General features: G+C 57.6%; 106 protein-coding genes, 1 tRNA gene, 5 pseudogenes and 1 riboswitch (1 of these 113 running past the window's edge). Of the genes and pseudogenes, 60 read left to right on the plus strand and 52 right to left on the minus strand.

From position 1 onward, the window contains the following. Positions 1-192 precede the first annotated feature (192 nt). From HMPREF3142_RS29855 to HMPREF3142_RS11690, 3 genes and pseudogenes are all read left to right on the plus strand, one after another. Positions 193-427 (plus strand): annotated as a pseudogene (locus tag HMPREF3142_RS29855) (Arm DNA-binding domain-containing protein); the annotation flags it as partial. A gap of 233 nt (positions 428-660) precedes the next feature. Further along, complete coding sequence (locus tag HMPREF3142_RS11685) at positions 661-1,560, plus strand: HamA C-terminal domain-containing protein (RefSeq protein WP_223170042.1); 900 nt, start codon at positions 661-663, stop codon at positions 1,558-1,560. 5 nt (positions 1,561-1,565) lie between these two features. Beyond that, on the plus strand, positions 1,566-4,154 hold the full coding sequence (locus HMPREF3142_RS11690; RefSeq protein WP_049155801.1) for a DEAD/DEAH box helicase: 2,589 nt from the start codon (positions 1,566-1,568) through the stop codon (positions 4,152-4,154). 35 nt (positions 4,155-4,189) lie between these two features. Here the strand turns inward: HMPREF3142_RS11690 and HMPREF3142_RS11695 are convergent, their stop codons facing one another. Next, positions 4,190-5,332: a Fic family protein gene (locus tag HMPREF3142_RS11695; RefSeq protein ID WP_048268211.1), complete on the minus strand. Its 1,143-nt coding sequence runs from the start codon at positions 5,330-5,332 to the stop codon at positions 4,190-4,192. Positions 5,333-6,085: 753 nt separating this feature from the next. Here HMPREF3142_RS11695 and HMPREF3142_RS11700 point away from each other — a divergent pair. Together HMPREF3142_RS11700 and HMPREF3142_RS11705 are read left to right on the plus strand one after the other, a co-directional pair. Continuing rightward, positions 6,086-7,462 carry a pyridoxal-phosphate dependent enzyme gene (locus tag HMPREF3142_RS11700; protein ID WP_162493234.1) on the plus strand — a complete coding sequence of 459 codons (1,377 nt, stop codon included), beginning with the start codon at positions 6,086-6,088 and terminating at the stop codon, positions 7,460-7,462. Positions 7,463-7,473: 11 nt separating this feature from the next. Next, entirely contained in the window at positions 7,474-8,622 is a 1,149-nt protein-coding gene (locus HMPREF3142_RS11705) for a trans-sulfuration enzyme family protein (protein ID WP_064171219.1), read from the plus strand. Here the strand turns inward: HMPREF3142_RS11705 and HMPREF3142_RS11710 are convergent, their stop codons facing one another. Continuing rightward, complete coding sequence (locus HMPREF3142_RS11710) at positions 8,623-9,534, minus strand: LysR family transcriptional regulator (protein WP_048268213.1); 912 nt, start codon at positions 9,532-9,534, stop codon at positions 8,623-8,625. A 97-nt stretch (positions 9,535-9,631) separates the two neighbouring features. Between HMPREF3142_RS11710 and HMPREF3142_RS11715 the strand changes: the two genes are divergently transcribed. From HMPREF3142_RS11715 to HMPREF3142_RS11725, 3 genes are all read left to right on the plus strand, one after another. After that, positions 9,632-10,234 (plus strand): short chain dehydrogenase, encoded by a 603-nt coding sequence (locus HMPREF3142_RS11715; protein WP_012540553.1) that lies wholly within the window; start codon positions 9,632-9,634, stop codon positions 10,232-10,234. A gap of 86 nt (positions 10,235-10,320) precedes the next feature. After that, positions 10,321-10,665, plus strand: a complete 345-nt coding sequence (locus tag HMPREF3142_RS11720; RefSeq protein ID WP_012540552.1) for a hypothetical protein — start codon at positions 10,321-10,323, stop codon at positions 10,663-10,665. Between the two features lie 199 nt (positions 10,666-10,864). Beyond that, a complete protein-coding gene (locus HMPREF3142_RS11725; RefSeq protein ID WP_008806492.1) occupies positions 10,865-11,053 on the plus strand; it encodes a hypothetical protein in 189 nt (62 codons plus the stop codon). Positions 11,054-11,249: 196 nt separating this feature from the next. On the opposite strand, the gene HMPREF3142_RS11730 is transcribed toward HMPREF3142_RS11725, so the two are convergent. The 3 genes from HMPREF3142_RS11730 to HMPREF3142_RS29405 form a co-directional block, all read right to left on the minus strand. Then, positions 11,250-12,431: an aminotransferase-like domain-containing protein gene (locus HMPREF3142_RS11730; RefSeq protein ID WP_008806493.1), complete on the minus strand. Its 1,182-nt coding sequence runs from the start codon at positions 12,429-12,431 to the stop codon at positions 11,250-11,252. Between the two features lie 145 nt (positions 12,432-12,576). Beyond that, entirely contained in the window at positions 12,577-14,442 is a 1,866-nt protein-coding gene (gss, locus tag HMPREF3142_RS11735) for a bifunctional glutathionylspermidine amidase/synthase (RefSeq protein WP_025710485.1), read from the minus strand. Positions 14,443-14,518: 76 nt separating this feature from the next. Continuing rightward, positions 14,519-14,641, minus strand: coding sequence for a hypothetical protein (locus HMPREF3142_RS29405; protein ID WP_176747614.1), 123 nt, complete (start codon positions 14,639-14,641; stop codon positions 14,519-14,521). A 20-nt stretch (positions 14,642-14,661) separates the two neighbouring features. Here HMPREF3142_RS29405 and HMPREF3142_RS11740 point away from each other — a divergent pair, with 20 nt between their 5' ends. Then, positions 14,662-15,222, plus strand: a complete 561-nt coding sequence (locus tag HMPREF3142_RS11740; protein ID WP_004150918.1) for a DsbA family protein — start codon at positions 14,662-14,664, stop codon at positions 15,220-15,222. A gap of 47 nt (positions 15,223-15,269) precedes the next feature. Next, positions 15,270-16,136 (plus strand): glutathione-dependent disulfide-bond oxidoreductase, encoded by an 867-nt coding sequence (gene yghU, locus HMPREF3142_RS11745; RefSeq protein WP_008806496.1) that lies wholly within the window; start codon positions 15,270-15,272, stop codon positions 16,134-16,136. Positions 16,137-16,208: 72 nt separating this feature from the next. On the opposite strand, the gene HMPREF3142_RS11750 is transcribed toward yghU, so the two are convergent. From HMPREF3142_RS11750 to exbB, 5 genes are all read right to left on the minus strand, one after another. Further along, positions 16,209-16,496, minus strand: a complete 288-nt coding sequence (locus tag HMPREF3142_RS11750) for a DUF2623 family protein (RefSeq protein WP_064171220.1) — start codon at positions 16,494-16,496, stop codon at positions 16,209-16,211. A gap of 78 nt (positions 16,497-16,574) precedes the next feature. Beyond that, positions 16,575-17,462 (minus strand): YghX family hydrolase, encoded by an 888-nt coding sequence (yghX, locus tag HMPREF3142_RS11755; protein ID WP_023323279.1) that lies wholly within the window; start codon positions 17,460-17,462, stop codon positions 16,575-16,577. 122 nt (positions 17,463-17,584) lie between these two features. Further along, positions 17,585-18,079 (minus strand): TIGR00645 family protein, encoded by a 495-nt coding sequence (locus HMPREF3142_RS11760; protein WP_008806498.1) that lies wholly within the window; start codon positions 18,077-18,079, stop codon positions 17,585-17,587. Positions 18,080-18,219: 140 nt separating this feature from the next. After that, positions 18,220-18,645: a TonB system transport protein ExbD gene (gene exbD / locus HMPREF3142_RS11765; RefSeq protein ID WP_012967219.1), complete on the minus strand. Its 426-nt coding sequence runs from the start codon at positions 18,643-18,645 to the stop codon at positions 18,220-18,222. Positions 18,646-18,651: 6 nt separating this feature from the next. Further along, on the minus strand, positions 18,652-19,383 hold the full coding sequence (gene exbB / locus HMPREF3142_RS11770) for a tol-pal system-associated acyl-CoA thioesterase (RefSeq protein ID WP_004174395.1): 732 nt from the start codon (positions 19,381-19,383) through the stop codon (positions 18,652-18,654). Between the two features lie 250 nt (positions 19,384-19,633). Here exbB and metC point away from each other — a divergent pair, with 250 nt between their 5' ends. Together metC and yghB are read left to right on the plus strand one after the other, a co-directional pair. Next, complete coding sequence (gene metC / locus HMPREF3142_RS11775; protein WP_008806499.1) at positions 19,634-20,821, plus strand: cystathionine beta-lyase; 1,188 nt, start codon at positions 19,634-19,636, stop codon at positions 20,819-20,821. Between the two features lie 112 nt (positions 20,822-20,933). Beyond that, positions 20,934-21,593: a DedA family general envelope maintenance protein YghB gene (gene yghB, locus HMPREF3142_RS11780; RefSeq protein WP_004205217.1), complete on the plus strand. Its 660-nt coding sequence runs from the start codon at positions 20,934-20,936 to the stop codon at positions 21,591-21,593. Positions 21,594-21,642: 49 nt separating this feature from the next. On the opposite strand, the gene HMPREF3142_RS11785 is transcribed toward yghB, so the two are convergent. Next, positions 21,643-22,542, minus strand: coding sequence for an AraC family transcriptional regulator (locus tag HMPREF3142_RS11785; protein ID WP_012967218.1), 900 nt, complete (start codon positions 22,540-22,542; stop codon positions 21,643-21,645). Positions 22,543-22,738: 196 nt separating this feature from the next. Here HMPREF3142_RS11785 and yqhD point away from each other — a divergent pair. Both yqhD and dkgA read left to right on the plus strand, forming a co-directional pair. Further along, positions 22,739-23,901, plus strand: a pseudogene (yqhD, locus tag HMPREF3142_RS11790) (alcohol dehydrogenase). 145 nt (positions 23,902-24,046) lie between these two features. Further along, positions 24,047-24,874 carry a 2,5-didehydrogluconate reductase DkgA gene (gene dkgA, locus HMPREF3142_RS11795; protein ID WP_008806502.1) on the plus strand — a complete coding sequence of 276 codons (828 nt, stop codon included), beginning with the start codon at positions 24,047-24,049 and terminating at the stop codon, positions 24,872-24,874. Positions 24,875-24,960: 86 nt separating this feature from the next. Here the strand turns inward: dkgA and HMPREF3142_RS11800 are convergent, their stop codons facing one another. The 6 genes from HMPREF3142_RS11800 to HMPREF3142_RS11825 form a co-directional block, all read right to left on the minus strand. Then, positions 24,961-27,234, minus strand: a complete 2,274-nt coding sequence (locus HMPREF3142_RS11800; RefSeq protein WP_176747613.1) for a YgiQ family radical SAM protein — start codon at positions 27,232-27,234, stop codon at positions 24,961-24,963. A 33-nt stretch (positions 27,235-27,267) separates the two neighbouring features. Continuing rightward, the gene (gene ftsP, locus HMPREF3142_RS11805) at positions 27,268-28,680 is read right to left on the minus strand and encodes a cell division protein FtsP (RefSeq protein ID WP_008806504.1); all 1,413 of its coding nucleotides are present in this window, start codon (positions 28,678-28,680) and stop codon (positions 27,268-27,270) included. An 83-nt stretch (positions 28,681-28,763) separates the two neighbouring features. Further along, the gene (plsC, locus tag HMPREF3142_RS11810) at positions 28,764-29,501 is read right to left on the minus strand and encodes a 1-acylglycerol-3-phosphate O-acyltransferase (protein ID WP_008806505.1); all 738 of its coding nucleotides are present in this window, start codon (positions 29,499-29,501) and stop codon (positions 28,764-28,766) included. A gap of 191 nt (positions 29,502-29,692) precedes the next feature. Continuing rightward, the gene (parC, locus tag HMPREF3142_RS11815) at positions 29,693-31,951 is read right to left on the minus strand and encodes a DNA topoisomerase IV subunit A (RefSeq protein ID WP_008806506.1); all 2,259 of its coding nucleotides are present in this window, start codon (positions 31,949-31,951) and stop codon (positions 29,693-29,695) included. Between the two features lie 121 nt (positions 31,952-32,072). Then, positions 32,073-32,942: an AraC family transcriptional regulator gene (locus HMPREF3142_RS11820; protein WP_023323284.1), complete on the minus strand. Its 870-nt coding sequence runs from the start codon at positions 32,940-32,942 to the stop codon at positions 32,073-32,075. 77 nt (positions 32,943-33,019) lie between these two features. Next, positions 33,020-33,427: a YgiW/YdeI family stress tolerance OB fold protein gene (locus tag HMPREF3142_RS11825; protein ID WP_008806508.1), complete on the minus strand. Its 408-nt coding sequence runs from the start codon at positions 33,425-33,427 to the stop codon at positions 33,020-33,022. A gap of 149 nt (positions 33,428-33,576) precedes the next feature. On the opposite strand from HMPREF3142_RS11825, the gene qseB reads away from it, so the two are divergent. The 4 genes from qseB to HMPREF3142_RS11845 all read left to right on the plus strand — a co-directional run bounded on the left by qseB (position 33,577) and on the right by HMPREF3142_RS11845 (position 36,666). After that, positions 33,577-34,236, plus strand: coding sequence for a quorum sensing response regulator transcription factor QseB (qseB, locus tag HMPREF3142_RS11830; protein WP_008806509.1), 660 nt, complete (start codon positions 33,577-33,579; stop codon positions 34,234-34,236). Next, on the plus strand, positions 34,233-35,582 hold the full coding sequence (qseC, locus tag HMPREF3142_RS11835) for a quorum sensing histidine kinase QseC (protein ID WP_070612091.1): 1,350 nt from the start codon (positions 34,233-34,235) through the stop codon (positions 35,580-35,582). The genes qseB and qseC overlap by 4 nt, the downstream gene beginning before the upstream one ends. A 106-nt stretch (positions 35,583-35,688) precedes the next feature. Continuing rightward, positions 35,689-36,270: an NAD(P)H-dependent oxidoreductase gene (locus tag HMPREF3142_RS11840; protein WP_008806511.1), complete on the plus strand. Its 582-nt coding sequence runs from the start codon at positions 35,689-35,691 to the stop codon at positions 36,268-36,270. 81 nt (positions 36,271-36,351) lie between these two features. Further along, positions 36,352-36,666 carry a putative quinol monooxygenase gene (locus HMPREF3142_RS11845; protein ID WP_008806512.1) on the plus strand — a complete coding sequence of 105 codons (315 nt, stop codon included), beginning with the start codon at positions 36,352-36,354 and terminating at the stop codon, positions 36,664-36,666. A gap of 72 nt (positions 36,667-36,738) precedes the next feature. Here the strand turns inward: HMPREF3142_RS11845 and parE are convergent, their stop codons facing one another. Genes parE through nudF form a run of 5 tightly spaced genes read right to left on the minus strand, consistent with a single transcriptional unit; the run spans position 36,739 to position 41,143 of the window. Beyond that, entirely contained in the window at positions 36,739-38,634 is a 1,896-nt protein-coding gene (gene parE / locus HMPREF3142_RS11850) for a DNA topoisomerase IV subunit B (RefSeq protein ID WP_008806513.1), read from the minus strand. Between the two features lie 30 nt (positions 38,635-38,664). After that, complete coding sequence (yqiA, locus tag HMPREF3142_RS11855; protein ID WP_008806514.1) at positions 38,665-39,240, minus strand: esterase YqiA; 576 nt, start codon at positions 39,238-39,240, stop codon at positions 38,665-38,667. After that, on the minus strand, positions 39,240-40,067 hold the full coding sequence (cpdA, locus tag HMPREF3142_RS11860) for a 3',5'-cyclic-AMP phosphodiesterase (protein ID WP_008806515.1): 828 nt from the start codon (positions 40,065-40,067) through the stop codon (positions 39,240-39,242). Before cpdA ends, yqiA begins: the two co-directional genes overlap by 1 nt. 24 nt (positions 40,068-40,091) lie before the next feature. After that, positions 40,092-40,514: a DUF1249 family protein gene (locus HMPREF3142_RS11865; protein WP_002916847.1), complete on the minus strand. Its 423-nt coding sequence runs from the start codon at positions 40,512-40,514 to the stop codon at positions 40,092-40,094. After that, complete coding sequence (gene nudF / locus HMPREF3142_RS11870) at positions 40,511-41,143, minus strand: ADP-ribose diphosphatase (RefSeq protein ID WP_008806516.1); 633 nt, start codon at positions 41,141-41,143, stop codon at positions 40,511-40,513. Before nudF ends, HMPREF3142_RS11865 begins: the two co-directional genes overlap by 4 nt. Positions 41,144-41,339: 196 nt before the next feature. Here nudF and tolC point away from each other — a divergent pair, with 196 nt between their 5' ends. The 3 genes from tolC to HMPREF3142_RS11885 all read left to right on the plus strand — a co-directional run bounded on the left by tolC (position 41,340) and on the right by HMPREF3142_RS11885 (position 44,817). Beyond that, the gene (tolC, locus tag HMPREF3142_RS11875) at positions 41,340-42,812 is read left to right on the plus strand and encodes an outer membrane channel protein TolC (RefSeq protein WP_008806517.1); all 1,473 of its coding nucleotides are present in this window, start codon (positions 41,340-41,342) and stop codon (positions 42,810-42,812) included. 167 nt (positions 42,813-42,979) lie between these two features. Next, on the plus strand, positions 42,980-43,651 hold the full coding sequence (locus HMPREF3142_RS11880) for a DUF1190 family protein (protein ID WP_008806518.1): 672 nt from the start codon (positions 42,980-42,982) through the stop codon (positions 43,649-43,651). Positions 43,652-43,656: 5 nt separating this feature from the next. Beyond that, complete coding sequence (locus HMPREF3142_RS11885; RefSeq protein ID WP_008806519.1) at positions 43,657-44,817, plus strand: glutathionylspermidine synthase family protein; 1,161 nt, start codon at positions 43,657-43,659, stop codon at positions 44,815-44,817. 40 nt (positions 44,818-44,857) lie between these two features. Here the strand turns inward: HMPREF3142_RS11885 and ygiD are convergent, their stop codons facing one another. Beyond that, positions 44,858-45,649 (minus strand): 4,5-DOPA-extradiol-dioxygenase, encoded by a 792-nt coding sequence (gene ygiD / locus HMPREF3142_RS11890; RefSeq protein WP_008806520.1) that lies wholly within the window; start codon positions 45,647-45,649, stop codon positions 44,858-44,860. Between the two features lie 186 nt (positions 45,650-45,835). Between ygiD and zupT the strand changes: the two genes are divergently transcribed. Continuing rightward, positions 45,836-46,606 carry a zinc transporter ZupT gene (zupT, locus tag HMPREF3142_RS11895; RefSeq protein WP_008806521.1) on the plus strand — a complete coding sequence of 257 codons (771 nt, stop codon included), beginning with the start codon at positions 45,836-45,838 and terminating at the stop codon, positions 46,604-46,606. Positions 46,607-46,667: 61 nt separating this feature from the next. Here the strand turns inward: zupT and ribB are convergent, their stop codons facing one another. Beyond that, complete coding sequence (gene ribB / locus HMPREF3142_RS11900; protein ID WP_004174356.1) at positions 46,668-47,321, minus strand: 3,4-dihydroxy-2-butanone-4-phosphate synthase; 654 nt, start codon at positions 47,319-47,321, stop codon at positions 46,668-46,670. A gap of 105 nt (positions 47,322-47,426) precedes the next feature. Continuing rightward, positions 47,427-47,578: riboswitch (FMN riboswitch) on the minus strand. 120 nt (positions 47,579-47,698) lie between these two features. On the opposite strand from ribB, the gene ubiK reads away from it, so the two are divergent. After that, complete coding sequence (gene ubiK / locus HMPREF3142_RS11905; protein ID WP_008806522.1) at positions 47,699-47,971, plus strand: ubiquinone biosynthesis accessory factor UbiK; 273 nt, start codon at positions 47,699-47,701, stop codon at positions 47,969-47,971. 35 nt (positions 47,972-48,006) lie between these two features. On the opposite strand, the gene glgS is transcribed toward ubiK, so the two are convergent. Next, entirely contained in the window at positions 48,007-48,204 is a 198-nt protein-coding gene (glgS, locus tag HMPREF3142_RS11910) for a cell surface composition regulator GlgS (RefSeq protein WP_004205248.1), read from the minus strand. Here glgS and HMPREF3142_RS29410 point away from each other — a divergent pair. Beyond that, positions 48,196-48,344: pseudogene (locus HMPREF3142_RS29410) on the plus strand (hypothetical protein). The gene glgS and the pseudogene HMPREF3142_RS29410 overlap by 9 nt on opposite strands. A 77-nt stretch (positions 48,345-48,421) precedes the next feature. Here the strand turns inward: HMPREF3142_RS29410 and hldE are convergent. The 3 genes from hldE to HMPREF3142_RS11925 are packed head-to-tail and all read right to left on the minus strand — an operon-like array spanning position 48,422 to position 54,070. Continuing rightward, positions 48,422-49,855, minus strand: coding sequence for a bifunctional D-glycero-beta-D-manno-heptose-7-phosphate kinase/D-glycero-beta-D-manno-heptose 1-phosphate adenylyltransferase HldE (gene hldE, locus HMPREF3142_RS11915; RefSeq protein ID WP_008806524.1), 1,434 nt, complete (start codon positions 49,853-49,855; stop codon positions 48,422-48,424). A gap of 58 nt (positions 49,856-49,913) precedes the next feature. Continuing rightward, entirely contained in the window at positions 49,914-52,751 is a 2,838-nt protein-coding gene (glnE, locus tag HMPREF3142_RS11920; protein ID WP_032731260.1) for a bifunctional [glutamate--ammonia ligase]-adenylyl-L-tyrosine phosphorylase/[glutamate--ammonia-ligase] adenylyltransferase, read from the minus strand. 20 nt (positions 52,752-52,771) lie between these two features. Then, positions 52,772-54,070 (minus strand): CYTH domain-containing protein, encoded by a 1,299-nt coding sequence (locus tag HMPREF3142_RS11925; RefSeq protein ID WP_032733824.1) that lies wholly within the window; start codon positions 54,068-54,070, stop codon positions 52,772-52,774. 214 nt (positions 54,071-54,284) lie between these two features. On the opposite strand from HMPREF3142_RS11925, the gene HMPREF3142_RS11930 reads away from it, so the two are divergent. After that, positions 54,285-54,905 carry a TIGR04211 family SH3 domain-containing protein gene (locus tag HMPREF3142_RS11930; RefSeq protein ID WP_070612092.1) on the plus strand — a complete coding sequence of 207 codons (621 nt, stop codon included), beginning with the start codon at positions 54,285-54,287 and terminating at the stop codon, positions 54,903-54,905. Between the two features lie 61 nt (positions 54,906-54,966). Continuing rightward, entirely contained in the window at positions 54,967-56,208 is a 1,242-nt protein-coding gene (locus tag HMPREF3142_RS11935) for a multifunctional CCA addition/repair protein (protein ID WP_008806528.1), read from the plus strand. Between the two features lie 11 nt (positions 56,209-56,219). On the opposite strand, the gene bacA is transcribed toward HMPREF3142_RS11935, so the two are convergent. Further along, entirely contained in the window at positions 56,220-57,041 is an 822-nt protein-coding gene (gene bacA, locus HMPREF3142_RS11940; protein ID WP_008806529.1) for an undecaprenyl-diphosphate phosphatase, read from the minus strand. Positions 57,042-57,238: 197 nt separating this feature from the next. Then, the gene (gene folB, locus HMPREF3142_RS11945) at positions 57,239-57,622 is read right to left on the minus strand and encodes a bifunctional dihydroneopterin aldolase/7,8-dihydroneopterin epimerase (RefSeq protein ID WP_004150923.1); all 384 of its coding nucleotides are present in this window, start codon (positions 57,620-57,622) and stop codon (positions 57,239-57,241) included. Positions 57,623-57,729: 107 nt separating this feature from the next. Here folB and plsY point away from each other — a divergent pair, with 107 nt between their 5' ends. Further along, a complete protein-coding gene (plsY, locus tag HMPREF3142_RS11950; protein ID WP_008806530.1) occupies positions 57,730-58,347 on the plus strand; it encodes a glycerol-3-phosphate 1-O-acyltransferase PlsY in 618 nt (205 codons plus the stop codon). A 153-nt stretch (positions 58,348-58,500) separates the two neighbouring features. Further along, a complete protein-coding gene (locus HMPREF3142_RS30120) occupies positions 58,501-58,596 on the plus strand; it encodes a hypothetical protein (RefSeq protein ID WP_046881937.1) in 96 nt (31 codons plus the stop codon). A gap of 73 nt (positions 58,597-58,669) precedes the next feature. On the opposite strand, the pseudogene HMPREF3142_RS29860 reads toward HMPREF3142_RS30120, so the two are convergent. After that, positions 58,670-58,753, minus strand: a pseudogene (locus HMPREF3142_RS29860) (short-chain dehydrogenase); the annotation flags it as partial. Between HMPREF3142_RS29860 and HMPREF3142_RS11955 the strand changes: the two are divergent. The 8 genes from HMPREF3142_RS11955 (at position 58,743) to HMPREF3142_RS11990 (ending at position 65,453) form a co-directional block, all read left to right on the plus strand. Continuing rightward, on the plus strand, positions 58,743-59,567 hold the full coding sequence (locus HMPREF3142_RS11955; RefSeq protein WP_060619859.1) for an urease accessory protein UreD: 825 nt from the start codon (positions 58,743-58,745) through the stop codon (positions 59,565-59,567). The pseudogene HMPREF3142_RS29860 and the gene HMPREF3142_RS11955 overlap by 11 nt on opposite strands. Before the next feature lie 9 nt (positions 59,568-59,576). Continuing rightward, complete coding sequence (locus tag HMPREF3142_RS11960; RefSeq protein WP_002916871.1) at positions 59,577-59,879, plus strand: urease subunit gamma; 303 nt, start codon at positions 59,577-59,579, stop codon at positions 59,877-59,879. Positions 59,880-59,888: 9 nt separating this feature from the next. Next, complete coding sequence (locus HMPREF3142_RS11965) at positions 59,889-60,209, plus strand: urease subunit beta (RefSeq protein ID WP_008806532.1); 321 nt, start codon at positions 59,889-59,891, stop codon at positions 60,207-60,209. Then, complete coding sequence (ureC, locus tag HMPREF3142_RS11970; RefSeq protein ID WP_008806533.1) at positions 60,202-61,905, plus strand: urease subunit alpha; 1,704 nt, start codon at positions 60,202-60,204, stop codon at positions 61,903-61,905. Before HMPREF3142_RS11965 ends, ureC begins: the two co-directional genes overlap by 8 nt. Before the next feature lie 9 nt (positions 61,906-61,914). Continuing rightward, entirely contained in the window at positions 61,915-62,391 is a 477-nt protein-coding gene (ureE, locus tag HMPREF3142_RS11975; protein ID WP_008806534.1) for an urease accessory protein UreE, read from the plus strand. A gap of 1 nt (position 62,392) precedes the next feature. Next, entirely contained in the window at positions 62,393-63,067 is a 675-nt protein-coding gene (locus HMPREF3142_RS11980) for an urease accessory protein UreF (RefSeq protein WP_008806535.1), read from the plus strand. A gap of 8 nt (positions 63,068-63,075) precedes the next feature. Beyond that, entirely contained in the window at positions 63,076-63,693 is a 618-nt protein-coding gene (gene ureG / locus HMPREF3142_RS11985) for an urease accessory protein UreG (protein WP_002916877.1), read from the plus strand. Positions 63,694-63,845: 152 nt separating this feature from the next. After that, entirely contained in the window at positions 63,846-65,453 is a 1,608-nt protein-coding gene (locus HMPREF3142_RS11990) for a purine-cytosine permease family protein (protein WP_004181356.1), read from the plus strand. A 44-nt stretch (positions 65,454-65,497) separates the two neighbouring features. Here HMPREF3142_RS11990 and tsaD read toward each other — a convergent pair whose 3' ends face one another. Continuing rightward, positions 65,498-66,511 carry a tRNA (adenosine(37)-N6)-threonylcarbamoyltransferase complex transferase subunit TsaD gene (gene tsaD, locus HMPREF3142_RS11995; protein WP_008806537.1) on the minus strand — a complete coding sequence of 338 codons (1,014 nt, stop codon included), beginning with the start codon at positions 66,509-66,511 and terminating at the stop codon, positions 65,498-65,500. A 237-nt stretch (positions 66,512-66,748) separates the two neighbouring features. Between tsaD and rpsU the strand changes: the two genes are divergently transcribed. The 3 genes from rpsU to rpoD all read left to right on the plus strand — a co-directional run bounded on the left by rpsU (position 66,749) and on the right by rpoD (position 70,881). Then, positions 66,749-66,964: a 30S ribosomal protein S21 gene (gene rpsU, locus HMPREF3142_RS12000; protein ID WP_001144069.1), complete on the plus strand. Its 216-nt coding sequence runs from the start codon at positions 66,749-66,751 to the stop codon at positions 66,962-66,964. A gap of 111 nt (positions 66,965-67,075) precedes the next feature. Beyond that, positions 67,076-68,821, plus strand: a complete 1,746-nt coding sequence (gene dnaG, locus HMPREF3142_RS12005) for a DNA primase (RefSeq protein ID WP_008806538.1) — start codon at positions 67,076-67,078, stop codon at positions 68,819-68,821. Positions 68,822-69,039: 218 nt separating this feature from the next. Beyond that, positions 69,040-70,881 carry an RNA polymerase sigma factor RpoD gene (gene rpoD / locus HMPREF3142_RS12010; protein ID WP_008806539.1) on the plus strand — a complete coding sequence of 614 codons (1,842 nt, stop codon included), beginning with the start codon at positions 69,040-69,042 and terminating at the stop codon, positions 70,879-70,881. A gap of 99 nt (positions 70,882-70,980) precedes the next feature. Here the strand turns inward: rpoD and mug are convergent, their stop codons facing one another. Further along, positions 70,981-71,487: a G/U mismatch-specific DNA glycosylase gene (gene mug / locus HMPREF3142_RS12015; protein WP_002917636.1), complete on the minus strand. Its 507-nt coding sequence runs from the start codon at positions 71,485-71,487 to the stop codon at positions 70,981-70,983. A gap of 124 nt (positions 71,488-71,611) precedes the next feature. Between mug and HMPREF3142_RS12020 the strand changes: the two genes are divergently transcribed. Next, positions 71,612-71,687, plus strand: a tRNA-Ile gene (locus HMPREF3142_RS12020). A gap of 159 nt (positions 71,688-71,846) precedes the next feature. Here HMPREF3142_RS12020 and HMPREF3142_RS12025 read toward each other — a convergent pair. Both HMPREF3142_RS12025 and HMPREF3142_RS27830 read right to left on the minus strand, forming a co-directional pair. Then, positions 71,847-72,419 carry a GNAT family N-acetyltransferase gene (locus HMPREF3142_RS12025; protein ID WP_032733831.1) on the minus strand — a complete coding sequence of 191 codons (573 nt, stop codon included), beginning with the start codon at positions 72,417-72,419 and terminating at the stop codon, positions 71,847-71,849. A gap of 92 nt (positions 72,420-72,511) precedes the next feature. Then, positions 72,512-72,745 carry a hypothetical protein gene (locus tag HMPREF3142_RS27830; RefSeq protein WP_008806542.1) on the minus strand — a complete coding sequence of 78 codons (234 nt, stop codon included), beginning with the start codon at positions 72,743-72,745 and terminating at the stop codon, positions 72,512-72,514. 749 nt (positions 72,746-73,494) lie between these two features. Between HMPREF3142_RS27830 and HMPREF3142_RS12030 the strand changes: the two genes are divergently transcribed. Both HMPREF3142_RS12030 and HMPREF3142_RS12035 read left to right on the plus strand, forming a co-directional pair. Beyond that, entirely contained in the window at positions 73,495-74,340 is an 846-nt protein-coding gene (locus tag HMPREF3142_RS12030) for an MBL fold metallo-hydrolase (protein ID WP_008806543.1), read from the plus strand. Positions 74,341-74,622: 282 nt separating this feature from the next. Beyond that, positions 74,623-74,895: a hypothetical protein gene (locus tag HMPREF3142_RS12035; RefSeq protein ID WP_032691249.1), complete on the plus strand. Its 273-nt coding sequence runs from the start codon at positions 74,623-74,625 to the stop codon at positions 74,893-74,895. 68 nt (positions 74,896-74,963) lie between these two features. Here the strand turns inward: HMPREF3142_RS12035 and HMPREF3142_RS12040 are convergent, their stop codons facing one another. After that, a complete protein-coding gene (locus HMPREF3142_RS12040) occupies positions 74,964-75,329 on the minus strand; it encodes an HdeA/HdeB family chaperone (RefSeq protein WP_162494467.1) in 366 nt (121 codons plus the stop codon). Positions 75,330-75,629: 300 nt separating this feature from the next. Between HMPREF3142_RS12040 and evgA the strand changes: the two genes are divergently transcribed. Both evgA and HMPREF3142_RS12050 read left to right on the plus strand, forming a co-directional pair. Beyond that, positions 75,630-76,244 carry an acid-sensing system DNA-binding response regulator EvgA gene (evgA, locus tag HMPREF3142_RS12045; RefSeq protein ID WP_070612093.1) on the plus strand — a complete coding sequence of 205 codons (615 nt, stop codon included), beginning with the start codon at positions 75,630-75,632 and terminating at the stop codon, positions 76,242-76,244. Between the two features lie 4 nt (positions 76,245-76,248). Then, positions 76,249-79,491 carry an ATP-binding protein gene (locus HMPREF3142_RS12050; RefSeq protein WP_070612094.1) on the plus strand — a complete coding sequence of 1,081 codons (3,243 nt, stop codon included), beginning with the start codon at positions 76,249-76,251 and terminating at the stop codon, positions 79,489-79,491. A gap of 90 nt (positions 79,492-79,581) precedes the next feature. On the opposite strand, the gene HMPREF3142_RS12055 is transcribed toward HMPREF3142_RS12050, so the two are convergent. Continuing rightward, positions 79,582-80,244 (minus strand): YfdX family protein, encoded by a 663-nt coding sequence (locus HMPREF3142_RS12055; RefSeq protein ID WP_162493302.1) that lies wholly within the window; start codon positions 80,242-80,244, stop codon positions 79,582-79,584. A 237-nt stretch (positions 80,245-80,481) separates the two neighbouring features. Here HMPREF3142_RS12055 and HMPREF3142_RS12060 point away from each other — a divergent pair, with 237 nt between their 5' ends. Next, positions 80,482-81,057: an HdeD family acid-resistance protein gene (locus HMPREF3142_RS12060; RefSeq protein WP_012540525.1), complete on the plus strand. Its 576-nt coding sequence runs from the start codon at positions 80,482-80,484 to the stop codon at positions 81,055-81,057. 26 nt (positions 81,058-81,083) lie between these two features. Continuing rightward, positions 81,084-81,389: an acid-activated periplasmic chaperone HdeB gene (gene hdeB, locus HMPREF3142_RS12065; protein ID WP_012540524.1), complete on the plus strand. Its 306-nt coding sequence runs from the start codon at positions 81,084-81,086 to the stop codon at positions 81,387-81,389. A gap of 55 nt (positions 81,390-81,444) precedes the next feature. Here the strand turns inward: hdeB and HMPREF3142_RS12070 are convergent, their stop codons facing one another. From HMPREF3142_RS12070 to HMPREF3142_RS12090, 5 genes are read right to left on the minus strand one after another with little or no spacing between them, the layout of a single operon-like run. Continuing rightward, positions 81,445-82,248 (minus strand): MIP/aquaporin family protein, encoded by an 804-nt coding sequence (locus HMPREF3142_RS12070; protein ID WP_070612095.1) that lies wholly within the window; start codon positions 82,246-82,248, stop codon positions 81,445-81,447. A 53-nt stretch (positions 82,249-82,301) separates the two neighbouring features. After that, the gene (locus tag HMPREF3142_RS12075; protein ID WP_008806552.1) at positions 82,302-84,125 is read right to left on the minus strand and encodes a diol dehydratase reactivase subunit alpha; all 1,824 of its coding nucleotides are present in this window, start codon (positions 84,123-84,125) and stop codon (positions 82,302-82,304) included. A gap of 12 nt (positions 84,126-84,137) precedes the next feature. Beyond that, positions 84,138-84,563 carry a glycerol dehydratase small subunit DhaB3 gene (locus tag HMPREF3142_RS12080; RefSeq protein WP_002917670.1) on the minus strand — a complete coding sequence of 142 codons (426 nt, stop codon included), beginning with the start codon at positions 84,561-84,563 and terminating at the stop codon, positions 84,138-84,140. Between the two features lie 2 nt (positions 84,564-84,565). Further along, positions 84,566-85,150, minus strand: a complete 585-nt coding sequence (locus HMPREF3142_RS12085; protein ID WP_032731281.1) for a propanediol/glycerol family dehydratase medium subunit — start codon at positions 85,148-85,150, stop codon at positions 84,566-84,568. Between the two features lie 12 nt (positions 85,151-85,162). Further along, positions 85,163-86,830 carry a propanediol/glycerol family dehydratase large subunit gene (locus HMPREF3142_RS12090; RefSeq protein WP_002917676.1) on the minus strand — a complete coding sequence of 556 codons (1,668 nt, stop codon included), beginning with the start codon at positions 86,828-86,830 and terminating at the stop codon, positions 85,163-85,165. A 413-nt stretch (positions 86,831-87,243) separates the two neighbouring features. On the opposite strand from HMPREF3142_RS12090, the gene HMPREF3142_RS12095 reads away from it, so the two are divergent. From HMPREF3142_RS12095 to HMPREF3142_RS12110, 4 genes are read left to right on the plus strand one after another with little or no spacing between them, the layout of a single operon-like run. After that, positions 87,244-87,672: a GlcG/HbpS family heme-binding protein gene (locus tag HMPREF3142_RS12095; protein WP_022065621.1), complete on the plus strand. Its 429-nt coding sequence runs from the start codon at positions 87,244-87,246 to the stop codon at positions 87,670-87,672. Between the two features lie 21 nt (positions 87,673-87,693). Then, positions 87,694-88,857 carry a 1,3-propanediol dehydrogenase gene (gene dhaT / locus HMPREF3142_RS12100; RefSeq protein ID WP_004889680.1) on the plus strand — a complete coding sequence of 388 codons (1,164 nt, stop codon included), beginning with the start codon at positions 87,694-87,696 and terminating at the stop codon, positions 88,855-88,857. 20 nt (positions 88,858-88,877) lie between these two features. Further along, positions 88,878-89,231: a glycerol dehydratase reactivase beta/small subunit family protein gene (locus HMPREF3142_RS12105; RefSeq protein ID WP_002917678.1), complete on the plus strand. Its 354-nt coding sequence runs from the start codon at positions 88,878-88,880 to the stop codon at positions 89,229-89,231. Continuing rightward, a complete protein-coding gene (locus tag HMPREF3142_RS12110) occupies positions 89,232-89,762 on the plus strand; it encodes a cob(I)yrinic acid a,c-diamide adenosyltransferase (protein WP_048268231.1) in 531 nt (176 codons plus the stop codon). Here HMPREF3142_RS12110 and dhaR read toward each other — a convergent pair. Both dhaR and HMPREF3142_RS12120 read right to left on the minus strand, forming a co-directional pair. Continuing rightward, positions 89,740-91,665 carry a dihydroxyacetone kinase operon transcriptional regulator DhaR gene (gene dhaR / locus HMPREF3142_RS12115; protein ID WP_070612096.1) on the minus strand — a complete coding sequence of 642 codons (1,926 nt, stop codon included), beginning with the start codon at positions 91,663-91,665 and terminating at the stop codon, positions 89,740-89,742. The genes HMPREF3142_RS12110 and dhaR overlap by 23 nt on opposite strands. Positions 91,666-91,766: 101 nt before the next feature. Continuing rightward, entirely contained in the window at positions 91,767-92,864 is a 1,098-nt protein-coding gene (locus tag HMPREF3142_RS12120) for a glycerol dehydrogenase (RefSeq protein ID WP_070612097.1), read from the minus strand. A gap of 251 nt (positions 92,865-93,115) precedes the next feature. On the opposite strand from HMPREF3142_RS12120, the pseudogene HMPREF3142_RS29025 reads away from it, so the two are divergent. From HMPREF3142_RS29025 to HMPREF3142_RS12140, 5 genes and pseudogenes are all read left to right on the plus strand, one after another. Next, positions 93,116-93,318 (plus strand): annotated as a pseudogene (locus HMPREF3142_RS29025) (hypothetical protein). Positions 93,319-93,473: 155 nt separating this feature from the next. Then, positions 93,474-94,544, plus strand: a complete 1,071-nt coding sequence (gene dhaK / locus HMPREF3142_RS12125) for a dihydroxyacetone kinase subunit DhaK (protein ID WP_023298238.1) — start codon at positions 93,474-93,476, stop codon at positions 94,542-94,544. A 10-nt stretch (positions 94,545-94,554) separates the two neighbouring features. Further along, the gene (gene dhaL / locus HMPREF3142_RS12130; RefSeq protein WP_008806558.1) at positions 94,555-95,187 is read left to right on the plus strand and encodes a dihydroxyacetone kinase subunit DhaL; all 633 of its coding nucleotides are present in this window, start codon (positions 94,555-94,557) and stop codon (positions 95,185-95,187) included. Positions 95,188-95,197: 10 nt separating this feature from the next. Continuing rightward, entirely contained in the window at positions 95,198-96,619 is a 1,422-nt protein-coding gene (gene dhaM / locus HMPREF3142_RS12135) for a dihydroxyacetone kinase phosphoryl donor subunit DhaM (protein ID WP_070612098.1), read from the plus strand. Positions 96,620-96,694: 75 nt separating this feature from the next. After that, positions 96,695-98,344 (plus strand): glycerone kinase, encoded by a 1,650-nt coding sequence (locus HMPREF3142_RS12140; protein ID WP_064166315.1) that lies wholly within the window; start codon positions 96,695-96,697, stop codon positions 98,342-98,344. A 203-nt stretch (positions 98,345-98,547) separates the two neighbouring features. Here HMPREF3142_RS12140 and HMPREF3142_RS12145 read toward each other — a convergent pair whose 3' ends face one another. After that, positions 98,548-99,324 carry a siderophore-interacting protein gene (locus tag HMPREF3142_RS12145; RefSeq protein WP_022066313.1) on the minus strand — a complete coding sequence of 259 codons (777 nt, stop codon included), beginning with the start codon at positions 99,322-99,324 and terminating at the stop codon, positions 98,548-98,550. 237 nt (positions 99,325-99,561) lie between these two features. Between HMPREF3142_RS12145 and HMPREF3142_RS12150 the strand changes: the two genes are divergently transcribed. Both HMPREF3142_RS12150 and ygjG read left to right on the plus strand, forming a co-directional pair. Beyond that, positions 99,562-100,116 carry a PadR family transcriptional regulator gene (locus tag HMPREF3142_RS12150; protein ID WP_012967200.1) on the plus strand — a complete coding sequence of 185 codons (555 nt, stop codon included), beginning with the start codon at positions 99,562-99,564 and terminating at the stop codon, positions 100,114-100,116. 257 nt (positions 100,117-100,373) lie between these two features. Continuing rightward, positions 100,374-101,753: a putrescine aminotransferase gene (gene ygjG / locus HMPREF3142_RS12155; RefSeq protein WP_070612099.1), complete on the plus strand. Its 1,380-nt coding sequence runs from the start codon at positions 100,374-100,376 to the stop codon at positions 101,751-101,753. A 47-nt stretch (positions 101,754-101,800) separates the two neighbouring features. Here ygjG and lsrG read toward each other — a convergent pair whose 3' ends face one another. The 6 genes from lsrG to lsrA are packed head-to-tail and all read right to left on the minus strand — an operon-like array spanning position 101,801 to position 107,514. Beyond that, on the minus strand, positions 101,801-102,097 hold the full coding sequence (gene lsrG / locus HMPREF3142_RS12160; protein ID WP_002917723.1) for a (4S)-4-hydroxy-5-phosphonooxypentane-2,3-dione isomerase: 297 nt from the start codon (positions 102,095-102,097) through the stop codon (positions 101,801-101,803). After that, positions 102,094-102,981: a 3-hydroxy-5-phosphonooxypentane-2,4-dione thiolase gene (lsrF, locus tag HMPREF3142_RS12165; RefSeq protein WP_002917724.1), complete on the minus strand. Its 888-nt coding sequence runs from the start codon at positions 102,979-102,981 to the stop codon at positions 102,094-102,096. Before lsrF ends, lsrG begins: the two co-directional genes overlap by 4 nt. An 11-nt stretch (positions 102,982-102,992) precedes the next feature. Next, the gene (gene lsrB / locus HMPREF3142_RS12170; protein WP_004144833.1) at positions 102,993-103,994 is read right to left on the minus strand and encodes an autoinducer 2 ABC transporter substrate-binding protein LsrB; all 1,002 of its coding nucleotides are present in this window, start codon (positions 103,992-103,994) and stop codon (positions 102,993-102,995) included. Between the two features lie 2 nt (positions 103,995-103,996). Then, entirely contained in the window at positions 103,997-104,995 is a 999-nt protein-coding gene (gene lsrD, locus HMPREF3142_RS12175; RefSeq protein ID WP_070612100.1) for an autoinducer 2 ABC transporter permease LsrD, read from the minus strand. Further along, on the minus strand, positions 104,996-106,030 hold the full coding sequence (gene lsrC, locus HMPREF3142_RS12180; protein ID WP_070612101.1) for an autoinducer 2 ABC transporter permease LsrC: 1,035 nt from the start codon (positions 106,028-106,030) through the stop codon (positions 104,996-104,998). Continuing rightward, entirely contained in the window at positions 106,027-107,514 is a 1,488-nt protein-coding gene (lsrA, locus tag HMPREF3142_RS12185; RefSeq protein WP_064171232.1) for an autoinducer 2 ABC transporter ATP-binding protein LsrA, read from the minus strand. The genes lsrC and lsrA overlap by 4 nt, the downstream gene beginning before the upstream one ends. Before the next feature lie 218 nt (positions 107,515-107,732). On the opposite strand from lsrA, the gene lsrR reads away from it, so the two are divergent. The 3 genes from lsrR to HMPREF3142_RS12200 all read left to right on the plus strand — a co-directional run bounded on the left by lsrR (position 107,733) and on the right by HMPREF3142_RS12200 (position 112,647). Continuing rightward, entirely contained in the window at positions 107,733-108,704 is a 972-nt protein-coding gene (lsrR, locus tag HMPREF3142_RS12190; RefSeq protein ID WP_008806568.1) for a transcriptional regulator LsrR, read from the plus strand. Between the two features lie 37 nt (positions 108,705-108,741). After that, a complete protein-coding gene (gene lsrK, locus HMPREF3142_RS12195; RefSeq protein WP_032733842.1) occupies positions 108,742-110,334 on the plus strand; it encodes an autoinducer-2 kinase in 1,593 nt (530 codons plus the stop codon). Between the two features lie 291 nt (positions 110,335-110,625). Then, a complete protein-coding gene (locus tag HMPREF3142_RS12200; RefSeq protein ID WP_070612102.1) occupies positions 110,626-112,647 on the plus strand; it encodes an NADPH-dependent 2,4-dienoyl-CoA reductase in 2,022 nt (673 codons plus the stop codon). Positions 112,648-112,779: 132 nt separating this feature from the next. On the opposite strand, the gene rlmG is transcribed toward HMPREF3142_RS12200, so the two are convergent. Further along, positions 112,780-112,958 carry the end of a 23S rRNA (guanine(1835)-N(2))-methyltransferase RlmG gene (gene rlmG / locus HMPREF3142_RS12205; protein ID WP_012540505.1) on the minus strand. Its footprint extends 952 nt past the window's final position, so 179 of the gene's 1,131 nt are visible here — the last part of the coding sequence; its start codon lies off the right edge, out of view; its stop codon occupies positions 112,780-112,782.

Here is a 112,958-nt window from a genome sequence, read left to right on the forward strand (position 1 = left end):
CGCCTGCGGCGTTAGTCCGAGTCCGGGCACCACTTTTCTGTTTTTATGCTTCTCTATGCACCCCATCGTTTATTAAATTCAATAGGTTAGATTAAAAATCTTTCCAGATACGTTTCTATTTATCTCTATGTATTCGGAAAATTTGGGGTCAAATTGCGGGTCATTCAGTTCGATGAATGAAGAGACCCTCATGTGACTCTGAATGACAGTAAAATCCGCGCTGCAAAGCCCCTCGCAAAATACTACAAGCTCACCGACACACAAGGTCTGTACCTGACGATATTTATCACCGACTCTAAGCTATGGTATTTCCGCTACCGTTTTGAAGGTGAGGAAATCCTCTGGCCTTTGGCCCTATCCATAGATTACGCTGGCGGAAGCCCACGAAAAGCGCGATGCGGCGCGTAAGCTGCTGATATCCGTAATTATTTGTTTTATAGGTAGTTTAACTTATTTGACATATTAAAAATCGCATTAGTAAAAAACATTCATTTCATTAATAAATTCTTGTCCAAATGGCTTACCGTGGTTCTAGGGTACAGCGAATTTAATTGAAAATTACTCTTGACTGTGTTTTTATACAGTATATATACTGTGAGTATAAAATCGACAAAACGAGGCACACATGATAAATTTCATCCATGATAACAACAAGGTATTATGGATATGCTGCTGCCCATACGAGTCAACAAGCGGTTCTTGAATTTATTTAGAACACTTACATTAGACAAAGCACCACGGCAATCTACCGTAAACTTACATGTTCTAAACATTGAGAGTAACAGTTTTGTTTATAACAAATTGGTTGAGGAATTAAGAGACTTAATAGTCTGTTACGTACATTCGAATAGAAGAATAGCTGAGTTTGAAAAAAATCATCCATCTTTTAGTCCCAAACCATATTTAGAGGCAATACAGAAATTTCGTACCTATACATCAAATGAAGGTGAGTTAGGTGAACTACTATTATACGCATTCCTTGAATCAGGTCTCAACGCACCTAAATTACTATCCAAAATGGAGCTAAAGACTGATGCAAATGATTATATCAAAGGTTCCGATGGTATACATTTATTAGAGATCGACAATAATTATCAACTAGTCTTTGGCGAGTCCAAAATGTACTCGGACTTACTGGAGGGGGCTCGTGAAGCGTTTGACTCTATTGCTGACTTTAAAGCCAACGGATTAGGATTTGAACGAGGTCTAATAGATACTCATGTCATAAATGAAATGGTTACTGAAGAAGGATATGAGACAATAAAATCTATACTATTACCTTCAGGAAATAATGGGCCAAACCTTGATCTAGCTTTTGGCGTTTTCCTAGGATTTGAGTTACCTGTAAGTGATACACAATTGTCTATGAGAAACAACGAATTCCGAGATTGGACATATTCATTAGTAAAAAATAATGCTTCTCGTGTAATTGATACGATAGAAAAAAGAATTATAAAGCATAAACTCTTTGGTCACGACTTTCATATATACATTGTCCCTTTCACAGACATAGATATCACTCGTAAAAAATTAATCCAAGAAATGCTAACAATTGGATAAAAATTATGAACGAAAAAGATGTAGCAAGAAAAATTCCATTAGCACAACGTCTTTCGATGGACGCTTATACAAGTAGCTATTTTAAAGAGATCTATAAATATATATCAATTTTATACGATAATTGTTTGTTTAATAATAACGGCACTCATAATCTGCCATTTGTTGACACAACAAAAATAGAGAAAGCTTTACGTTTTGCTGATATTCTATCTCATTCACTTGTTGAAGCTCATCGAACAAAATCATTTGAAATCATAAGTAAAATAGCTGCATTTCATTCAGATGATCCTTATTTTAAAATGATAGGTTCAGCGGTCATAAATCGTTTAGGTATATTTGCCGCAGATAATTTAATCTCACAAGGAGTACATTTACCGTTAGACCGAGAAATAGAATCATCCATAAAAAAATCATTCCAAAGAACTACTATAGATGGATTATTTTTTACAGACAAACAATATGAACTTTATCAATCCCTAATTACCTCAAACACTTTAAGCTTTGCCGGCCCTACGTCAATGGGGAAATCGTTTGTCATAAATGAATATATAAAACATATTGTTTTTGGTAATGCTAAAAAAAATATAGTGCTCATAGTCCCAACTAGAGCATTAATTAGCCAAAGTACATTAAAATTAAAAAATGAACTAAGAGATGAAATTGATGGCAATCAGTATAAGATAGTAACAACATCTTACATGCTCAGAGGAGGTATTGATCATAGTAAAGGGTATGTTTTCGTATTGACTCCAGAGAGATTAGTTAGTTTAATTAGTACATGTCCTGATATAATTATTGATTATATTTTTGTCGATGAAGCACAAAAACTTACTATTAAAAATGATACACGAAGTCTCGTAACCTATTCCGCGATCGAACAAACATTAAATTTAAATCCAAACGCAAAACTATTTTTCTCATCACCAAATTTATCCAACCCTGAAGTATTTAATGATTTATTTAATCGGGACCATGCTAAAGTTTATCGCAGCATAGAAGGCGCTACAGCTCAGAACTTATACTTTATTGATTTATTAAACAACAAGTTTAGTTATGTTGATAAAAACAAATTAATTGATATAGATAATGTTAATCAGACTTATACATCTGTTAATGATCTTATCTTCCAGATTAACAAAGGGAAAAGTAAGATTATTTACACTGGAGGTATCGATAATACATTATCTCGAACAAGGGATTTCCTACGTTACATAAAGAAATTACAAAGTAACAAGAAACCTCAAAATTTTGATCTAGCATCTCAGGTCCGAGAATTTGTGCATACCGGCTACGAACTTGCTGAAGCTATAGAGTATGGAGTCGCATTTCATTTCGGAAACCTGCCACAAGCAATAAGAGATCTTATTGAATACAACTTTAAAATAGGTAATATTGATTACCTGTTTTGCACATCAACTCTTCTTGAGGGGGTAAATTTACCCGCACGTTCAGTATTTATTTTGACATCAAAAAAGGGTACTAGATATTTTGAACCTGTGGATTTTTGGAATCTCGCAGGCAGAGCTGGAAGACTAGCCATAGAGTTAGCTGGTGATATATTTTGCGTAAAAGATGAAAGTGGGACCTGGAATGATAAAGCGGTAAAAAATTTAATTCTATCCAATAAAAATGAAATTGAACTAACTCCCAGCTTTTATCTTAACGATTCTAAAAGGATTAAAGAGCTAGAACAAATAATAAAAACTGGTTCTACTGAGGGGATTCAAAATAGCGAATTTCTCAGAACACTAAGTGATATGGTAAGGATTGATACCCTACGAACTGACAAAGCCAATAATTTACCACTTATCAATTATTTCAGAAATAATGGAAATAACGATATATTACATTATGCCTTGAAAAGCATAGATAACATTAACATACCTACACATATTTTATTAGCAAATAGCCATATTGCTATTAACTCACAACATAATGCATTTAATTGCATCAGGAATTATTCAATTGACGAACTAAAGTTATCATGGAATCCTACAAATGAAGAAATAAAAGAAAAATTGGCCCTCATATTCAATATTTATCAAATAGATAAATATAGTAAAGGATTAAACCGTCTTAATTTTAATTCAATTCCATATTACGCAGTCATTTTAACTAAGTGGATGCATGGCAATACATTAAGTGAAATTATCTCTGACGCGATTGTTTATTACATATCGAATAGAAAGAATATCTATCTTTCAGATAAGACTCAAGAGCCATTTGATCAAAATAATTCTATTCATATAACAAAATTAGTAAATGATACAATTAAAGATATAGAATTAAAAATAGGTTATCAACTACAAAATTATATTTCACATTATTGCCAACTTCTTTCACTTGTTTTTGAAAATAACCCGGGAGCAAATTGGTCACAATTCATAGAGTTTGGCTCGAATGATCCGATTGTATGGCAACTGCAATTTATGGGATTTTCCAGACATTGTGCAATATTTTTAAAGAAAAACTTCCCTAAACACCTTAAATATGATCAAGAAAACAATCAGTTATACATATTAAACAGAGCTGAAATCAAGTCAAAGGTTAAACAGAACAAATTATATTGGCTTGAAATTCAGGCCCTGCTTTAACATAACACCCCATCTGAATTACAGATGGGGTGTTATCACAAGTCAGGAATAAACCCCTCGTCCCGCAGAACCTTAATCACCCCACGAATCAGATACGAGTTAGAAAACTTCGCCGTATAGGTACGAGCCCCCTGTTCTACCGGCTGAAGCAGTCCCCGCTCAATCAGCTTACCAAGCTGATAAGTCACCTGCGTCGGTTTCAGATCGGGCAAAACAGCGCGGAGATCGCCCGCTTTTATCGTCCCCAGTTCAACAGAACGTTTCAAAACCTTTGATTCCAGCGGATTTATCACTCCTCTCTCCGACGAAAAATCGATGGCCGGATACAGGATCTTTTCACTCAGGAAAGCGTGGTTTGTCAGTTGATCGACTTTCTTCAGCTCAGAGGAGATCCCCGAAAGCACATATAAGCACCATTCTTCCAGCCCCTGCTCTGTTCCCTTATCGGCTAACGAAAGCATGGCGTAATAGCGTTCACGATCGTTACAAAATACCGCAGTCGGATTGAGTACCCGGCCACCTGCCTGAACATTAAAACCATACTTGATAAGTAACGCATAGGTCAGCAGCCTGACCGTTCGGCCATTACCATTGCCAAAGGGGTGTATCCAGCCAAAGCGGTGATGCACCAGTGCAATCTTCATCAGATCGTACTTTGGCTTATCGGCACGGTTAATAAAGGCGGTCAGTTCCGCCATATAATCAGCAACGCGGATGTGGTCCGGTGGCAGATGGTCAGACTGAGCGATGCTGACATTATGTTGTCGATATGCGCCGGGCGTTCTGTCGCCTTCCTGTTGCAGCCCGACGACAGCCAGACTATGCAACTCGCGGATAAAATATTCCGTTATCTCATCGCCGTTGCTCAGGTATTCGTCGATATACTCCATCGCGGCTTCAATATTATTGATTTCTTTGAGCTGGTCCGTCGAACTCTGCGTCCCTTCAACTTTGCTTTCAACATAGTCGGCAAGCGTGGTGTGATTTCCCTCAATCCTTGCAGAGCCAAGACTCTCCAGCATGTGGAAAACCGCCTTCAACTGCGCAAACAGGATAGGGTGAACATCGGTTTCCAGCCGCAGGTGTCGGAGTAACTCCAGTTCCGTCAGCGCATCGACCAAAGGGGAGTCAAAGCTGGGGTTCAGAAGCGAGAGTTCAAAGTGATTAAATTGAGCCATGATGTTTAGTTATCTCAACTGGTGCATGACGATATCTCAAAAGTATACCAAAAATACTAATAGAATCTATAAATTAGAAAAAACATCGTTTCTGATTATCTCAAAAACCGTTGTTCCAACATATCAAATATAAGTTTGAAAGATGTTCAACACTAAAGGGAATGGGGCTTTGATTGCATAATGTAGGAGGGGTTGTTTGGCGCTGCTATGTATGGAGTTCCAGCCACTATATGTGGACCTCAGACCGTTATGTGTGGACTTGACTCCACACATAACGAAACCCCATTCGCTAAATAACGATTTTTTATGGGGGCCTTCGTGGGGCGCTGTTTACAAGAAATACCAACAACACCAATAACAAACAGCACGTTAATCGTGGATATGATTCCGAGTCCGCCACTTATTCAGAGAACCCAGCCTATGGCTGGGTTTTTGCTTTTCTGCGCCCTATATCTGTAGGTTTCTACCACGCCGTATCCTCTGTGCCATTAAGGCCTATTCCCCATAGAATTTTTTCGAAAATACATTTTCAGATATCAGATAACACGCTGATTCAAATCGCCATTTTCTCGCCAAAAGCGGCTAAAAACGCCCTTTTCTGGCAATCGATCCGCCCAGGTGGCTACCCTGCTTTCCCTCCAGATGGCCAAATAGCATCTTATATTCCATTTGACGCTAACAGGCAGAGAAATGTTCTTTAAATTACCGTTTTCACAGCTCTACCATGCAAAAATATCTTAAACGAGTGGGTAAATGGTTATGTCACTGTTTCATTCCGTGAGCGACCTGATCGGTCATACTCCCCTGCTCCAGTTGCACAAACTGGATACCGGCCCCTGCAGTCTGTTTTTAAAACTGGAAAATCAGAATCCCGGCGGGTCAATTAAAGATCGCGTTGCGCTGTCGATGATTAATGAAGCCGAGCGCCAGGGAAAACTGGCGCCCGGAGGAACGATAATCGAAGCCACCGCCGGCAACACCGGCCTCGGCCTGGCGCTGATCGCGGCGCAGAAAAATTACCGGCTGATCCTGGTGGTGCCGGACAAAATGAGCCGCGAGAAAATCTTTCACCTGCGGGCGCTGGGCGCGACGGTGCTGCTCACCCGTTCCGACGTCAATAAAGGCCATCCTGCCTATTATCAGGATTATGCCCGCCGCCTTGCCGATGAAACGCCGGGCGCCTTTTATATCGACCAGTTTAATAACGACGCTAATCCGCTGGCGCACGCTACCTCCACCGCGCCGGAGCTTTATCAGCAGCTGGAGGGCGATATCGACGCCGTCGTCGTCGGCGTCGGCTCCGGCGGTACGCTGGGCGGGCTTCAGGCCTGGTTTGCTGAACACTCGCCGAAAACGGAATTTATTCTCGCCGATCCGGCGGGTTCGATCCTTGCCGATCAGGTCGATACCGGACGCTACGGCGAAACGGGATCCTGGCTGGTCGAAGGGATCGGCGAAGATTTTATCCCGCCGCTGGCCAGGCTGGAGGGGGTACATACCGCGTATCGCGTCAGCGACCGCGAAGCGTTCCAGACTGCGCGCCAGCTGCTGCAGGTCGAGGGCGTGCTGGCCGGCTCTTCCACCGGCACCTTGCTCAGCGCCGCCCTGCGCTACTGCCGGGCACAAAGCCGTCCGAAACGGGTGGTGACCTTCGCCTGTGATAGCGGCAATAAATACCTGTCCAAAATGTTCAACGATGACTGGATGCGCCAGCAAGGACTGATCGCCCGGCCCGAACAGGGCGATCTCAGTGATTTTATCGCCCTGCGCCATGACGAAGGCGCCACCGTCACGGCCGCGCCGGACGACACCCTGGCCGCAGTCTTTACCCGCATGCGGCTGTATGACATCTCCCAGCTGCCGGTGCTGGAGGATGGCCGCGTGGTCGGCATTGTCGATGAGTGGGATTTGATCCGCCACGTACAGGGCGATCGCCAACGCTTCTCCCTGCCGGTCAGCGAAGCGATGAGCCGCCATGTTGAAACTCTCGATAAGCGTGCGCCAGAGAGCGAACTGCAGGCTATTCTCGATCGCGGTCTGGTGGCGGTGATCGCTGACAACGCGCGTTTTCTTGGCCTGGTCACCCGCAGCGATGTTCTAACCGCCTGGCGTAACCGAGTCGCACAATAAGGAATTTTTTTATGTCATCTATCCACACCCTGAGCGTACATAGCGGAACCTTCACCGACAGCCACGGCGCAGTGATGCCGCCGATTTACGCCACCTCCACTTTTGCTCAGCCGGCGCCGGGGCAGCATACCGGCTATGAATATTCCCGCAGTGGGAACCCTACCCGCCACGCGCTGGAGACGGCGATCGCCGACCTGGAAAACGGCACGCGCGGCTACGCGTTCGCCTCCGGGCTGGCCGCCATCTCCACCGTGCTGGAGCTGCTGGATAAGGACAGTCACCTGGTGGCGGTCGATGATGTGTATGGCGGCACTTACCGCCTGCTGGAAAACGTGCTCCGCCGTAGCGCTGGTCTGCAGGTGAGCTGGGTGAAACCCGACGACCTGAAGGGGATTGAAGCGGCGATCCGCCCCGATACGCGCATGATCTGGGTGGAAACGCCCACCAACCCGCTGCTGAAGCTGGCGGATCTCAGCGCCATCGCCGCCATCGCGCGACGCCATAACCTGATCAGCGTCGCCGATAACACCTTCGCCTCGCCGGCGATCCATCGCCCGCTGGAGCATGGATTTGATATTGTGGTGCACTCCGCGACCAAATACCTCAACGGCCATTCCGATGTCGTCGCCGGCCTGGCGGTGGTTGGCGATAACTCCGAGCTCGCGGAAAAGCTTGGCTATCTGCAGAATGCGGTAGGCGGTGTACTCGACCCGTTCAGCAGCTTCCTGACGCTACGTGGTATCCGTACCCTGGCGCTGCGGATGGAGCGCCACAGCGCGAACGCGCTGCAGCTCGCCGAATGGCTGGAACAGCAGCCGGAAGTGGAGCGAGTCTGGTTCCCCTGGCTGGCCTCGCACCCGCATCATCAGCTGGCGCGCCAGCAAATGGCGCTGCCCGGCGGCATGATTTCGGTGGTGGTGAAGGGCGATGAAGGTTACGCCGAGCGCATTATCAGCAAGCTGCGCTGGTTTACGCTTGCGGAGAGCCTGGGCGGCGTGGAGAGTCTGGTGAGCCAGCCGTTCAGCATGACCCATGCCTCGATCCCGCTGGAGAAACGTCTGGAGAATGGCATCACGCCCCAGCTGATCCGCCTGTCGGTGGGGATCGAAGATCCCAACGATCTGATTGCCGACTGGCAGCAGGCGCTGCGGGAGGAGTGATTATTCCGACGCGCGGGTCATTGTCAGCGCGTCGGCCATTCCCTGCTGAAGATGGGCAATAAACTGCGTCAGCTTCGGCAGGGGCCGACGATCCTGGCGCCAGAGCAGATGCACGGGTCTCGGCTGCGGGGTCCAGGCCTCCAGCACCCGCACCAGGCTGCCGCTGGCCAGCGCATCGGCCAGCAGCACCTCCGGCTGCATCAGCAGCCCGGCCCCGGCGATTGCCGCCTGGCGCAGCGCGTAACCATCATTGCAGCGTAAAATCGCATCGCGTTTCCAGCGAACTTCCCCCTCCATGCCCGGCAGCCGCCACTCGTTGCGGGCGGTCCAGACCGTATGGGACAGGCAGAGATGATCGGCGAGATCCTCTGGCGTCCCGGGGGTCCCGTAACGCGCCAGATAAGCCGGCGCGGCGCAGATCACCATCCGATACGGCGCCAGATAGCGGGCCACCAGATCCTCCTGATGGATCTCGCCAATCCTGATCGCCAGATCGACCCCCTCATCCACCAGATCGACCATCCGGTTAGTCAGATCCAGCTCCACCCGGACCGCAGGCCAGGCCTGCAGGAAGGTGGAGGTCAGGGGCGCGATCACGCTGGCGCCAAACGAGGTGGGCGCACTCACTCGCAGGGTGCCGGCGGGCGCCAGCCGCAGCCGCTCGACCGCGCTTTCGGCGATAGAAACCTGCTCCATCACCCGTTTCGCTTCGTCAAAATAGACCCGCCCGGCGTCGGTGAGGCTCTGGCGTCGGGTGTTACGCTCCAGCAGACGCGTCGCCAGCTGGCTTTCCAGCTGGGCGATATATTTTCCGACCATCACCGCCGACAGCCCCAGGCGCGACGCCGCCCCGGTAAAGCTGCCGCACTCCACCACGGCAATAAACGTCTCCATCCCTCGCAGCTTATCCATATTGCTAACCTCTGGTTAGTAATGTTCTAACTTTTAGCCAGTTTATCCGATATTCGTTTTATTAAAGAATAGCGTCTCACCTCATCAGGAGTCAGCTATGAAAATTATCGTTATCGGTGCCAGCGGCACCATCGGTCGTGCGGTCAGCGAAGAGCTGAGCCAGAGACATGACGTTATCCGCGTCGGCCGCACCCGGGGGGATTATCAGGTGGATATCACCTCGCAGGAGAGCGTCGAGGCGCTGTTTGCCCAAACGGGCGAAGTAGATGCGATTGTCTCCACCACCGGCAATCTGCACTTTGGGCCGTTAAGCACCATGACCGACAGTCAGTTCAACCTCGGGCTGCAGGACAAGCTGTTGGGGCAAATTCGCCTGGCGCTGATCGGGCAGCATTTCCTGCGTGACGGCGGGTCGATTACTCTGGTCAGCGGTATTGTCGCCCAGGAGCCCATTGCTCAGGGGGTCAATGCCACGACGGTCAACGCCGGTCTGGAGGGCTTTGTGCGCGCCGCCGCCTGCGAACTGCCACGCGGGATCCGCATCAATCTCATTAGCCCCACCGTGCTCAGCGAGTCGCTGGCGGCCTACGGCGACTTTTTCCCGGGCTTTGCCAGCGTCCCCGCCGCCGCCGTGGCGCAGGCCTATCGTCGCAGCATTGAAGGCGTTCAGACCGGCCGCATCTACCCGGTCGGCTACTAGCCTGTGCCGGCCCGCCGGGGCCGGCGCTTACATCAGGCCGTCATTGCAGGTACACTGACGGCTGATTGTCTCCGACCGAAAAACTGATGTTGAAAAAATTACCTTTTATTATCCCGCTTTTGGCGCTTATCGCGCTGCTGGTCTGGTGGTTCACCCCGCATTACACCGCAGATGAAGAAGCCTACTACCGGGCAGTCTTTTGCATGATCGATCATGACGACAGCCGCCAGTTCCTCCACGATATGCAAAATATCGTCGAAGGGGGAAATTCGGACTATGCATTGCATAAAACCCATTACCTGCCGGCGCTGGGGCAGCGGATGCTGGACACCTGGCGCCAGCTCAGCGCGCAGGAGCAGCAAACACTGGGCGAAGATCGGCAGCGCTGTGGCGAGATATTGCGCGAAAAACAGCAGGGAAAATCATCCTGATGGGGGGCGAAATCGCAGTATATCTTCAGCGTCGAATGAGATTGTGCTGTTGGTAGCCAGATGACCGCCATAAAACACCCCGCTCTTGCGGGGCCGCGATATGACGTTTTTTTCTGCTGCGACATACTATAAAAAGTAGTTGATCTGGTACGAACTAACTCTTATTTTGCTTCTCAGTTTTCAAAATGAGATAAAACTGATGCCAGTCATTATTGCCAGTAGTATTAAAGAAGCCAACGCATTGATTAACGGTGGGAAATACAGGGAAATTATTCTCAACTTCGATATTGATGCCGATGACTTTTTCTCTCTCGCCAGCCATTCTGCTGGGACAAAAATCTCCATCTCCGACCGAAACGATCGCTCTCCGGTAAAATCAGAAAAATAATTAACCCGCGAGGGACATTTATGTGGTTGTTTATTGGCACCTTTGCGGTTGCTTTTCTCGCATCGCTGATGCTGGTCTGGCTGGATGACCGGATCGCCGAGACAGATTGACCCTGGCGCTGGACGCTAACGTCAGTTCCTCCCGCTCTCGCCGCGAAGGGCTGTGCGCCGTCGTTACGCGGCGCACAGCAGAGTCATTACAGGGAGGCCGCCAGCCGCTCAACGGCCGTCAGCAACCCGGCCTCAGACACCGTGGAGTAGGAGAGACGCAGAGTACGGGTATCCGGCTTATCGTGATAGAACGCTTCGCCAGGAACGTAGACTACGCCGTTTTCCAGCGTTTTCTTCATCCATTCCATGGTATCGAACGGATAGCGGAAACGCGCCCACAGGAACATGCCACCCTGCGGGCGGCTGAATTCCAGGTGCTCGCCAAGGCGGCTTTCCAGCGCGTCGGCCAGCGCCACACACTTCTTGCGGTAGTCTTCGCGAATCAACGCAATCTGGTTCTCCAGCCGGTTCATGCCAAGGTACTCCGCGGTGATCACCTGCGAAAGCATATTGGTATGCAGATCCGCCGCCTGCTTGACGATCACCGTCTGCTGCGCCAGCCAGTCCGGCATCACGACCCAGCCGATGCGCATCCCCGGCGCGAGGATCTTCGAAAAGGTCGAGGTGTAGACCACCTGATCTTCACAGCCCAGCTCAACCGCGTGCTGATAGAGCGGGCGTCGAACGGCGTCAGTGAAGCTAATTTCGCCATAGGGATCGTCTTCCAGAATGACGAAGTCATATTTTTTCGCCAGCTCAACCAGGCGACGACGACGCGTCTCGCTCAGCGTTTTGCCGCCGGGGTTGCCGAACGTCGGCACCAGATAAACGGCTTTGACGCGGGTGGTCTCCAGCAGGTCGGCCAGTTGCTCCACCAGCATCCCGTCATCATCGGTGTCGACACTGAGAATATTGGCCTGCGCCAGCTGAAACACCTGTAGCGCCGCCAGATAGGTGGGACGTTCAACGACGATAGTGTCACCTGGATCGAGCAGCGTACGGGCAACGATATCCAGCGATTGCTGCGAGCCGGAGGTGATATAGACCTGAGCGGGAGAACAGGTCACGCCACGGGAGTGACAGATTTCACTCACCGCCTGACGTAGCGGCGGGTAGCCCTCCGTCAGACCGTACTGGAATGCGTCATGAAAACGTTCGCTCATCACCTTCTGCACCGCCAGCTCCAGGCCTTCGGTATCAAACAATTCCGGGGCCGGAATGCCGCCGCCAAGCGAGATCACGCCGGGCAGTTTACTGTGCTTGAGAAGTTCGCGGACGGCGGAGGGCTTGAGTTCACCCGCGCGGGCGGCGAGACGCCGATCGTGCATACTATTTTCCTTTTCTGTCTTGTTGTTGTGTTAATTATCTTGGCTTCGTTGCAGGTGTTCCCCGGCGGCGCTGACCATGCCGGGGCTATCCTTTTCTGTACGTTGTCACCCGGACAGGGGTATGCCGCTACCCGGGTTTCGCACGTCATGCTTTGTCTTTCAAAACGATTAACGGCTCGATATCGCTCTCTTTTTTCACCACCAGCGACGAATCGCCGCGCAGGCAGGTACCGCCGTAGTTACCGCCGACGGTAAACGTGCACACCTGAATGTACTTACCGTCCACTTTCGGCAGGCACCACAGCTGCTGGTAGATATTCTTGCGATCGACAAACTGGCCGCTGGTCTTATCCAGAACTTCATCCTGAGGACCGATCAGGTCGATATTGTTCCCGCAGCGCCCGGAAATGGGTTTGACCGCATAACCGGTTTTCGCCAGCTCGTCGTTAACCTCAAAATCGGTATCCAGCAGATAGCGATGATGCGGGAACAGCGACCACAGCACCGGCAGAATCGCTTTGTTGCCGGGGATCACCGTCCACAGGGGTTCGAATACCAATACTTCAGGACGCAGCAGGACGTCAATCAACCGCACCTCATTCTGCGGATGTCCGGTACGAATCGGCACCGCCGCGTACTCATCGGCGCTGACTTCGCGCACCTGCTCAATGGCGGTTTCCCATGCCCAGGTTTTCCAGACGCAGTTGACCAGCCGCCCGTCGGCGTCGATCAACTGGCCGGCGGCGTCCCAGCGCAGCTCATCAAGACCAAAGAGAATTTTGCTCTCAAAACCGGCCTGGGTCAGCGAACGCTGAATAAACTGCGCGTGGTAGTTCTCTTCCAGATCCTTGTCCTGCATGATGTGGACGAAGGGCCGCGCCCGGCTGTGTTTCCACGCCCCCGCCAGCTCATCGAGCAGACCTTCCGCCGGATTGTGGCCGGTACCGTAGTAGCCCTGCTTCAGCCACTGTTCGAGGATCAGCCCGCCTTCGGTATGGCAGGAGGCGGAGTCGGCATTGTACTCGTACACCTTCAGCCCACGCTCATCCATGCAAAAATCCATGCGCCCGGTGATCATATGATGACGACGGCGCTGCCAGGAAAGACGCAGACGCGGCCAGAGGATTTTCGGGATATCAAACAGCGCCAGCAGGTTATCATCCTTCATTACCTTATCGGTGGCGTGCAGATACATCAGGTGCAGCTCGTTGGTGGCCTTGATCAGCTCCTGTTCGGCGCTTTCGCTGATGGTGAAATACTGATAGGGATCCTGGTTAATGAAATGGCCGTTGGCCGCCACATAGGCTTTCTGCAGCGGGTCTTTCTCGTTCAGCCATTTACCGCGGAACTGGCCGTTGTTTGGCAGCCGCGCGCCTTTGATCGCCATCGCCTCACCCGGCAGCACCGGCTGCGGCAGGCTGTGTTCGGTATCGGCGGTCTGGATCATCCAGCCTAAAATTTCGGTATCGGCAAAGGTATCTTTGATGGTGTACCGGCCGTCTTTGACCTCGAGGGTCAGCTCGCGGGTCCACTGCTGGCCCTGCGGCAGCGGCGAGTGAATGACGTTCTGCTCGGCGATACGCACTTTATTGCCCACAAGCTGGGTGATCACCGCGACGTGGCCGGTGTGCTTAAACTCGCCGCCCTTCTGCCAGATCAGCAGCGAACCGGCGATAGGCGGACGGCGGGAGCCATTGGCGAATGCCTGCAGCGGCAGAATGTTGTCATTGACCACTTCGCGCAGGAAACGCAGGGAGAAGATTTCATAGGCCATCCCCACGTCGGTAAAGACAAACCCGTAGGTCAGGAACAGAAAGCGGCGCGCAAATTCAACGCACTGCCATTTATGCCCCATATACTCATTGCCGATGTAGCTGCGAAACGTCGCGTCATCCGGGTAGTCCTGCGGATTTAAGCTACTGTAATTTGATGAATAAATCGCTACGCCGCCGGGTGCGTAGCCTAACAATGTCCCAAACGGGGCGTCACTGCTTGTGGATCCTTTGCTCATTTAGCCTGACCTCAAATTAATGCAGCCCGGGCAGTTGGCGAAACAAAACTCCCTCTTCTTATCCTGCCGCAGGCACTTACCAGACAGAGGTGTCACGATGATACCACTCATTCGTTTCGCTAATCGTGCCGTTAAGGAAAATAACCCTGCAGCCGGAAGCAAAAGTGATATCGTTATCGGTGATATAACAAAAAAACAACGCAACATCAGGAGTCGACAATGAGCACACCCTCGCATCTGAATGCCCAACCGCTGGTCTGGGGACACGGCCCGCGGACGTTTGAGGTGTTCCTTGAGCCCACCTGCCCCTACTCTGTCCGCGCGTTTAATAAGCTCGACGACCTGCTTGATGAGGTCGGCGCCGATAACGTCACCATCAAGATACGCCTGCAGTCGCAGCCGTGGCATCTGTTCTCCGGGGTTATCGTCCGCTGCATCCTCGCCGCGTCCACCCTGCCGCACGGCAGAGAGCAGGCGCATAAGGTGATGCAGGCCGTGGCCGACCATCGGGAAGAGTTTGAGTTTACCGATCACTGCAGCGGGCCGAACATGAACGCCACGCCGCAGCAAATCATTGAGCGCATTGAACGTTACAGTCACGTGCTGCTGGGGGCCGCCTTTGCCCGCCCGGAGCTGCAGGACGTGATCAAGTGGCACAGTAAATACGCCCGTCAGAACGGCATTCACGTCTCGCCGACCTTTATGGTCAATGGCCTGGTGCAGCCGGATCTGGGCAGCGGCGATGATGTCAGCGTGTGGGCCGCGCGGATTATGGCCTGAGGTCACCTGCTACACTTTTTGTACATCCACGAAAAAGGCAAACCAGCATGTCAGAGCAAAACTACCAGCCACCCAAAGTGTGGGAATGGAAGCAAAACAGCGGCGGCGCGTTCGCCAATATCAACCGTCCCGTTTCCGGCGCGACCCATGAACGCGTCCTGCCGGTCGGGACCCATCCGCTCCAGCTATACTCACTGGGCACGCCCAACGGCCAGAAGGTGACGATCATGCTGGAGGAGCTGCTGGCGCTGGGCGTCAGCGGCGCGGAGTACGACGCCTGGCTAATACGCATTGGCGAAGGCGATCAGTTTTCCAGCGGCTTTGTCGATATCAACCCGAACTCGAAGATCCCGGCCCTCAGCGACCACTCCACCACGCCGCCGACCCGGGTATTTGAGTCCGGCAACATTCTTCTCTATCTGGCGGAAAAATTTGGCTTCTTCCTGCCAAAAGATCCTGCCGGCCGCACCGAAACCCTCAACTGGCTGTTCTGGCTGCAGGGCGCGGCGCCGTTCCTCGGCGGCGGCTTCGGCCACTTCTATAACTATGCGCCGGTGAAGATCGAGTACGCGATCGACCGCTTTACGATGGAAGCCAAACGCCAGCTCGACGTGCTGGACAAACAGCTCGCCCGCGGCCGCTATGTGGCCGGCGAGGAGTACACCATCGCCGATATGGCTGTCTGGCCGTGGTATGGCAACGTAGTGCTGGGCAATGTCTATAACGCGGCGGAGTTCCTCGACGCCGGGAGCTATAAAAACGTGCTGCGCTGGGCGCAGGATGTCGGCAACCGTCCGGCCGTCAAGCGCGGACGCATCGTCAACCGCACCAACGGCCCGCTCAATGAGCAGTTGCATGAGCGCCACGACGCCCGCGACTTTGACACCCAAACGGAAGATAAGCGCCAGGCGTAAGGTCTTCACCCTTTCCCGCTGACGGGAAAGGGTTCCCACCACAGGACGGCTCCGCCTGCGAAGCCGTCCTGTTTAGCTTTCCAGCCGATAGCCCGCCAGAAAATAGCGCATCGCCATACCCGACCCACCTTCTTTGAAGAAATCCATCACCATATCTCTGTCAAGGCCATAGCGACGGGTCAGGATCCCCGCCTCCCACGCGCTGAGCTGGCGGTCGCCGGTTTTTTCAAACATGCGGTGCGAGTAGCCGAGCACAAACCCGCGTTTATAGTCGGTGCAAAAATTCGCCGCATGCGCGGCGGTGTCAGCATAGGATGCCTGTAGCCCCGCCATTAAGCCTTTGCCAAAATGATTTTCCATCGCGCCCTCCCAATCGCTGTATAATAAATTATATAGCGTTTTTTTGAGCGAGCGGTAGCGCTATTTATGTCGTTTGCGCTAGCGTAAATACTTCTCAAACCATGCCAGCGTGCGTTGCCAGGCCAGATCAGCCGCAGCCCGATCGTAGCGCGGCGTGGAATCATTATGAAAGCCGTGATTCACGCCCTGATAGAGATAGGCCTCGTAGACTTTATGGTGTTCCTTCAACGCCTGTTCATAGGCGGGCCAGCCTTCATTAATGCCGCTATCGAGGCCGGCATAGTGCAGCAGCAGCGGCGCTTTAATTTTATCGACCTCCTTCAGCGGCGGCTGGCGGCCGTAAAACGGCACCGCGCAGGCTAGCTCCGGGATCGCCACCGCCGCCGCGTTGCTGACGCCGCCGCCGTAACAAAACCCGGTGATACCGACCTTCCCCGTCGCCTGTGGATGCTTCGCCATAAACGCGACCGCCGCAAAAAAATCATTCATCAGCTTCACGGGATCGACTTTCTGCTGGAGCGCGCGGCCTTCATCATCATTCCCCGGATAGCCGCCGACGGCGCTCAGGCCATCCGGCGCCAGCGCGATATACCCCGCTTTCGCTACCCGCCGGGCGACGTCTTCAATATAGGGATTCAGGCCGCGGTTCTCATGTACCACCACAACGGCGGGCGCTTTATCGGCTATTTTCGTCGGCGTCACCAGGTAAGCCCGCACTTCGCCGTGACCGTCAGGAGAGGGATAATGAATATACTCCGGGCGGATATCCGGGTCAGTGAACGGTACCTGCTCTGCCAGGGCATAGTCGGGCTTCAGCAGATTAAACAGCGCCAGCGCGGTCATCCCACCGACGGTATATTTCCCCGCCAGCTGGAGAAACTCGCGTTTGCTGATTTTGCCGTGGGCATAGTAGTCATAATACTCGAGCAGCTGCTGCGGGAAATCTTTGGCCGTTAATCGCGTCATCACCTTGCCTCCGTTGTTAAGCGCCCTTTAAGCAAAGCAGAAGCCCGGACATACGCCAGCGCAGAGAAGCAGAAACGGGGGAGAAAAAAGCCCAGCGGCTAACACCGCCGGGAGAGAAGAGATCAGTGTTTCACTTTGTTCAGACGATCGAGATAGCCCATCACAAAGGCCGAAAGGACGAAGGTCAGGTGGATAATCACGTACCACATCAGCTTGTTGTCCGGCACGTTTTTCGCATCCATAAACACCCGCAGCAGGTGGATAGAGGAGATCGCCACAATTGACGCCGCGACTTTATTCTTCAGAGAGGTGGCGTCCATTTTACCGAGCCAGCTCAGCTTCTCTTTCCCTTCATTGATATCCAGTTGCGACACGAAATTCTCATAGCCCGAGAACATCACCATCACCAGCAGGCCACCCACCAGGGTCATGTCCACCAGCGACAGCAGCGTCAGGATCAATTCCGACTCGCTGACGCTGAAGATATGCGGCAGAACGTGGACGATCTCCTGAAAAAATTTGATGGTCAGCGCGACCAGCCCCAGCGAAAGGCCAAAATAAACCGGTGCCAGCAGCCAGCGCGAAGTGTACATAGCGTTTTCCAGAAAGCGTTCCATATAATCCTGTTAGTTAACAAAAAGAAGCGACATTATATCTCAGACAGATAACGTGATGGCAACGCCAGGCCAACACATCGCCGGCAGACGGCCATAAAAAAGGCCGGCGCGCGGCCAGCCTTTTCAGGAACAGAATCGGATTATTTGGCTTTGACGGTCTCTTCGCCCACCAGCCCGATCTTGAGATAGCCCGCCTGATGCAGGGTATCCATCACTTTCATCATCGTCTCGTAATCGACGGTTTTATCCGCGCGGAAGAAGACAGTGGTATCTTTTTTGCCGGCGGTCAGGCTATCCAGGGCGTTAATCATATTCGCTTCGGTAATCGGGTCGTTGCCGAGGAACATGCTCTTATCCGCCTTCACCGACAGATAAATGGGTTTTTCCGGTCGCGGTTGCGGCTGGCTGGAGGAGGCCGGCAGATTCACCTTCACGTCAACCGTCGCCAGCGGCGCAGCCACCATAAAGATAATCAGCAGAACCAGCATGACGTCGATAAACGGCGTCACGTTGATCTCATGCATTTCGCCGTTATCGTCCAGATTTTCATTAAGACGCATCGCCATAGCCGATCAACCTACCCGTAATTTCTGCGCGCTACGCACCGGCTTCACACCGCTGGCGCTGAGGTCCAGGTCGCGACTTTGCAGCAGCAGCACCTGAGCGGCGACGTCGCCGAGCGAGGCCTTGTAGCTGCCAATCATGCGGGCAAAGATGTTATAGATGACCACCGCCGGGATGGCGGCGAACAGGCCGATGGCCGTCGCCAGCAGCGCTTCCGCGATGCCCGGCGCTACCACCGCAAGGTTGGTAGTCTGCGTCTGGGCGATACCGATAAAGCTGTTCATGATGCCCCAGACGGTCCCGAACAGACCCACGAACGGCGAAATGGCGCCGATGGTGGCCAGATAACCATTGCCGCGCCCCATATGGCGACCGACCGCCGCGACGCGGCGCTCAAGGCGGAAACCGGTGCGTTCCTTGATGCCTTCATTGTCTTCCGCACCGGCAGAGAGTTCGAGTTCGTTCTGCGCTTCATTGATAAGCTGGGTGGTCAGGCTCTTCGCCTCAAAGGCGCTGGCGATATCGCTGGCCTGATCGAGAGAGCGGGCTTCCGCCAGCTGCTGCTGTTCACGTTTGAGGCGACGCTTGCTGGCGAGGATTTCCGCCCCTTTGCCGAAAAAGATGGCCCAGGTGACGACCGACGCCAGAATCAGGCCAATCATCACCACCTTAACGACAATATCGGCATGATGATACATACCCCAAACGGAGAGATCCGCCTGCATCAAATTATTACCCACGCTCTATCTCCACGACGATAATCACAAAATCTGCCCACAATAATATCAAAACGACATCGAATTGATAGTGGTTCTCATTAGTATTTACACTGTGCAGCAAATCACGTTTATTTTCCTTGCGCTCACGCAGTAAAAAAGCGGCTTACTGCGGGCCTGGTAAAATTTTCGCCTGTATCGGCGCCGCACTGGTACAGAAAAGAAGATTCATGCTAGTTTAGACGTCCAGACGTATAAAAACAGGTTCATCAACATGGCTGATAAACATCTTGATACCGCGCTGGTCAACGCCGGACGGAGCAAAAAATATACCCAGGGCTCAGTGAACAGCGTGATCCAGCGCGCGTCATCGCTGGTTTTCGATACCGTGGAAGCCAAAAAACACGCCACCCGCAACCGGGCTAACGGCGAGCTGTTCTACGGGCGTCGCGGCACCCTGACCCACTTCTCACTGCAGGAAGCGATGTGCGAGCTGGAAGGCGGCGCCGGCTGCGCCCTCTTCCCCTGTGGCGCGGCCGCGGTGGCCAACACCATCCTGGCGTTCGTCGAACAGGGCGACCATGTGCTGATGACCAATACCGCCTATGAGCCAAGCCAGGATTTTTGTACCAAAATTCTCGCTAAACTCGGCGTCGCCACCAGCTGGTTCGATCCCCTCATCGGCGCCGATATTGCCCAACTTATTCGGCCGGAGACCCGCGTGGTGTTCCTGGAATCGCCTGGCTCCATCACCATGGAAGTGCATGATGTGCCAGCGATTGTCGCCGCCGTGCGTCAGGTCGCGCCGGAAGCGATTATCATGATCGATAACACCTGGGCGGCGGGGATCCTGTTCAAAGCGCTGGATTTTGGCATCGATATTTCTATTCAGGCAGGTACCAAATACCTGATCGGCCATTCCGACGCCATGGTCGGCACTGCGGTGGCGAACGCGCGCTGCTGGCCGCAGCTGCGTGAGAATGCCTATCTGATGGGACAAATGCTGGACGCCGATACCGCCTATATGACCAGCCGCGGCCTGCGCACCCTGGGCGTGCGCCTGCGTCAGCATCATGAAAGCAGCCTGCGCATCGCCGAGTGGCTGGCGCAGCATCCGCAGGTGGCGCGGGTCAACCACCCCGCCCTGCCCGGCAGTAAAGGCCATGAGTTCTGGAAGCGCGATTTTACCGGCAGCAGCGGGCTGTTCTCGTTTGTACTCAACAAGCGCCTCAATGATGCCGAACTGGCCGAGTACCTCGACAATTTCAGCCTGTTCAGCATGGCCTACTCGTGGGGCGGCTTTGAATCGCTGATTCTGGCCAATCAGCCGGAGCAAATCGCTCACATCCGACCGGATGCGGAAGTCGACTTCAGCGGCACGTTGATCCGTTTGCACATTGGTCTCGAAAATGTTGACGATCTGCAGGCGGATTTAGCAGCGGGCTTCGCGCGTATCGTGTAAAGTGACAGTCAGTGGCAACAATAGCGGACGCTTTTGTTGCGCCCGGGATCAAGGTGCTCGGGTCTCTTCAGGAGTACACTAGTCAACAATACGGTACCACTTAGGAAAGTCCATGGTTGTCATTCAAGAGATTGTCGCCGCGTTGTGGCAACATGATTTTGCCGCATTGGCGAACCCTCACGTTGTGGGCGTTGTATATCTGGTTATGTTCGCCACCCTGTTTCTGGAAAACGGGCTGCTGCCCGCGTCCTTTTTACCGGGGGACAGCCTGCTGCTGCTCGCCGGCGCGCTGATTGCTAAAGGCGTCATGGACTTTGTGCCCACTATCGCCATTCTGACCGCCGCCGCCAGCCTCGGCTGCTGGTTGAGCTATGTGCAAGGGCGCTGGCTGGGCAATACGCAAACGGTGAAAGGCTGGCTGGCGCATCTGCCGCATAAGTACCATCAGCGCGCCACCTGTATGTTTGATCGCCACGGCCTGCTGGCGCTGCTCGCGGGCCGCTTTCTGGCATTTGTCCGCACCCTGCTGCCAACCATGGCGGGGATTTCCGGCCTGCCGAACCGCCGCTTTCAGTTCTTCAACTGGCTGAGCGCCCTGCTGTGGGTTGGTGTGGTCACGGGTCTCGGCTATGCGCTGAGCATGATCCCGTTTGTGAAGCGCCATGAAGATCAGGTCATGACCTGCCTGATGATCCTGCCGATTGCTCTGCTGCTGGCGGGCCTGCTCGGCACGCTGTTCGTGGTGATCAAAAAGAAATACTGCAGCGCCTGACGGCCACCTGCCGGGGGGCCTGCGCCCGCCCGGCTTGCCCTTCCCGATATTACATGCCCTGCATCGTGCGAATTCGTGCGGCATCTTCCCCGGGCGTCATACCGAAGTAGCGCTTAAACTCGCGGCTGAACTGCGAAGGACTTTCATACCCCACCCGCATCGCCGCCGCGCTGGCCTTCATGCCGTCATGGATCATCAGCATGCGCGCCTTGTGCAAACGGTAGGTTTTCAAATACTGCAGCGGTGAAGTACTGGTCACCGATTTAAAATTATGGTGAAACGCCGAGACGCTCATATTCGCCTCTGCCGCCAGCCGATCGACGCTCAGGTTTTCGGTGTACTGGCTCTCGATGTGTTTCAGCACGCGGCTTATCAAACTGAAATGGGTCTGCCGGCTGACCAACGCCAGCAGTGCGCCGCCGCAGGGGCCCGTCAGCACATAGTAGAGGATTTCACGGATAATCTGCTTGCCAAGAATGCGCGCGTCCAGCGGACGATCCATGACGTCGAGCAGCCGTTCGGCAGCGCATAAAATATCTTCGGAAAGCACTGCCGAATTTATTCCGCTGGAAGCGACGGCGGGCTGAAACAGCGGATCCTCGCCAATATCCATCAGCAGCTCCTGCAGTTGCAGGATATCGACGTTCAGACGCATCCCGGCGAGGGGCACCTCCGGGGTGGCAAAGGTTTCGCATTCGAAGGGCAGCGGCACGGTCAGCAGCAGATATTCATTTGTGTCGTAGCGAAAAGTCCGCTCATTGATATAACCAATTTTATGGCCGGAAAAGAGAAAAACGATCCCCGGCTGATACATCACCGGCGTCCGGGTACCCGGCTGCGTCCCATACAGCAGGCGGACGTCAGGCAGCAGCGAACTTAACAGTTCGTGCTTATCTTTCAGCTGGTTAATCTTCTCTGTCAATATCTGGCATATCTGTGCGTGTTGCATTGCCACCGCCTCTCCCGATGTTTCTTCACCCATACATTGTGCGCAGGCTGGCGAGAATTCTCCAGCCACATGGAGAAATAGGCAAGACATCGGCAGAAATGTGCATTGAGGGTCAACGGCGCCAGGACCACAATAACCGTCATCTGGCAGCGGTATCGTCCCTGTCGGCGGTTTTACTCTTTTGAGGACACTAGCAATGAATAATTTTGACCTGCATACCCCAACCCGCATTCTGTTTGGCAAAGGCGCGATTGAAAAGCTGCGTGAACAGATCCCGGCGGAGGCTCGCGTACTGATCACCTACGGCGGCGGCAGCGTGAAAAAAACGGGCGTCCTGGATCAGGTACTCACCGCCCTGAATGGCCTGGATGTCCTTGAATTTGGCGGCATCGAGCCGAACCCGTCTTACGAACTCTGATGAACGCCGTGAAGCTCGCCCGTGAAGAGAAGGTCACCTTCCTGCTGGCGGTCGGCGGCGGTTCAGTACTGGATGGCACCAAGTTCATCGCCGCGGCGGCCCATTACGACGCCGCTATCGATCCATGGGAAATTCTGGAAACTTATGGCAGTAAGATCGCCAGCGCCATTCCAATGGGTTCGGTTCTGACTCTGCCAGCGACCGGTTCTGAATCAAACAAAGGGGCGGTGATTTCGCGGAAAACCACCGGCGACAAACGCGCGTTTATGTCTTCGCACGTCCAGCCACAGTTCGCGATCCTCGACCCGGTTTACACCTACACTCTGCCACCGCGCCAGGTCGCCAACGGCGTGGTTGACGCCTTCGTCCATACCGTTGAACAGTACGTCACCTACCCGGTTGACGGCAAAATTCAGGACCGTTTCGCCGAAGGCATTCTGCTGACGCTGGTGGAAGATGGCCCGAAAGCGCTGCAGGAGCCAGAGAACTACGACGTGCGCGCTAATATTATGTGGGCGGCGACTCAGGCGCTGAACGGTCTTATCGGCGCTGGCGTACCGCAGGACTGGGCGACCCATATGCTCGGCCACGAACTGACGGCGATGCATGGTCTGGATCACGCCCAGACGCTGGCTATCGTGCTGCCGGCGCTGTGGAATGAGAAACGCGATACCAAGCGCGCGAAGCTGCTGCAGTATGCCGAGCGCGTATGGAATATCACCGAGGGCTCCGAAGAACAGCGTATCGATGCCGCTATTGCCGCAACCCGTAGTTTCTTCGAGCAGATGGGGGTGCCGACCCGCCTCTCCGATTACGGTCTCGACGGTAGCTCCATCCCGGCGCTGCTGGCGAAACTGGAAGAGCACGGCATGACCAAACTGGGCGAACATCAGGATATCACCCTGGACGTCAGCCGCCGTATTTACGAGGCTGCTCGCTAATTTAACCCCGCCTGATTCACCTCTCCTTACGTTAAACAAACGTCGGGGAGAGGTGTTTTTACTACCGTTTTTAGCTATTTCGTCCAGACTTAATGCTACCCCTCGGCGGATTCTGCCTCGCCGAGTTCATTAACAGGAGGAAGGCATGACACATCCAACCGTTATAAAACTACACGACGGCAACCTGATGCCGCAGCTGGGTCTCGGCGTGTGGAAAGCTGGCAACGAGGAAGTCGTCTCCGCCATTCATAAGGCGCTGGAAGTCGGTTATCGCTCTTTTGACACCGCCGCCGCGTACCAAAATGAGGCCGGCGTCGGCAACGCGCTGCACAGCGCAGGCGTCAATCGCGATGAGCTGTTCATCACCACCAAGCTGTGGAACGACGATCAAAAACGGCCGCACGAGGCGCTGAAAGAGAGCCTCAGCAAGCTGAAGCTCGACTATGTGGATCTCTACTTAATCCACTGGCCGGTGCCGGCGATCGGCCATTACGTCGAAGCCTGGCAGGCGCTGATTGAGCTGCAGCAGCAGGGGCTGGCGAAAAGCATCGGCGTGTGTAATTTCCAGGTCCCGCATCTGCAGAAGCTGATTGATGAAACCGGCGTCGCACCGGTGATCAACCAGATTGAGCTCCATCCGCTGCTGCAGCAGCGTCAACTGCATGCCTGGAACGCCACCCACAAGATCCAGACCGAATCCTGGAGCCCGCTGGCCCAGGGCGGTAAAGGGGTGTTCGATCAGAAAGTCATCCACCAGCTAGCCGATAAGTACGGCAAAACGCCGGCGCAAATCGTCATCCGCTGGCATCTTGATAGCGGTCTGGTGGTGATCCCGAAATCAGTGACGCCGTCGCGTATCGCGGAAAACTTTAACGTCTGGGATTTCCGTCTCGACAAAGACGAACTCAGCGAAATCGCGAAGCTGGACCAGGGCAAGCGTTTAGGGCCCGATCCGGATCAGTTTGGCGGCTAACATATAAAAAAGCCGGATAGCGCTGACGCTTATCCGGCTCTCCAACTGGCCCGGTCAGCAAAGCGCTACCGGGCACAACGTCAGGCTTAACGCCCGGCGACTTTACCGCGTTTGACCGGTTTTTTCGCCGTCGTTTCACCGTTAGAACGCTGATGTACAATCGGCGTGTGCTTGGTCAGCGCCGGACGGGTATGGCGGTTCTGGCGACGCGCTTCGCGCATCTCATCCAACGTCGGGGCAGGCACCAGGCAGTCGCGGCGTGAGCCAATCAGGTGCTTTTTACCCATCGCCTCCAGCGCCTGACGGATCAGCGGCCAGTTTGCCGGATCGTGATAGCGCAGCAGCGCTTTATGCAGACGGCGCTGTTTATCGCCCTTCGGCACCACCACCTCTTCGCTCTTATAGCCAATCTTGCCCAGCGGGTTCTTGCCGGTGTAATACATGGTGGTCGAGTTCGCCAACGGCGACGGATAGAAGTTCTGCACCTGGTCGAGACGGAAGCGATGTTTCTTCAGCCACAGCGCCAGGTTCACCATATCTTCATCGCGGGTTCCCGGATGGGCGGAGATAAAGTACGGGATCAGATACTGTTCTTTACCCGCCTGCTTCGAATAGGTATCAAACAATTCTTTAAAGCGGTCGTAGCTGCCCATCCCCGGCTTCATCATCTTCGACAGCGGCCCCTCTTCGGTATGCTCCGGGGCGATCTTCAGATAGCCGCCGACGTGGTGGGTCGCCAGCTCTTTGATATAGCGCGGATCTTCGACGGCGATGTCATAGCGTACGCCAGAGGCAATGAGGATCTTCTTAATGCCCTTCAGCTCACGGGCGCGACGGTAAAGATTGATCGTCGGCTCATGGTTGGTATCCATGTGCGGGCAGATATCCGGGTAGACGCAGGAGAGACGGCGGCAGGTCTGCTCGGCGCGTGGCGATTTGCAGCGCAGCATATACATGTTGGCCGTTGGTCCGCCGAGATCGGAGATCACCCCGGTAAAGCCGGGCACCGTGTCGCGAATGGCTTCGATTTCATTAATGATCGAATCTTCTGAACGGCTCTGGATAATGCGCCCTTCGTGCTCGGTGATTGAGCAGAACGAACAGCCGCCGAAGCAGCCGCGCATGATGTTGATCGAGAAACGGATCATCTCATACGCCGGGATACGCGCGTCGCCGTAAGCAGGATGCGGCACACGCTTGTAAGGCAGCGCGAAGACGCTGTCCATCTCTTCAGTCGAGAGCGGGATTGCCGGCGGGTTGATCCAGATATAGCGTTCGCCATGCTTTTGCATCAGCGCCCGGGCGCAGCCGGGGTTGGTTTCATGGTGCAGAATACGCGAAGCGTGAGCGTACAGGACCTTATCGCCTTTCACCTTCTCGAAGGAAGGCAGCAGCACATAGGTCTTTTCCCACGGTTTGGGCCGCGGCGGCTGCACGGTGATGCTTTTGGCTTCCTGCTTTTTCGGCGCAACCGGCTTGTTATCGGCACACGGCAGATCCTCACCGTACGGATGCGGGATGGGATCAATTTTGCCAGGCGTATCCAGGCGGGTGGAATCGACGCCGCTCCAGCCCGGCAGCGCCTCTTTCACCATGATGGCGGTATTGCGCACATCGCGGATCTGGTCGATGGTTTCGCCCATCGCCAGGCGATGCGCGACTTCCACCAGCGGACGCTCGCCGTTGCCGAACATCAGCATATCGGCCTTGGAGTCCACCAGCACCGAGCGGCGCACGGTATCGGACCAGTAATCATAATGCGCGGTACGGCGCAGGCTGGCCTCGATGCCGCCAAGGATCACCGGCACGTCTTTCCACGCCTCTTTACAGCGCTGGGTGTAGACCAGGGTGGCGCGGTCCGGGCGTTTACCCGCCACGTTGCCGGCGGTGTAAGCATCGTCATGGCGCATCTTACGGTCGGCGGTGTAGCGGTTGATCATCGAGTCCATATTGCCCGCGGTCACGCCGAAGAACAGGTTCGGCTTACCCAGGCGCATAAAGTCGTCTTTGCTGTTCCAGTCCGGCTGGGAAATGATCCCCACCCGGAACCCCTGCGCTTCCAGCATACGGCCGCAGATGGCCATCCCGAAGCTCGGGTGGTCGACGTAGGCGTCGCCGGTCACCAGAATAATGTCGCAGCTATCCCAGCCAAGTTGGTCCATCTCTTCACGCGACATCGGTAAAAATGGCGCAGGGCCAAAACAGGCAGCCCAGTATTGCGGCCAGGAAAAAAGGTCACGATCCGGTTGGATCAGGGATATTGCGCTCATATTGCTTCCGGGGGAAATGATAAAAAAATAACCAAAAGGGCGTGGATTATAAGCCGGAATGATAGTGGAAATGAAGGAGGATTTTCTCAAACCCTGACCGTGTTCCGGCCAGGGTTGAAGAGATTACGGCGCGGGATTCACCAGCATCTGGCCGATCGAGCCGCGGTCGGCAAGCTCCAGCGTCTGGCTCAGATACTGGAACGGGAAGTGCGGCCACGACGGCTGAGCATAGTAGACCAGCAGTTCAACCTGCCCGTCGACCCACACGGTGTCCTTCCAGCCGCGATCTTCCGGGAAGGGCGACGAGCCGTTGACGTTACGGATCTGGAACATCACCCCTTCAATATGGAACGACTGCGGGCGGTCGGCGCGCACCGTCCAGCGCTCCCAGGTCCCCTGTTGCGCCGTGATATCGATACGCTGCGGATCCCACAGCTGGCCGTTGATGCCCGGATCGTCGCCAAGGGTGATATCCCGGCTGCGGATCGGCGTGCCGGAGAGCAGTTCGGTCGGCAGCAGACGCACCGGCAGACTGTCGGTGACCAGCGGCAGCAGCCCGGTCGGCCGCAGGGTCAACACCAGCGTGGAGACCAGGATGCTTGACGGTTCAAAAAAGCCGCGGATACGGTCGACAATACTCGCCGCTTCTCCGCAGGTAATGGACACTTCATCGCCGTTGGTCATATCGACCAGAATTTCACGCCGTTCCCCCGGCCCCAGCGACAGCTGCTTGAGCGAGACCGGCGCCGGCAGGAACCCCTGATCCCCGGAAATCACATGCAGCAGTCGGCCATCGCTCATCTGCAGCTGATAGCGCCGGGAGTTGGAGGCGTTCAGCAGGCGCAGGCGCACCCAGCCGCGCGACACTTCGACATAGGGGCTCTGCACGCCGTTAACCAGCAGCGTATCGCCAACGAAGCCGCCGCTCCCCGGTTCGCTATATTCCGGCGTGCCGAAGTTATCCAGCCGCTTGTCCTGAATGATCACCGGGAAGTCATCAACGCCGTAGTGGTTAGGGATTGGCAGGTTCTTGCTGACCTCATCTTCCACCAGCCACATGCCGGCCAGGCCGTTGTATACCTGCTTCGCCATCCGGTTCGGCGTGTTGGCCTGATACCACAAGGTGGCAGCGCTCTGGCGGATAGGCAGCACCGGCGCCCAGTCGGCGTTCGGCGACATCATACGCGCCGCGCCGCCGATCAGCGGGCCAGGCACCTGCAGGCCGCGGATGGTCATCGCGACATTCTCAGTCAGACGGTTGCTGTAGATAAGCTTGACGTCGTCCCCGCTCCAGACGCGGATCGTCGGCCCCATGTAGCGGCCATTGATCCCCCAGACGGGGGCGCGAGTGCCTGGCGTAAACGACCAGTGCGAACGCTGCAGCGTCAGAAACAGCGGCTGACCGCGACGCGATTCCAGCAGCGGCGGAACCGGCAGCGCAAGCTGCTGGCCGGCGGCATGGGCTTTCAGCGGCGCGGCGCCAGCGCACAGCGCTACGCCGGAAGCCTTAATAAACTGACGCCGACTGAGTGACATATTAACTCCATGACATACTGACAAATGAAAAAGGGAATTCGTTTCCCGCCAGCAATACGCGCGCGTTGGCGGCGTTTCCTGTCTTATGACTTTTTAGCCGCTTCGCGCGCGGCCACTTCGTTGTCCAGCTCAGCAATTTTGGCGGCCATCAGCTCGCGGCAATGCGTCGCCAGCGCGCGCACGTTGTCTTTACCGAACTGGCTGGTATCCACCGGCGGCAGCATCTCAACAATCACCAGACCGTTGTTCCAGCGGTTGAGCTTAATTTTGTTCGATGTGTTGGACACACACACCGGAATAATCGGTACGCCAGCGGCGATCGCCGCGTGAAAGGCGCCGGTTTTAAAAGGCAGCAGGCCGCGGCCGCGACTGCGGGTCCCTTCCGGGAACATCCAGAACGAAATTTTACGCTTTTTAAAGGCATTCACCACTTCAGCAATGGTGCCATGCGCTTTGGTCCGGTTATTACGGTCAATCAGCAGGTTGCCCGTCAGCCAGTAGAGCTGGCCAAAGAACGGGATCCACAGCAGGCTTTTTTTACCTACGGTGACCGTCGGCGGCTGCACGATGTTCGAGGCCGTCACCATATCATAGTTGTTCTGGTGGTTAGCGATGTAGATCGCGTTGCCATAGCTTTCCGCATCAGCAGGTTTGCGCAGTTCCACCTTCAGGCCAAATACCGGAGATAAGCGGCCAAACAGATGGCCGAAAGTGGCAACATGTTTTGGATTACGCGGGCTGAACAAGCAGTACAGACAGCCAAGTATGCACACCACGATGCAATAAATGACCACGAAAATTACTCGAAAAATGAATAGCATAGCTACCTCTAAAACCCAAACCGCTTAGAATTATTCGCTGCTGACAGAAGGCAGGCTCATCAGTTCTGCGCAGGCCGGGACCGTTCTTCCTGGGTCCCTGGTGATGGACATTGTTAATCGCAACGCCTGAATAAACAACGATTTTGCGGCATTTTTTCGCCTCCTCCCGTCAAAGACGGGAGGAGTGGCGTTTACTCTTCACTATCGCCTGCCGCGGCGCGGCGCGGCGAGTCGATTTCAACACGGTCGATCTTCTGCAGCCCGCGCATCAGCGAACCGCGGCGACCACGCTCGCCGGTGACTTTTTGCAGCTCTTCCGGACGCAGTTTGATTTTCCGTTTGCCAACATGGATGGTGAGCGTGCTCTGCGGTGGCAGGATAAACAGATGCGCCAGGCCATCCTGCCCGGCGGCGGCTTCCGCCGCAGGAATGCTGATAATTTTGTTGCCCTTGCCTTTCGACAGCTGCGGTAGATCGCTCACCGGGAACATCAGCATCCGTCCGGCTGCCGTGATGGCCAGCAGCATATCGGACTCGTCCTCAATCACCAGCGGCGGCATCACGTGCGCGTTGTCAGGCAGGGTGATCAGCGCTTTACCGGCACGGTTGCGCGCCACCAGATCGTTGAAGGTGCAGACAAAACCGTAGCCCGCGTCGGAAGCCATCAGCAGCTTACGATCGTCGCTTTCCATCAGCATATGTTCCACGGTCGCCCCCGGCGGCAGAGTCAGCTTACCGGTAAGCGGCTCGCCCTGGCCACGCGCGGAAGGCAGGGTAATTGGATCGATGGCATAGCTGCGCCCGGTGGTATCGATAAACACCACCGGCTGGTTGCTCTTGCCTTTCGCCGAGGCCTTCCAGCTGTCGCCCGCTTTATAGCTCAAGCCCTGAGCGTCAATGTCGTGCCCTTTGGCGCTCCGCACCCAGCCCATCTGCGACAGAACGATAGTCACTGGCTCAGACGGCTGCATATCATGCTCGCTCATCGCTTTCGCTTCTTCACGTTCGTGAAGCGGCGAGCGGCGTTCGTCACCGAAAGCATCGGCATCAGCCTGCAGCTCTTTTTTCAGCAGGTTGTTCATTTTACGCTCAGAAGCCAGAATCGCCTGCAGCTGGTCGCGCTCTTTTTCCAGCTCGTCCTGCTCGCCGCGGATCTTCATCTCTTCCAGTTTGGCGAGGTGGCGCAGTTTTAATTCCAGAATCGCTTCCGCCTGGGTTTCGCTGATGCCAAAGCGCGACATCAGGGCTGGCTTCGGTTCATCTTCGGTGCGGATGATCTCGATCACTTCATCGATATTGAGAAACGCCACCAGCAAACCTTCAAGGATATGCAGGCGCTTAAGCACTTTCTCTAACCGATGGTTCAGACGGCGACGCACGGTATCGCGACGGAACACCAGCCACTCGCTGAGGATCTCCAGCAGGTTTTTCACCGCCGGGCGTCCGTCGAGGCCGATCATATTGAGGTTGATGCGGTAGCTTTTTTCCAGATCGGTAGTAGCAAACAGGTGGTTCATCACCTGTTCCATATCCACCCGGTTGGAGCGCGGGACGATCACCAGACGGGTCGGGTTTTCGTGGTCCGATTCGTCGCGCAGATCGTCAACCATCGGCAGCTTTTTATTGCGCATCTGCGCCGCAATCTGCTCCAGCACTTTGGCGCCGGAAACCTGGTGCGGCAGCGCGCTAATCACCACCGCGCCGTCCTCTTTGCTCCACACCGCGCGCATGCGCACTGAGCCGCGTCCGTTCTGGTAGATTTTGCGAATTTCCGCCCGCGAGGTGATGATCTCCGCCTCGGTCGGGAAATCCGGCCCCTGCACGATATCCAGCAGTTCGTCGAGAGTCGTTTTCGGCTGCTCAATCAGGGTAATAGCCGCTTTGGCCACTTCACGCAGGTTGTGCGGCGGAATATCAGTGGCCATACCCACCGCGATGCCGGTGGTGCCATTAAGCAGGATGTTCGGTAGACGCGCAGGCAGCATTTTCGGCTCCTGCAGCGTCCCGTCAAAGTTTGGTACCCAGTCGACCGTTCCCTGTCCCAGCTCGCTGAGCAGCAGTTCAGCATACTTCGACAGGCGGGACTCGGTGTAACGCATGGCGGCGAAGGATTTCGGATCGTCCGGCGCACCCCAGTTTCCCTGCCCGTCTACCAGCGGGTAACGGTAAGAGAACGGCTGCGCCATCAGCACCATCGCTTCATAGCAGGCGCTGTCGCCGTGCGGGTGATATTTACCCAACACGTCGCCGACGGTGCGGGCGGACTTTTTGAATTTCGCGCTGGCGTTCAGCCCCAGCTCGGACATCGCGTAGACGATGCGACGCTGGACCGGTTTTAAGCCATCGCCAATAAACGGTAATGCCCTGTCCATGATCACGTACATGGAGTAGTTCAGGTAAGCATTTTCCGTAAATTCATGCAGCGCAAGGCGCTCTGCCATATCGCTCATTAATCGTGGATCCTCAATCTGGGTACCGACCGTTCGGACGGCAAAACTACCCGCGATAATACCCGATCTCACGCCCTGAGTCACAGGCCGTGAGATCGGCTGAGGATTCCGTCACGCTTAATCAGGCCAGCGGCAGATAAATATCGGTTTGCAGTTCATGCTCAGCCACCTCATGGACAAAATTGAGGTAACGGAAGTACACCGGAAAATCCCGTAACGTCTCGCCTGACGCGGGTAACCAGTCGCGATAGAGAAACCAAACGCTGTTCGCCAGCGTGTCCAGCGAGCCGTGATGGCGCACGACGGCGCAGCGTCCGCCGGGGATTTCGCCGTTAATCACGCCAAAGGCGTTTTCACCGACCGGCCCAGCGACCGTACCGCAGATATCAAAACGAAATGCCTCCTGCGGGGTGGTCTGCGGATCGTCCCAGGCGATACCCCAGGTATCGCTGGTGGCGACGGGCGATAATCCGCTCGTCTTACGCCAGGCGATAAAACGCGCGGCGGTGGTGTTGACAAGGTCCGGGCTGCCGCGATGTTGCAGTACGGCTATCCGGGTGGTGGGGAAGGAAATGATATTGACGTCCATCGACGTTTGCTCCTGTAGCGTATGTTTCGGTACGCGTCGATGCCACTCGGCCCAGTCCGGTTGCTGACGGAATTGGGTCGGGCTTTGGTCAAACGCGGTACGGAAGGCACGACTGAACGACTCCGCATTCTGAAATCCGGCATCAAGGGCAATATCGATGACTTTATCGCAGGGGTTAAACGCCAGGCGCCAACAGGCGCGTCGCAGACGCAACCACTGAATATACCGGTACAATGGAATGCCGGTATAAGCGCTAAATTGCCGGTGAAAATGGTAAGGCGAACTGTGCGCTATCGCGCTCAGCGCCTCCAGCGACAGCGGCTCATCAAGATGGCGCGCAATGTACCTACAGACACGCTGGAAGCGCCCGACATACGCCGGGCTGGCCTTAATATCGTTCATCGTCTCCTCCTCGCGACATACTCTGACAGAGCGAGGATCGCGATGCCTGACCGATCTTGCGCTTATCTGACGAAGACTTATGGCGCGATTTTACGGATCTGTTTAACGTCGATTTCTACTGAGTTCCAGTCCTTATCGACTTCCCCCTGAATTTCTACTGTGTCCTGCGGGCCGACGGTCACGCCGTTCCAGCGCTTGTGGTCGATATCGACATTGATCACCCCGGAAGCATCCTGGAATTTATACAGATCGTCAGAAATGCGCTCGGTTATCTTGCCGCGCAGGGTCACCCAGGTATCGTCCCGCAGCGATTTGGCATTGGCGACGGTGGTCACCGCGCCACTCGGGCCGGTGAATCCGCCAGCCTGCGCGGTGGAACTGACCTGCGTGGTCGAAGAAGGACCGGTAAACCCGCCCTGTTCGGCAGCCAGCACCGGCATGGAAACCAGGGCAACGATCGCGGTCATCGCAGCAATTTTCTTCATGATGTGTTCTCCCTTCGTGTTGATATGGCTCCTATTACGCCCGACAAAACTTAACGACTTCTTAAGCGGAAAAAAGAAATTTTAATGCTGTACATCACCCGCTTCAACGCGGTTTACTGCGCAAAGAAACAGGATCGTCGGAGGGAAACATGCGCATATTACTGGTGGAAGATGACAAGCTGATCGGCGACGGCATCAAAGCCGGGCTGAGCAAAATGGGCTTCAGCATTGACTGGTTTACCGCCGGGCTGGAGGGCAAAAATGCCTTATATAGCGCCCCCTACGACGCCGCAATCCTGGATCTCACCCTCCCCGGCATCGATGGCCTCGATATTCTGCGCGAATGGCGGGACAAGGGCCGCCATGAGCCAGTGCTGATCCTTACCGCCCGCGATGCGCTCAGCCAGCGAGTGGAGGGGCTACGGCTCGGCGCCGATGACTATCTGTGCAAACCTTTCGCCCTGATTGAAGTGGCGGCGCGCCTCGAAGCGTTGATCCGTCGCGCGCACGGCCAGAGCAGCAGCGAGTTGCGCCACGGCAAGGTGAGCCTCGACCCGAACCGCTTAACCGCCAGCCTCGACGGCGAGAGCCTGGTGCTAAAGCCGAAAGAGTTCGCCCTGCTGGAACTGCTGCTGCGTAACGCTGGTCGCGTACTGCCGCGCAAGCTTATCGAAGAAAAGCTCTACACCTGGGACGACGAGGTCTCCAGCAACGCCGTGGAAGTTCACGTCCATCATCTGCGCCGCAAACTCGGTAGCGGATTTATCCGCACTGTCCACGGCATAGGCTATACCCTGGGTGACGCATGAAACGACTTGCCCGCCTGAGCCTGCGCGTCCGTCTGACGCTGCTGTTTGCTGTGCTGACCGCGGCCGCCTGGGGCGTCGCCAGCGTGATCGCCTGGCAGCAAACCAGCAAAAAGCTGGATAAGCTGTTCGATACCCAGCAGTTGCTGTTCGCCCGCCGCCTGAGCGCCATGCATTTCGATGAACTCCGCGCCCCGCCCGAATCGCTCGGTGAAAAGAAAAAGGTGCGGCATGGACACATCGACGACGACGCGCTGGCGTTCGCCATCTTCACCCGCGACGGCACCATGGTGCTCAACGACGGCGAGAACGGGGAGGATATCCAGTGGAACTCGCAGCGCGAGGGGTTCAGTGATGGCTATCTGCGCGGCGATGATGACGAGTGGCGCTTCCTGTGGTTAACCACTGCCGATGGTCGTCATCGCATCGTCGTCGGTCAGGAGTGGGATTATCGGCGCGAAATGGCGATGGATATCGTGACCTCGCAGCTCACCCCGTGGATGATCGCCCTGCCGCTGATGTTCGTGCTGCTTATCGTGCTGTTAAGCCGCGAACTGGCGCCGTTGAAAAAGCTGGCGCGCACGCTGCGCCTGCGCGCGCCGGACTCAGCGGAATCGCTCAGCGTGGAGAAGATCCCCTCCGAAGTCCGCCCGCTGGTCGAGGCTCTGAATCAGCTGTTCCAGCGCACCCATGACGCCATGCTGCGCGAACGTCGGTTTACCTCTGATGCCGCCCATGAGCTGCGCAGCCCGCTGGCGGCGCTGAAGGTACAGACCGACGTCGCCCAGCTCTCTATGGACGATGCAGAAGGACGTGAGAAAGCGCTGGCCCAGCTCCACCAGGGGATCGATCGCGCCACCCGGCTGGTCGATCAACTGCTGACGCTGTCGCGGCTGGACTCGCTCGCCCAACTGGACGACGTGCAGCCGGTCGCCATCGACGACCTGCTGCAGTCGGCGGTGATGGAGATGTATCACCATGCGCAGCAGTCCGCCATTGAACTACGCCTACACCTGAATGCCAGTCATATCGTTCACACCGGCCAGCCGCTGCTGCTCAGCCTGCTGGTGCGCAACCTGCTGGATAATGCCGTACGCTATAGCCCGCGCGGCAGCCAGGTTGATATCACCCTCAACGGCCTCGAGTTTCGGGTGCGTGATAACGGCCCAGGCATTAGCCCGCAGGCGCTTGCGCGCATCGGCGAGCGTTTTTATCGCCCGCCGGGGCAGGACGCGCCGGGCAGCGGCCTGGGCCTGTCTATCGTCCGGCGCATCGCCTCGCTGCACGGCATGCAGGTTGATTTCGCCAACGCGCGCGACGGCGGCTTCGAAGCCCGCGTGTACTGGTAGCGAGATTATTGCTCATTTGGCAAAAGACTTTGCACATTTTGCTCATTTTACTGCCCCGCTTCGCGGGGTAAGATCATCGGCAAATTTTCAAGATTGAGGACAAATGATGAGCAACATCCTGATTATCAATGGCGCAAAAAAGTTCGCGCACTCGAATGGCCAGCTGAACGACACCCTGACCGAGGTCGCGGAGAGTTATCTGCGCGACGCCGGGCACGATGTTAAAAGCGTTCGCGCCGAAAGCGAGTACGACGTAAAAGCAGAAGTGCAGAATTTCCTCTGGGCCGATGTGGTGATCTGGCAGATGCCGGGCTGGTGGATGGGCGCCCCGTGGACGGTGAAGAAATATATGGATGATGTCTTTACCGAAGGCCACGGCTCGCTGTACGCCAGCGACGGTCGTACCCGCTCCGACGCCAGCAAAAAATATGGCTCCGGCGGCCTGGTGCAGGGGAAAAAATATATGCTCTCCCTGACCTGGAACGCGCCGATGGAAGCCTTCACCGACGAAGACCAGTTCTTCCACGGCGTCGGCGTTGACGGCGTTTACCTGCCGTTCCATAAGGCTAACCAGTTCCTGGGAATGGAAGCGCTGCCGACCTTTATCGCCAACGACGTGATTAAAATGCCTGATGTCCCACGGTATATCGCAGAATATCGCAAGCATCTGGCGGAAATTTTTGGTTAACTACAGGTCTACGCTCTACATATTTCGAGTTATTCGAACCTGGAGTATGACGAGATACACACAGAAGGAGTTGAGTTAACCATGTTAACAGTGATTGCAGAAATCCGTACCCGCCCGGGCCAGCACCACCGTCAGGCGGTTCTCGATCAGTTCGCGAAAATCATTCCGACCGTTTTGCAGGAGGCCGGCTGCCACGGCTACGCGCCCATGGTAGATCATGCCGCCGGCGTCAGCTTCCAGACCACGGCCCCCGACTCTATCGTCATGGTGGAGCAGTGGGAAAGCGTCGCGCATCTTGAAGCGCACCTGCAAACGCCGCACATGAAAGCCTGGTCGGAAGCGGTCAAAGGCGATGTGCTGGAGACCACCATCCGTATCCTGCAGCCTGGCGTCTAAGCCCGCCGACGCAGTCGTGAAATGAAAAAGGGAGCCTGAGGCTCCCTTTTACGTCAGGCGCAGCGTACAGACTTACACTTCCAGATCCGCCATATCGCCCTTCTCCTGCAGCCAGTTGCGACGGTCTTCGGAACGCTTCTTGGCCAGCAGCATGTCCATCATCGCCGTGGTCTGCTGCTCATCCTCATCGCTGATCACCAGTTGCACCAGCCGGCGGGTATTCGGATCAAGCGTGGTTTCCCGCAGCTGCATTGGGTTCATCTCACCCAGACCTTTAAAGCGCTGGACGTTTGGCTTGCCCTTCTTACGCTTCAGCTGCTCCAGCACGCCGGTTTTTTCTTCTTCCGTCAGCGCGTAGTAGACCTCTTTACCGAGATCGATACGGTACAGCGGCGGCAGCGCGACGTAGACGTGCCCCTCTTTCACCAGGGTACGGAAATGTCTCACAAACAGCGCGCACAGCAGGGTGGCAATGTGCAGGCCATCGGAATCGGCATCCGCCAGAATACAAATTTTGCCGTAGCGCAGCTGGCTTAAATCATCGCTATCCGGGTCAATACCAATCGCCACCGAAATGTCGTGCACTTCTTGCGAAGCTAACACTTCATCGGACGAGACTTCCCAGGTATTCAGGATCTTGCCTTTCAGCGGCATGATCGCCTGATATTCGCGATCGCGCGCCTGCTTGGCTGAACCGCCCGCCGAGTCCCCTTCGACGAGGAACAGCTCGGTGCGGTTCAGGTCCTGGGCGGTGCAGTCTGCCAGCTTACCCGGCAATGCCGGACCGCTGGTCAGCTTTTTACGCACCACTTTCTTGGCGGCGCGCAGACGACGCTGGGCGCTGGAGATAGCCATCTCCGCCAGCAGTTCGGCAGCCTGTACGTTCTGGTTCAGCCACAGACTGAAGGCATCTTTCACCACGCCGGAGACGAATGCCGCGCACTGGCGCGACGACAGACGCTCTTTGGTTTGCCCGGCGAACTGCGGATCCTGCATTTTCACCGACAGCACGTAGGCGCAGCGATCCCAGATATCTTCCGCTGACAGCTTCACGCCGCGCGGCAGGATATTACGGTATTCGCAGAACTCGCGCATCGCATCCAGCAGTCCCTGACGCAGACCGTTAACGTGCGTCCCGCCCTGCATGGTCGGGATCAGGTTGACGTAGCTTTCGGTCAGCAATTCGCCGCCTTCCGGCAGCCACAGCAGCGCCCAGTCCACGGCTTCCGTCTCGCCGGAGAAGGTGCCGACGAACGGTTTTTCCGGCAGCAGCGGCAGGCCGTTTACGGCTTCGCACAGGTAGTCGTTAAGGCCATCGGCATAGCACCAGCGCTGCTCGCTGTCGTTGACCTGATCGCGAAACACGATTTCCACGCCGGGACACAGCACCGCTTTCGCTTTTAACAGATGGGTCAAACGCGAAACGGAGAAACGCGGGCTGTCGAAGAAGCTTTCGTCCGGCCAGAAATGGACGCTGGTCCCGGTATTGCGTTTGCCACAGGTACCGGTGACGTGCAGATCTTCTACTTTTTCACCGTTTTCAAAGGCGATGCTGTAGACCTGACCGTCGCGACGAACCGTTACCTCTACGCGTTTTGACAGGGCGTTGACCACCGAGATCCCCACCCCGTGCAGGCCGCCGGAAAACTGGTAGTTTTTGTTGGAAAACTTACCGCCCGCGTGCAGTCGGCAGAGGATCAGCTCAACCGCCGGCACCCCTTCTTCCGGGTGAATGTCGACCGGCATGCCGCGCCCGTCGTCAATGACTTCCAGGGACTGGTCGGCATGAAGGATAACTTCCACGCGTTTGGCGTGGCCTGCCAGCGCTTCATCGACACTGTTATCAATAACTTCCTGACCAAGATGGTTAGGACGGGTGGTGTCGGTATACATGCCCGGACGGCGGCGCACCGGCTCTAGCCCGGTGAGTACCTCAATGGCATCAGCGTTATATGAAGATTGCGTCATGGTGTGTATTCGTAGGTCGTTCAGGGCCGTTTAGCACAGGCCGAGAAATTCGATAATCTGAGTGAAATGATCGTCAAAGCCGACAAATGCGTGATTACCGCCCTCCTCCACCGTTTGCCGGCAGGAGGCGTAGTAATGAACGGCCTGGCGGTAATCAAGCACTTCATCCCCGGTCTGCTGCAGCAGCCAGAGTAAATCCGGCGCTTCAAGCGGGTCGATTTGCATGACCTTGAGATCGTAAATATGGCGAGACTCTAGCACATATTGCTGCCCGGTGTATGGATTCTCATTGTGGCCGAGAAAATTGTTCAGCAGTTCAAACGGGCGCACCGCCGGGTTGACGACCACCGCCGGCACCATAAAGCACTGCGACAGCCAGGTCGCGTAGTAGCCGCCCAGCGACGATCCAACAACCCCGAGTGGCTCGCCGCCATGCTCCAGCACAATGGATTCCAGCAGCTCTGCTGTTTCAGCCGGATAAGGCGGCAGCTCCGGTACCACCATGGTGATGTCGGGGTGCTGCTGCGACAGCCAGGTCTTTAACGCCATCGCCTTCGCCGAGCGCGGGGAACTGTTAAAGCCGTGCAGATAAAGAAGCGTCGCCATCAGTAGCCTTCTGAAGCAATATCCGGGTGGAACTCGGCGCCTTCCAGGCGGCACACTTCGGTGGTCAGCGTCCCGTCAGGATGCAGCTCCAGCCAGCGCCAGCCGGGTGAGACGGTATCCAGAGTGAAATTGGCGCAGTGTGGTTTGAACTGGACGCAGGTCGACGGCGTCGCCATCATGCGCCGGCCATTCCAGTCCAGATCCAGCTCCTGATGAATATGGCCGCACAGCAGATGTCTCACCCGCGGCCAGGCGCTCAGCGCGCGGTCCAGCGCGCCAGCGTTGCGCAGGCTGTGTTGGTCCAGCCAGCTACAGCCAGCAGGCAGCGGATGGTGGTGCAGCAGGAGTAAGGTATAACGCTCCGGCGCTTCTGCCAGCTTGTGTTCGAGCCACTCCAGCTGGAAGTCGCTCAGCTCGCCATGGGGAACGCCAAACACCTGGCTGTCCAGCAGCAGGATCTGCCAGTGGTCGCCGAGAAACACGCGCTTGGCGGGTGAAATGCCTGACGCCTGCAGCGTACTGTACATCGCCGGCTGGAAATCATGGTTACCCGGTAGCCAGACGCAGGGTGCAGCAAAACTCGCGATACCCTCAGCAAAATGCTGATAGGCCGCGGAGGAGTGGTCCTGCGCCAGATCGCCTGTTGCGACAATCAGATCGCATGGACGCTGTGAGGCATGAATAGCCGACAGTACGGCCTGATAACTTTCCCAGGTATTAATGCCTAACAACGTTTCATGTTTTTCAGCAAACAGGTGAGTATCAGTAATTTGTAAGATCCTGACTCTGGCCTCACCAGCCAGAGGTAGGTTTAACAGGCTTTCCAAATGGTGTCCTTAGGTTTAACGACGCTAACAAACCGGAATCGCCATCGCTCCATGTGCTAAACAGTAACGCAGCCAGTCGGCCAGAAACTGGTTAATTTGATGCTTTTCGTCGCGTTGATGCAACTTTTTATTAGGATAATCATACCGCGCTTTGAAGCGAAAGATCTGCTGACTCGAACACACTTCGGCCACCATGGCGTCATGGTAGAGGCGAACGGTCATCGACGGCAGGCTCCAGTAGCTTACCGCAGGCAGAGTCTGTTCTATCGCCACCAGAGTAGTGTAGCGGGTCGATTCAACTATCGTTAACCGATACTGCGCGCTTCCCACCTGATAACTTACCTTCTCACCCGCTGCATCCGTTCGCGGCAACAGGCGGCGCAACTGCGCGAAGTTGGTCTCGCACAGGCGCATCATCTCAGGGAAGTCAGGTGTATAACGCTTCATTTTGTCCACTCGTTTCGTAAATTGTGATAATGCAATTGCAGCCATTGCAAGGCGATGACAGAGGCTGCGTTATCGATTTTCCCCTCTTCTACCCACTGGTAAGCCTGTTCCCGGCTCACCACATGCACCCGAATATCCTCGTTTTCCTCGGCCAGGCCGTGAATGCCTTTTGCCGTGGATGCATCAACTTCTCCCACCAGGATCGATAACCGTTCGCTGGTGCCGCCAGGACTGGCCAGATAGCTTAATATTGGTTTCGTCCGCCCGACTTCAAGTCCGGCCTCCTCCAGCGCTTCCCGACGGGCAACGTCTTCCACCGTTTCCCCCGCTTCAATCATGCCGGCGACCATTTCGAGCAGCCACGGGCTCTCGCTGGTATCATAGGCGGCAATACGGATTTGTTCGACGAGCACCACTTCGTCCCGCACCGGGTCAAAGGGTAGCAAGACGGCGGCATGCCCGCGCTCAAAAATTTCACGGGTGACTTCGCCGCTCATGCCGCCGTTAAACAGGCGGTGGCGAAAACGGTATAAATCGAGCGAAAAAAAACCACGATACAGCGTTTCGCGTGCAATAATTTCTACATCATTTTTGAAGAAGGTAATTCCCTGCTGAATGGGTTTGCTCATTGTCATGTCCTGCTAATCCGAAATTAGGGATTTCCAGACCGTTTGGCTACCGTTTTACGGTCCGTATGTTAGATTGGTGCAAATTACCGCCGGATGGCACGTAACGCCAACTTTTTACGGCGGCAGAATCGATACAATCAGCGGAATTTTTCTTAGAATTAGACCAGCGCTAAATGCTTCACAACAAGGAATGCAAATGAAGAAATTGCTCCCCATTCTTATCGGCCTGAGCCTGACCGGGTTCAGCGCCATGAGCCAGGCGGAAAACCTGCTTCAGGTTTACCAGCAGGCGCGCATCAGCAACCCCGATCTGCGTAAATCGGCAGCCGATCGTGACGCCGCGTTCGAAAAGATCAATGAAGCGCGCAGTCCATTACTGCCTCAGCTTGGGCTGGGAGCGGATTATACCTATAACAATGGCTATCGCGACAGCAACGGCATCAATTCAAACGTCACCAGCGGCTCGCTGCAGTTAACGCAGGTTCTGTTTGATATGTCGAAATGGCGCGCCCTGACGCTACAGGAAAAAACGGCAGGTATTCAGGATGTCACGTATCAGACCGATCAGCAAACGCTGATTCTGAATACCGCGACGGCCTATTTTAAAGTGCTGGCCGCCATCGACACGCTCTCCTATACCGAAGCGCAGAAACAGGCTATTTACCGCCAGTTGGATCAAACCACGCAGCGCTTTAACGTAGGCCTGGTGGCGATCACTGACGTGCAGAACGCCCGTTCACAATACGACGCCGTGCTGGCGAACGAAGTCACCGCGCGTAACGATCTCGACAACGCCGTCGAAGAACTGCGCCAGGTCACCGGTAACTACTATCCGGAGCTGGCCTCGCTGAATGTGAATGGCTTCAAAACCAACAAGCCGCAGGCGGTCAACGCCCTGCTGAAGGAAGCGGAGAACCGCAACCTGTCGCTGCTGCAGGCGCGTCTGAACCAGGACCTGGCTCGCGAGCAGATTCGCCAGGCGCAGGACGGGCATTTGCCGACGCTCAGCCTATCCGCGTCGAGTGGGGTATCGAATACTAGCTACAGTGGTTCAAAAACCCATAATAATCCTCAGCAATACCAGGATAACGATGCCGGGCAGAACCAAATCGGCCTGAACTTCTCTCTGCCACTGTATCAGGGTGGCGCGGTGACCTCGCAGGTCAAACAGGCGCAATACAACTTCGTTGGCGCCAGCGAGCAGCTGGAAAGCGCCCACCGCAGCGTCGTGCAGACTGTACGTTCGTCGTTTAACAACGTGAACGCCTCCATCAGCAGCATCAATGCCTACAAACAAGCGGTGGTCTCTGCGCAAAGCTCCCTGGATGCGATGGAAGCAGGCTACTCGGTGGGTACGCGTACCATCGTTGACGTCCTCGACGCCACCACCACGCTGTATAACGCCAAGCAGCAGCTCTCCAATGCGCGCTATAACTACCTGATCAACGAGCTGAACATTAAGTCGGCGTTAGGTACCCTGAACGAGCAGGATCTGGTCGCCCTGAACAACACGCTGGGCAAACCGATCCCCACCTCCGCAGACAGCGTCGCGCCGGAAAATCCACAGCAGGATGCCACCGCCGATGGCTACGGCAACACTACCGCAGCGGTGAAACCGGCGTCCGCACGGACCACCCAGAGCAGCGGCAGCAATCCGTTCCGTCAGTAATACCCATACTGTGACGCGCATCGCCTGTCCGTCGGACAGGCGATGCGTTAAACGTAAGGCAACGTAAAGATCCCCCGCTTAGCGCCCCTCTTCGCTTCATTTTCCACCACTCATCCTCTATCCTGAGCGTTAACACACGCCATACCACTGGGTCCTGGAAGACAAATATGAAACGGACAAAAAAAATTAATCATTCGTCGTTCCGCAAAAGCTGGAGCGCACGCCATCTGACGCCGGTCGCGCTGGCCGTCACCGCGGTCTTTATGCTTGCCGGTTGTGAAAAAAGCGATGAAACGGTGTCGCTATACCAGAACGCCGATGACTGCTCCGCCGCCAATCCGGGCAAAGCAGCCGAGTGCACCACGGCTTACACCAACGCGGTAAAAGAGGCAGAACGTACCGCGCCGAAATATGCCACCCGGGAAGACTGCGTCGCCGAGTTTGGCGAAGGCCAGTGCCAGCAGACGCCAGCCCAGGCGGGCGTCGCCCCGGAAAACCAGGCGCAGGCGCAAAGCAGCGGCAGCTTCTGGATGCCGCTGATGGCCGGCTATATGATGGGCCGCCTGATGGGCGGCGGCATGGCGCAACAGCAGCCGCTGTTCAGCTCGAAAAACCCGGCCAGCCCGGCCTATGGTCAATACACCGATGCGAGCGGCAAGAGCTATGGCGCCGCCCAGCCGGGTCGCACCATGAACGTGCCGAAAACCGCGATGGCGCCGAAGCCAGCAACTACCACCACCGTTACCCGCGGTGGTTTTGGCGAGTCGGTGGCGAAGCAGTCGACTATGCAGCGTAGCGCCGCAGGCTCAACGTCCTCTTCTCGCTCGATGGGCGGCTAATTCACATGGAAAGAGTCAGTATTACCGAGCGCCCGGACTGGCGTGAGAAAGCGACCGAGTACGGTTTCAACTTCCACACCATGTACGGCGAGCCCTACTGGAGCGAAGAGGCTTATTACAAGCTGACCCTCGCGCAGGTGGAAAAACTGGAGGAAGTCACCGCCGAGCTGCATCAAATGTGCCTCCAGGTGGTGGAGAAAGTGATCGCCAGCGATGAGCTGATGACTAAATTCCGCATCCCTAAACACACCTGGGGCTTTGTGCGCCAGTCGTGGAAAACCAACCAGCCGTCGCTCTACTCGCGTCTCGACCTGGCCTGGGATGGCGTCGGCGAGCCGAAGCTGCTGGAGAACAATGCCGATACCCCGACCTCGCTGTATGAAGCGGCCTTCTTCCAGTGGATCTGGCTGGAAGACCAGCTCAACGCCGGCAAGCTGCCGGCGGGCAGCGACCAGTTCAATAGTTTGCAGGAAAAGCTCATCGATCGCTTCGGCGAGCTGCGCGAGCAGTTTGGCTTCCAGCTGCTGCATATGGCCTGCTGCCGCGATACCGTTGAAGATCGCGGCACTGTGCAGTATCTGCAGGACTGCGCCGCCGAAGCAGGCCTGGCGACGGAATTCCTCTATATCGAAGATATCGGTCTGGGCGAAAAAGGTCAGTTTACCGATCTGCAGGATCAGGTGATTGGTAACCTGTTCAAGCTCTATCCGTGGGAGTTTATGCTGCGGGAGATGTTCTCCACCAAGCTGGAAGACGCCGGCGTGCGCTGGCTGGAGCCCGCGTGGAAAAGCATTATCTCCAACAAAGCGTTGCTGCCGATGCTGTGGGAAATGTTCCCCAATCACCCGAATCTGCTGGCGGCCTACTTCAGCGAAGATGCCCACCCGGAGATGGAGAAGTACGTCATTAAGCCGATCTTCTCTCGTGAAGGGGCCAACGTCTCCATTGTTGAGCAGGGCAAGGTCGTGGAGTCGGTGGAAGGTCCGTACGGGGAAGAAGGAACCATCGTGCAGGAGTTTTACCCCCTGCCGAAGTTTGGTGACAGCTACACGCTGATTGGCAGCTGGCTCATCAACGATCAGCCCGCCGGGATCGGCATTCGCGAAGATCGGGCGCTGATCACTCAGGATCTGTCGCGCTTCTATCCGCACATTTTCGTCGAATAATGTCGCGCTCCGGCGACGATATCGCCGGAGCGCACTATCATCAGGCGCCAACCACTACCGACAGCATACTCAGCGAGCCCATCTCGATGCCATCGACCGGGATCGTAATCGCTTCAACACCATCCCACGCCCCCAGGATATATAGCAGCGGCAGGAAATGCTCCGCCGTTGGGTTGGAGAGCGAGCCTCCTTCGTGTGCCAGGTAGTTAACCAGCGGGTGCTGCTCGTCCGGCCCCTGCCATTGCAGATTCGCCTTCACGTAGTTATTGAAGGACTCTGCCCATGGGTACGGCGTGTTCTCGCCGTGCCAGCGGGCGGTGCGCAGGTTATGCACCACGTTGCCGCTGGCCACCAGCATAATGCCTTCATCACGCAGCGAGGCCAGTTTCCGCCCCATTTCGAGATGCCAGGCCGGCGGTTTGGTGCTGTCGATGCTCAACTGAACCATCGGGATATCCGCCTGCGGATACATTTTAATCAGCACGCCCCACGAGCCATGGTCAAATCCCCAGGCTTCTTTGTCGAGAGTGACCGGCACAGGCGAGAGCAGCTCCACCAGTCGTTGCGCCAGCGCCGGAGAGCCCGGCGCCGGATAATGGGTGTCATACAGCGCCTGTGGGAAACCGCCGAAGTCGTGAATGGTCTTCGGGGCCTCCATCGCCGTCACGCCCGTACCGCGCGTGAACCAGTGCGCAGAGACCACCACAATCGCCTTCGGACGCGGCAGGGTTTCGCCCAGGTGAGCCCAGGCGCGAGTATAAATGTTGTCTTCCAGCACGTTCATTGGGCTGCCATGGCCGAGAAACAACGCGGGCATTCGGGTAGGGGACATGATGATATCCTTAGGGTGTCAATGTGATGTGCTCACATTACGCGCTTTTGCGCCAGGATAAACTCAGATAACCATGATGATGATCGTCAGAAAATTTGAATGTAAGTCGCGGTAAAGGGACGTGTCCCGTACGCGCATCCTCAGGCAATATACTCATATGCACTTATTTTCACAGGGAGAGTAGCGATGTCATCACCCTTAATATTGACGCTGTTAGCCGGTAGCGCAACCTTTATTGGCGCCATATTCGGCGTGATTGGTCAGAAACCCTCTAACCGTCTGCTTGGCTTCTCCCTCGGCTTTGCCGCCGGGATCATGCTGTTGATTTCATTGATGGAAATGCTGCCTGCCGCGCTGACCGCCGAAGGCATGTCGCCGCTGCTCGGTTACGGGATGTTTGTCATCGGCCTGCTGGGCTATTTCGGCCTTGACCGCCTGCTGCCGCACGCTCACCCGCAGGATCTGATGACCCCCGCCACGCCGCGTCCACGTAATTTACGTCGCACCGCTATTCTGCTGACGTTGGGTATCAGCCTGCATAACTTCCCGGAAGGGATCGCCACCTATGTCACGGCCAGCAACAACCTGGAACTCGGCATGGGCGTGGCCCTCGCCGTTGCCCTGCACAATATTCCTGAAGGACTGGCCGTTGCCGGGCCAGTATATGCCGCCACCGGATCGCGCAGCAAGGCGGTGCTCTGGGCCGGGCTTTCCGGCATGGCGGAAATTTTGGGCGGCGTGCTGGCGTGGCTGATTCTGGGGAGCCTGGTCTCACCGCTGGTGATGGGAGCGATCATGGCCGCTGTGGCCGGGATTATGGTGGCACTGTCCGTCGATGAACTGATGCCGCTGGCGAAAGAGATCGATCCGCAAAGCAACCCAAGCTATGGCGTTTTGTGCGGGATGTCGGTCATGGGGCTGAGCCTGGTGGTACTCCAGACGATGGGCATCGGTTAAAGCGCAGAAACAACACAGCCCACTAAGATGTGGGCTGTGGTCGGGCGTAGCGAACCGCTATTTAGCTGGCTTTACGCTCATGTTCGCGACGATAGGCCACCAGATCTTCAATCGTGACTACCGCCATATTGTGCTGCTGAGCGAACTTGATGCACTCCGGCGCGCGCGCCATGGTGCCATCGTCGTTGGTCAGCTCGCACAGCACGCCTGCGGGTTTAAAGCCAGCCAGGGTCACGAGGTCGATAGTGGCTTCAGTGTGGCCGCCGCGGGTCAGTACGCCACCCGGCTGCGCACGCAGCGGGAAAACGTGGCCAGGACGGTTGAGATCGGAAGGTTTCGCGCCGTCGGCAATGGCCGCGCGGACGGTGGTCACGCGGTCGGCAGCGGAGACGCCGGTGGTCACACCTTCGGCCGCTTCGATGGTCACGGTAAAGCCGGTGCCGTAGGCGCTGGTGTTGTTCTCTACCATCATCGGCAGATCCAGCTGTTTGCGGCGATCTTCGGTCAGGCACAGGCACACAATGCCGCTGCCGTGACGAATGGTCAGCGCCATCTGCTCAACGGTCATGGTTTCGGCGGCGAAGATCATATCGCCTTCGTTTTCACGGTCTTCATCATCAAGCACCATCACGCCGCGGCCTTCGCGCAGGGCGTCCAAAGCGTGTTCCACACGTTCAAAAGCGGTACCAAAAGAAGAAAGGAGCGTCTGATTCATGGTAAAAAAACCTCATTAAAATTATGGTTACCAGAATCAGGGCAGTCTTAGGAGCGCCGGTTTAGCGGCAAAAGTCAACGCGAGCGGGCCTGGACCCGACTGTGCCGTTACTCTCTCCCATCCGGACTTTAACCGTCGGCCCCGGAATTACACCGGATCTGCTGACCTTCCCGTAGTCACGGGAAGCGCTCGCGGGCTTTCAACGCAATGGTTGATTTACCGCCGGTGGGGAATTTCGCCCCGCCCTGAGAATAAGCGAGATAACTATAACGCTATTGACTATCCTCGGCAATGCATAAGCTTCAAACATTTCTGGTTTATAGGCGGCCTGGTTCGCACTACAATGATCAATCATCCGACCCGAGCAGGAAACCACCATGATTGACCCGAAAAAAATTGAACAAATCGCCCGCCAGGTCCATGAGTCGATGCCAAAAGGACTTCGCGATCTGGGTGAGGATGTTGAGAAGAAAATCCGCCAGGCGCTGCAGTCGCAGCTGACCCGCCTGGATCTGGTCAGCCGCGAAGAGTTTGACGTACAGACTCAGGTTTTGCTGCGGACCCGCGAAAAACTGGCGCTGCTGGAGCAGCGTCTGAATGACCTCGAAAACCGCCAGGCAGCGACGCCTGGCAGCGAAGAGCAGCCGTAAAAAACGGGCCCTCAGGGGCCCGTTTTGCGTTTAGCTTAGTGGGCGGCTTCCGCCGGGCTGTTTACCTGACGACAGTAAAGTTCATAACGCTGGCAAAACCATTCACGATGCTCTTCATCCATATTGCCGACAATAGCCTGAAGATCAACTGGCTGGCCTTGCGCGTGCATTCTGGCGAAACTCCGCGCCAAAAAATCAAAATTCTTCATTGAATACATATCGTTATGGTTCATGCGCATACTCCTTCAGCGGTGGATGTTCTGATCAGTCATATGCCTTTACTCACTTCAGTATTTACGCTTACCTTAACGCGATTTGTACGAAAAATGCGCTTAATATGATTATTTATTGCGCTAAATCATTTTCCACATGATTAAATAAAAACGGCCCGCGATATCTCCATCGCGGGCCGTGATGCTTCACCGTACAAGCCGGTGAATAGCGAAAAGATTATTTATCGCTATCTTTTTGTATTTTCTTAATAATATTGGTGGTCGAGCAACCATCTTCAAAGTTGAGCACCAGCACTTCGCCGCCGTTAGCCCAGACTTCTTCGCTGCCGGCGATCTGTTCCGGCTTATAATCGCCGCCTTTGACCAGCAGGTCCGGCAGGATACCGGCAATCAGCCGCTGCGGGGTGTCTTCCTCGAAGGAGACCACCCAGTCGACGGCCTCCAGCGCCCCCAGCACGATCATCCGCTGCTCCAGCGGGTTCACCGGGCGGGTTTCGCCTTTCAGACGTTTGGTTGAGGCATCGCTGTTGACCGCCACGATCAGACGGTCGCCCAGCTTGCGCGCATTCGCCAGATAGGAGACATGGCCGGCATGCAGAATATCGAAGACCCCGTTGGTCATCACCACTTTCTCACCGCGCTTGCGCGCTGCCGCAACCGCCTGTTTGAGTTCCTCTTCGCTCATCACGCCAAAGCCGGTCTCAGCCCGGCCGCGGACCGCGTTTTCCAGCTCGACAGGAGAAACGGTGGAGGTCCCCAGCTTACCGACCACCACGCCCGCCGCGGCGTTGGCGAAATAGCAGGCCTCTTCCAGGGTGTTGCCGGAGGCCAGGGTCGCCGCCAACACGCCAATCACCGTGTCGCCGGCGCCGGTGACATCGTACACTTCCTGGGCCTGGGTCGGCATATGCAGCGGCGGACGCCCCGGCTGCAGCAGCGTCATCCCCTGCTCAGAACGCGTCACCAGCAGCGCTGACAGTTCAAATTCGGCGATGAGCTTCATGCCGCGTTCAACGATCTCCGCTTCATCCTGACACTTGCCCACCACCGCTTCAAACTCAGAGAGGTTCGGGGTGAGTAGCGTCGCGCCGCGGTAGCGTTCGAAATCGGTGCCTTTCGGATCGATCAGCACCGGCACGCCCGCTTCACGGGCGAGCGCGATCATGGTCTGGACGCTGGTCAGCGCCCCTTTGGCGTAGTCCGAGAGAACCAGCGCGCCAATGGAGCCCAGCGCCTGCTGAATGCGCTCGTGCATCGGCTGCGGATCCACGCCGGAGAAGCCCTCTTCAAAGTCGAGGCGGATCAGTTGCTGATTGCGCGACAGCACCCGCAGCTTGGTGATGGTCGGGTGAGTCGGGACGGAGACGAAGTCGCACTTCACATTCACATTGGCCAGCGCCTGGCTCAGCGCGCGGGCAGCGTCATCAATCCCGGTCAATCCCACCAGGCGCGACGTTGCCCCCAGGGAGGCGATGTTCATCGCTACGTTTGCCGCGCCGCCAGGACGTTCTTCGATATTTTCCACCTTCACCACCGGCACCGGGGCTTCCGGGGAAATACGACTGGTGGGGCCGTACCAGTAGCGGTCCAGCATCACATCACCCACCACCAACACTCCTGCACGTTCAAACTCCGGCAGCGTTACTTTCATGACTCTCTCCTGCGAGACGCAAACTTTGCGCGCGATAATAGCACACCCGATTTTATAGTTAAGCCATCAGCCACTTCTGCCAGCTGGCGCTGACCTGCTGACGCTCCCGGCTGAAGGCCTCTGGCGCCACGTGTCCCGGCTGCTCCTGCAGGGCCAGGTGATGGAGCGCATCACGCAAGGTGGTGTATGCATGCGTTAAGGCGCGCGCCTCCTCCTCGTCCATGATGTCGTTCTGCGCCAGCAGCTCAAGAATACGCACGTTGTCAGACCAGCGGGTCAGCTTCGGCTTGTCACTGGCATAGCGTAGGACCAGATACTGAGTAATAAATTCAATATCGGTGATCCCGCCGGCATCGGCTTTGATATCAAAACGATCGGGATGTTTGTTGCCAAGGTGGGCGCGCATCTTCTCGCGCATCTCGCGAACCTCGGTCTGCAGGGTCATCCCCTCCCGCGGGGTGGTCAGGATATCGCGACGAATGGCGTCAAAGCGCGCCTGCAGCGCCGGGTCGCCATAGACCACGCGGGCGCGCACCAGCGCCTGATGTTCCCACGTCCAGGCTTCGTTCTGCTGATAGTCAGCAAACGCGTCGGCGGTGGTGACCAGCATCCCCGCCGCGCCAGAAGGACGCAGCCGGGCGTCCACTTCGTAGAGAATACCGGACGAGGTGCGGGTGCTGAACAGGTGCATGATCCGCTGGGCCAGCCGCAGGTAGAACTGACGGCCGTCAATCTCCCGCTCGCCGTCGGTCATCACCTCCGCCGGGCAGTCATGGAGGAACACCAGATCGAGATCGGAGCTGTAGCCCAGCTCCCAGCCGCCAAGCTTACCGTAGCCGACGACGGCGAAGCCGCGACCCTGGCGATCGTGCAGGTGGGTCGGCTGGCCGTAGCGAGCGACCATCTGCCCCCATGCCTGCTGCACCACCGCGTCGAGGATCGCTTCGGCAAGCCAGGTTAAGTGATCGCTGACCTTCATCACCGGCAGGGTACCAGCGATATCCGCCGCCGCGATATGCAGCTGCTGCGCCTGCTTAAACTGGCGCAACGCCTCCAGCTGCTGCTCTTCATCCTCTTCCGGCACGCGCAGCAGGTACTGGCGCAGCTCGTCGCGATAGGCATCGGTCGCCGTCGGCTGATAGAGAGTGTTGGGATCCAGCAGCTCATCCAGCAGCAGCGGGTGGCGCGCCAGCTGGCTGGCGACCATCGGCGACGCCGCGCAGAGCGTGATCAGGTGCTTCAGCGCGCCGGGGAATTCGCTCAGCAGCTCAAGATAGGTGGTACGGGTGACGATCCCGGTCAACAGCGGCGTGATCCGCGCCAGAGGCAGCGGCGCATCGGCGCGCGAGCAGATTTCGCTCAGCAGATGCGGCATCAGCTGATCCAGCACCTGGCGGCCGCGCGGGCCGATGGTGCGCCGATCCAGCTCTTTACGAAAATCGGCAATCAGCGCCAGCACGCTACGGCGGTCGGTATCGTTTAAATGCGCCAGCGCCGGGCTGGCGTCATCTTCTTCCAGCGCATCCTGCCACAGCTCGCGCCAGTACTCGGCCAGTTGCTCATCCGGGGACTGATCCTCATCATCGCCGATCAGTTCATTAAACACTCGCCGCACGTTGGCCATCTGGCTCGCCAGCTGCGCGCTCAGCGTCTCCCAGTCTTCGGTATGCATCCCCCACGCCAGCCTGGCGCGGTTAAGTTCATCCTGCGGCAGGGTCTGGGTCTGCTCATCGTTGATGCTTTGCAGCAGGTTTTCCAGCCGGCGCAGGAACAGATAGGCCTCGCGCAGCAGCGCCGCGTCGCCTTCCGGCAGCAGATGTAGCTCATCAATCGCCGCCAGCGTCGGCAGCAGGGCGCGCTGCTGCAGTGCAGGTTCGCGACCACCGCGGATCAGCTGAAAGACCTGAACGATAAACTCAATTTCACGGATCCCGCCGGCGCCGAGCTTGATGTTGTCTTTCAGCCCGCGACGCCGCACTTCGCGGGCGATCATGCCTTTCATGTTACGCAGCGACTGGATCACGCTGAAGTCGATATAACGGCGGAAGACGAAAGGACGGAGCATCGCGCGCAACTCGCTGGCGTACACGCCGTCGTTATCCCCCATGATCCGCGCTTTCACCATCGCATAGCGTTCCCAGTCCCGACCCTGCTCCTGGTAATAATCTTCCAGTGCCGCAAAGCTGAGTACCAGCGGCCCACTGTCGCCAAACGGCCGCAGGCGCATGTCAACCCGATAGACAAAGCCGTCCTGCGTCGGCTGGTCAAGGGCCTTGATCAGCCGCTGCCCCAGACGGGTAAAGAACTGGGCGTTATCCAGCTCGCGGCGGCCGCCGCGCGTGGCGCCATGCTCAGGCCAGGCAAAGATCAGATCGATATCGGAAGAGAAGTTCAGCTCGCCGCCGCCCAGCTTTCCCATCCCGAGGATCAGCAGCGGCTGCGGCTGGCCCTCGGCATTGCATGGCGTTCCCCACTCCTTACAGCAGGCGGCGTAGAGCCAGTCGCGGGCGGCGACAATCAGGGTCTCCGCCAGGGCGCTCAGCTGCTGCAGGGTCTCTTCTTCGCTCACCAGCGACAGCGCCTGCGCCCAGGCGATGCGGACCATCATCTGGCGGCGGAAGAGACGCAGCTCTCGCATCAACCCCGCTTCGTCAGTGACGGCCTGCAGGCGATCCTGCAGCCAGGCCTCGTAATGCCGCCACTCTTCCGCCTCCGGCGAGGAGTCCGCAAGCTCATTCAGCCAGCCCGGCTGGGCGATCACACTCTGTTCGACAAAATCGCTGAACGCCATGACCGACCTGGCCTGTGGGCTCAGTTCGGCAATGGGAAAATCCGCTGGCAGACGGTCAGCGACCGTCTGCCAGTGCTGCTGTAATTGCGGAGAAAGCGGCATCATAAGGGCTCCCTGGCCTGAAATTATCGTCTTCCACTATGCAGCCAGAACGGCTCGGCAGCCAGCGCCTGGCGACGGAAATATTCAAAGACGCTGCGATCGTCATGTGCTATTGCACGGTGAAGCTCCTGCCAGTTCTCCAGCCACGGCGCGACGGCGTCGCCATAGGCGCCCGCCAGCAGTTGGACGCTGTCGATGTCACGGGACAGCTTCGGCAACTGGTCGGCGGCATCTTCAACCGCCAGATGCTGCACGGCGCCGCGCAGCTCGGCCGCCACCCGCGAGAGGTTAATATCGGCAAACCGTTTGAACGATCCGGCTATTTTTTTCTCTCCTGCCTCGTTGAGGAACGGACGCCAGCCGCGCTGGACCAGCCATTCGGTCAGGGCCAGTTTGGCGCCGACGACCTCAGTGCGGAATAACGCCTCGTCGGCGGTGTCCGCGGCCAGCAGAACGGCTTCGGCGTCGTTCAGCAACGCGCGGAGCTGGGTGGTCGCCTTACGCGGCACGATGCCGCCGAACAGCACGAGGGTATGGCGCACGCGGGCTAACGCCAGCAGGATTTCCGCTTTGGCTTTCGCATTGCCGCGCAGCCATACTTCGTCGTGATACAGCCAGTGCGCCAGGGCGCTCTCCAGCGCCGCCTCCAGCCCCTGCTCCACGCTGGCCTTCGCCGCCACCGTCAGCACCGTCAGCGAGGTGACGGGACGCTCGCCATTGCCTTGCGCCAGATGATACCCGCGCGCGGCTTTGCTCAGGCTCCCCTGACGCAGGACGCCGCTCTCCAGCAGACGGTGCGCAAGGCGCAGCAGATCGGCAGTCTCCCCGGCAAACAGCTCCAGCTCCAGTTCGCAGATCGGCTCCTGATGTTCGCCAGCCTTCACTTCGCCGCGATCGAGGGCGATCTCAATCTCACTATTCCCTTCCTGTATCACCCAACGTTCACGGGCAAAATCAGTGCTGAACAGCGGCTGGACATGCTCCGCCAGCGCGGCCGGGAGCTCGCCTTGCGGCCAGACCTCCGCCGGCAGGCGCTCAAGCGCCAGCTCCGGTTTATCCAGTGGGATATTGTATTCCGGACGCTGGTGCAGCCCCCCTACCACCCGACCGGCAATTTTCAGCGTCATTTCATAACGCCCCTGGTCGCCGCGGATGCGCAGCCCCATATCGTGACGACGCAGCCAGTTATCGGCGGTTTCGTAATAAATGTTCAGTAACTGGCCCGCAGGCGTATGTTTCGCCTCGAGCGCATTGAGCTGCTCGCGCAGCGTCTCTACCCCATTCTGAGCGACGATAAACTTGAGTTCGATTTCTTGAGCCATGACTGAATTCTTCCGCTTCTGTGCTGCGCCGACAAATTGCGGCGAACTTACGACGATATTTTTTGTCAGTAGATAGTATTTTGCGGCGAATCGCCATGCAACGCGCTTTTTGCCGGGCCACCTCCTGGATGATTCCGATTGTGGTGGAAAACTTTGCGTCGCTCTGGCGATGCCTCTACTATCGTTCCACTTTTTATGACCAAACGATGACCTGATGCCAAAATTACGCCTGATTACTTTTACTTTGCTCGCGCTTAGCGCCGCTACGGCGGTTCACGCAGAAGAAAAGCGCTACGTTTCCGATGAGCTGAACACCTGGGTTCGCAGCGGCCCGGGCGATAATTATCGTCTGGTCGGCACCATCAACGCCGGGGAAGAAGTGTCGGTGCTGCAAACGAACGACAGCACCAGTTACGCGCAGGTCCGCGACAGCAATGGCCGTACCGCCTGGATCCCGTTGAAAGAGCTGAGCAATGAGCCCAGCCTGCGCACCCGCGTCCCGGATCTGGAAAACCAGGTCAAAACGCTGACCGATAAGCTGAACAACATCGACGCCACCTGGAACCAGCGCACGGCGGATATGCAGAAGAAAGTCGCCGGCAGCGACAGCGCGATTAACGCGCTGAAGGACGAGAACCAGAAGTTGAAAAACGAGCTGGTGGTCGCGCAGAAGAAGGTGAATGCGGCGAATCTGCAGCTTGATGAAAAACAGCGCACCATTATCATGCAGTGGTTCATGTACGGCGGCGGCGTGCTCGGCGTCGGTCTGCTGCTGGGTCTGGTGCTGCCGCATCTGGTGCCAAGCCGCAAACGTAAAGACCGGTGGATGAACTAATTCGTCTTCTCTGCCAGACTTACGTATCATCTTGCGAAAAACAGATACGGGAGAATCGGGCGTGAAGAGCTATCTGGTCGGCGGTGCGGTGCGCGATGCGCTATTAGGGCTGCCGGTCAAAGACCGAGACTGGGTGGTGGTGGGCGCCACCCCGCAACAGATGCTTGACGCGGGCTACCAACAGGTAGGCCGCGACTTTCCCGTGTTCCTCCATCCGCAAAGCCGGGAGGAGTATGCCCTGGCCCGTACCGAGCGCAAATCCGGCGCGGGCTATACCGGTTTTACCTGCTATGCCGCCCCGGACGTGACCCTCGAAGCCGATCTGCTGCGCCGCGACCTGACGGTCAACGCCCTCGCCCAGGATGCCGATGGCACGATCATCGACCCCTACGGCGGGCAAAACGATCTCCGCCTGCGCCTGCTGCGCCATGTCTCTCCCGCCTTTAGCGAAGATCCGCTGCGCGTGCTGCGTGTGGCGCGCTTTGCTGCCCGCTATGCGCATCTGGGCTTTCGCATTGCCGAAGAAACCCAGGCCCTGATGCATGCGATGGTTGAGGCCGGTGAGCTGGCGCATTTAACGCCGGAGCGGGTGTGGAAAGAGACGGAAAGCGCGTTAACCACCCGCAATCCGCAGGTCTTTTTCCAGACGCTGCGCGACTGCCAGGCTCTTAAGGTGCTGTTTCCGGAAATTGACGCGCTGTACGGCGTGCCGGCCCCGGCGAAGTGGCACCCGGAAATCGACACCGGCCTGCACACCCTGATGACCGTCACGATGGCCGCGATGCTGTCGCCGGATGTCGACGTGCGTTTCGCCACCCTGTGTCATGACCTCGGTAAAGGACTGACGCCGAAAGCGCTCTGGCCGCGTCACCACGGCCATGGCCCGGCGGGCGTCAAGCTGGTAGAACAGATCTGCGCGCGTCTGCGGGTGCCAAACGATATCCGCGATCTCGCGAAACTGGTGGCGGAGTACCATGACTTGATCCACACCCTGCCGATCCTGCAGCCGAAAACCCTCGTCAAACTCTTCGACAGCATTGACGCCTGGCGTAAACCGCAGCGCGTGCAGCAGATCGCCCTCACCAGCGAAGCCGACGTCCGCGGACGCACCGGTTTCGAGGCCAGCGATTACCCGCAGGGGCGCCTGCTGCTTGAGGCCTGGGAAGTGGCGCAGTCTGTCTCCACCAAAGAGGTAGTGGCGGCGGGCTTTAAAGGGGCGGAAATTCGCGAAGAGCTGACGCGGCGGAGAATTGCTGCGGTGGCGCAGTGGAAGGAACAGCGTTGCCCCCAGCCGCAAGGCTGAGGGCACTGGTCTTAGAAGAAGACCACGTAAACGGCTGCCGCCACGATAAAGCGGTAGATAGCGAACGGGATAAACGAGATCCGCTTGATCAGCTGCAGGAAGGTTTTAATCGCAATCAGCGCCACGATAAACGCCATCACGAAGCCGACGGCAAACATCGGCACATCGCCCATGTTCAGGAAGCCGATGCTCTTGTAGACGTCCAGCACGGTGGCGCCCATCATCATCGGTACCGCCAGCAGGAAAGAGAACTCCGACGCCGCGTAGCGGCTGACGCCCATCAGCATGCCGCCGGAGATAGTCGCCCCCGAGCGCGAGAACCCCGGCCACAGCGCCAGACACTGAAAGCAGCCGATGACAAACGCCTGACGATAGGTCATATCGTCAATCCCGACCGCGCGCGGCTGTTTCGGCTTGAGTACTTCTGCCGCAATCAGCAATACGCCGCCGACAATCAGGGCGTACATCACGTTTACCGGGTTAAATAAGGATTTAATGGTGTCGTGGAAAATCAGCCCCAGCACCACCGCGGGGATCATGCCGAGGAGGATATGGATAAGCGACAAGCGACCGCTGCCTTTGCCTTCATGCTCCGGCGGCCTGCCGAAATGGATGCCGATCAGACCGAACAAACGACGCCAGAACATCACCACTACGGCGAGTATCGAGCCTAGCTGAATAACCACTTCAAAGGTATTTGCCGTATCACCTTCAAACCCCAGCAGGTGACCAACAATAATCATATGACCGGTACTGGAAACAGGTAAAAACTCTGTCAACCCCTCAACCACACCCAATATTGCCGCCACCAGCAGCGAGTGTATATCGCTCATTCAATTAAACCCTTTAAAAAGTAAAATGAAAAAAACCAGGAACACATTATCGATCAACAGGCGCAACCCGACAGCCAGAGCGCGCGTAATCCGCAGCGTACAGGAAGTACACGCGGATTCGTCCACCGTTCTGGAAGGACATCGCCAGTAAAATTGCCTGATGACCGGATGCTATGACCGGTATAAACGCAATTTGTTTAACAAGTATGACCTGAAAAGTTTTGTTTCAGATTAAGGCCACGTTCAATAATCACACCGACATTTGCCGCGCGGGCCACGGCGCCAGGTTTGCTGACTTTAATACGCACCCATGGCGACTGGAATGTTTCCAGCAGCAGGTCGGCCACTTCTTCCGCCACCCGCTCCACTAACGCGAATTTTCCCCCCTCCACATGCGCGATCACTCGCTCGCTGATATCAGCATAGCTGAGGCAGTCGCTGACATCATCGCTGGCGGCCGCCTTGCGGTTATCCCATGCAATTTCGATATCGAACACCAGCTTCTGCTCAATGGTTTGTTCCCAGTCATAAACACCAATGGTGGTGATTACCGAAAGTTGCTCTATAAATACAATATCCATCACGCCCTGCCTGCTTTTTAGCTAAACCGGATACCACTTCCGGCGAATTATGCGTATTATCCACAGATGCAGAGAATACAACGACATTTTCAAAACGGAACAGCGTTATGAGTGCAATCGCGCCTGGACTGGTACTCCTCGCCTACCTCTGCGGCTCCATTTCCAGCGCCATTCTGGTATGTCGCCTTGCTGGCCTGCCCGACCCACGCGACAGCGGCTCAGGCAACCCCGGGGCCACTAACGTACTACGAATTGGCGGAAAAGGGGCGGCCGTAGCGGTACTTATTTTTGATGTGCTGAAGGGCATGCTCCCGGTGTGGGGCGCCTGGGCGCTGGGCCTTACGCCATTCTGGCTGGGGTTAGTGGCGATTGCCGCCTGCGTGGGCCATATCTGGCCAGTCTTCTTTCATTTCCGCGGCGGTAAAGGCGTCGCCACGGCCTTCGGCGCTATCGCCCCCATCGGTCTCGATCTGACCGGGGTGATGGCCGGGACCTGGCTGCTGACCATCCTGCTCAGCGGCTACTCATCCCTTGGCGCTATCGTCAGCGCGCTTATCGCGCCTTTCTACGTCTGGTGGTTTAAACCGCAGTACACTTTTCCGGTGTCGATGCTCTCCTGCCTGATCCTCCTGCGCCATCATGACAATATTCAGCGTCTGTGGCGCCGCCAGGAGAGCAAAATCTGGACCCGGATGAAGAAGAAAAAAGCGCCAGAGCAGAAATAATCTCCCCTCCCGGCCCCGTCTGCCGGGAGGATCCCCGGGCCTGTTTGCCCATCTCACCCGCACTTTTGCCCCACGTCGTCATGATACGCGGTAATCGCCGCATCCCCCTTTTATAACAACGCGTTATCGGCAACTAAAAAAAAGTTCCGCCGCCTGCTGGCATCGGGGACGGGCCCGCCCTCCCGCCTTATCCGCCGCGGCCAGTCAGCGGATAAGGATATTGACGGCAAAGATTATCCGGGTGAATAATCCGGAGCGGTTATACCGCTTTCCCCTCGCGCCCGTCGCGACGCGCCGGGTAACGAATGACATAAGCGTTTCATATGACCGGGAAAATCTCCCGCCGATCAATACTCATTGCTGTTGTTTTATCTTGATTTTGCAGGGGCGCAACATTGCACGGCACCGTGTTACCACCACTCAAAAAAGGCTGGCAGGCTACGCTGGATCTCCGCTTTCAGCAGGCCGGAGGCAAGACCGTTCTCGCCAGCGCCCAACACGTCGGCCCGCTGACCGTCCAGCGCCCGTTTTACCCGGAAGAAGAGACCTGTCACCTCTATCTGCTTCACCCGCCCGGTGGCATCGTCGGCGGTGATGAGCTGACAATTAGCGCCCACCTTGACCCCGGCTGCCATACGCTGATAACCATGCCTGGCGCCAGCAAGTTTTACCGCAGCAGTGGTGCGCAAGCGCTATTGCGCCAGCAGTTGACCCTCGCCCCGCAGGCGACCCTGGAGTGGCTCCCGCAGGATGCCATCTTCTTTCCCGGGGCCAATGCCCGGCTGTCCACCACCTTTCATCTTTGCGCCTCCAGCACGCTGCTGGCATGGGATCTGCTCTGCCTTGGCCGCCCGGTGATTGGTGAAACCTTCAGCTACGGCACCCTCAGCAACCGGCTGGAAGTGTGGGTGGATGAGATACCGCTGCTGGTTGAGCGCCTGCACCTGCAGGAGGGAGAGCTGTCCAGCGTCGCCGAACGTCCCTGGGTCGGCACTTTGCTGTGCTATCCGGCTACCGATGCCCTGCTCGACGGGGTGCGCGACGCGCTGGCGCCGCTCGGTCTCTACGCTGGCGCCAGCCTGACCGACCGCCTGCTGACGGTGCGTTTCCTCAGTGACGATAATCTGATTTGCCAACAGGTGATGCGCGACGTCTGGCAGTTTCTGCGCCCTCATCTCACCGGCAAATCCCCCGTACTTCCCCGAATCTGGCTGACTTAAGAGAACGTTATGGAACTGACCCCCCGAGAAAAAGACAAGCTGTTGCTGTTTACCGCCGCGCTGGTGGCGGAACGCCGCCTGGCCCGCGGCCTGAAGCTCAACTATCCGGAGTCCGTGGCCCTCATCAGCGCCTTTATTATGGAAGGCGCCCGCGACGGCAAAAGCGTGGCCTCACTGATGGAGGAAGGCCGTCACGTCCTGACCCGCGAGCAGGTGATGGAGGGCGTCCCGGAAATGATCCCGGATATCCAGGTCGAAGCCACCTTTCCGGACGGTTCGAAGCTGGTCACCGTTCACAACCCGATAATCTGAGGTAGCGCCATGATCCCCGGTGAATATCACGTTAAGCCCGGTCAGATAGCCCTGAATACCGGCCGGGCGACCTGCCGCGTGGTCGTTGAGAACCACGGCGATCGACCGATTCAGGTCGGTTCGCACTACCATTTCGCCGAGGTCAACCCGGCGCTGAAGTTCGACCGTCAGCAGGTCACTGGCTATCGCCTGAATATCCCGGCCGGCACGGCGGTACGTTTTGAACCCGGCCAGAAACGCGAGGTCGAGCTGGTGGCCTTCGCCGGTCACCGCGCTGTCTTCGGCTTCCGCGGCGAGGTCATGGGCCCTCTGGAGGCAAACGATGAGTAATATTTCACGCCAGGCCTATGCCGATATGTTCGGCCCCACCGTCGGTGACAAGGTGCGCCTGGCGGATACCGAGCTGTGGATCGAGGTGGAAGATGATTTGACCACCTACGGAGAAGAGGTCAAATTCGGCGGCGGCAAAGTGATCCGCGACGGGATGGGTCAGGGACAGATGCTGGCCGCCGACTGTGTCGACCTGGTGCTCACCAACGCGCTGATCGTTGATCACTGGGGGATCGTCAAGGCCGATATCGGCGTGAAGGACGGGCGGATCTTCGCCATCGGCAAAGCCGGCAATCCCGATATCCAGCCCAACGTCACCATCCCCATCGGCGCCGCGACGGAAGTGATTGCCGCCGAAGGCAAGATCGTCACCGCCGGCGGGATCGATACCCATATTCACTGGATCTGTCCGCAGCAGGCGGAAGAGGCGCTGGTCTCCGGCGTGACCACCATGGTCGGCGGCGGCACCGGCCCGGCCGCGGGCACCCATGCCACCACCTGCACCCCGGGCCCCTGGTATATCTCACGCATGCTGCAAGCGGCCGACAGCCTGCCGGTCAATATCGGCCTGCTGGGCAAGGGCAACGTTTCTCAGCCGGATGCCCTGCGCGAGCAGGTAGCGGCGGGCGTCATTGGCCTGAAAATTCATGAGGACTGGGGCGCCACCCCGGCGGCGATCGACTGTGCGTTAACCGTCGCCGATGAAATGGACATTCAGGTCGCCCTGCACAGCGACACCCTCAATGAGTCCGGTTTTGTGGAAGATACCCTCGCCGCCATCGGCGGGCGCACTATTCACACCTTCCATACCGAAGGGGCCGGCGGCGGCCATGCGCCGGACATCATCACCGCCTGCGCCCATCCGAACATTTTGCCGTCGTCCACCAACCCAACGCTGCCCTACACCCTCAACACCATCGATGAACATCTCGATATGCTGATGGTCTGCCACCATCTGGACCCGGACATTGCTGAGGACGTGGCCTTTGCCGAATCGCGCATTCGCCGGGAAACCATCGCCGCGGAAGACGTGCTGCACGACCTCGGCGCTTTCTCGCTCACCTCCTCCGATTCGCAGGCCATGGGTCGCGTCGGGGAAGTGGTTCTCCGCACCTGGCAGGTGGCGCATCGCATGAAGGTACAGCGCGGAGCGCTGGCGGAAGAGACCGGGGATAACGACAACTTCCGTGTGAAGCGCTACATCGCCAAATACACTATCAACCCGGCGCTGACCCACGGCATCGCGCACGAAGTCGGATCCATTGAGGTGGGTAAGCTGGCGGACCTCGTGGTTTGGTCACCAGCCTTCTTTGGTGTGAAACCGGCCACCGTGATCAAAGGCGGCATGATCGCCATCGCGCCGATGGGCGATATCAATGCCTCGATTCCGACCCCGCAGCCGGTGCACTACCGTCCGATGTTTGGCGCCCTGGGCAGCGCCCGCCATCACTGCCGCCTCACCTTCCTGTCGCAGGCGGCGGCGGACAACGGCGTTGCCGAACGGCTGAACCTGCGCAGCGCGATCGCCGTGGTAAAAGGCTGCCGTACGGTGCAAAAAGCCGACATGGTGCACAACAGCCTGCAGCCTAACATCACCGTCGACGCGCAGACTTATGAGGTGCGGGTGGATGGCGAACTCATCACCAGCGAGCCGGCAGACGTTCTGCCGATGGCGCAACGATATTTTCTGTTTTAAGGAGAGCGGATGCTTTATTTAACTCAACGTCTGGAGACCCCCGCCGCCGCGACCGCCAGCGTTACGCTGCCGATTGACGTTCGCGTCAAAAGCCGGGTTAAGGTCACCCTCAACGATGGCCGGGAAGCCGGTCTGCTGCTGCCCCGCGGCCTGCTGCTGCGCGGCGGCGATGTGCTCAGCAACGAAGAAGGCACCGAGTTTGTGCAGGTGATTGCCGCTGATGAAGGGGTGTCGGTAGTGCGCTGCGACGATCCGTTTATGCTGGCGAAGGCCTGCTACCACCTCGGCAACCGTCACGTGCCGCTGCAGATCATGCCGGGCGAGCTGCGCTACCATCACGATCACGTGCTGGACGATATGCTGCGCCAGTTCGGCCTGACGGTGACCTTTGGCCAGCTGCCGTTCGAGCCGGAAGCCGGCGCTTACGCCAGCGAAAGCCACGGTCATCATCATGCTCATCATGCCCACCACGCTCACAGCCACTAGCATGTCGACAGCGGAACAACGCCTGCGGCTGATGCAGCTGGCCAGCAGCAACCTGCCGATAGGCGGTTACAGCTGGTCCCAGGGGCTGGAGTGGGCTGTGGAAGCCGGCTGGGTGCCGGACGTCGCGGCCTTCGAGCGCTGGCAGCGACGCCAGATGACGGAAGGCTTTTTTACCGTTGACCTGCCGCTGTTCGCCCGCCTGTACCGCGCCTGCGAACAAGGCGATATCGCTGCGGCCCAGCGCTGGACCGCCTATCTGCTGGCCTGCCGGGAAACTCGTGAACTGCGGGAGGAAGAGCGCAACCGCGGCGCGGCGTTTGCCCGTCTGCTGAGCGACTGGCAGCCGGACTGTCCGCCGGCGTGGCGCACGCTGTGCCAGCAAAGCCAGCTCGCCGGGATGGCCTGGCTCGGCGTGCGCTGGCGCATCGCGCTGCCCGAGATGGCCCTCAGCCTGGGCTACAGCTGGATTGAGAGCGCCGTGATGGCCGGCGTCAAGCTGGTGCCCTTCGGTCAGCAGGCCGCCCAGCAGCTGATTTTACGTCTTTGCGACCACTACGCGGCCGAGATGCCCCGCGCGCTGGCCGCGCCGGACGGCGATATCGGATCGGCCACCCCGCTCGCCGCTATCGCCTCGGCCCGGCATGAAACCCAATACTCCCGATTATTCCGTTCCTAGGAGAAGCCATGAACTCTTATAAACACCCGCTGCGCGTCGGCGTCGGCGGCCCGGTCGGCTCCGGTAAAACCGCTCTGCTGGAAGCGCTGTGCAAAGCGATGCGTGATACCTGGCAGCTGGCGGTGGTCACTAACGACATCTATACCAAAGAAGATCAGCGCATCCTCACCGAAGCGGGCGCGCTGGCGCCTGAACGCATCGTCGGTGTGGAAACCGGCGGCTGCCCGCATACGGCGATCCGCGAAGATGCCTCAATGAACCTCGCCGCCGTGGAAGCGCTGAGTGAAAAGTTCGGTAACCTCGACCTTATCTTCGTGGAAAGCGGCGGCGACAACCTGAGCGCCACCTTCAGCCCGGAGCTGGCGGATCTGACCATCTACGTCATCGACGTGGCCGAAGGGGAGAAGATCCCGCGCAAAGGCGGACCGGGGATCACCAAATCCGATTTCCTGGTGATCAATAAAACCGACCTTGCCCCCTATGTGGGCGCGTCGCTGGAGGTGATGGCAAGCGATACCCAGCGTATGCGCGGCGATCGCCCATGGACCTTCACCAACCTGAAGCAGGGCGACGGCCTGAGCACCATTATCGCCTTCCTTGAAGACAAAGGCATGCTCGGCAAATAGGCCTGTTGCACCAGCCGGGCGCAGGCGCGTCCGGATGGTGCAGCCCCTGCTCTCTCTTCTATCACCCTGCACCATCCTCCCCGCCACGCCTGCCCTGCAATATGGCATAAGGTTTGCTAATTCAAGTCATGCCTAACCATTAAGGAATGACTATGTCATCACTGGATCTCAACCCTGAATTACCTGCGACAACGCGGACTTCCGGCTCCCGGGAAACCTTAGAAGATTACACCTTACGTTATGCCCCGCTGAGCTTCCGCCGCTGGGGACCGGGCGTCGTCGCGGTCACGGCGCTGGGCGGCATCGCCTACCTGGCCGACTTTTCCATCGGCGCCAGCATCGGTATGGCCTGGGGCACCAGCAACGCCATCTATTCGATCCTGGTGGCGGCGCTGGTGATCTTCCTCACCGGCATTCCGCTGGCGATCACCGCCGCGCGCTACAACATTGACCTTGACCTGATCACCCGCAGCGCCGGCTTCGGCTATTTCGGCTCGGTGATCACCAGCATTATTTTTGCCGGCTTCACCTTTATCTTCTTCGCCCTCGAAGGCTCGATCATGGCCCAGGGGCTGCTGGTGGGCCTCGGGATCCCGCTGTGGATGGGGTATCTGATCGCCACCCTGATGGTGCTCCCGCTGGTGGTCTATGGCATGAAAGCCCTGACGCGCCTGCAGGTATGGACCACCCCGCTGTGGCTGGTGCTGATGGTGGTGCCGGTGGTGTGGCTGATTGTCAAAGATCCGCAGCTGGTGGACGGCTTCCTGCATTTCGCCGGTAAAAACAGCGCGTCGACGGTGGATATCACCGCCATCATGCTCGGCGCCGGGGTATGCCTGTCGCTGATCATGCAGATTGGCGAGCAAATTGATTACCTGCGCTTTATGCCGCCTAAGACCGCGGAGAACCGTAAAAGCTGGTGGCTGGCGGTCTTTTCCGCCGGCCCGGGCTGGGTGGTGTTAGGCGCGATCAAACAGATCATCGGCGCCTTCCTCGGCTTCTATCTGTTGACCCGTTTCCCGGCGGTGCACAATACCGAACCGGTGCAGCAGTTCGTCAGCGTCTTCGATAACCTGGTGCCCGGCTGGCTGGCCCTGACGCTGGCGGTGGTGCTGGTGGTGATCTCGCAGATCAAAATTAACGTCACCAATGCCTACTCCGGCTCGCTGGCGTGGACCAGCGCCTGGACCCGCACCACCAAACGCTATCCGGGACGGATTATTTTTGTGGTGGTCAACCTGGCGATTGCCCTGGCCCTGATGGAAGGCGATATGTTCAGCGCCTTGTCGTGGATCCTCGGCTTTTACTCCAACTTCGCCATCGCCTGGGTCGTGGTGGTGGCGACCGACATCACCTTTAATAAAGGCTTGCTCAAGCTGGCCCCGGCGCAGCCGGAGTATCGTCGCGGCATGATCTACAACGTTAACCCGGTGGGCGTGGTCTCCTTTGGTCTGGCCGCCGGGCTGTCGATCTGCGCCTTCTTCGGCCTGCTGGGCGCGACGCTGGCGCCGTTCTCGCCGCTGATTGCGCTGGTCGTCGCCTTTGTCATGACCCCGCTGATGGGACTCCTTACCCGCGGGCGCTACTATATTAAGCAGGTGGATGACGGCATCGCCGAGCCGCGCTATGACGCGGCGGGGAACGCCTCCACCACCGTGTATCAATGCGTTAGCTGTGAGGAAGAGTACGAGCGCCCGGATGTGATGCACTCACACAAGCATCAGGGAGCCATCTGCTCGCTGTGTAAAAGTATGGAGTAGTCAGCAAGGCAGGCCGACGTGACGTCGGCCTGTTTCAGGATGCGTTAGGCGGCAGGCAGCTCGGCCAGCGGCCAGCGCGGGCGAACCGTCACGCCGAGCTCGGCTTTGGCGCCGGTTTGCAGACGCACCATGCCGGCGTAGGCGATCATCGCGCCGTTGTCAGTACAGAACTCAGGGCGGGCGTAGAACACCTCGCCGCCGCGTTTTTGCATCATCTCCGCCAGCTTCGCCCGCAGGGTACGGTTGGCGCTCACGCCTCCCGCCATCACCAGACGCTTAAAGCCGGTTTGCTCCAGCGCGCGGCGACATTTAATCATCAGCGTATCGACGACCGCATCCTCAAATGCCCGGGCGATGTCGGCGCGGGTTTGCTCATCGTCGCCATTATTACGAATGGTGTTGGCGGCGAAAGTTTTCAGGCCTGAGAAGCTGAAATCGAGCCCCGGGCGGTCGGTCATCGGCCGCGGGAAGACAAAGCGGCCTTCGGTGCCCTGAGCGGCCATTTTCGACAGCATCGGCCCGCCGGGATAATCCAGTCCCAGCAGTTTCGCCGTCTTATCAAAGGCTTCGCCCGCCGCATCGTCAATCGACTCGCCCAGCAGTTCATACTGACCAATACCAGTGACGCTAATCAACTGGGTGTGGCCGCCGGAAACCAGCAGCGCGACGAACGGGAACGCCGGTGGGTTATCTTCCAGCATCGGCGCCAGCAGGTGCCCTTCCATATGGTGTACCGGGATCGCCGGCACGTTCCAGGCGAAGGCCAGCGACCGGCCAACGGTCGCCCCGACCAGCAGCGCGCCGACCAGGCCAGGACCCGCCGTATAGGCGACGGCGTCGATATCTTTCGCCGTCAGACCGGCTTCTTTCAGCGCCGCCTGGATCAGCGGCACCGTTTTGCGCACGTGGTCGCGCGATGCCAGCTCCGGCACCACGCCGCCGTAGTCCGCATGCAGTTTCACCTGACTATACAGTTGGTTGGCTAACAGACCTTGCTGGTCGTCATAAATCGCGATGCCGGTTTCATCGCAGGATGTTTCAATGCCCAGTACACGCATGAGTTGTTTTACCTCGCTTCAATACCGCGCAGTGTAGGTCCAATGACCGGCGATGTAAAACTTTGCTCACCCCTGGTGCTCTCTTCGTGTATACTCCTCACCCTTATAAAAGTCCCTTTCAAAAAAGGCGCCGGTGCTTTACAAAGCAGCAGTAGTTGCAGTAAAATTCCGCACCATTTTGAAATAAGCTGGCATTGCGGCCAGCGGCAAACCGAATTAATCAAAGGTGAGAGGCACATGCCGGTAATTAAAGTACGTGAAAACGAGCCGTTCGACGTAGCTCTGCGTCGCTTCAAGCGTTCCTGCGAAAAAGCAGGTGTTCTGGCGGAAGTTCGTCGTCGTGAGTTCTATGAAAAACCGACTACCGAACGTAAGCGCGCTAAAGCTTCTGCAGTGAAACGTCACGCGAAGAAACTGGCTCGCGAAAACGCACGCCGTACTCGTCTGTACTAATCTGTTGAGAGCGACGCTCTCAATTCAGACCGAGTTGTAGTTGTAAGGCCGTGCTTCCGAAAGGAATGCGCGGCTTATTTTCGTTTATAGTCATCAGAAATAACGGGGCTTATGGCTGGACGAATTCCACGTGTATTTATTAGCGATCTGCTTGCCAGAACCGACATCGTCGATCTGATCGATGCGCGGGTAAAGCTGAAAAAGCAGGGCAAAAATTTTCACGCGTGCTGTCCGTTCCATAACGAAAAAACCCCCTCTTTCACCGTCAACGGTGAAAAACAGTTTTACCACTGCTTCGGCTGCGGGGCGCACGGCAATGCTATCGACTTCCTGATGAACTACGACAAGCTCGAGTTCGTGGAAACGGTCGAAGAGCTGGCCGCCATGCACAACCTTGAAGTGCCTTATGAAGCAGGCAACGGACCCAGCCAGATAGAGCGCCATCAACGGCAGAACCTCTACCAGTTACTGGATGGGCTGAATGCGTTTTACCAACAGTCTCTGATGCAGCCCGCCGCCGACCCTGCGCGCCAGTACCTGGCAAAACGGGGGTTAAGCAGCGAGGTGATTACGCGCTTTGCCATCGGCTATGCTCCCCCGGGTTGGGATAACGTTTTAAAACGTTTTGGCGGCAATCAGGAAAACCGCCAGTCGCTTATTGATGCCGGCATGCTGGTCACCAACGATCAGGGACGCAGTTACGACCGCTTCCGCGAACGGGTGATGTTCCCCATCCGCGATAAGCGAGGCCGGGTAATTGGGTTTGGCGGACGAGTGCTGGGCGATGCCCTGCCGAAGTATCTGAACTCCCCGGAAACCGACATATTCCATAAAGGCCGTCAGCTGTATGGCCTGTATGAAGCGCAGCAGGACAATCCCGAACCACCGCGTTTGCTGGTTGTCGAAGGGTATATGGACGTCGTGGCGCTGGCGCAATACGACATCAACTATGCCGTGGCCTCGCTGGGCACCTCGACCACGGCCGACCATATCCAGCTGCTGTTTCGGGTGACCAATAACGTCATCTGCTGCTACGACGGCGACCGGGCCGGCCGCGATGCCGCCTGGCGCGCGCTGGAGACGGCGCTGCCGTACATGACCGATGGCCGCCAGCTGCGTTTTATGTTTCTGCCTGACGGCGAAGACCCGGATACGCTGGTGCGTAAAGAGGGCAAAGCGGCGTTTGAGGCGCGGATGGAGCAGGCTCAGCCGCTCTCCACGTTCTTGTTTAACAGCCTGCTGCCGCAGGTCGATCTGAGTACCCCGGACGGGCGCGCGCAGCTGAGCACGCTGGCGCTGCCGCTGATAACCCAGGTCCCGGGCGAAACGCTGCGCATCTACTTGCGTCAGGAGCTGGGCAACAAGCTGGGCATTTTAGATGACGCACAGCTTGAACGTTTAATGCCAAAACAGTCTGAAAATGGCGCGCCGCGTCCCGCGCCACAGCTAAAACGCACGACCATGCGTATACTGATAGGACTGCTGGTGCAAAACCCGGATCTGGCGCCGTTAGTCCCGCCGCTGGAGGGACTGGACTCGCGCAAAATGCCAGGCCTTAGCCTGTTCAGCGAGTTGGTGAAAAGCTGTCTGGCGCAGCCTGGTCTGACGACCGGGCAACTTTTAGAGCAATATCGCGGCACAAAAGAGGCTGCAACCCTTGAAAAACTGTCGATGTGGGACGATATAGCAGATAAAGATATCGCTGAAAAAACCTTCACCGACTCGCTTAACCATATGTTTGATTCACTGCTGGAACTGCGACAGGAAGAGTTGATAGCTCGCGATCGCACACACGGTTTAAGCAGTGAAGAACGCCGGGAACTCTGGACCATCAGCCAGGAGCTGGCGAAAAAATAAATGACAGACAATATCCTTCACGTTGTATCAAAGCAGTAAGAAAACGCAGAACAACGTGAGGGAAAAGTATTTAACGGCTTAAGTGCCGAGTATCGATCGGGAAGCCCCCGACAGCCGCGCAGAGGCGCAGCGGCAATAATATAAGTACGCCCTCGCTTTAAATGTCGACAGCCCGCCTGCCGACACCAATCAAACGAATTAAGTGTGGATACCGTCTTATGGAGCAAAACCCGCAGTCACAGCTGAAGCTTCTTGTCCAACGTGGTAAGGAGCAAGGCTATCTGACCTATGCCGAGGTCAATGACCATCTGCCGGAAGATATCGTCGATTCCGATCAGATCGAAGACATCATCCAAATGATCAACGACATGGGTATTCAGGTGATGGAAGAAGCACCGGATGCCGATGATCTGATGCTTGCCGAAAACACCGCGGATGAAGATGCTGCCGAAGCTGCCGCGCAGGTGCTCTCCAGCGTGGAATCCGAAATCGGACGCACGACCGACCCGGTGCGCATGTACATGCGTGAAATGGGTACCGTAGAGCTGCTGACCCGTGAAGGCGAAATCGACATCGCCAAACGCATTGAAGATGGGATCAACCAGGTCCAGTGCTCCGTTGCCGAATACCCGGAAGCGATCACCTACCTGCTTGAGCAGTACGACCGCGTCGAAGCGGAAGAAGCCCGTCTGTCCGATCTGATCACCGGTTTCGTCGATCCGAACGCCGAAGAAGACATGGCGCCGACCGCCACGCACGTTGGCTCCGAGCTGTCTCAGGAAGAGATGGATGACGACGAAGACGAAGATGAAGATGACGACGCCGACGACAACAGCGATGACGACAACAGCATCGACCCAGAGCTGGCCCGTGAGAAGTTCGCCGAGCTGCGTACCCAGTACGAGCTGACGCGCGACACCATCAAAGCCAAAGGTCGTAGCCATGCCGCCGCGCAGGAAGAGATCCTGAAGCTGTCTGAAGTCTTCAAGCAGTTCCGCCTGGTGCCGAAGCAGTTCGATTACCTGGTCAACAGCATGCGCAGCATGATGGATCGCGTTCGTACTCAGGAACGTATCATCATGAAGCTGTGCGTTGAGCAGTGCAAAATGCCGAAGAAAAACTTCATCACGCTGTTCACCGGCAACGAAACCAGCGAAACCTGGTTCAACGCTGCGGTGGCAATGAACAAGCCGTGGTCCGAGAAGCTGCTGGAAGTGAAAGAAGACGTGCAGCGCGGCCTGCAGAAGCTGCAGCAGATCGAAGAAGAGACCGGCCTGACCATCGAACAGGTGAAAGACATCAACCGTCGCATGTCCATCGGTGAAGCGAAAGCCCGCCGTGCGAAGAAAGAGATGGTGGAAGCGAACTTGCGTCTGGTTATCTCTATCGCCAAGAAATACACCAACCGTGGTCTGCAGTTCCTCGATCTGATTCAGGAAGGCAACATCGGTCTGATGAAAGCGGTTGATAAGTTCGAATACCGTCGCGGCTACAAGTTCTCGACCTACGCTACCTGGTGGATCCGTCAGGCGATCACCCGCTCCATCGCGGATCAGGCGCGCACCATCCGTATTCCGGTGCATATGATTGAGACCATTAACAAGCTCAACCGTATCTCCCGTCAGATGCTGCAGGAGATGGGCCGTGAACCGACCCCGGAAGAGCTGGCTGAGCGGATGCTGATGCCGGAAGACAAAATCCGTAAGGTGCTGAAGATCGCCAAAGAGCCTATCTCCATGGAAACGCCGATCGGCGACGATGAAGATTCGCATCTGGGAGATTTCATCGAGGATACCACCCTCGAGCTGCCGCTGGATTCCGCGACCACCGAGAGCCTGCGTGCGGCAACGCACGACGTGCTGGCCGGCCTTACCGCTCGTGAAGCGAAAGTCCTGCGTATGCGTTTCGGTATCGACATGAACACCGACCACACGCTGGAAGAAGTGGGTAAACAGTTCGACGTTACCCGCGAACGTATCCGTCAGATCGAAGCGAAGGCGCTGCGTAAACTGCGCCACCCGAGCCGTTCTGAAGTGCTGCGTAGCTTCCTCGACGATTAATCGTCGCGGGACATCGTCTACAGCCTGTTAAAAAGCTCCCTGCGGGGAGCTTTTTTTATGGCGTTCAGGTGGCCATCCGGGGAAAGTCGCCTCTCTCCGCTACTGGCCGCGGGTCGCCAGGGCATCATCCAGTTCACGATAGGCCGCCACCAGCTTATCGAGCGTCGCCCGGTTTAAGCCGCTGGGATTGGGCAGCACCCAGACCTGGGTCGTCCCGATGGTCATAGCCTGTTTCCCCCACTTCGCGCCGCGCTGGTTAAAGGCGAGCTCGAAGGCCTGCTTGCCGAGCACCGCCAGCGCCTGCGGCTGATACTCCTCAATCTTCCTCACCAGCTCACGGCCACCGCTGCGCAGCTCCTGCAGGGCGACCTCGCTGGCCTGCACCGTCGGTCGCTCTACCAGCATGGTGATGCCGCAGCGCGTATCCAGCAGCTGCAGCTCCTCTTCCGGCCTGAGCTGTCGATCGGTGAATCCGGCCTGATGGATGACCTTCCAGAAGCGATTGCCAGGATGGGCAAAATGAAAGCCGGTATGGGCGGAGGACTTCCCCGGGTTGATACCGCAAAAGACAACGCGCAGGCCCGGCGCAAGGATATCGCTAATCATGTTTTCTCCGGCTGTATGGCTAAAACATGATTATAAAGGATTGAAAATGCATTGTTTATAAAAACAGCAGCTGCGCGCTTTACGCTGGATTGCAACCGTCAGTTACTTTATAATCCCTCGCCACGGCCCCTTAGCTCAGTGGTTAGAGCAGGCGACTCATAATCGCTTGGTCGTTGGTTCAAACCCAACAGGGGCCACCAGATATCAAGGGCTTACGTGCAAACGTAGGCCCTTTTCCTTTTCAGCCTTCCCTGAAGAGAACAGCGATCGGCAAACCACCGGCTTAACCTGGACCTGCGCTTATGCCGACAGGCGCCGAAGACGCCCGCCGGGTATACCGCACTATTTCAGCCCAACGCTCAGGAGGTCGGTAATGCCATCATGTGGTACTTATTGCCATTGAAGTTAAAGAAACCGACGTCTTCAAACTGGTTGCGGGTATGAAACGCATACGAGCGCGGGTTCAGTACATTGACGAAAGTAACGATGACGGGATAACGCGGGGCGAACACCTTGCGCTGATACTCAAGCAGCAACTCGCCCACGCCCTGACCACGATACTCTTCTGCGACGCAGATGGGGCCATACTGATATGAGCTAGCCGCATCCAGTTTTTTCCCCTGGTAGCGATATTCGTTGAGAATACTTGCCATATATTTAAACATGGGCCAGGGGCTGAGAAATTCCCACGATCCGCCGAGCAACAGGCCAATAACCTTGTTACATGAACGATCAACAGCGATCACTACACCACTTTCGGCTGAACTCAGTTCGCTTAATTGCTGCTCCGTCATATCGGTGGTGACAAATCCATTCGCCCGCTGCTCGCCTGCAAGATTTTTAGCGTGATAGCGCTCCAGCAGTTGTTTCACCTCAGGGATGTCTACGTCTTGCGCCAGACGAATGACGATATTTTCATTGACCATTGCCATTTCATACTCCTGTAAAATATTTTACTGAAAGCGTCACCATCATCGCACCGACGGTGACAAACAGAACTTTGAGAATGATTTCACCATTGGTTTTAATGGCGGGCAGAACCATAAGCGCCATGTACCTCTGCATTTTTTGCTTCAATATAATCAGTACAGGCGGGAATGATGGAGGACTGGGTGATTTGCCGGATATAAAATTGCGGTAGTTTCCATATTACATAACAGTCCTCTTCAAGCCTTTTCCTGAATTCGTCTGTTGGTATGGGAAGCGCGTCTTTGATACGATCGGCGATTGATAGAATAATTCCATTCTTCATAAACATACCCTGTCCTGAAGCTACCAGTATAATAAGATTTGTTTCACTATTTATCTGAATAACGCATTCAGATATTTCCATTTCATTCTAAATAGTGCGGTCAATTTATAACGCAGATTTATTAACCCCTTCAAGATAGCGGATAAAATCCAGACGATCTTTCTACCTTGCGAGCTGATTACAATCCTTTAAATTTTAACTACATAATTTTTATAAAACTTTATCCTGCCGGGATAAAGCTGAATCAGTTCAGCTAAATATTGTCAACAATTCATTGATAACAAATAGAAATAAGATATATCAACATTAGCAATGCTACTGGATACGACGTTTCTCAAGTCAGTTCAGCGATGCGGGCAATTGCGCATTTCCATCCCTGCAGCCCTCAGGATCGTGGATGTCGAACGGCCCGACCTGACGGTCGCGTTCATTCGGTCTACCACGAGGGCGTGGCGTAATACCGGCATACTCATAGACAGGTTAAGTTGTCAGGAATGAAAGACAGTGATTGCCCTGCCACCGCTGCCATTGACACGATAGTTGCCGCGTCTGCATTAATGGCTAACTCAAGCAAGAAGCGGGCTTTGCGAATTTTTTAGCTGTGCCCATTCTTTTTCCTGCAGGTGGCTAGCCAGCATTAACGTGCAAGCCAAATGTTGGTGAATTGCTTATCCGCAATGAATGTGGCATAACACCGGTCCATAATAGAAAGAGTTTCCTTTTCATATTGTTGGCGCAACATCGAGGATTTGCTGATGCAATTAACGGTTCTGGTTGATAATAATACATTAATTGACAGGTATCTTGTCGGTGAGCCTGGTGTATCCTATCTGATTGAGCATGATGGACAAAAAATCCTTTTCGATACCGGATATTCGGATGTTTTTTTGCAGAATGCGCAAACGTTGCAAATTGATTTAACCACTATCGATAGTATCGTTTTATCGCATGGGCATAACGATCATACCTGGGGCCTCAATCATTTAACCCAACATTATGATCGCCTAAATTTCACGCCTGAGAGAAAGATAAACTTAGTTTGCCATCCAGATGCATTAAACCCAAAGTATTTTGATGCAAAATCTATAGGGATCAACTACAGATTCGATCAAAATGATCTCTTCTTCGATAAAATTTGCAGCAAAAAACCTTATCCACTCACTGAAAACATCATCTTTCTTGGTCAAATACCAAGGGACAATAAATTCGAGATGCTGACACCGGTAGGCCAAACGGTGGATGATAACGGCGAAATCACTGATGATTACGTTATGGATGATTCTGCGTTGGCAATAAAGACAGAAGAGGGACTGGTGGTAGTCACAGGCTGTTCTCACGCGGGAATAGCTAACATTATCGAATATGCCAAACAGGTTACCGGAGAGAATCACATTGTGTCGGTCATTGGCGGATTCCATCTGCAAAATGCCGATGAAGATCGCCTCACGCAGACAGGGGATTATCTTAAAGCATTATCCCCAGATTCCCTTTATCCATGCCATTGTACCGATCTTGCGGCTAAGATTAGCCTGGCGCGTTTTATCAAAATCAACGAGGTCGGCGTTGGGCTAAAACTAGATTTTTCTGCCGCCGGGAAATGAATGCAAAAGAAGGTAGCCGGCACGCAGGAGAGCAAACGGCAGCAGCGGCAGCGGCAGCGGCAGCAACCAGGCTCGTTAAAATTCAGGTCAATATCTGAAAAATAACCATCGCCTGCGCCAGCTGATCGAAATCAATACTCCTCTCTCGCCCCTCTTATATATAACCCGTTGACTCACAAAAAGGATGAAATGATGAAAATACGGGATATATCAATCAGTACCTGTCTGGCATTGTTATTAATGGGTTGCGTAGCTAAACCGCCAATGGCGACGGAAAGTGAAATGAAAGAGGCCGCCGCCTTTGCTTTTAATGTCGATGCTTCACAGGTAACAATTTCCGATGCGAAGCAGCAGGATGTGAAAACCAATTTTGTGGCCACCATCGGCAAAACCAGCCATCGATGCTATGTGACAAAAGCCGCCGAGCCGAAACTTTACGGACTGATCCCACTGGGCGGCGGCAGTACCGTCTCGGATGCCATCTGTGCCGGCAGCAACCCGACGCCAGCGAGCAAAACCTGCGACGCCCTGTCGAAAAAAGCGGGCCGCTGCTGAGCCTTTGCGCAGGAGAAGGCCGCTGACTGCACACTTAGTCACTTTTACTGCCGCTTTACCGCGGTCGCTTAATTCAGCGACCGCACCTGCTGATAAGAATTGAGCCGTTCACGCAGCGAAGTCAGCCAGGCATCTGGCTCCTGGCGGCAGATTTCGGTGAGGATCGGCGTCAGCACCAGTTCAGCTTCATGAAAGTCGGTCCACTCCGGCGGCTGCAGAGAAAAAGGATCGTTCATCAACCAGATCACCATCGGCGTCCAGGTGCGCGGGTCCAGTTGCAGATAATCCTGACAGCGCATCATATCGCGAGTCCGTACCTCATCGGGTGCGATATTCTTTCCCGCCGCGACGCTACTTATTGCCAGAATGATTATTCCTGCCATCAGACGTTTCCAACCCCATTTTCGCCAGAGGGCGCGCTTTTCTTTTGCCATTGTTATTATTTACCTGCCAGCTGTTGCCGGAGGGAATTCCGGGCTACTCACCTTAAAAAGAGCAGATTAATCGTTTGCATTTTTTTTAACAGCAGACAGCGCTGAAGTCAGTGAACGCCTGTTCCTACAGCTGTCATCCAGATATGCAAATATATTCAACAAGCACTCATCCACAATATTTTCCCGGCCGAAAACGATTTGTGTTACAATTGCGCCTTATTACGGCACCGATAAAAATAACCTCCGCCGCACCTGCACCAGGCATCGCCCTTCTTTTTTCATATCAGGATTTACGCCCCCATGAATGCGATAATCATTGACGATCATCCATTGGCACGTATCGCCATTCGCAATCTTCTCGACACCAACGGCATTACCGTCGCGGCAGAACTCGACAGCGGCGCCCAAGCGGTGCAGACCGCAGAAAGCATGCAGCCTGACCTGCTGATTGTCGATGTCGATATTCCGGAGCTCAGCGGCATCGACGTTCTGGAGCAGCTGCGCAAACGCCGTTACCGGGGAAAAATTATCGTCATTTCCGCGAAGAATGAACTGTTCTACGGCAAACGCAGCGCCGACTGCGGAGCAAATGGTTTTGTGAGTAAAAAAGAGGGAATGAATAATATCCTCGCCGCAATCGACGCAGCCAATAATGGCTACAGCTATTTCCCCTTTTCACTGGAACGCTTCTGCACCCACGGCATCACCGATCAGGACCGGCTGGATACGCTGTCAACGCAGGAGATGAAGGTGTTCCGCTATATTCTCAGCGGCGTCGACTACACCACCATCGGCAGCAAAATGAATATCAGCAATAAAACGGTAAGTACCTATAAGGTCCGTCTGATGGATAAATTAGGCTGCAGCACCCTGCTTGAGCTATATGACTTTGCGCAACGCAATAAAATAGGGTGATGGCATGGCGGTTCGTCTTATTTTATCCGTCGTTGTCGGGTTGGCGCTGAGTCTCTCTCCTGCCACGTATGCCATGAAACAGCTGGAGCTGAAGAGCCATTCTCATATCGCGGCGATCGATATCCCGCTTAGCGGTAAGGAGAAAGCATGGCTGGCGGCGCAGCCTACGCTGACCGTCGGGACCTGGCTTCCCGAGAGGACGCCCATCGTCTATGACGGCGACGAGAAAAGTTATCAGGGCATCAACGCCGACTATCTGGCGCTGATGGCGCACAGCCTCGGACTGAAGGTGATTATCCGCCAGTATGACACCGAGCAGCAGGCGCTCACCGCCCTGGCCGACCGGCAGGTGGATACCCTGCTCACTCAGGTGGCGCACCGGGATGCGCTCGCCCCGGGCCTGGATCAATCCGCGCCGCTGCTTAAAACCTGGCCGGCGCTGGTGACCTCGCTGAAATCCCCCCTGCCGCCGCTGACCACTGACCGCCGCGTTACGCTGGCCTGTACCCGCGAATGCGCCTTTTTCGATATTATTCAGCAGGCGTTTCCCAACGCCAAAATCACCCTTTACGATAGCGACTATCAGGCGCTTGCCTCGGTGGTCAGCGGTGAAAATCAGTATTTCATTGGCAACAACATCACCACTGGCCACTGTATCTCGAAGTATTTCTCGCAATCGTTGGTCATTGCGCACTATTTTCGTCAGCAGGAGCAACACAACCGCTTCGTCACCCGCGACGATCGGCCGGAGTTACACCAGATCCTCGATCGTTTCATTCATGCCATCGACAGCGATACCGCGATGCGGATCATGCAAAACTGGCTCAACCGCGGCGATCTGTCGTTTCTCAATACCCCCCTCCCCTTTAGCGCCGAGGAGCAGCGCTGGCTGCAGAAGCATCGTCGCGTCCGCCTGCTGGTCAACCCCTACTTTCCGCCGTTTACCCTGGTGGATGACGAAGATGAGCTGCGCGGCATCATGGCCGATATGCTGAATATTTTCTCACTGCAGACCGGACTACAGTTTGAACCCATCCTGGTGCGCAATCGCCACGATCTGGCAAAGCGCATGGAAAAAGAGGACTGGGCGATCATGCCCGCCGCCGCCCTCAATTCGCAGCCGCAGGCCTACGTCACCCTCAGCGATCCGCTCATTAACGTGGCCTTTGTGCTGGTCGCTCGCGGCAGCGCGCCCGACCCGCATCTGCTGACGCGATCGGCGCGGATCGCCCTGCCGGTGGGGCCGATTGCCGCCCACGACCTGAAAGCGCGCTTTCCACAGGTCAACTGGGTAGAGACAGATAATGTTGGTATCGCCATGAAGATGGTGGAGGAAGGCGAGGTGGATGCCGCCGTGGCCTCGGAACTCTCCGCCCGCTATATGATCGATCACTACTATCCGCAGGGCCTGCACTACACCCGCATCGACGGACTCCCGGTCGCCGCCATTCGGCTGGCCATCCCGCGCGATGAACCGGTGCTGGCCGCCATTCTTGGCAAAGCGCTGCAGGCGATTCCACCACGGGATATTCTGCAGATGACCGAGAAGTGGTCGAAAATATCCAGCCAGCAAATAGAGAACTGGAGCCAGTACAGCCGCCAGTTTTACCAGCTGATCGCCTTTGCGCTGGTGCTGATCGCCATCAGTCTCGGCTGGGGACTCTCCCTGTGCCGGGAAGTGCGCAAACGCAAAGACTCCCAACAGCGGCTGGAAGACGAGCTGGCGCAGAAGGAGGCGCTCTCCTGTGCGCTGGAGCGCGAAAAAGACAAAGCGATTCAGGCGACAAAGGCGAAGAGCCGCTTTCTGGCCAGCATGAGCCACGAGCTGCGCACGCCGGTGAGCGCCATCGTCGGCTTTCTGGAGCTGCTGGCGAAACCGGAGCTGAACGTCGGCCAGCGTAAAGAGGCGATCGAGCTGGCGGGGTCGACGGCGCAAACCCTGCTGGGACTTATCGGCAATATTCTTGATATCGACAAGATTGAGTCGGGAAAATACCAGATCACCCCGCAGTGGAGCGATGTCGCACAGTTAGTGTCGCAGCAATGCCACACCTTCGACGCGCTGGCGCAGCAAAAGGGCATCGTTCTGCACCACCATAACGCGCTGCAGGAAGGGATCATGCTGTGGCTCGACCCGCAGGCGCTACGGCAAATCCTCAATAATCTCATCGGCAATGCGCTGAAGTTTACCGCCGAGGGTGCGATTCAGGTCAGTTGCCGGCTGGTGCAAGCGGATGAGACGCAGGGGGAGCTGACGCTCATCGTCAGCGACAGCGGCTGCGGGATCAGTGAAGCAGAGCAGGCTACTCTCTTCCACCGCTATGCTCAGGCGCGCCAGGGGCGCCAGCAGACCGGCTCCGGACTGGGGCTGGTCATTTGCAAAGAGCTGGTTGCGCTGATGCAGGGTCGACTGGAGATGGTCAGTCACCCGGGGGTGGGGACAACTTTCACCATCACCCTGCCGGTCAAGGCGAGTCACTGCGCGCTTCATGCGCCGCAGGCATTGCCCACCAGGCCGCAGGCCCTGCCCGGGCTGGCGATATTGATAGCGGACGACCACCCCACCAACCGGCTGCTGCTTAAACGCCAGCTCAGCACCATCGGCTATAGCGTCGATGAAGCCTGCGACGGTGAAGAGGCGGAGAATAAGCTCGCCAGCAAACATTACGATCTGCTGATCACGGACCTCAATATGCCCAGGAAAGATGGTCTGGCGTTGGCGGCCTCGTTACGCCGTCGCTATCCGGGCCTGGTCATTTGGGGCGTGACCGCCAGCGCGCTGCCGCAGTCACGGGAGGCGTGTCTGGCCAGCGGCATGAATATGTGTCTGTTTAAGCCGGTGTCGGTTCAGACGCTGAGCCATGAGCTTAGCCGTTTAGCGGAGGGCCGCGCATCACCTAACGTCACCCGGCACCTGAAGCTCAGCGTGCTGACCGAAAATACGGGGGGAGACCAGGCGCTGATGACTGAAATACTGGAGACGTTCCGCGATGCGTCGGCCACAGATTTGCAGGCCGCCGGACAGGCTATCGTCCGGCATGAACCGCAGACCTTTCTGCGAGCGCTGCACCGTCTGCACGGTTCAGCACAAATTCTGGGGATTACTGCGCTACAACAATTGTGCGCCCCTTTTGAGGCTAAGCGACCTGATTCTCTGACGCCGGCAAGCTGTCTGGAGGTGGTACAGCACATCACCGGCGTCATGCGCGAGATCGACGGCGAAATCAACGCCCTGATCGGCCGCTAGCCGTTCCGCTCGGGCAGTCCGCCTGCCCGAGCGTTAAGGGGACATCCATGTCAGTTTCTTCCTCTGCGCTCTATCAGGATGGAACGAGGATCAGTTGCCTGCCACCAGCATCTCGCTATCCACCACAATGCCCTCTTCAGCGCCCTTCAGCACCAGATTCGCTTCGTAATACTTCCCGGCTTTCAGCAGTTTTTGCGCCTGCGCCACCGCTTTACGGGTCTGGTTGAGCGGCATCAGATACTGGTTCTCGATCACGCCGATGCCGGCCAGACGCAGGGTATCGATAGCCCCTTTCTGGTCACCTTTCGCCAGCTTTTCGTTGGCAGATTTAATGGCACTCTCTTTTTCCGGTGTGGCCACGTAGTCTTCAGACAGGGCGACGGTCGCGTTGATCACCACATAGCGATCGGCGATCATTTTTGCTGTGGCGTCAGTTTTCACGAACTTCGCCCAGCTGGCGTCATCGGCGGCCAGCAGCGCGGCGGCGTCGTCTGTCAGTTTTTTGGCGCTCTCCGGCTGGCCGTGGAACAGCGCCAGACGGGCGAACTGGACGTCGCGCATCGCGTTCGCGCCCTGCACCGCAACCTGCAGCACATCGGCAGCTTCTTTCTGTACCTGCGCCGTGGCTGCCGCGGTTGGCGCTGCCGTCGCGCTGTCTGCCGCCCACACCGGAGAGGTACCCATCATGGTTGCCAGCAGGCTCGCCAGAATGACTTTTTTCATTGTTAACTCCTGATTAAAATCGGTAAGCATCACCAAACGCAGCCAGCTTAAAAAATATCGTGGTTATTGAGAATCAGAGCCCGGAAGTGATATTGCGGGCCTGGTCTGACAGCTGTCAGACCAGACGTATAAAGTGACCTCGGCGCTCTTATTTACGCCTGGCGATACCGCGGCCTACTATTTTCCTCAGACATTTCTTTTGGCCCGCGGAATAAACCATACGTTTATTTCAGCGCCAGGCCGCCTACCGGGATCTGCGGAGCAATTATGTTTATGTTTAGCCATTACACTTTAAATGCGTTTAGTCCACGCATCTTCTTACGATATAAACGGCATGCCGGCATGATGGCCGCCCTGCTGTTTATCTGCGGGGCCTGTTGCCTGGCCTGGCCGTTGGTCGCCGGTTGGTATCTCGCCGTCGTCACCGGCATGTTGTTGATGATCTGTGGCTTCTATTCACTGTACAGCTTGATTGTCTTCCGCCAGCAGCACTGGAAATCACGCCTGGTGGCGCTGATCTTCGCCATCGCCTGGATCGTGCTCGGCCTGAGCTTTGTCGTCAATCCCCTCAACGGTATGAGCAGTCTGGCCATTTTATTTGGCTTTTTATTTGTTCTCGGCGGTATTTCCCGCATCGTCAGCGGATGTCAAACCCGAAAACAAAGCGGCGCTGGCTGGAATATTTTTATCGGCTTGCTGGATTTACTTATCGCCTGCCTGTGGCTGGCCATGAATCCGCAGCAAAGCTGGTTATTTATCACCGCATTTATCGGCGTTGAAATGATATTTAGCGCCATCGGCTTTCTGGTCCTGCGCAATAAGATGAAGCACGCCCAGGCTTAAGCCGTATTTTATCACTGGAGAAGAAAATGAATTTACCTAAAGCACTCGTGTTGACCGCGGCGGCCACCACATTCTGTCTGATGACCAGCCCGGCGTTCGCGGTTCAGGAAACCACACCGCAGAATATGACCTGTCAGGAGTTTATGGATATGAACCCGAAAAGCATGACCCCCGTGGCCTTCTGGGTCGTGAATCGCAACACCGACTTCAGCGGCGGCGACTATGTCGACTGGCATGAAGTCGAGACCGTCTCGGTGCCAAAAATGTTGCAGCAGTGCCACAAGAACCCCGCCGCTAAACTCGGCGATCTCAGCGCGGTCATCAAAAAATAACCCTGCTCCCCGGCATCAGGCCGGGGAAACCCGCCGCGCTGCGGCGGGTCCCGCTTTACTCATCGATACCGCATTCGCACGGCAGATGGCGGCAGATAAGCTTGCGATACAAAAACGCCCCGATAATCGCCCCCACCACCGGCGCCAGCAGCGGCACCCAAAAGTAGGGTATCGACTGCCCGCCGGTAAAGGCGATCGCGCCCCAGCCGGCCAGACTGGTAAACAGTTTTGGGCCGAAGTCGCGCGCCGGATTCAGTGCAAAGCCGGTTAGCGGCCCCATCGACGCGCCGATCACGGCGATCAGCAAGCCAATCAGCAACGGCGCCAGCGGCCCGCGCGGAATTCCGTTGCCGTCGTCGGTCAGGGCCATGATCATCGCCATCAGGATTGCCGTGATGGTGGTCTCCACGGCAAACGCCTGTATAAAAGTGATATGTGAATGCGGGTACGTGGAAAAGACCCCGGCCAGGTTAAGGCTGGCGGCAGTGCCGCGCACGATATGCTGACTCTGTTCAAGATCGAGAAACAGCTGGCGATAGAGCCCATACACCAGCGCGGCGGCGCAGAAGGCCCCGGCCGTCTGGGCAACAATAAACGGCAGCACCTTGCGGCGTTCAAAACAGGCGAACAGCCACAGGGCAATGGTCACCGCCGGATTAAGGTGCGCGCCGGAGACACCGGCCGTCAGGTAGATGGCCATGGCGACGCCAAGGCCCCAGATAATACTGATCTCCCACTGACCAAAGCTGGCCCCGGCGACCCGCAGCGCAGCGACGCAGCCCGCGCCGAAGAAAATGAGCAATCCGGTGCCAAGAAACTCGGCCACGCACTGCCCGGTTAAGGTAGAAGTCTGGTTCATTATCGGCATCCTGAAATAGCACGTTAAAGAGAGAGGCTGGCGCGAGCGCCCGTTTAATTCGCCTGACCGGCCAGTACCAGCCCGGTGGCGACCGCATTGCGCGGCCCTTCTGTTCCCCGAATATTGCCCTGCCCGGCGACCACGCCATAGTGCGACAAGGCTTCCGTGATAAGCTGCGGGATCTCAAAGTCCAGCGATGAGCCGCCCACCAGCACCACAAAGGCGATATCGCGAATGGAACCGCCGGGTGAGACCTGGCGCAGCGCGCGCAGGCAGTTGGTGACAAACACTTTCTCTTTCGCCTGCCGGCGCACGAGACGAATTTTTTCCAGCGGGCTGGCGTTATCGATCGGCACCAGTTCGCCCTCCCTGATGTACACCACTTTGGCGAACACCGCCGGGCTGAGGGCTTCCCGAAAGAACTCCACCGCGCCATTCTCATGACGAATACTGAACAGGCTTTCCACTTTGGCCAGCGGGTATTTTTTAATCGCTTCCGCCAGCGAAAGATCCTCGAGGCCTAACTCGGTTTTAATCAACAGGCTGACCATATTCCCCGCCCCGGCGAGATGGACCGCCGTTATCTGCCCCTCCGCGTTGACGATCGCCGCATCCGTCGAGCCGGCACCGAGGTCGAGGATCGCCAGCGGCGCCGCACAGCCGGGAGTGGTTAACGCCCCGGCGATGGCCATGTTGGCCTCCACGCCGCCCACCACCACCTCGGTCTGCAGTCGGGCGCTCAGTTCGCGGGCGATAACCTGCATTTGCAGGCGATCCGCTTTCACCATCGCCGCCATCCCGACGGCATTCTCCATGGCGCACTCGCCGGCCATCCCGCCCTGCACCTTGCGCGGAATAAACGTATCCACTGCCAGCAGATCCTGGATATATATCGCGCTCATCTCATGGCCGGTCAGGGACGCCATTACCTTGCGCACCCGCTCAAGCATGCCGCCGGCGTGGGTGCCCGGTTCGCCGCGGATATCGCGTACCGGAGCGCAGGCGCTCATCGCCTGCATGATGGCTTCCGCGCCCTCGGCGACATCGGCCTCTCCGCGGCGCTTTTCGCCGCTAATGTAGAGGTTGCCCGCCGGGATCACCCGCGACTGTACGTCCCCCTGCGGGGTCTTGAGCACCACCGCTGAACGGTTGCCAATCAGGGCGCGGGCGATGGGGACGATGGCCTGGGTCTCTTCCGGGCTTAGCCCGAAGAAGGTGGCGATCCCGTAGGGATTCGACAGGATCCGCACCACCTGGCCCGGCGCAGCCACTTCCACCGCCGCCATCACCCCCTCCGGGACCTGCTCCAGCAGCGTCACTTCATCCACCACCGGCAGGGTTTTACGTAGGCGGTTGTTCACCAGCACGCCGTCGTCCTTTTTGAGGATCGCCGCCACCACGTTGATCCCCCGGTCGAGCGCCTCATTGAGCCACCACACGGCGTCAAGGAAATCGACGGCGTCGTCAATCAGTACGATCCACCCCTCGGCATACTGCGCCGCCGGCAGCGTCGCCAGCCGCCCGAGGGCGATAGTCGTCCCCACGCCAACGCCCACCCCGCCCGGAGTCTGCGGGTTATGACCGATCATGGTCGATTCGGTGATAATGGTCTCGGTGATGGTTTCCATCGCCACATCGCCAATCACCGGCGCGGCTTCGTTAAGATAGATGCGAGAGACATCGCTCATCGACCACGGTGTTTTCGCCAGGGCCTGCTCCAGCGCGGCGAGGGTCCCGGCGATATTGTCCCGCGTCCCTTTCATGCCCGTCGTCGCGACGATCCCGCTGGCAACAAACGCCCTCGCCTGCGGGTCGTCGGACGCCAGCGCCACCTCAGTGGTGGCGTTGCCGATATCAATCCCGGCTATTAACGGCATGCTGACCTCCGCTTAGCTTCCTTTACGCAGCTTATGCCGCTGCTGATACACTTCCGCCGACTCCCGGACAAAGGCGGCATTCACTGTCGCATGCCAGGTGTGCTCCAGCTCGTCGGCGATCGCCAGCAGCTCCGCCTGCGAGGAGCGGAACGGGCGCAGCGCGTTATAGATAGCCAGAATGCGCTCGTCAGGAATGGCGATAAGCTCCGCCGCGCGGCGAAAATTGCGCGCCACCGCATGGCGCTGCATCTGCTCGGCAATCTGCGCCTGGTACTCAAGGGTCTGGCGGGAGATCCGCACATCCTGCGGGCCCACCTCGCCAGAGAGCACCTTCTCGAGGGTAATATCGGTCAATGGTTTGCCGGTAGGCGTCAGGATATGCTCCGGGCAGCGGGTGGCTAACGGATAATCCTGCACGCGCATGGTTTTCTCGCTCATGGTCACTCCCTTACTAAGTCGACGTGCAGGGTGACGGGCTCGGCGTCCTGCACCACATGTTTGGTCTCTTTGATATGAAATAGCGCGGCTTTGGCCATAAATTTCGGCCGCACCATCTGATCGTTCACCACCGGCACCGGCGAAGGTGACTCTTTGCGCGCATAGCGCGCGGCGTTTTTGCCAATCTGCCGGTAGGTCTCCAGCCTCAGCAGCGGCGCCTGGGAGAACAGCTCCAGGTTGCTGAGCGGCAGCAGATCGCGCTGATGGATGACCGTGGTCCCCTTCGACTGGATACCGATGCCGATCCCCGAGCCGCTCAGGTTGGCCGCATCCCAGGCCATAAAGGAGACGTCGGACGTGCGCAGAATGCGCACCACCCGGGCGTGAAGCCCCTCTTCTTCCACCCCGGCAATCAGCTCTTTGAGGATCGCGCCATGGGGCATATCGATCAGCGTGTGATGCTGGTGTTTATCGAAGGCAGGGCCGACGCCGATCACCACTTCATCGGCACGTTCATCGGCAGAAGCCACCCCGCCCTCGCGGGTTTTCAGGGTAAAAGAGGGCTGAATTTGGGTTGTCTGTTGCACAGGAATACCGCCTTATTCAATGGTGTCAGGCTGAACCACGCCCGGAATATTTTTGATCTCCGCCCAGCGTTCGGCAGAGATGCGATAGCCGGTGCCCGGCCCCTGATAGTCATTGATGTCGTTGACCGCGCTCACCACCTCGAATTGCCGATCGAGAATGGCCGAGGTCTGCAGGTAATCGCCGGTGACCCGCTGGCGCAGCATATTGAGAATATTGCTGGCGATATCCTCAAAGCCGCTGCGGCTCAGCGCGCCGACAATATCGAGGCCGGTGATGTTGCGCTTCATCATCTCTTCCACCGCGCTCAGATCCTCCACCACGTTACGCGGCGGCATCTCGTTGCTGCCGTGCGCGTAGGTGGCGGCCTCCACCTCCTCGTCGGCGATCGGCGGCAGCCCCAGCTCGCGGAAAACCGCCTGGATCGCCCGCGCCGCTTTCTGGCGAATGGCAATGGTTTCCGCCTCGGTCACCGGACGCAGGCCGCCGTCAACCATCAGGTCACGCTGCAGGATGTTGTAATCATCAAAATCTTCCGCATCGAAGTTCGAGCCGGCGAACATGTTGTCGTAGTTCGGCACCGCGCTGTAGCCGGAGAAAATAAAGTCGGTGCCCGGCAACATCTGCATCAGGGTGCGCGCGGTGCGGCGAATATCCGAGTGGGAGAAAGTCTGGTCGTTGGCGGACGCCACTTCGAGGTCGAGCATAGAGGCAATCAGGTTTTCCGCCAGCACCGCCCGAATGCCCGACGGCACAGCACCGGTCATGCCGATACAGCTCACCGCGCCGTTTTGCAGTCCCTGAACCCCGGCGCCTTTGGTAATGAAGATGCAGCGCGATTCGAGGTAGAGCATCGACTTGCTCTCCGAATAGCCCATCAGCGCTTCGGATCCGGTGCCGGAGGTGTAGCGCATTTTCAACCCGCGGGAGGCGTAGGCCGAGGCGAGGAACGCCTTTGACCACGGCGTATCATCGCCGTCGGTAAATACCGCCTCGGTGCCGTAGACCGACACCGTCTCGGCGTAGCTGGTTAAGCCACGCATGCCCAGCTCCAGCTCGGTGGCCTCTTCCACCGAGCACTGCGTCAACACGCCGGGGCGGCCGCACTGCGAACCGACCAACAGCGCCAGGGCGTTAAACGGCGCGTAGCGCGCGATACCGACCGTGGTCTCCTGTTCTGAGAAGCCGCGGATCCCGGCCTCGGCGGCGTCAGCGGCAATCTGCACCGGATTATCTTTGAGATTGGTGACGTGGCACTGGTTGGAGGGGGTCCGGCGGGCACGCATCTTCTGCAGCGCCATCATCATCTCCACCACGTTCATCTGCGCCATCACCTCGACCGCTTTGGCCGGCGTGATGGCGGTAGTGATGGCAATGATCTCCTCCCGGCTGACGTGAATATCCACCAGCATGCGGGCTATTTCCACCGCCTCCAGGCGCATTGCCTGCTCTGTGCGCTCAACGTTGATCGCGTAATCGGCGATAAACCGGTCGATCATGTCAAACTGGTCCCGGCGTTTGCCGTCCAGTTCGACGATCAGACCGTTGTCCACTTTTACTGAAGAGACAGGGTCAAAGGGGCTGTCCATGGCGATCAGCCCCTCTTCAGGCCACTCGCCAATCAGCCCGTCCTGATTGACGGGGCGCTGGGCCAGTACTGCAAATCGTTTTGATCTTTTCATTGTTCATCGGCTCAAAAGGTGAAATCCGCAGACGGTAGCGAATACGCCGGGCCAGCGTCGTTGCCGCCCGGCCATTACCGGCAATAGCGGAACTTTAAATGAGGCAGTGGTGAAAAAAATAAATTTAATTTCGTTTCAATTTGGCACACGAAATCTACCGACAGTTTCACTATGAAACTTTACTCCGGCGGCAAAAATAAAAAATGTGATCGCCCGCAATGATGTAAATCAATTAATAAAAAACGCCCTTAATTACGTTTTGCCGACGCTATTTTAACCCTATTGACTAAATCATGGCGGGCGACAAAATAACGCTGACAAAAATAAAGCAAGCCAACCGAATGGTAATAGTTTTTTACTATCACCCCCTACTGACTATTCGCGCCAGCGTTATCCTGGTGCGGGAGAGAATGATGAACAAGAGCCAACAAGTTCAGACAATCACCCTGGCCGCCGCCCAGCAAATGGCGGCGGCGGTGGAAAAAAAAGCCACTGAGATCAAGGTGGCGGTGGTGTTTTCTGTGGTTGACCGCGGAGGCAACACGCTGCTTATCCAGCGGATGGACGAGGCCTTCGTCTCCAGCTGCGATATTTCCCTGAATAAAGCCTGGAGCGCCTGCAGCCTGAAGCAAGGTACCCATGAAATTACGTCAGCGGTCCAGCCAGGACAATCTCTGTATGGTCTTCAGCTAACCAACCAACAGCGAATTATTATTTTTGGCGGCGGCCTGCCAGTTATTTTTAATGAGCAGGTAATTGGCGCCGTCGGCGTTAGCGGAGGTACGGTCGAGCAGGATAAATTATTAGCCCAGTGCGCCCTGGATTGTTTTTCCGCATTATAACCTGAAGCGAGAAGGTATATTATGAGCTATCGTATGTTTGATTATCTGGTGCCAAACGTTAACTTTTTTGGCCCCAACGCCATTTCCGTAGTCGGCGAACGCTGCCAGCTGCTGGGGGGGAAAAAAGCCCTGCTGGTCACCGACAAAGGCCTGCGGGCAATTAAAGATGGCGCGGTGGACAAAACCCTGCATTATCTGCGGGAGGCCGGGATCGAGGTGGCGATCTTTGACGGCGTCGAGCCGAACCCGAAAGACACCAACGTGCGTGACGGCCTCGCCGTGTTTCGCCGCGAACAGTGCGACATCATCGTCACCGTGGGCGGCGGCAGCCCGCACGACTGCGGTAAAGGCATCGGCATCGCCGCCACCCATGAGGGCGATCTGTACCAGTATGCGGGAATCGAGACCCTGACCAACCCGCTGCCGCCTATCGTCGCGGTCAACACCACTGCCGGCACCGCCAGCGAGGTCACCCGCCACTGCGTCCTGACCAACACCCAAACCAAAGTGAAGTTTGTGATCGTCAGCTGGCGCAACCTGCCATCGGTCTCCATCAACGATCCGCTGCTGATGATCGGTAAACCGGCCGCCCTGACCGCGGCGACCGGGATGGATGCCCTGACCCACGCCGTAGAGGCCTATATCTCCAAAGACGCTAACCCGGTGACGGACGCCGCCGCCATGCAGGCGATCCGCCTCATCGCCCGCAACCTGCGCCAGGCCGTGGCCCTCGGCAGCAATCTGCAGGCGCGGGAAAACATGGCCTATGCCTCTCTGCTGGCCGGGATGGCTTTCAATAACGCCAACCTCGGCTACGTGCACGCCATGGCGCACCAGCTGGGCGGCCTGTACGACATGCCGCACGGCGTGGCCAACGCTGTCCTGCTGCCGCATGTGGCCCGCTACAACCTGATCGCCAATCCGGAGAAATTCGCCGATATCGCTGAACTGATGGGCGAAAATATCACCGGACTGTCCACCCTCGACGCGGCGGAAAAAGCCATCGCCGCTATCACGCGTTTGTCGATGGATATCGGTATTCCGCAGCATCTGCGCGATCTGGGAGTAAAAGAGGCCGACTTCCCCTACATGGCGGAGATGGCTCTGAAAGACGGCAATGCGTTCTCGAACCCGCGTAAAGGCAACGAGCAGGAGATTGCCGCGATTTTCCGCCAGGCATTCTGAGTGTTAACGAGGGGGCCGTCATGTCGCTTTCACCGCCAGGCGTACGCCTGTTTTACGATCCGCGCGGGCACCATGCCGGCGCCATCAATGAGCTGTGCTGGGGGCTGGAGGAGCAGGGGGTCCCCTGCCAGACCATAACCTATGACGGAGGCGGTGACGCCGCTGCGCTGGGCGCCCTGGCGGCCAGAAGCTCGCCCCTGCGGGTGGGTATCGGGCTCAGCGCGTCCGGCGAGATAGCCCTCACTCATGCCCAGCTGCCGGCGGACGCGCCGCTGGCTACCGGACACGTCACCGATAGCGACGATCATCTGCGTACGCTCGGCGCCAACGCCGGGCAGCTGGTTAAAGTCCTGCCGTTAAGTGAGAGAAACTGAATGTACCGTATCTATACCCGCACCGGGGATAAAGGCACCACCGCCCTGTACGGCGGCAGCCGCATCGAGAAAGACCATATTCGCGTCGAGGCCTACGGCACCGTCGATGAACTGATATCCCAGCTGGGCGTCTGCTACGCCACGACCCGCGACGCCGGGCTGCGGGAAAGCCTGCACCATATTCAGCAGACGCTGTTTGTGCTGGGGGCTGAACTGGCCAGCGATGCGCGGGGCCTGACCCGCCTGAGCCAGACGATCGGCGAAGAGGAGATCACCGCCCTGGAGCGGCTTATCGACCGCAATATGGCCGAGAGCGGCCCGTTAAAACAGTTCGTGATCCCGGGGAAGAATCTCGCCTCTGCCCAGCTGCACGTGGCGCGCACCCAGTCCCGTCGGCTCGAACGCCTGCTGACGGCCATGGACCGCGTGCATCCGCTGCGCGACGCGCTCAAATGCTACAGCAATCGCCTGTCGGATGCCCTGTTCTCCATGGCGCGTATCGAGGAGACTAGGCCTGATGCTTGCGCTTGAACTGGCTGGCGTCAATATCGTACTGCTTCATTTTGCGCCATAGGGTGGTGCGGCCGATATTGAGCAACTGCGACATCTCCTGCACCCGCCCGCTGGTCACTCGGGCGGCGTGAATAATAGCTTCCTTTTCGATGGCGCTAAAGGTCAGGCTGGCCGGCAGCAGCGATGACGCGCTATCCCCGCCCGGCCGCTCGGAAAAGAGATATTCCGGCAGATTACTCAGGCGAATGTGGCCGTTGTCGCTGCTGATGGCGATATTCTCAATGACACTGTTGAGCTCAAAATCATTCCCCGGCCACGAGTAGGCCACCAGCTGCGCCAGCGCGTCATCGTCCACTTTCAGTCGCGAAGAGAAACGCTTCTCCAGGCTCTTCAACCGGTTATGCACCAGCGACGGAATACTGTTGCGTCGGGCGCGCAGCGGCGGGATGACGATCTCGAACGAGTGCAGCGCATAGTACAGCTGGCGGCTAAAGCGGTTCTGCTCCACCAGGTTGGCCAGATCGACGGTGGTGGTGGCGATCACCTTCACATCCACCGGGATCAGGCGCCGGGCGTCAAGGCGGGTGAGCACTCCCTGCTTAATGACCTGCAGCAGAGCCGACTGCAGCTCCGGCGCCAGATACTCAATCTTTTCCAGAAACAGGGTGCCGCCGTTGGCCAGCTCAAGCCGGCTCAGGCGGCCATTCTCATCATCAGTGGGGGCGCTGCCCATAAAGTCCTGGCCCAACACGCTGTCGGCATACAGCTGGCAGTTGACGGCGATGTAGGGGCCGCCCGCCCGCTCGCTTTCATTGTGGATGGCCTGGCTCAGCAGCTCTTTCCCGACCCCCTCTTCGCCGCACAGCAGCACCGGGAAGCCGCCGCGCGCCGCCTGGCGGCCAAAGTGGATCAGGCGCCGGGTTTCCGGATCGTCAGCAGACATCTGCTCAAAGGTGTGGCTGACTTTACCGAGCTGGCTGGTCATCAGCTGCCGCATCTGCTCCACCGGGTGCAGGAGCAGGATAAAGCTGTTGCCTTGCGCCTCGACAATCGGTTTTAAGGTGATCACCGCGTCGACAAACTGATGCTGACTTTCAAAGGTGACTTCGACGTGATTCAGGCCGCGGGCGTGTTTGATGGCGCGGCGCAGCAGCGCAGGGAGGGTCACCAGATCGGCGATATTTTTCCCCTGGCTGGCCTGGGCATCAAGATGCAGCAGTCTCGCCGCCTGAACATTGAGAAACTGCAGGACGCCCTGCTCGTTCCACGCCATCACCCCATCGTCCATGCTCTCCAGCAGGCCGTACATCTGATTGAGGTGGCGGTTGGATTCCGCCAGCAGGCTGTCGGTGAGCAGTGAATTGCCCACCTCGCGGGCGATGGCCAGCGTCAGGGAAAGGTCGGCGCTGGACTGGTGCTCCACCAGGCAACCGAGGGAGATGGAGCCGAATAGCCGCCCGTGATTATCAAACACCGGCGTCGAACAAAAGCTCCATGGCTGCAGGGCCTGCTTAAAATGCCGATCGCCGGCGGTGTTGATCGGCTGCCCCTGCATCGCGGCCAGCGACAGCGCGCAGGTGCCGATAATGCTCTCCGCGCAGTAGCTGCCGTCGCGAAATCCCAGGTCAGCCAGCTGGGCCAGCGTTTGCGGTTCGCCGCAGCGGCTCAGGATGCAGGCGGTCTCATCAAGAATAAACAGCGCGCAGGGGCGACCGTCCATAAACTCCCAGGCGTCCTCCAGCGCCGCCTGACCGATGGTCAGCAGCGCGGTTTTACGCCGACAGATGGAGTCGAAGGTCAGGCCCTGGGCCTGGTGCGGCTTTTGCCAGGTTTCACGCTGCATAAACTTGCTGCAGCGATGCCATGACTGGGCGATGACGGCAGAGACCGCCTTCCCGGTATCCTGAGTCTGAACAGTCATACTGTTTTCCGCGTTTTACCATAGAGAACCCCTCCGGCAGCCACTGCCAGAGGGGAGAAAGAAAAACCGCCGACCGGCGCCAGCGGTTTAGCCACCGCGAATTAACGCGCCAGCCACTGCTGGCCTAACAGATCGGCGGTGAGGATAGCGGCGTGCACACTCTCCGGGGTCACCGCGAACGGCATATTGTGGATGGTCTCCCCTTCCGCACAGGTGGCTTTCGCCACCGCGGCGATTTTCGCGTCGATCCCCTCTTTGACGCCCATCTGCGCGAGGGTCACCGGCAGGCCGACGCGCTGGCAGAAGCCCAGCACCGTTTCAATCTCATCCATCGGGCTGTTCTGCAGCACCAGCTGCGCCAGGGTACCGAAGGCCACTTTCTCACCGTGATACAGATGGTGGCACTCTTCCAGAATGGTGAAACCGTTGTGGATCGCGTGGGCGGCGGCCAGGCCACTGCTTTCAAAGCCAATGCCGCTGAGGTAGGTGTTCGCCTCGATGATGCGCTCCAGCGCTTCGGTCACCACCCCGGCCTGCGCCGCCAGACGGGCCTTTTCGCCCTCCGCCAGCAGCGTATCATAGCACAGGCGGGCGAGGCTCAGCGCCGCCTCGGTGGACTGCCCCCCGGCCATGCTGGTGGCGCGCGCATCGTAGCAGGCCTTGGCCTCGAACCAGGTGGAGAGCGCATCGCCCATGCCGGAGACCAGCAGGCGTACCGGCGCTTTGGCGATAATCGCCGTGTCCATCACCACCATATCCGGGTTTTTCGGATAGATCAGATACTCTTCAAACTCACCCGCTTCGGTGTAGATCACCGACAGCGCGCTGGTTGGCGCATCGGTCGAGGCGATGGTCGGGATCACCACCACCGGCAGCTTCTGGTAGTAACCGATCGCCTTCGCGGTATCGAGGGTTTTACCGCCGCCGATGCCAACCACGCCGCGGCAGCCCTGTTTTTGCAAAATCGCCATCAGACGGTTAATTTCCGCATGGCTGCATTCACCGTTAAACCGTTCCGCATGGCAGCGAATATCGTGGCTCTGCAGACCATTCACCACTTTCTCTCCCGCCAGCTTCATCACGAAATCGTCGGCGATGATGAAGAAGCTCTCCGCCAGGTTTTTGGCATATTGACCGAACAGGACAGCAGCATCAGGGCCCTGAAGATATTTGGCTGGAGATTGAATAACTTTTAGCATTCCTTTCACCCTCAAATAAGTGCGCATGTAGACATGAAGAGCCCTGGCGTTATCCGCGCCGGCCGGAAAACGCGGCCTGAACGGAACGGTACCGGAGCAGTGCGATCACTGTAGGGCCGGCAGGGAACAAAAAAATCTTTCGCCTTTTTGTTCTGATATGAAACACAGGTTAATTTTTTACGTTCCATATTGGAACAAAAAACCCTGTTCTCTGTCAGGATTGCGATCCCGATCCGCTCATCTGCCGCATAATGCCCTTACCATCCCCCCTTTTCGGCCTTTTTTTCTCCCGCAGCCGGCAGAAAATCAGCAAAAATTTTTTCCCACCCGCTTCGCCAGCCATCCTGACCGCCGCTTATAACAGAAGAAAAAAAGCGCGCCAGCTCGCATTTTCACCGTATCCTCGGCAAAAACGTTCCATAAAGAAACAAAATCAGGAAGCAATGTTTCGTAATGAAACCCGATCGTCGGGGCATTCTTTTTTTCGTCCGCTCAGCCAGAATCATCATATCGCCAGGCACGCTCCACCGTCAGACGATACCCCTACGCGATGACCGCCTCCGCCAGCAGAGAGGCCGCATCGAACCTTCTCCAACGGAGCACTGAATAATGAAAAAGCTGATTAACCGTGTTGAAGATGTACTGAATGAACAATTACAGGGGCTGGCTAAAGCCCATCCGCAGCTGACCCTGCATCAGGACCCGCTATATGTGACCCGCACCGACGCGCCGGTGGCCGGCAAGGTGGCCTTGCTCTCCGGCGGCGGCAGCGGACATGAGCCGATGCACTGCGGCTATATCGGCCAGGGCATGCTCTCTGGCGCCTGCCCGGGGGAAATCTTCACCTCGCCGACGCCGGACAAAATGTTCGAATGCGCGATGCAAATTGACGGCGGCGAAGGCGTTCTGCTGATTATCAAAAACTACACCGGCGACATCCTGAACTTCGAAACCGCCACCGAGCTGCTGCATGAGAGCGGCATTAAAGTCACCACCGTGGTGGTCGACGACGACGTGGCGGTGAAAGACAGTCTCTATACCGCTGGTCGCCGCGGCGTCGCCAATACCGTGTTGATCGAAAAACTGGTCGGCGCCGCCGCCGAGCGCGGTGACTCGCTGGAAGCCTGCGCTGAACTGGGCCGCCGCCTGAACAATCTCGGCCACTCGATTGGTATCGCTCTCGGCGCCTGCACCGTACCGGCCGCCGGGCAGCCCTCCTTTACGCTGAAAGATGACGAGATGGAGTTCGGTGTCGGCATTCACGGCGAGCCGGGCATCGACCGCCGCCGCTTCAGCTCGCTCGACCAAACCGTCGATGAGATGTTCGATACCCTGCTGGAGAATGGCGCCTACAGCCGCACGCTGCGCCAGTGGAATACCGTCAAGGGCGCGTGGCAGGAAGTGAAGCAGAGCAAAACCGCGCTGCAAAACGGCGACCGGGTCATCGCGCTGGTCAATAACCTCGGCGCCACCCCGCTGTCCGAACTGTACGGCGTGTATCACCGTCTCGCCCAGCGCTGCGAAGCGTCTGGCATCATCATCGAACGTAACCTCATCGGCAGCTACTGCACCTCGCTGGATATGTCGGGCTTCTCCATCACCCTGCTGAAAGTGGATGATGAGACGCTGGCGCTATGGGACGCCCCGGTTCATACCCCGGCGCTGAACTGGGGAAACTAAGGAGCACGACATGTCACTGAACAGAACGCAAATCGTCGACTGGCTGTACCGCTGCGGCGACATTTTCACCAAAGAGAGCGATTTTCTCACCGGCCTCGATAAAGAGATCGGCGACGCCGACCACGGTCTCAATATGCACCGCGGCTTTAGTAAAGTGGTCGAAAAGCTGCCGTCGATCGCCGATAAAGATATTGGCTTTATCCTGAAAAATACCGGCATGACGCTGCTCTCCAACGTTGGCGGCGCCAGCGGCCCGCTGTTCGGCACCTTCTTTATTCGCGCCGCGCAGGTCACTCAGGCCCACCAAAGCCTGACCCTCGACGAACTATACCTGATGATCCGCGAAGGCGCGGACGGGGTGGTCAACCGCGGCAAAGCGGAGCCAGGGGATAAAACCATGTGCGACGTCTGGCTGCCGGTGGCGGACTCCCTGCGCCAGTCCAGCGAGCAGCACCTGTCGATCGCCGCCGCGCTGGATGCCGCCTGCGAAGTGGCCGAGCGTGCGGCCCACGCCACCATCACCATGCAGGCGCGTAAAGGCCGCGCCAGCTATCTCGGCGAGCGCAGCATCGGACATCAGGATCCCGGCGCAACCTCGGTGCTATTTATGGTTCAGATGCTGGCCGCCGCCGCCAAAGAGTAAGGAAATCGCGATGGTAAACCTGGTTATTGTTTCTCATAGCGCCCGGCTGGGCGAAGGTGTCGGAGAACTGGCCCGGCAGATGTTAATCAACGATGGCTGCAAACTGGCGATCGCCGCCGGGATCGACGATCCAGACAGCCCGATCGGCACCGATCCGCTTAAAGTCATGGAGGCGATCGAATCCGTCGCCGATACCGATCACGTGCTGGTGATGATGGATATCGGCAGCGCGTTGCTCAGCGCCGAAACCGCCCTCGATCTGCTCGATCCGGCGATTGCCGCGAAGGTGCGGCTGTGCGCCGCGCCGCTGGTGGAAGGGACGCTGGCGGCCACCGTCAGCGCTGCCTCCGGCGCCGGGATCGACAAGGTGATCGCCGACGCCATGAGCGCCCTGGAGGCCAAGCGGGTTCAGCTGGGTTTACCTTCGCCAACTTCTGACGCCGCGCCGGCGCCGACGCTTGCCGACGATGGCGACACAAAATCGGTTTCAGTTATTATTAACAACCACAACGGCCTGCACGTGCGTCCAGCGTCGAAGCTGGTCGCCGCGCTGGCGGGTTTTAACGCCGATCTACTGCTGGAGAAAAACGGGAAGTGCGTCAAACCGGACAGCCTCAACCAAATCGCGCTATTGCAGGTACGCCGTAACGATAAGCTGCGCCTGCTGGCCCGCGGTCCGGATGCCGACGCGGCGCTGGCGGCGTTTCAGACGCTGGCCGCCGATAACTTCGGTGAATCGCCTGCGGGGCAACCGGCAGCGGCTCCGGCAACGCCCGAGCGCGTCGAAGGCGCAGCCCTGCGCTATCCGCTGGCCCTGATCCAGCCGCTCCGCCCGGCTGCCGCCGATGCTGCCCGCGAGCAGCAGCGCCTGCGCCAGGCCATCGACCAGACGCTGGCGGATCTTATCGCCCTGACCGAGCTGGCGGAAAATAAATTTAACGCCGATATCGCGGCGATCTTCGCCGGGCACCACACCCTGCTCGACGATGACGATCTGTTTGATGCCGCCAACGATCGTCTGCTCACCGAACAATGCTCGGCGGAATGGGCGTGGCATCAGGTGCTAATGGAGCTCAGCCAGCAGTATCGCCAGCTGGATGACCCCTACCTGCAGGCGCGCTATATCGATATCGAAGATATTCTGCAGCGCACCCTGCGCCATCTGCAGGGTATTCAGGAGACGCTGCCGACGCCCGGCGAGCCAACAATTATTATTGCCGACAACATTTATCCCTCAACCGTCTTACAACTGGATACCAGCCTCATTAAAGGCCTGTGCCTGCGCGATGGCAGCGAACAGGCTCACGGCGCGATTATCGCCCGCGCCGCGGGGATCGTCTGGCTGTGCCAGCAGGGCGAGGCGCTAAATGATATTCAGCCTGGCGAAGCCATCGCGCTCGATATGCGTAACCAACGCCTTATCCGTGACTAAAATTCACGTTGACCGTTACCGCTCCGGAGGCCTGCCTCCGGAGGGTGAGTTTTCGCTTACTCTTCAGGAACCACTATGTCTCAATTCTTTTTTAACCAGCGCGCCAGCCTCGTCAACGATGTGATTGAGGGTACCATTATCGCCAGCCCGTGGAATAACCTCGCCCGTCTGGAGAGCGACCCGGCGATCCGGGTGGTGGTCCGTCGCGATCTGAATAAAAACAACGTGGCGGTGATCTCCGGCGGCGGCGCCGGCCATGAACCGGCGCACGTCGGCTTTATTGGTAAAGGCATGCTGACCGCCGCGGTCTGCGGCGATCTGTTCGCCTCGCCGAGCGTCGACGCGGTGCTTACCGCCATTCAGGCGGTGACCGGCGAGGCGGGCTGCCTGCTGATCGTCAAAAACTACACCGGCGATCGGCTTAACTTCGGCCTGGCGGCGGAGAAAGCGCGCCGTCTCGGCTACAACGTGGAGATGCTGATCGTCGGCGACGACATTTCGCTGCCGGATAACAAGCATCCGCGCGGCATCGCCGGGACCATTCTGGTGCATAAAGTGGCGGGCTATTTCGCCGAGCGCGGCTTCAACCTCGCCACCGTCCTGCGTGAAGCACAATACGCCGCCAGCCATACCGCCAGCATCGGGGTGGCGCTGGCCAGCTGCCACCTGCCGCAGGAAGCCGACAGCGCGCCGCGCCATCAGGCCGGTCATGCCGAGCTGGGAATGGGCATCCACGGTGAGCCAGGCGCCTCGACGATCGCCACGCAAAACAGTGCGGAAATCGTCAACCTGATGGTGGAAAAACTGACTGCCGCCCTGCCGGAAACCGGCCGCCTGGCGGTGATGCTTAATAACCTCGGCGGCGTGTCGGAGGCTGAGATGGCGATCCTGACCCGCGAGCTGGCCAACACCCCGCTGCAGGCGCGCGTTGACTGGTTAATAGGCCCGGCCTCGCTGGTGACGGCGCTGGATATGAAAGGCTTCTCGCTGAGCGCCATCGTGCTGGAGGAGGGTATTGAAAAAGCGCTGCTGTCGGACGTGGAAACCGCCGGCTGGCAGACGCCGGTGCAGCCGCGGGCAGTTAACATCATGCCGTCCACTCTCGCCAGCGCGCGCGTCGACTTCATGCCATCGGGCAATCCACTGGTGGGCGATTACGTCGCGCAGGTGACCGGCGCCCTCATCGATCTTGAAGAACATCTCAACGCACTGGACGCCAAAGTGGGCGACGGCGATACCGGCTCCACCTTCGCCGCCGGGGCGCGCGAGATTGCCGACCTGCTGCAGCGCCAGCAGCTGCCGCTAAACGATCTGCCAACGCTCTTTGCGCTGATCGGCGAACGTCTGACGGTGGTGATGGGCGGCTCCAGCGGGGTATTGATGTCTATCTTCTTCACCGCTGCCGGGCAGAAGCTGGGACAAGGCGCCAGCGTGGCCGAGGCGCTGAACGCCGGTCTGGAACAGATGAAGTTTTACGGCGGCGCCGATGAGGGAGACCGGACGATGATCGACGCTCTGCAGCCGGCGCTGGCGGCGCTGCTGGCCGAACCGGAGAATCTGCAGGCCGCTTTTGCCGCGGCGCAGGCCGGGGCGGATCGCACCTGCCAGTCGGGCAAAGCTGGCGCCGGACGAGCGTCCTATCTCAACAGCGATAGCCTGCTCGGCAACATGGACCCCGGCGCCCATGCGGTAGCGATGGTGTTTAAGGCCCTGGCGGAACGATAAGCCTTCCCCGGTGGCGCAGCGCTTACCGGGGCTACAAATCGGCGCCAACCGTACGCAAGCCGCTATCCGGGTTTTACTGGGGCGACGTCACACCGCCGAATAGAAGGTCGGGTAAGGCGTAAGCCGCCACCCGACAAAAAACGGCGCCAACCGTAGCCCGGATAAGGCGCAAGCCGCTATCCGGGTTTTACCACGATGGCTTTTTACTTACTGTGCCAGTACGCCTGGGAACGCACCAGCTGCTGATCGATACTCTCGTCTTCAAAGCGCGCCAGCAGCGATTTCACCACCGCGCCTTCGCCGGTCAGCCAGATGAAATAATCCTCCGCCGGCACCTTCACCTGGGCCAGACGCTCGGCGACGAAGGCCGGGTTGTGGCCCACCACCCACTCGATGTTAAAGCCGTCGAGATCCGCCAGATAATCTTTATACGACGCATCGGCGATAGTAACGATGGCCGTCACCTGCGGCCTTGCCGGCAACTGGCGTAATCCCAGCAGACGACGGCGCAGCGCCGGCATGCCGGACTCATCGCAAACATACAGCTGCCAGGCATAATCTTCCGGCACCACCAGCGAGCCGCGCGGGCCGCCGATCACCAGCTTATCGCCCACTTTTGCTTCCAGCGCCCAGCGGCTGGCGATACCGCCATCGTGGATATAGAAATCGTAAGTCAGCTCGTGACGTTCGGCATCGTACAGCGGCGTATAGTCACGAGTGGCAGGCCGCACGCCCTCGCCCCAGTCAATCCCCTCCTCGGTCACCTGCGGCGGGGTAAATGCCGCGCCCGGCTCGGGGAAAAAAAGCTTGGTATGATCGTCAAAGCCGTGAGAAGCGAAGCCTTCCAGCGTCTCGCCTCCCAGCACGATACGCTGGAACGCCGCGCCTGCGCGCTCCACGCGCAGCACCGTCAGCTCACGGAAACGCAGCTCATTGCGGACACGCTGCGGGTACTTGTCTGCTTTGGTTTTTGTCATCATCGATTGCCTTCGTGAACGGTAAATAGATATATCTAAACTTGATGCAAATGATAATGATTGCCAACTAAAAAGAATGCAAGTCTTTTTTTGATATAGTCAAAACAAACCGCATCAAAATCCACAATCAGAAAATAATTACATATATATCAATATATTAAAAAATAAATATCAACCAGCATTGCGAACATTCATTTTTTAGATATAAATTAGATATATCAAAAACAGCAGGAGGTAACCATGCGACATCATCATGAAGAGGGGCGTGGGCCACGCGGGCGCCACGGTGATCCCAGCGAACACGGCGACCATGGCCGCCGCGGCGGCGGACGTCGCCAGCGTTTCTTTGGCCACGGTGAACTGCGGCTGATCATTCTGGATATCCTCAGCCGCAACGCCAGCCATGGCTATGAGCTGATCAAAGAGATCGAAACGCTTACCCAGGGGAACTACAGCCCCAGCCCGGGGGTAATCTACCCGACGCTGGATCTGCTCCAGGACCAGGGCCTTATCAGCGTGGAAGATGACAACGGACGTAAAAAAATCGTTATCAGCGAGGAAGGAAAACAGCTGCACGCCGAGAACCAGGAGCACCTGGCCCATATCCAGGAGCGTCTGCAGGCGCGGATGGTCGGCTGCGAGCTGCGCCGGGATCCGCAGATGAAGCGCGCGCTGGAAAACTTCAAAGCGGTCCTCGACCTGAAAGTGAACCAGCAGGCCAGCAGTACCGCTCAGCTCAAACAGATCATCGGCATTATCGACCGGGCGGCGATGGAGATCTCTCAGCTCGACTAAGCCTCTTTTGTTACCACTGGCTGCCCCGCCCTGGGGCAGCCCGCACCACGGCGGATCGCCCCGTTCATCGCCGCCAGGCAGAAAATCTCGTCAGCTCAGGAATAAAACGTGCCAATAGTGGCGCAATGAGATTAAATTTTACACATTTCGTCTTTTACTTTGCATTTATCCCGATTTTCACCGCTTCTGCCGAACTGGCGTAATCCCTGCAATACTTAATCCAGTATCGTGTGATACGTCCGCCCCAGGAGCACATTTTGAACAGGTTACCTTCCAGCGCATCGGCTCTGGCCTGCAGCGCACACGCACTGAATCTCATTGAAAAGCGCACGCTTGATCATGAGGAAATGAAAGCACTTAACCAGGAGGTCAGGGAATACTTTAAAGAGCATGTGAATCCGGGGTTTTTAGAGTATCGAAAATCGGTCACAGCCGGCGGGGATTACGGAGCCGTAGAGTGGCAAGCGGGAGGGTTAAATACGCTTGTCGACACCCAGGGACAGGAATTTATCGACTGCCTTGGTGGGTTTGGCATCTTCAATGTAGGGCACCGTAATCCAGTTGTGGTATCCGCCGTCGAGAATCAACTCGCGAAACAACCGCTTCACAGTCAGGAACTGCTGGATCCGCTACGCGCGATGCTGGCGAAAACCCTGGCAGCCTTAACGCCCGGCAAACTAAAGTACAGTTTCTTCTGCAACAGCGGTACCGAATCGGTAGAGGCGGCTATCAAGCTGGCGAAAGCCTATCAGTCGCCGCGCGGTAAATTTACCTTCATCGCCACCAGCGGCGCCTTCCACGGTAAATCGCTGGGTGCGCTGTCGGCCACCGCCAAGTCGACCTTCCGCAAACCGTTTATGCCGTTGCTGCCGGGTTTCCGCCACGTGCCGTTCGGTGATATCAACGCCATGCGCTCCATTCTTAGCGAGTGCAAGAAAACCGGTGATGATGTCGCGGCGGTGATCCTCGAGCCGATTCAGGGTGAAGGGGGCGTGATCCTCCCGCCGCAGGAGTATTTGCCGGCGGTGCGTAAGCTGTGCGATGAGTTTGGCGCCCTGCTGATCCTCGACGAAGTGCAGACCGGCATGGGCCGCACCGGCAAGATGTTCGCCTGCGAGCATGAGAACGTCCAGCCCGACATTCTGTGTCTGGCGAAAGCGCTCGGCGGCGGCGTGATGCCGATCGGCGCAACGGTGGCGACGGAAGAGGTCTTCTCGGTGCTGTTCGACAACCCGTTCCTGCACACCACCACCTTCGGCGGTAACCCGCTGGCCTGTGCGGCGGCGCTGGCGACCATCAACGTGCTGTTGACGCAAAACCTGCCGGCGCAGGCGGCGCAGAAAGGCGATATGTTGCTGGACGGGTTCCGCCTGCTGGCGCAGGAGTATCCGGACCTGGTGAATGAAGTGCGCGGGAAAGGCATGCTGATGGCCATCGAGTTTGTCGATAACGAGATTGGCTACGACTTTGCCAGCGAGATGTTCAGACAGCGGGTGCTGGTCGCCGGGACGTTAAACAACGCCAAGACGATCCGCGTTGAACCGCCGCTGACCCTCACCCTGGAGCAGTGTGAGCAGGTGCTGAAAGCGGCGCGTAAGGCGCTGGCGGCCCTGCGCGTCTCGGTTGAAGAAGCATAATAAGTGCCCTTCCCCCTCTCCCACAGGGAGAGGGGGAAGGAAAATCCTCATACCTGCGGCAACAGGCCGATAAAGCTGCGTTTCTGCCGCGGCTGCGACATCATCTCCTCCAGCTTTTCGACGCAGGCTAAATAGTGCGGCGTCTTCTTATGCGCCAGCACCGCCTCATCGTCTTTATAGGCTTCGTAGATAAAAAAGCGGGTTTTCACCTCGGGATCCTGCAGGACATCAAAGCGCAGGTTGCCCGGCTCCTGCAGCGCGCCTTCGTGGTTGGCGCGAAACACCTCAAGAAACTCATCCACCCGCTCGGGTTTAATATTGATCTCCACCAGCGTGACGTTCATTTCAGCTCTCCCTGTTTCTCTTCCTGCCAGAACTGATACGCTTCGCGGGCGTTCAGATTCTCATGCACCACCTTTTTCACCGCCTTCAGCATCGCGCGCGGGGCGCTGGACTGGAAGATATTACGCCCCATATCCACCCCGGACGCCCCCTGGTCGATCGCCCGCCAGCACATCTCCAGCGCCTCATGCTCCGGCAGCTTTTTACCGCCAGCAATCACGATCGGCACCGGGCAACTGGCGGTCACTTTTTCAAAGCCTTCCTCAACGAAATAGGTCTTTACAAACTGCGCGCCCATTTCGGCGGCAATCCGGCTGGCCAGCGAGAAGTAGCGCGCATCACGGGTCATCTCTTTGCCGACGCCGGTGACCGCCAGGACCGGCATACCGTAGCGATTGCCGGCATCCACCAGCTTGATGATGTTATTGATCGACTGATGTTCGTATTCGCTGCCGATATAGACCTGCGCCGCCACCGCGCAAACGTTGAGACGTAGGGCGTCTTCCATCGCCACCGCCACGCATTCGTTGGAGAGTTCGCTCAAAATCGAATTGCCGCCGGAGGCGCGGAGCACCACTGGCTTATTGGTGGCCGCCGGTACCTGGCTGCGCAATACGCCGCGGGTGCACATCAGCACGTCGGTGTCGGCAAACAGCGGCGCAATCGACAGGTCGATACGCTCAAGCCCGGTCGTTGGCCCCTGAAAGTAGCCGTGATCGAAGGCCAGCATCACCGTGCGGTTGCTGTGCGGATTAAAGATGCGCGCCAGCCGCGACTGCATGCCCCAGTCCAGTGAACCACAGCCTTTCAGGGTATACAGCGTGTTCTGCTGCGGGCGGTCGATACCGAAGTCCTTACCCTCTTTGATGTCGTCTAAATCAGCCATCTCATCCTCCGTCAGAAGTCGTAGTTGTTGATGTTCTCTTTGCTGAACACCACGCGCTCCGGCAGCAGCACGATGCCGTTGCCCTTCGCCTCATACTGGTAGCCCTGCACGCTATTCGGTTCGACCTTCAGCGAGCCGATATCTTTCACTTCAACGCTGTCGCCGACGTTAAGATCGCCCTTTTTCAGTAATCGATCGGCGACGTTAACCGCAATTTTGCCCTGCTGAACCACATCCCACAGGCCGAACGCTTTCACCGTGCCGCGCTCAACGTACGGGCGCATCACGTTCGGCGTACTAAAGCCGACGATCGCCACGCCCTGACGCTTGAGGTTCTCCGCCGCCTGCGCCGCCGCCGGCAGCGCATTGGCATCCGGCGCGATAATGGCGTCGAGATCCGGATAGGCTTTTAAAATCCCCTCGGCGGTTTGCAGCGATTTGGTGGCATCGTTATAGCCAAACTGGGTGGTGACGATTTGCCACTGCGGATGCTCTTTTTCGATTTTGGCTTTGGCTTCCTTCACCCACTGGTTCTGGTCGGTCACCGTCGGGCTGGAGTAGAAAAACGCGACTTTGGCGGCAGGTTTGCTGACCTGCTTTTCCGCCATCTCGACCAGCAGGCCGCCGAGCTGCTGCGGCGTACCCTGGTTGATATAGATGCTGCGGCACTCCGGCTTGGTATCTGAATCCCAGGTCAGGACTTTCACCCCGCGCTGCATCGCCCGCTTCAGCGCCGGGCACAGGCCGTCCGGCGAGACGGCGGAGACGATAATCGCGTTGTAGCCCTGGTTGACGAAGTTGTTGATAAGCTGCACCTGGCCGGAGACGCTGGGCTCGGTGGGACCGTCATAGGTGACATCCACGCCCAGCGCTTTCCCCGCCTCTTTCGCGCCGTTGCCGCCGCTGGTAAAGAAGCCGACGCCGACCAGCTTAGGAATAAAGGCGATGCGGTCCGCCGCCTGTGCGGTAACCACGCTCATCGCCAGCGCCAGCACGATCAGTTTTAATTTCATTGTTATGCTCCGATTGTTCTATGCGAGAAAAGACGCCGCCAGGTCGCGCGCACCCATTCACGGTGCAGGCTCAGCGAGCGCCCCATCACCACCACAACCAACAGCGCCCCTGACAGCGCGCTCGACACCTGGTTGGGGATGCCGACCATCTGTAAACCCTGTTGCAGATACCCCACCAGCAATGCCGCCAGCGCGGTACCCAGTATCGATCCCGAGCCGCCGTAAATATTGGCCCCGCCGAGTACCGCCGCGGTCAGCGCCGGCATCAGCAGGTCGCGGCCTAAATCCGAACGCGCCGAGCCGAAATAGGAGACCATCACCAACGCCGCGACCGCCGAGGCGATACCGACCAGGCCATACAGCACATACGGGATGCCGTTCACCGACAGCGCGGCATAGCGCGCGGCGCGCGGGTTTTGCCCGAGTAAAAAGAGATGGCGGCCAAAGCGCCCGCGATGGGCCAGCAGCCAGAAGAAAAAGGTGATAATCGCGAACAGCACCAGCGGTAGCGGCAGTCCGGCGAGAGTTAAATTGGCGAAGGCGGTGAAGCTATCGGGGAAGCCGCCAATCCCCTCGTAACCGGTCGCGCCGGCCATCCCGGAAAGCAGCAGCGCGCCGCCGCCGTACAGATACAGCGTACCGAGCGTGATCACCAGCGGGCTGATGCCGGTGTAGTGGATCAGCGCGGCGTTGCATAACCCGCACAGCAGTCCCAAGAGCAACGTCAGCGATACCGCCAGCCACAGCGGCCAGCCCGCCTGGGTCATCACCCCGAGGGCGATGGCGCACAGGCCGATGGTCGAGCCCAGCGAAATATCGATCCCGCCGCTGATGATCACCAGCGTCAGCGGCAGCGCGACGATACCGATGCAGATAAAGTCGCTGGTGCTAAAGAGCAGCATATTGAGATCCAGCATGCGCGGATTCAGCGCGCCGAACAGCAGGATCTCCACGATCAGCAACGCCAGCAGCGCGCTTTCCCAGTTAATCTTCAGCTTCATTTAAGCCACCTCTTTGCTTTTGCGTTCGGGAAAGCGGGCAATCTGTTTGCCCCCTTTGTTACCGGGCTGGAAACGGCTGTACTTCAGCGCCCGCTGATGGCGGGCCAGGGCCTGGCGCAGGCGGCCATCGAGCACCAGCACGCCGAGCAGCACCAGGCCGGCGATAAAGTCATTCCACCAGGCGGGAAGGCGGAACAGCACCAGTACGGTGTCGATTTGGGTGAGGAAAAAGGCGCCGAGAAACGCGCCGAGCAGCGTGCCGGTGCCGCCGAGCAGCGAGATCCCGCCCAGTACGCAGGCGGCGATGGCTTTCATCTCCAGGCCGCTGCCGGTCTGATTAGGCACAAAGCCAATCTGCGCGGCGAAGACGATCCCGGCGCAGGCCGCCAGCATGCCGTTGAGGGTAAAGGCCAGCATCCGCGTGCGGTTGACCGCCACGCCCAGCTGACGCGCGGCGGCAAGGTTATCGCCAACGGCGTAAAAATCACGACCAAAGGCGGTACGCGACAGCAGCCAGGCGCCCGCCAGCAGCAGCGCCAGCACCAGCCAGCCCAGCGGCGACACGCCAATAAACGCGGGCTCCGAGAGCGATTTCAGGCTGTCGGGCAAGCCCTCGATCCATTTCCCGCCGGTCCACAGCAGCATCACCCCGCGATACAACCCCAGGGTACCGAGCGTCGCGACGATCGCCGGAATGCGCAGCCCCACCACCAGCAGGCCGTTAAACGCCCCGGCCAGCGCGCCAATCGCCAGCGCGAAGGCGATAGCCGTCGCCAGCCCGTAACCGTTGTTCAGCGCCACGCCGACGGCGATGGCGCACAGCCCAACGGTCGAGCCTACCGACACGTCAATATTGCGGGTCAGCATCACCAGCGTCGCGCCCAATGCCAGCAGGCAAAGGATCTGCGAGCTGGCGAAAATCATCGCCAGGGTCTGCAGGCTGAAATAGGCTGGATTGAGCGCCACCAGCACGGCAAAGAGCGCCACGATGGCAAAGAAGGCGCTCAGTTCGCGATTCTTCAGTAACGTTTTCATGCCTGCCCTCCGAAGGCCAGGGTCATCATGCGATCGACGGTCACCGCCTGTCGCGCCAGCTCACCGCTGTAGCGGCCCTGATGCATCACCAGCACCCGGTCGGCCAGGCCAACGAACTCATCCAGATCGCTGGAGATCATCAGCACCGCCACGTTTTGCGCGGCAACGCTTTTTAGCAGTTGATAGATATCGGCGCGGGCGGAGACATCCACGCCGCGCGTCGGCTCATCGACAATCAGCAGTAACGGATTAGCTTCCAGACAGCGCGCCAGCAGCACCTTCTGCTGGTTGCCGCCAGAGAGAGTGCGCACGGGCTGATCGCCATCGGCCAGCTTGATCCCCAGCGCCCGGTGATAGCGTTCAACCACCGCCGCCTCCCGTTTCCCCTGCTGCCACCACGACGGCTGATTGAACATCACCGTGTTCCAGCGCACCGGCGCATCGAGAAACAGCCCCGAGACCTGACGGTCTTCCGGGAGATAGACCAGCCCGCTGGCCAGCCGGGCGCGGGTACTGTCGCGGCTAATCTCGCGGTTCTCCAGCCAGATCCGCCCGGCGCGCGGAGGACGCAGGCCGTATAAGGTTTCGGCAAATTCGGTGCGCCCGGATCCCACCAGTCCCGCCAGACCGACGATCTCCCCGGCGCGGATCTCCAGATTGAGATCGATAAAGCCTTCTCCGGTAAGATCTTCCACCCGCAGCACGGGAAAGTCCTGCGGTTGCGTACGGCGGTTGCCCGGTAGCGCCAGCCACAGCTTTTGCGTGTCGCTCAGCGCATGGTCGCGGCTGGCCGGCGTCATAGCGTTAATCAGTTGCTCATCGCGATAAGCCGCGGTCTCGCCGCTCAGCACCACCGCGCCATCGCGCATCACCGAAATATGGCTGGCAAGCTGGCGTATTTCGGGCAATTTGTGTGAGATAAAGACGATCCCAACGTCCAGCGCCTGTAACGCGCGGATCTGGCTAAACAGTCTCTCGGTTTCACCCGGCGTTAAAGAGGCGGTGGGCTCATCCAGGATCAAGATCCTGGCCTCGCGCATCAGCCCGCGCAGGATCTCGACCATCTGTTGATCGGCTACCTCGAGCGTGCTGGCGCTGGCGTCGAGGTTGATCTGGCAGTTCAACTGCTGCAGTTTGTCCTGCAACCGCGCGACGGTATCCGCCCGCTTCGGCAGGCGGAAGAGAATGTTCTCGCGCACGCTGAGGTTGGGAAACAGCATCGGCTCCTGCGGCACCAGATAGATGCCTAACTGATGCGCTAGCGCCGGATTGAGACGCGCAAACGCGCGGTCGCCGAGCGTCAGTTCACCGCTGTCCGGCGTTTCAACGCCAGCGATGATCTTCATCAGCGTTGATTTACCCGCGCCGTTGCCGCCCATCAGCGCATGCACCTGGCCCGCGCATAGCGTGAAATCGATGCCCTTCAGCACCGCAACGCCGGAGAACTGTTTGCAAATCTGGCGAGCTTCAAGCAGTGGCTTCATCATCGCGCCTCGATTGAACAAATGATTTTTAAATTTAATAATGTTCAAAAGCGTAGACGGTGAACTATATTTACAACCGTGCGAAGATCACAGTTTGGCGCTTTAGATCCTCAGGAAAAAATGGGCCAGCGATGAAAGATCCGTTTTGCCAGTCGGCTCACACTTTCCGACCGCGCAATAGCGAACATATGATCTAAATTTTTATAAGAGTTCAATTTATGAGCGAAAAACGCATTACGGAAGAGAACCGCTACGCCGGGCTGGCGTTAGCCGAGGAAGAGCTGGTGGCGCGGGTGGCGTGGTGCTACTACCACGACGGCCTGACGCAAAATGACATCGGCGAGCGTTTGGGGCTGCCGCGGCTGAAGATTTCCCGTCTGCTGGAGAAAGGCCGCCAGTCCGGGGTGATCCGCGTGCAGATCAATTCACGCTATGAGGGCTGTCTGGCGCTGGAAAGTGAACTCCAGCAGCGTTTTGGCCTCAAGATTGCCCGCGTGCTGCCGGCGCTCAACCCCCCGCCGATGAATACCCGGCTGGGTATCGGCGCGGCGCAGTCGCTGATGGGTATTCTGCAACCGGGTCAACTACTGGCGGTCGGATTCGGCGAAGCCACCATGAGCTGCCTGCAGCATCTCAGCGGCTTTATCGGCTCGCAGCAGGTGCGGCTGGTGACCCTCTCCGGCGGCGTCGGCCCCTATATGACCGGCATCGGCCAGCTTGATGCCGCCTGCAGCGTCAGCATTATTCCGGCGCCGCTGCGGGTCTCTTCGGCGGAGGTCGCCGAGATCCTGCGCCGTGAGTCGAGCGTGCGCGACGTGATCCTCGCAGCAACGGCGGCGGACGCGGCGGTGGTTGGCATTGGCGCCATCGATCAGCGGCGCGACGCCACGATTTTACGCTCCGGCTATATCAGCGAGGGCGAACAGCTGATGTACGCGCGCAAAGGCGCGGTCGGCGACATTTTAGGTTATTTCCTGCAGGCCGACGGCCGGCCGGTAGAAGGACTGGAGATCCATCGGGAACTGCTCGGCGTAACCCTTGATGAGCTGGCGCAGCTGCCAACCATCGTCGGCGTCGCCGGGGGAGAAGAAAAAGCGCAGGCGATTTATGCCGCTCTGACTGGAAAGCGCATTAATGGCCTGGTAACGGAAGAGACAACAGCACGCGCGGTGCTCGCACTGGCCTCCTGACGGCCTGGCGCCGCGCGACAACAGCGAGGCGCATGTCATGAGTTACCTGTTAGCGTTAGATGCCGGGACCGGCAGCATTCGGGCGGTCATTTTCGATCTTAATGGCCGCCAGCTGGCGGTAGGCCAGGCCGAATGGAAACACCTGAGCGTTGATAACGTCCCCGGCTCGATGGAGTTCGACCTTACTACCAACTGGCAGCTGGCCTGCCAGTGCATTCGCCAGGCGCTCGACGCCGCCCGACTCTCTGCCGCCGATATTCAGTCCGTCGCCTGCTGTTCGATGCGCGAAGGGATCGTCCTCTATGACCGCGACGGCGAGGCCATCTGGGCCTGCGCCAACGTCGATGCCCGCGCCAGCCGCGAAGTGGCGGAGCTTAAGGAGATCCACGACTATCGTTTTGAATCCGAGGTGTACGAGGTCTCGGGACAAACCCTGGCGCTAAGCGCCATGCCGCGCCTGCTGTGGCTGGCGCACCACCGCCCCGATATCTACCGCAAAGCGGCGACCATCACCATGATCAGCGACTGGCTGGCGGCGAAGCTTTCCGGCGAGCTGGCGGTTGACCCGTCAAACGCCGGCACCACCGGCATGCTCGATCTGTTCAGCCGCGACTGGCGCCCGGCGCTGCTAGATATGGCCGGACTGCGCGCCGATATGCTATCGCCGGTCAAAGAGACCGGTACCCTGCTGGGCGCCGTCACCGAAGCGGCGGCGCAGCAGAGCGGCCTGCGCGCCGGGACACCGGTGGTGATGGGCGGCGGCGACGTCCAGCTCGGCTGCCTGGGCCTTGGGGTGGTGCGTGCCGGGCAAACCGCAGTACTCGGCGGCACCTTCTGGCAGCAGGTGGTCAACCTGCCGCAGGTGCGTACCGATCCGCAGATGAATATTCGCGTTAATCCTCATGTCATTCCCGGCATGGTGCAGGCGGAATCGATCAGCTTCTTTACCGGGCTGACCATGCGCTGGTTCCGCGACGCCTTCTGCGCTGAAGAAAAACTGATTGCCGAGCGGCTCGGCGTTGATGCCTATTCGCTGCTGGAGGAGATGGCCAGCCGCGTGCCCGCCGGATCCCACGGCGTGATGCCTATTTTTTCCGACGCTATGCACTTTAAGCAGTGGTACCACGCCGCGCCGTCGTTTATTAACCTCTCCATCGATCCGGAGAAGTGCAACAAAGCGACCCTGTTCCGCGCGCTGGAGGAGAACGCGGCGATTGTCTCCGCCTGCAACCTGGCGCAGATTTCGCAGTTCTCCGGCGTGACATTCGAGAGCCTGGTGTTTGCCGGCGGCGGCTCTAAAGGCGCGCTGTGGAGCCAGATCCTCAGCGACGTCACCGGCCTGCCGGTGCGGGTGCCGGTGGTCCGCGAAGCCACCGCTCTGGGCTGCGCCATCGCCGCCGGAACCGGCGCCGGACTGTATGGCGATATGGCCAGTACCGGAGAGCGGTTAGTGAGCTGGCATCGCGAGTTCACCCCTAATCCGCAGCATCGCGAGCTGTATCAGGAGATGATGAGCAAGTGGCAAACGGTGTACGCCGATCAGTTGGGTCTGGTGGATAGCGGGCTAACAACGTCGATGTGGCAAGCGCCGGGTCTGGAGCGCCGCCAGCGCGTAGTCCCCTCACCCTAACCCTCTCCCGGTGGGAGAGGGAACCGTTCGGCACTGGCCTTGAATACCGGTGCCGATCCGCCTTTCCCCCTCGCCCTTTGGGTGAGGGAACCGTTCGGCACTAGCGTTAAATATCGGTGCCGGTCCGCCTTTCTCCCTCTCCCTTTGGGAGAGGGTCGGGGTGAGGGACAACGTGTTCCGTTCTTTGAATTCCATCACAATCACCGCACTCCCCTTTTCCCTTTTTCTCCGCGACGGCTAAATTAGTAACTCATCCGACCACATAACAATAATTTTACATTGGAAGCCACTATGAGCCGCTATCCGTCGCTTTTCGCCCCGCTTGAGCTGGGCTTCACAACGCTCAAAAACCGCGTGTTGATGGGCTCAATGCACACCGGGCTGGAAGAGTTACCGGATGGCGCGCAGCGGCTGGCGGCCTTTTACGCCGAGCGCGCCCGCCACGGCGTGGCGCTGATCGTCACCGGCGGCATCGCCCCGGCGCCCTCTGGCGTCACCATGGCCGGCGGCGCGGTACTCAATGATGCCAGCCATCTGGCGCACCATCGCCATATTACTGACGCGGTACACCAGGAAGGCGGCAAAATCGCTCTGCAGATCCTGCACACCGGGCGCTACAGCTATCAGCCCGCGCTGGTTGCCCCCTCGGCGCTACAGGCGCCGATCAACCGTTTTACGCCCCATGAACTGAGCCACGATGAGATCCTTACGCTTATCGATGATTTTGCCCGCTGCGCCCAACTGGCGCGTGAAGCGGGCTATGACGGCGTCGAAGTGATGGGCTCTGAGGGCTATCTGATTAACGAATTTCTCGCCGCGCGCACCAACCAGCGCGACGACCAGTGGGGCGGCGATTATGCCAGGCGCATGCGTTTCGCCATTGAAGTGGTTAAGGCGGTGCGCCAGCGCGCCGGCCACGATTTCATTATCATCTACCGCCTGTCGATGCTCGATCTGGTCAACGACGGCAGCACGCTGGCGGAAGTCACCGAACTGGCCAAAGCGATTGAAGCGGCGGGAGCGACAATTATCAACACCGGGATTGGCTGGCACGAAGCGCGCATTCCGACCATCGCCACACCGGTACCGCGCGGAGCGTTCAGCTGGGTCACCCGCAAGCTGAAGGGCGCGGTGTCGATCCCGTTGATCACCACCAACCGCATCAACGATCCGCAGGTCGCGGAGGATATTCTCGCTCGCGGCGATGCCGATATGGTATCGATGGCCCGCCCGTTCCTCGCCGACGCCGAATTTATGTCGAAAGCGCAGCGCGATCGCGCCGGGGAGATCAATACCTGCATCGGTTGCAACCAGGCGTGTCTCGATCGAATCTTCGTCGGCAAAGTCACCTCCTGTCTGGTCAACCCGCGCGCCTGTCATGAAACCCTGATGCCGGTCCTGCCGGCCAACGCGCCTAAACGGCTGGCGGTGGTCGGCGCCGGGCCTGCCGGTCTGGCCTTCGCCGTTAACGCCGCCGCTCGCGGTCATCACGTCACGTTGTTCGATGCGCTCCCGGAGATCGGCGGCCAGTTTAATATCGCCAAACAGATCCCCGGCAAAGAGGAGTTTCACGAGACGCTGCGTTACTACCGCACCATGCTCGATCTTCATGGTGTCGATCTACGCCTGAACACCCGCGTCACGGCAGACGATCTGCTGACGTTCGATGAGACGATCCTCGCCACCGGTATCGCCCCGCGCCTGCCGGCGATCGACGGGATCGATCATCCCAAAGTGCTGAGCTACCTGGATGTCTTGCGTGATAAAGCGCCGGTTGGCGCGAAGGTGGCGATTATCGGCTGCGGCGGCATCGGCTTCGACACCGCGATGTTTTTAAGCCAGTCGGGCATGGCCACCAGCCAGGATATCGGCGAGTTCTGCCGCGAATGGGGTATCGATACCAGCCTGCAAACGGCGGGAGGGCTGCATCCTGAAGGCCCGCAACTGAGTAAAAGCCCGCGACAGATTGTGATGCTACAGCGCAAAGCCAGCAAACCGGGCGAAGGGCTCGGCAAAACCACCGGTTGGATCCACCGCGCGACGCTGCTGGCGCGCGGCGTGAAAATGATCCCGGCGGTCAGCTATGAAAAGATCGATGATGAAGGGTTACATGTCACTATCGGCGGCGAGCGCCAACTGTTGGCGGTCGATCAGGTGGTGATCTGCGCCGGTCAGGAACCGCGCCGCGAGCTGGCGGAACCGCTGCGCGCGGCAGGGAAAACGGTGCATCTCATCGGCGGTTGCGACGTGGCGGCGGAGCTGGATGCGCGCCGGGCGATTGCCCAGGGCACTAAACTGGCGCTGGCGATTTAGCCGTGTCCCGGGGGCGGCGCGATGCGCCTTCCCCGGGCTACCACGATAATCCCGTACGCTAGCCCGGCTAAGGCGACAGTCGGTAGCCCGGCTAAGGCGACAGCCGCGAGCCGGGGGAAACCGCGACAAAAATCAGCGCTGCTTACGCACCTTCGTTGCTTTCAAAATGACAAACTTATTGTTCGTCGCAATCGTCGTGCAATTACCAAAAGCGCGCTTCAGCTTACGGAAGTAATCGAGGTGGCGGTTGCCGACGACGTACAGCTCGCCGCCATATTTCAGGCTGCGGCGGGCATCGTTAAACATCTGCC

Source organism: Klebsiella sp. HMSC16C06 (assembly GCF_001808325.1).
Lineage (GTDB): Bacteria > Pseudomonadota > Gammaproteobacteria > Enterobacterales > Enterobacteriaceae > Klebsiella > Klebsiella variicola.

What these genes read in the sequence shown, in the direction of transcription:
- HMPREF3142_RS11685 (WP_223170042.1), top strand. Translation starts at nt 661, where the DNA reads ATGGATATGCTGCTGCCCATACGAGTCAACAAGCGGTTCTTGAATTTA.
- HMPREF3142_RS11690 (WP_049155801.1), top strand. Translation starts at nt 1,566, where the DNA reads ATGAACGAAAAAGATGTAGCAAGAAAAATTCCATTAGCACAACGTCTT.
- HMPREF3142_RS11695 (WP_048268211.1), bottom strand. Translation starts at nt 5,332, where the DNA reads ATGGCTCAATTTAATCACTTTGAACTCTCGCTTCTGAACCCCAGCTTT.
- HMPREF3142_RS11700 (WP_162493234.1), top strand. Translation starts at nt 6,086, where the DNA reads ATGGTTATGTCACTGTTTCATTCCGTGAGCGACCTGATCGGTCATACT.
- HMPREF3142_RS11705 (WP_064171219.1), top strand. Translation starts at nt 7,474, where the DNA reads ATGTCATCTATCCACACCCTGAGCGTACATAGCGGAACCTTCACCGAC.
- HMPREF3142_RS11710 (WP_048268213.1), bottom strand. Translation starts at nt 9,534, where the DNA reads ATGGATAAGCTGCGAGGGATGGAGACGTTTATTGCCGTGGTGGAGTGC.
- HMPREF3142_RS11715 (WP_012540553.1), top strand. Translation starts at nt 9,632, where the DNA reads ATGAAAATTATCGTTATCGGTGCCAGCGGCACCATCGGTCGTGCGGTC.
- HMPREF3142_RS11720 (WP_012540552.1), top strand. Translation starts at nt 10,321, where the DNA reads ATGTTGAAAAAATTACCTTTTATTATCCCGCTTTTGGCGCTTATCGCG.
- HMPREF3142_RS11725 (WP_008806492.1), top strand. Translation starts at nt 10,865, where the DNA reads ATGCCAGTCATTATTGCCAGTAGTATTAAAGAAGCCAACGCATTGATT.
- HMPREF3142_RS11730 (WP_008806493.1), bottom strand. Translation starts at nt 12,431, where the DNA reads ATGCACGATCGGCGTCTCGCCGCCCGCGCGGGTGAACTCAAGCCCTCC.
- gss (WP_025710485.1), bottom strand. Translation starts at nt 14,442, where the DNA reads ATGAGCAAAGGATCCACAAGCAGTGACGCCCCGTTTGGGACATTGTTA.
- HMPREF3142_RS11740 (WP_004150918.1), top strand. Translation starts at nt 14,662, where the DNA reads ATGAGCACACCCTCGCATCTGAATGCCCAACCGCTGGTCTGGGGACAC.
- yghU (WP_008806496.1), top strand. Translation starts at nt 15,270, where the DNA reads ATGTCAGAGCAAAACTACCAGCCACCCAAAGTGTGGGAATGGAAGCAA.
- HMPREF3142_RS11750 (WP_064171220.1), bottom strand. Translation starts at nt 16,496, where the DNA reads ATGGAAAATCATTTTGGCAAAGGCTTAATGGCGGGGCTACAGGCATCC.
- yghX (WP_023323279.1), bottom strand. Translation starts at nt 17,462, where the DNA reads ATGACGCGATTAACGGCCAAAGATTTCCCGCAGCAGCTGCTCGAGTAT.
- HMPREF3142_RS11760 (WP_008806498.1), bottom strand. Translation starts at nt 18,079, where the DNA reads ATGGAACGCTTTCTGGAAAACGCTATGTACACTTCGCGCTGGCTGCTG.
- exbD (WP_012967219.1), bottom strand. Translation starts at nt 18,645, where the DNA reads ATGGCGATGCGTCTTAATGAAAATCTGGACGATAACGGCGAAATGCAT.
- metC (WP_008806499.1), top strand. Translation starts at nt 19,634, where the DNA reads ATGGCTGATAAACATCTTGATACCGCGCTGGTCAACGCCGGACGGAGC.
- yghB (WP_004205217.1), top strand. Translation starts at nt 20,934, where the DNA reads ATGGTTGTCATTCAAGAGATTGTCGCCGCGTTGTGGCAACATGATTTT.
- HMPREF3142_RS11785 (WP_012967218.1), bottom strand. Translation starts at nt 22,542, where the DNA reads ATGCAACACGCACAGATATGCCAGATATTGACAGAGAAGATTAACCAG.
- dkgA (WP_008806502.1), top strand. Translation starts at nt 24,047, where the DNA reads ATGACACATCCAACCGTTATAAAACTACACGACGGCAACCTGATGCCG.
- ftsP (WP_008806504.1), bottom strand. Translation starts at nt 28,680, where the DNA reads ATGTCACTCAGTCGGCGTCAGTTTATTAAGGCTTCCGGCGTAGCGCTG.
- plsC (WP_008806505.1), bottom strand. Translation starts at nt 29,501, where the DNA reads ATGCTATTCATTTTTCGAGTAATTTTCGTGGTCATTTATTGCATCGTG.
- parC (WP_008806506.1), bottom strand. Translation starts at nt 31,951, where the DNA reads ATGAGCGATATGGCAGAGCGCCTTGCGCTGCATGAATTTACGGAAAAT.
- HMPREF3142_RS11820 (WP_023323284.1), bottom strand. Translation starts at nt 32,942, where the DNA reads ATGAACGATATTAAGGCCAGCCCGGCGTATGTCGGGCGCTTCCAGCGT.
- HMPREF3142_RS11825 (WP_008806508.1), bottom strand. Translation starts at nt 33,427, where the DNA reads ATGAAGAAAATTGCTGCGATGACCGCGATCGTTGCCCTGGTTTCCATG.
- qseB (WP_008806509.1), top strand. Translation starts at nt 33,577, where the DNA reads ATGCGCATATTACTGGTGGAAGATGACAAGCTGATCGGCGACGGCATC.
- qseC (WP_070612091.1), top strand. Translation starts at nt 34,233, where the DNA reads ATGAAACGACTTGCCCGCCTGAGCCTGCGCGTCCGTCTGACGCTGCTG.
- HMPREF3142_RS11840 (WP_008806511.1), top strand. Translation starts at nt 35,689, where the DNA reads ATGAGCAACATCCTGATTATCAATGGCGCAAAAAAGTTCGCGCACTCG.
- HMPREF3142_RS11845 (WP_008806512.1), top strand. Translation starts at nt 36,352, where the DNA reads ATGTTAACAGTGATTGCAGAAATCCGTACCCGCCCGGGCCAGCACCAC.
- parE (WP_008806513.1), bottom strand. Translation starts at nt 38,634, where the DNA reads ATGACGCAATCTTCATATAACGCTGATGCCATTGAGGTACTCACCGGG.
- yqiA (WP_008806514.1), bottom strand. Translation starts at nt 39,240, where the DNA reads ATGGCGACGCTTCTTTATCTGCACGGCTTTAACAGTTCCCCGCGCTCG.
- HMPREF3142_RS11865 (WP_002916847.1), bottom strand. Translation starts at nt 40,514, where the DNA reads ATGAAGCGTTATACACCTGACTTCCCTGAGATGATGCGCCTGTGCGAG.
- nudF (WP_008806516.1), bottom strand. Translation starts at nt 41,143, where the DNA reads ATGAGCAAACCCATTCAGCAGGGAATTACCTTCTTCAAAAATGATGTA.
- tolC (WP_008806517.1), top strand. Translation starts at nt 41,340, where the DNA reads ATGAAGAAATTGCTCCCCATTCTTATCGGCCTGAGCCTGACCGGGTTC.
- HMPREF3142_RS11880 (WP_008806518.1), top strand. Translation starts at nt 42,980, where the DNA reads ATGAAACGGACAAAAAAAATTAATCATTCGTCGTTCCGCAAAAGCTGG.
- HMPREF3142_RS11885 (WP_008806519.1), top strand. Translation starts at nt 43,657, where the DNA reads ATGGAAAGAGTCAGTATTACCGAGCGCCCGGACTGGCGTGAGAAAGCG.
- ygiD (WP_008806520.1), bottom strand. Translation starts at nt 45,649, where the DNA reads ATGTCCCCTACCCGAATGCCCGCGTTGTTTCTCGGCCATGGCAGCCCA.
- zupT (WP_008806521.1), top strand. Translation starts at nt 45,836, where the DNA reads ATGTCATCACCCTTAATATTGACGCTGTTAGCCGGTAGCGCAACCTTT.
- ribB (WP_004174356.1), bottom strand. Translation starts at nt 47,321, where the DNA reads ATGAATCAGACGCTCCTTTCTTCTTTTGGTACCGCTTTTGAACGTGTG.
- ubiK (WP_008806522.1), top strand. Translation starts at nt 47,699, where the DNA reads ATGATTGACCCGAAAAAAATTGAACAAATCGCCCGCCAGGTCCATGAG.
- glgS (WP_004205248.1), bottom strand. Translation starts at nt 48,204, where the DNA reads ATGAACCATAACGATATGTATTCAATGAAGAATTTTGATTTTTTGGCG.
- hldE (WP_008806524.1), bottom strand. Translation starts at nt 49,855, where the DNA reads ATGAAAGTAACGCTGCCGGAGTTTGAACGTGCAGGAGTGTTGGTGGTG.
- glnE (WP_032731260.1), bottom strand. Translation starts at nt 52,751, where the DNA reads ATGATGCCGCTTTCTCCGCAATTACAGCAGCACTGGCAGACGGTCGCT.
- HMPREF3142_RS11925 (WP_032733824.1), bottom strand. Translation starts at nt 54,070, where the DNA reads ATGGCTCAAGAAATCGAACTCAAGTTTATCGTCGCTCAGAATGGGGTA.
- HMPREF3142_RS11930 (WP_070612092.1), top strand. Translation starts at nt 54,285, where the DNA reads ATGCCAAAATTACGCCTGATTACTTTTACTTTGCTCGCGCTTAGCGCC.
- bacA (WP_008806529.1), bottom strand. Translation starts at nt 57,041, where the DNA reads ATGAGCGATATACACTCGCTGCTGGTGGCGGCAATATTGGGTGTGGTT.
- folB (WP_004150923.1), bottom strand. Translation starts at nt 57,622, where the DNA reads ATGGATATTGTATTTATAGAGCAACTTTCGGTAATCACCACCATTGGT.
- plsY (WP_008806530.1), top strand. Translation starts at nt 57,730, where the DNA reads ATGAGTGCAATCGCGCCTGGACTGGTACTCCTCGCCTACCTCTGCGGC.
- HMPREF3142_RS11960 (WP_002916871.1), top strand. Translation starts at nt 59,577, where the DNA reads ATGGAACTGACCCCCCGAGAAAAAGACAAGCTGTTGCTGTTTACCGCC.
- HMPREF3142_RS11965 (WP_008806532.1), top strand. Translation starts at nt 59,889, where the DNA reads ATGATCCCCGGTGAATATCACGTTAAGCCCGGTCAGATAGCCCTGAAT.
- ureC (WP_008806533.1), top strand. Translation starts at nt 60,202, where the DNA reads ATGAGTAATATTTCACGCCAGGCCTATGCCGATATGTTCGGCCCCACC.
- ureE (WP_008806534.1), top strand. Translation starts at nt 61,915, where the DNA reads ATGCTTTATTTAACTCAACGTCTGGAGACCCCCGCCGCCGCGACCGCC.
- HMPREF3142_RS11980 (WP_008806535.1), top strand. Translation starts at nt 62,393, where the DNA reads ATGTCGACAGCGGAACAACGCCTGCGGCTGATGCAGCTGGCCAGCAGC.
- ureG (WP_002916877.1), top strand. Translation starts at nt 63,076, where the DNA reads ATGAACTCTTATAAACACCCGCTGCGCGTCGGCGTCGGCGGCCCGGTC.
- HMPREF3142_RS11990 (WP_004181356.1), top strand. Translation starts at nt 63,846, where the DNA reads ATGTCATCACTGGATCTCAACCCTGAATTACCTGCGACAACGCGGACT.
- tsaD (WP_008806537.1), bottom strand. Translation starts at nt 66,511, where the DNA reads ATGCGTGTACTGGGCATTGAAACATCCTGCGATGAAACCGGCATCGCG.
- rpsU (WP_001144069.1), top strand. Translation starts at nt 66,749, where the DNA reads ATGCCGGTAATTAAAGTACGTGAAAACGAGCCGTTCGACGTAGCTCTG.
- dnaG (WP_008806538.1), top strand. Translation starts at nt 67,076, where the DNA reads ATGGCTGGACGAATTCCACGTGTATTTATTAGCGATCTGCTTGCCAGA.
- rpoD (WP_008806539.1), top strand. Translation starts at nt 69,040, where the DNA reads ATGGAGCAAAACCCGCAGTCACAGCTGAAGCTTCTTGTCCAACGTGGT.
- mug (WP_002917636.1), bottom strand. Translation starts at nt 71,487, where the DNA reads ATGATTAGCGATATCCTTGCGCCGGGCCTGCGCGTTGTCTTTTGCGGT.
- HMPREF3142_RS12025 (WP_032733831.1), bottom strand. Translation starts at nt 72,419, where the DNA reads ATGGCAATGGTCAATGAAAATATCGTCATTCGTCTGGCGCAAGACGTA.
- HMPREF3142_RS27830 (WP_008806542.1), bottom strand. Translation starts at nt 72,745, where the DNA reads ATGTTTATGAAGAATGGAATTATTCTATCAATCGCCGATCGTATCAAA.
- HMPREF3142_RS12030 (WP_008806543.1), top strand. Translation starts at nt 73,495, where the DNA reads ATGCAATTAACGGTTCTGGTTGATAATAATACATTAATTGACAGGTAT.
- HMPREF3142_RS12035 (WP_032691249.1), top strand. Translation starts at nt 74,623, where the DNA reads ATGAAAGAGGCCGCCGCCTTTGCTTTTAATGTCGATGCTTCACAGGTA.
- HMPREF3142_RS12040 (WP_162494467.1), bottom strand. Translation starts at nt 75,329, where the DNA reads ATGGCAAAAGAAAAGCGCGCCCTCTGGCGAAAATGGGGTTGGAAACGT.
- evgA (WP_070612093.1), top strand. Translation starts at nt 75,630, where the DNA reads ATGAATGCGATAATCATTGACGATCATCCATTGGCACGTATCGCCATT.
- HMPREF3142_RS12050 (WP_070612094.1), top strand. Translation starts at nt 76,249, where the DNA reads ATGGCGGTTCGTCTTATTTTATCCGTCGTTGTCGGGTTGGCGCTGAGT.
- HMPREF3142_RS12055 (WP_162493302.1), bottom strand. Translation starts at nt 80,244, where the DNA reads ATGCTTACCGATTTTAATCAGGAGTTAACAATGAAAAAAGTCATTCTG.
- HMPREF3142_RS12060 (WP_012540525.1), top strand. Translation starts at nt 80,482, where the DNA reads ATGTTTATGTTTAGCCATTACACTTTAAATGCGTTTAGTCCACGCATC.
- hdeB (WP_012540524.1), top strand. Translation starts at nt 81,084, where the DNA reads ATGAATTTACCTAAAGCACTCGTGTTGACCGCGGCGGCCACCACATTC.
- HMPREF3142_RS12070 (WP_070612095.1), bottom strand. Translation starts at nt 82,248, where the DNA reads ATGAACCAGACTTCTACCTTAACCGGGCAGTGCGTGGCCGAGTTTCTT.
- HMPREF3142_RS12075 (WP_008806552.1), bottom strand. Translation starts at nt 84,125, where the DNA reads ATGCCGTTAATAGCCGGGATTGATATCGGCAACGCCACCACTGAGGTG.
- HMPREF3142_RS12080 (WP_002917670.1), bottom strand. Translation starts at nt 84,563, where the DNA reads ATGAGCGAGAAAACCATGCGCGTGCAGGATTATCCGTTAGCCACCCGC.
- HMPREF3142_RS12090 (WP_002917676.1), bottom strand. Translation starts at nt 86,830, where the DNA reads ATGAAAAGATCAAAACGATTTGCAGTACTGGCCCAGCGCCCCGTCAAT.
- HMPREF3142_RS12095 (WP_022065621.1), top strand. Translation starts at nt 87,244, where the DNA reads ATGAACAAGAGCCAACAAGTTCAGACAATCACCCTGGCCGCCGCCCAG.
- dhaT (WP_004889680.1), top strand. Translation starts at nt 87,694, where the DNA reads ATGAGCTATCGTATGTTTGATTATCTGGTGCCAAACGTTAACTTTTTT.
- HMPREF3142_RS12105 (WP_002917678.1), top strand. Translation starts at nt 88,878, where the DNA reads ATGTCGCTTTCACCGCCAGGCGTACGCCTGTTTTACGATCCGCGCGGG.
- HMPREF3142_RS12110 (WP_048268231.1), top strand. Translation starts at nt 89,232, where the DNA reads ATGTACCGTATCTATACCCGCACCGGGGATAAAGGCACCACCGCCCTG.
- dhaR (WP_070612096.1), bottom strand. Translation starts at nt 91,665, where the DNA reads ATGACTGTTCAGACTCAGGATACCGGGAAGGCGGTCTCTGCCGTCATC.
- HMPREF3142_RS12120 (WP_070612097.1), bottom strand. Translation starts at nt 92,864, where the DNA reads ATGCTAAAAGTTATTCAATCTCCAGCCAAATATCTTCAGGGCCCTGAT.
- dhaK (WP_023298238.1), top strand. Translation starts at nt 93,474, where the DNA reads ATGAAAAAGCTGATTAACCGTGTTGAAGATGTACTGAATGAACAATTA.
- dhaL (WP_008806558.1), top strand. Translation starts at nt 94,555, where the DNA reads ATGTCACTGAACAGAACGCAAATCGTCGACTGGCTGTACCGCTGCGGC.
- dhaM (WP_070612098.1), top strand. Translation starts at nt 95,198, where the DNA reads ATGGTAAACCTGGTTATTGTTTCTCATAGCGCCCGGCTGGGCGAAGGT.
- HMPREF3142_RS12140 (WP_064166315.1), top strand. Translation starts at nt 96,695, where the DNA reads ATGTCTCAATTCTTTTTTAACCAGCGCGCCAGCCTCGTCAACGATGTG.
- HMPREF3142_RS12145 (WP_022066313.1), bottom strand. Translation starts at nt 99,324, where the DNA reads ATGATGACAAAAACCAAAGCAGACAAGTACCCGCAGCGTGTCCGCAAT.
- HMPREF3142_RS12150 (WP_012967200.1), top strand. Translation starts at nt 99,562, where the DNA reads ATGCGACATCATCATGAAGAGGGGCGTGGGCCACGCGGGCGCCACGGT.
- lsrG (WP_002917723.1), bottom strand. Translation starts at nt 102,097, where the DNA reads ATGAACGTCACGCTGGTGGAGATCAATATTAAACCCGAGCGGGTGGAT.
- lsrF (WP_002917724.1), bottom strand. Translation starts at nt 102,981, where the DNA reads ATGGCTGATTTAGACGACATCAAAGAGGGTAAGGACTTCGGTATCGAC.
- lsrB (WP_004144833.1), bottom strand. Translation starts at nt 103,994, where the DNA reads ATGAAATTAAAACTGATCGTGCTGGCGCTGGCGATGAGCGTGGTTACC.
- lsrD (WP_070612100.1), bottom strand. Translation starts at nt 104,995, where the DNA reads ATGAAGCTGAAGATTAACTGGGAAAGCGCGCTGCTGGCGTTGCTGATC.
- lsrC (WP_070612101.1), bottom strand. Translation starts at nt 106,030, where the DNA reads ATGAAAACGTTACTGAAGAATCGCGAACTGAGCGCCTTCTTTGCCATC.
- lsrA (WP_064171232.1), bottom strand. Translation starts at nt 107,514, where the DNA reads ATGAAGCCACTGCTTGAAGCTCGCCAGATTTGCAAACAGTTCTCCGGC.
- lsrR (WP_008806568.1), top strand. Translation starts at nt 107,733, where the DNA reads ATGAGCGAAAAACGCATTACGGAAGAGAACCGCTACGCCGGGCTGGCG.
- lsrK (WP_032733842.1), top strand. Translation starts at nt 108,742, where the DNA reads ATGAGTTACCTGTTAGCGTTAGATGCCGGGACCGGCAGCATTCGGGCG.
- HMPREF3142_RS12200 (WP_070612102.1), top strand. Translation starts at nt 110,626, where the DNA reads ATGAGCCGCTATCCGTCGCTTTTCGCCCCGCTTGAGCTGGGCTTCACA.